The organism is Sorangium sp. So ce124, from assembly GCF_051525235.1.
GTDB classification, from domain to species: Bacteria; Myxococcota_A; Polyangia; order Polyangiales; family Polyangiaceae; genus Sorangium; species Sorangium atrum.
The window spans coordinates 5,612,081-5,726,285 of record NZ_CP150312.1 but is presented as its reverse complement, the minus strand read 5'-3'; the positions used below and the strand labels follow the sequence as shown (position 1 = coordinate 5,726,285).

At 72.7% G+C, this 114,205-nt stretch carries 98 protein-coding genes (2 of these 98 cut by a window edge); 36 read left to right on the top strand and 62 right to left on the bottom strand.

Annotated elements, in window-relative coordinates; genetic code table 11:
- Together WMF19_RS21400 and WMF19_RS21395 are read right to left on the bottom strand one after the other, a co-directional pair.
- On the bottom strand, positions 1-620 hold the start of the coding sequence (locus tag WMF19_RS21400; protein ID WP_437900789.1) for a phytoene desaturase family protein. 946 nt of this gene lie to the left of the window's left edge; 620 of the gene's 1,566 nt are visible here — the first part of the coding sequence; it begins with the start codon at positions 618-620; its stop codon lies beyond the left edge, outside the window.
- Positions 621-861: 241 nt separating this feature from the next.
- Positions 862-2,097 (bottom strand): DUF72 domain-containing protein, encoded by a 1,236-nt coding sequence (locus tag WMF19_RS21395; protein ID WP_437900788.1) that lies wholly within the window; start codon positions 2,095-2,097, stop codon positions 862-864.
- A 49-nt stretch (positions 2,098-2,146) separates the two neighbouring features.
- Here WMF19_RS21395 and WMF19_RS21390 point away from each other — a divergent pair, with 49 nt between their 5' ends.
- Both WMF19_RS21390 and WMF19_RS21385 read left to right on the top strand, forming a co-directional pair.
- Positions 2,147-3,427, top strand: a complete 1,281-nt coding sequence (locus tag WMF19_RS21390) for a hypothetical protein (protein ID WP_437900787.1) — start codon at positions 2,147-2,149, stop codon at positions 3,425-3,427.
- Complete coding sequence (locus WMF19_RS21385; protein WP_437900786.1) at positions 3,424-4,062, top strand: ATP-binding cassette domain-containing protein; 639 nt, start codon at positions 3,424-3,426, stop codon at positions 4,060-4,062. The genes WMF19_RS21390 and WMF19_RS21385 overlap by 4 nt, the downstream gene beginning before the upstream one ends.
- A 46-nt stretch (positions 4,063-4,108) precedes the next feature.
- Here WMF19_RS21385 and WMF19_RS21380 read toward each other — a convergent pair whose 3' ends face one another.
- Together WMF19_RS21380 and folD are read right to left on the bottom strand one after the other, a co-directional pair.
- Positions 4,109-4,861, bottom strand: coding sequence for a class I SAM-dependent methyltransferase (locus WMF19_RS21380; RefSeq protein ID WP_437900785.1), 753 nt, complete (start codon positions 4,859-4,861; stop codon positions 4,109-4,111).
- A 2-nt stretch (positions 4,862-4,863) separates the two neighbouring features.
- Entirely contained in the window at positions 4,864-5,727 is an 864-nt protein-coding gene (gene folD, locus WMF19_RS21375) for a bifunctional methylenetetrahydrofolate dehydrogenase/methenyltetrahydrofolate cyclohydrolase FolD (RefSeq protein WP_437900784.1), read from the bottom strand.
- A 146-nt stretch (positions 5,728-5,873) separates the two neighbouring features.
- Here folD and WMF19_RS21370 point away from each other — a divergent pair, with 146 nt between their 5' ends.
- Both WMF19_RS21370 and WMF19_RS21365 read left to right on the top strand, forming a co-directional pair.
- Positions 5,874-7,256 carry a nicotinate phosphoribosyltransferase gene (locus WMF19_RS21370; protein WP_437900783.1) on the top strand — a complete coding sequence of 461 codons (1,383 nt, stop codon included), beginning with the start codon at positions 5,874-5,876 and terminating at the stop codon, positions 7,254-7,256.
- Positions 7,257-7,322: 66 nt separating this feature from the next.
- Positions 7,323-8,006, top strand: coding sequence for a cysteine hydrolase family protein (locus tag WMF19_RS21365; RefSeq protein WP_437900782.1), 684 nt, complete (start codon positions 7,323-7,325; stop codon positions 8,004-8,006).
- A 66-nt stretch (positions 8,007-8,072) separates the two neighbouring features.
- Here WMF19_RS21365 and WMF19_RS21360 read toward each other — a convergent pair whose 3' ends face one another.
- Positions 8,073-10,079, bottom strand: a complete 2,007-nt coding sequence (locus WMF19_RS21360) for a putative bifunctional diguanylate cyclase/phosphodiesterase (RefSeq protein ID WP_437900781.1) — start codon at positions 10,077-10,079, stop codon at positions 8,073-8,075.
- A 296-nt stretch (positions 10,080-10,375) separates the two neighbouring features.
- Between WMF19_RS21360 and coaE the strand changes: the two genes are divergently transcribed.
- From coaE to WMF19_RS21335, 5 genes are all read left to right on the top strand, one after another.
- Positions 10,376-11,026: a dephospho-CoA kinase gene (gene coaE, locus WMF19_RS21355; protein WP_437900780.1), complete on the top strand. Its 651-nt coding sequence runs from the start codon at positions 10,376-10,378 to the stop codon at positions 11,024-11,026.
- 64 nt (positions 11,027-11,090) lie between these two features.
- Entirely contained in the window at positions 11,091-12,611 is a 1,521-nt protein-coding gene (locus tag WMF19_RS21350) for a ribonuclease H-like domain-containing protein (RefSeq protein WP_437900779.1), read from the top strand.
- A 133-nt stretch (positions 12,612-12,744) separates the two neighbouring features.
- Positions 12,745-13,395, top strand: a complete 651-nt coding sequence (locus tag WMF19_RS21345) for a DUF72 domain-containing protein (RefSeq protein ID WP_012236337.1) — start codon at positions 12,745-12,747, stop codon at positions 13,393-13,395.
- Between the two features lie 138 nt (positions 13,396-13,533).
- Positions 13,534-13,761, top strand: a complete 228-nt coding sequence (locus tag WMF19_RS21340) for an addiction module protein (protein WP_437900778.1) — start codon at positions 13,534-13,536, stop codon at positions 13,759-13,761.
- A 1-nt stretch (position 13,762) separates the two neighbouring features.
- Positions 13,763-14,155, top strand: coding sequence for a type II toxin-antitoxin system RelE/ParE family toxin (locus WMF19_RS21335; RefSeq protein WP_437900777.1), 393 nt, complete (start codon positions 13,763-13,765; stop codon positions 14,153-14,155).
- On the opposite strand, the gene lnt is transcribed toward WMF19_RS21335, so the two are convergent.
- The gene (gene lnt / locus WMF19_RS21330) at positions 14,112-15,821 is read right to left on the bottom strand and encodes an apolipoprotein N-acyltransferase (RefSeq protein WP_437900776.1); all 1,710 of its coding nucleotides are present in this window, start codon (positions 15,819-15,821) and stop codon (positions 14,112-14,114) included. The genes WMF19_RS21335 and lnt overlap by 44 nt on opposite strands.
- Positions 15,822-16,207: 386 nt before the next feature.
- Between lnt and WMF19_RS21325 the strand changes: the two genes are divergently transcribed.
- Positions 16,208-17,482, top strand: coding sequence for a hybrid sensor histidine kinase/response regulator (locus tag WMF19_RS21325; protein WP_437330407.1), 1,275 nt, complete (start codon positions 16,208-16,210; stop codon positions 17,480-17,482).
- A complete protein-coding gene (locus WMF19_RS21320) occupies positions 17,482-18,654 on the top strand; it encodes a cysteine desulfurase family protein (RefSeq protein ID WP_437900775.1) in 1,173 nt (390 codons plus the stop codon). Before WMF19_RS21325 ends, WMF19_RS21320 begins: the two co-directional genes overlap by 1 nt.
- A 480-nt stretch (positions 18,655-19,134) precedes the next feature.
- Here WMF19_RS21320 and WMF19_RS21315 read toward each other — a convergent pair whose 3' ends face one another.
- From WMF19_RS21315 to WMF19_RS21305, 3 genes are read right to left on the bottom strand one after another with little or no spacing between them, the layout of a single operon-like run.
- Positions 19,135-19,881 carry a TrmH family RNA methyltransferase gene (locus tag WMF19_RS21315; protein WP_437900774.1) on the bottom strand — a complete coding sequence of 249 codons (747 nt, stop codon included), beginning with the start codon at positions 19,879-19,881 and terminating at the stop codon, positions 19,135-19,137.
- Between the two features lies 1 nt (position 19,882).
- On the bottom strand, positions 19,883-20,662 hold the full coding sequence (gene pyrF, locus WMF19_RS21310) for an orotidine-5'-phosphate decarboxylase (protein ID WP_437900773.1): 780 nt from the start codon (positions 20,660-20,662) through the stop codon (positions 19,883-19,885).
- 19 nt (positions 20,663-20,681) lie between these two features.
- Positions 20,682-21,446: a hypothetical protein gene (locus WMF19_RS21305; protein ID WP_437900772.1), complete on the bottom strand. Its 765-nt coding sequence runs from the start codon at positions 21,444-21,446 to the stop codon at positions 20,682-20,684.
- Between the two features lie 514 nt (positions 21,447-21,960).
- Here WMF19_RS21305 and WMF19_RS21300 point away from each other — a divergent pair.
- Positions 21,961-22,176: a biotin/lipoyl-binding carrier protein gene (locus WMF19_RS21300; protein ID WP_272099390.1), complete on the top strand. Its 216-nt coding sequence runs from the start codon at positions 21,961-21,963 to the stop codon at positions 22,174-22,176.
- 129 nt (positions 22,177-22,305) lie between these two features.
- Here the strand turns inward: WMF19_RS21300 and WMF19_RS21295 are convergent, their stop codons facing one another.
- On the bottom strand, positions 22,306-23,328 hold the full coding sequence (locus tag WMF19_RS21295) for an MlaD family protein (RefSeq protein WP_272099388.1): 1,023 nt from the start codon (positions 23,326-23,328) through the stop codon (positions 22,306-22,308).
- 190 nt (positions 23,329-23,518) lie between these two features.
- On the opposite strand from WMF19_RS21295, the gene WMF19_RS21290 reads away from it, so the two are divergent.
- Positions 23,519-24,259, top strand: coding sequence for an ABC transporter ATP-binding protein (locus WMF19_RS21290; RefSeq protein ID WP_272099386.1), 741 nt, complete (start codon positions 23,519-23,521; stop codon positions 24,257-24,259).
- Between the two features lie 31 nt (positions 24,260-24,290).
- Here the strand turns inward: WMF19_RS21290 and WMF19_RS21285 are convergent, their stop codons facing one another.
- Both WMF19_RS21285 and WMF19_RS21280 read right to left on the bottom strand, forming a co-directional pair.
- Positions 24,291-25,148 (bottom strand): MlaE family ABC transporter permease, encoded by an 858-nt coding sequence (locus WMF19_RS21285; RefSeq protein WP_437900771.1) that lies wholly within the window; start codon positions 25,146-25,148, stop codon positions 24,291-24,293.
- A gap of 15 nt (positions 25,149-25,163) precedes the next feature.
- Positions 25,164-26,054 (bottom strand): MlaE family ABC transporter permease, encoded by an 891-nt coding sequence (locus WMF19_RS21280; protein ID WP_437900770.1) that lies wholly within the window; start codon positions 26,052-26,054, stop codon positions 25,164-25,166.
- 287 nt (positions 26,055-26,341) lie between these two features.
- Here WMF19_RS21280 and WMF19_RS21275 point away from each other — a divergent pair, with 287 nt between their 5' ends.
- A complete protein-coding gene (locus WMF19_RS21275) occupies positions 26,342-27,280 on the top strand; it encodes a DMT family transporter (protein ID WP_437900769.1) in 939 nt (312 codons plus the stop codon).
- A gap of 59 nt (positions 27,281-27,339) precedes the next feature.
- Here WMF19_RS21275 and WMF19_RS21270 read toward each other — a convergent pair whose 3' ends face one another.
- The 4 genes from WMF19_RS21270 to WMF19_RS21255 all read right to left on the bottom strand — a co-directional run bounded on the left by WMF19_RS21270 (position 27,340) and on the right by WMF19_RS21255 (position 31,533).
- On the bottom strand, positions 27,340-29,076 hold the full coding sequence (locus tag WMF19_RS21270; protein WP_437900768.1) for a cation:proton antiporter: 1,737 nt from the start codon (positions 29,074-29,076) through the stop codon (positions 27,340-27,342).
- Between the two features lie 106 nt (positions 29,077-29,182).
- The gene (locus WMF19_RS21265; protein WP_437900767.1) at positions 29,183-29,857 is read right to left on the bottom strand and encodes a glutathione S-transferase family protein; all 675 of its coding nucleotides are present in this window, start codon (positions 29,855-29,857) and stop codon (positions 29,183-29,185) included.
- 57 nt (positions 29,858-29,914) lie between these two features.
- Positions 29,915-30,886, bottom strand: coding sequence for an NAD-dependent epimerase/dehydratase family protein (locus WMF19_RS21260; RefSeq protein ID WP_437900766.1), 972 nt, complete (start codon positions 30,884-30,886; stop codon positions 29,915-29,917).
- Positions 30,883-31,533: a class I SAM-dependent methyltransferase gene (locus tag WMF19_RS21255; RefSeq protein WP_437900765.1), complete on the bottom strand. Its 651-nt coding sequence runs from the start codon at positions 31,531-31,533 to the stop codon at positions 30,883-30,885. The genes WMF19_RS21260 and WMF19_RS21255 overlap by 4 nt, the downstream gene beginning before the upstream one ends.
- A 613-nt stretch (positions 31,534-32,146) precedes the next feature.
- Here WMF19_RS21255 and WMF19_RS21250 point away from each other — a divergent pair.
- Entirely contained in the window at positions 32,147-34,588 is a 2,442-nt protein-coding gene (locus WMF19_RS21250; protein WP_437900764.1) for a S8 family serine peptidase, read from the top strand.
- Between the two features lie 24 nt (positions 34,589-34,612).
- Here the strand turns inward: WMF19_RS21250 and WMF19_RS21245 are convergent, their stop codons facing one another.
- The 12 genes from WMF19_RS21245 to WMF19_RS21190 all read right to left on the bottom strand — a co-directional run bounded on the left by WMF19_RS21245 (position 34,613) and on the right by WMF19_RS21190 (position 45,820).
- Positions 34,613-35,740, bottom strand: coding sequence for an RtcB family protein (locus WMF19_RS21245; protein WP_437900763.1), 1,128 nt, complete (start codon positions 35,738-35,740; stop codon positions 34,613-34,615).
- Positions 35,737-36,060: a ribosome-binding factor A gene (locus WMF19_RS21240; RefSeq protein WP_437900762.1), complete on the bottom strand. Its 324-nt coding sequence runs from the start codon at positions 36,058-36,060 to the stop codon at positions 35,737-35,739. Before WMF19_RS21240 ends, WMF19_RS21245 begins: the two co-directional genes overlap by 4 nt.
- Positions 36,061-36,360: 300 nt before the next feature.
- A complete protein-coding gene (locus tag WMF19_RS21235; protein WP_437900761.1) occupies positions 36,361-37,071 on the bottom strand; it encodes a hypothetical protein in 711 nt (236 codons plus the stop codon).
- A gap of 73 nt (positions 37,072-37,144) precedes the next feature.
- Positions 37,145-38,518: a 3-deoxy-7-phosphoheptulonate synthase class II gene (locus WMF19_RS21230; protein ID WP_437900760.1), complete on the bottom strand. Its 1,374-nt coding sequence runs from the start codon at positions 38,516-38,518 to the stop codon at positions 37,145-37,147.
- A 192-nt stretch (positions 38,519-38,710) separates the two neighbouring features.
- Positions 38,711-39,613, bottom strand: coding sequence for a hypothetical protein (locus WMF19_RS21225; RefSeq protein WP_437900759.1), 903 nt, complete (start codon positions 39,611-39,613; stop codon positions 38,711-38,713).
- Between the two features lie 148 nt (positions 39,614-39,761).
- Positions 39,762-41,468, bottom strand: a complete 1,707-nt coding sequence (locus WMF19_RS21220; RefSeq protein ID WP_437330389.1) for a serine/threonine-protein kinase — start codon at positions 41,466-41,468, stop codon at positions 39,762-39,764.
- 324 nt (positions 41,469-41,792) lie between these two features.
- Positions 41,793-41,963 carry a hypothetical protein gene (locus tag WMF19_RS21215; RefSeq protein ID WP_437593914.1) on the bottom strand — a complete coding sequence of 57 codons (171 nt, stop codon included), beginning with the start codon at positions 41,961-41,963 and terminating at the stop codon, positions 41,793-41,795.
- Between the two features lie 195 nt (positions 41,964-42,158).
- Entirely contained in the window at positions 42,159-42,977 is an 819-nt protein-coding gene (locus WMF19_RS21210) for an RNA polymerase sigma factor (RefSeq protein ID WP_437900757.1), read from the bottom strand.
- On the bottom strand, positions 42,974-43,351 hold the full coding sequence (locus WMF19_RS21205) for a hypothetical protein (RefSeq protein WP_437330387.1): 378 nt from the start codon (positions 43,349-43,351) through the stop codon (positions 42,974-42,976). Before WMF19_RS21205 ends, WMF19_RS21210 begins: the two co-directional genes overlap by 4 nt.
- A gap of 217 nt (positions 43,352-43,568) precedes the next feature.
- A complete protein-coding gene (locus WMF19_RS21200; RefSeq protein WP_272100034.1) occupies positions 43,569-43,886 on the bottom strand; it encodes a PEGA domain-containing protein in 318 nt (105 codons plus the stop codon).
- 2 nt (positions 43,887-43,888) lie between these two features.
- Positions 43,889-45,463: a glutamine-hydrolyzing GMP synthase gene (gene guaA, locus WMF19_RS21195; RefSeq protein WP_272099353.1), complete on the bottom strand. Its 1,575-nt coding sequence runs from the start codon at positions 45,461-45,463 to the stop codon at positions 43,889-43,891.
- A gap of 69 nt (positions 45,464-45,532) precedes the next feature.
- Positions 45,533-45,820, bottom strand: a complete 288-nt coding sequence (locus tag WMF19_RS21190) for a hypothetical protein (RefSeq protein WP_437330385.1) — start codon at positions 45,818-45,820, stop codon at positions 45,533-45,535.
- A gap of 447 nt (positions 45,821-46,267) precedes the next feature.
- Here WMF19_RS21190 and WMF19_RS21185 point away from each other — a divergent pair, with 447 nt between their 5' ends.
- From WMF19_RS21185 to WMF19_RS21175, 3 genes are read left to right on the top strand one after another with little or no spacing between them, the layout of a single operon-like run.
- Positions 46,268-47,548: a glutamate-5-semialdehyde dehydrogenase gene (locus WMF19_RS21185; RefSeq protein ID WP_437900755.1), complete on the top strand. Its 1,281-nt coding sequence runs from the start codon at positions 46,268-46,270 to the stop codon at positions 47,546-47,548.
- Between the two features lie 56 nt (positions 47,549-47,604).
- Complete coding sequence (gene rsfS / locus WMF19_RS21180) at positions 47,605-48,501, top strand: ribosome silencing factor (protein WP_437900754.1); 897 nt, start codon at positions 47,605-47,607, stop codon at positions 48,499-48,501.
- A gap of 7 nt (positions 48,502-48,508) precedes the next feature.
- Positions 48,509-48,946, top strand: coding sequence for a 23S rRNA (pseudouridine(1915)-N(3))-methyltransferase RlmH (locus WMF19_RS21175; protein ID WP_012236304.1), 438 nt, complete (start codon positions 48,509-48,511; stop codon positions 48,944-48,946).
- A 111-nt stretch (positions 48,947-49,057) separates the two neighbouring features.
- Here the strand turns inward: WMF19_RS21175 and WMF19_RS21170 are convergent, their stop codons facing one another.
- Positions 49,058-50,011, bottom strand: coding sequence for an SDR family oxidoreductase (locus WMF19_RS21170; protein WP_437900753.1), 954 nt, complete (start codon positions 50,009-50,011; stop codon positions 49,058-49,060).
- Between the two features lie 188 nt (positions 50,012-50,199).
- Here WMF19_RS21170 and WMF19_RS21165 point away from each other — a divergent pair, with 188 nt between their 5' ends.
- The gene (locus tag WMF19_RS21165; RefSeq protein ID WP_437900752.1) at positions 50,200-51,210 is read left to right on the top strand and encodes a helix-turn-helix transcriptional regulator; all 1,011 of its coding nucleotides are present in this window, start codon (positions 50,200-50,202) and stop codon (positions 51,208-51,210) included.
- Positions 51,211-51,379: 169 nt separating this feature from the next.
- The gene (locus WMF19_RS21160; protein ID WP_437900750.1) at positions 51,380-51,544 is read left to right on the top strand and encodes an SUMF1/EgtB/PvdO family nonheme iron enzyme; all 165 of its coding nucleotides are present in this window, start codon (positions 51,380-51,382) and stop codon (positions 51,542-51,544) included.
- Between the two features lie 130 nt (positions 51,545-51,674).
- Here WMF19_RS21160 and WMF19_RS21155 read toward each other — a convergent pair whose 3' ends face one another.
- From WMF19_RS21155 to WMF19_RS21145, 3 genes are all read right to left on the bottom strand, one after another.
- Positions 51,675-52,352 carry a putative quinol monooxygenase gene (locus WMF19_RS21155; protein WP_437900749.1) on the bottom strand — a complete coding sequence of 226 codons (678 nt, stop codon included), beginning with the start codon at positions 52,350-52,352 and terminating at the stop codon, positions 51,675-51,677.
- Between the two features lie 310 nt (positions 52,353-52,662).
- Positions 52,663-53,607, bottom strand: a complete 945-nt coding sequence (locus tag WMF19_RS21150) for a protocatechuate 3,4-dioxygenase (RefSeq protein WP_437900748.1) — start codon at positions 53,605-53,607, stop codon at positions 52,663-52,665.
- Between the two features lie 102 nt (positions 53,608-53,709).
- Positions 53,710-55,218, bottom strand: coding sequence for a hypothetical protein (locus WMF19_RS21145; protein WP_437900747.1), 1,509 nt, complete (start codon positions 55,216-55,218; stop codon positions 53,710-53,712).
- Positions 55,219-55,514: 296 nt separating this feature from the next.
- Between WMF19_RS21145 and WMF19_RS21140 the strand changes: the two genes are divergently transcribed.
- The 4 genes from WMF19_RS21140 to WMF19_RS21125 all read left to right on the top strand — a co-directional run bounded on the left by WMF19_RS21140 (position 55,515) and on the right by WMF19_RS21125 (position 59,840).
- A complete protein-coding gene (locus WMF19_RS21140) occupies positions 55,515-56,228 on the top strand; it encodes a response regulator transcription factor (RefSeq protein ID WP_437900746.1) in 714 nt (237 codons plus the stop codon).
- Complete coding sequence (locus WMF19_RS21135) at positions 56,225-57,595, top strand: sensor histidine kinase (RefSeq protein ID WP_437900745.1); 1,371 nt, start codon at positions 56,225-56,227, stop codon at positions 57,593-57,595. The genes WMF19_RS21140 and WMF19_RS21135 overlap by 4 nt, the downstream gene beginning before the upstream one ends.
- Before the next feature lie 142 nt (positions 57,596-57,737).
- Positions 57,738-58,445 (top strand): response regulator transcription factor, encoded by a 708-nt coding sequence (locus WMF19_RS21130; RefSeq protein ID WP_437593895.1) that lies wholly within the window; start codon positions 57,738-57,740, stop codon positions 58,443-58,445.
- 3 nt (positions 58,446-58,448) lie between these two features.
- Positions 58,449-59,840: a HAMP domain-containing sensor histidine kinase gene (locus WMF19_RS21125; RefSeq protein WP_437900744.1), complete on the top strand. Its 1,392-nt coding sequence runs from the start codon at positions 58,449-58,451 to the stop codon at positions 59,838-59,840.
- 85 nt (positions 59,841-59,925) lie between these two features.
- Here WMF19_RS21125 and WMF19_RS21120 read toward each other — a convergent pair whose 3' ends face one another.
- The 3 genes from WMF19_RS21120 to WMF19_RS21110 form a co-directional block, all read right to left on the bottom strand.
- Positions 59,926-60,348, bottom strand: a complete 423-nt coding sequence (locus WMF19_RS21120) for a hypothetical protein (RefSeq protein WP_437593893.1) — start codon at positions 60,346-60,348, stop codon at positions 59,926-59,928.
- A gap of 120 nt (positions 60,349-60,468) precedes the next feature.
- On the bottom strand, positions 60,469-61,476 hold the full coding sequence (locus tag WMF19_RS21115; protein ID WP_437900743.1) for an anion permease: 1,008 nt from the start codon (positions 61,474-61,476) through the stop codon (positions 60,469-60,471).
- Complete coding sequence (locus tag WMF19_RS21110) at positions 61,473-62,111, bottom strand: DUF47 domain-containing protein (protein ID WP_437900742.1); 639 nt, start codon at positions 62,109-62,111, stop codon at positions 61,473-61,475. Before WMF19_RS21110 ends, WMF19_RS21115 begins: the two co-directional genes overlap by 4 nt.
- Positions 62,112-62,225: 114 nt before the next feature.
- Between WMF19_RS21110 and WMF19_RS21105 the strand changes: the two genes are divergently transcribed.
- Positions 62,226-63,026 carry a polyphosphate polymerase domain-containing protein gene (locus tag WMF19_RS21105; RefSeq protein WP_437900741.1) on the top strand — a complete coding sequence of 267 codons (801 nt, stop codon included), beginning with the start codon at positions 62,226-62,228 and terminating at the stop codon, positions 63,024-63,026.
- A gap of 25 nt (positions 63,027-63,051) precedes the next feature.
- On the opposite strand, the gene WMF19_RS21100 is transcribed toward WMF19_RS21105, so the two are convergent.
- The 18 genes from WMF19_RS21100 to WMF19_RS21015 all read right to left on the bottom strand — a co-directional run bounded on the left by WMF19_RS21100 (position 63,052) and on the right by WMF19_RS21015 (position 87,988).
- Positions 63,052-64,458: a TolC family protein gene (locus WMF19_RS21100; RefSeq protein ID WP_437900740.1), complete on the bottom strand. Its 1,407-nt coding sequence runs from the start codon at positions 64,456-64,458 to the stop codon at positions 63,052-63,054.
- Positions 64,446-66,530, bottom strand: a complete 2,085-nt coding sequence (locus tag WMF19_RS21095; RefSeq protein ID WP_437900739.1) for an HlyD family efflux transporter periplasmic adaptor subunit — start codon at positions 66,528-66,530, stop codon at positions 64,446-64,448. The genes WMF19_RS21100 and WMF19_RS21095 overlap by 13 nt, the downstream gene beginning before the upstream one ends.
- Positions 66,531-66,679: 149 nt before the next feature.
- Entirely contained in the window at positions 66,680-67,363 is a 684-nt protein-coding gene (locus WMF19_RS21090) for a DUF4956 domain-containing protein (RefSeq protein WP_437900738.1), read from the bottom strand.
- Between the two features lie 46 nt (positions 67,364-67,409).
- Positions 67,410-69,089, bottom strand: coding sequence for a CotH kinase family protein (locus WMF19_RS21085; RefSeq protein ID WP_437900737.1), 1,680 nt, complete (start codon positions 69,087-69,089; stop codon positions 67,410-67,412).
- 285 nt (positions 69,090-69,374) lie between these two features.
- Positions 69,375-70,778, bottom strand: a complete 1,404-nt coding sequence (locus WMF19_RS21080; protein ID WP_437900736.1) for a hypothetical protein — start codon at positions 70,776-70,778, stop codon at positions 69,375-69,377.
- A gap of 73 nt (positions 70,779-70,851) precedes the next feature.
- Positions 70,852-72,858 (bottom strand): potassium transporter Kup, encoded by a 2,007-nt coding sequence (locus WMF19_RS21075; protein WP_437900735.1) that lies wholly within the window; start codon positions 72,856-72,858, stop codon positions 70,852-70,854.
- On the bottom strand, positions 72,855-73,844 hold the full coding sequence (locus WMF19_RS21070; protein WP_437900734.1) for a S41 family peptidase: 990 nt from the start codon (positions 73,842-73,844) through the stop codon (positions 72,855-72,857). Before WMF19_RS21070 ends, WMF19_RS21075 begins: the two co-directional genes overlap by 4 nt.
- A 39-nt stretch (positions 73,845-73,883) precedes the next feature.
- On the bottom strand, positions 73,884-74,435 hold the full coding sequence (locus tag WMF19_RS21065) for a DUF3540 domain-containing protein (RefSeq protein ID WP_437900733.1): 552 nt from the start codon (positions 74,433-74,435) through the stop codon (positions 73,884-73,886).
- 10 nt (positions 74,436-74,445) lie between these two features.
- Positions 74,446-76,188, bottom strand: coding sequence for a pentapeptide repeat-containing protein (locus tag WMF19_RS21060; protein ID WP_437900732.1), 1,743 nt, complete (start codon positions 76,186-76,188; stop codon positions 74,446-74,448).
- Positions 76,185-78,773 carry a DUF2169 family type VI secretion system accessory protein gene (locus WMF19_RS21055; RefSeq protein ID WP_437900731.1) on the bottom strand — a complete coding sequence of 863 codons (2,589 nt, stop codon included), beginning with the start codon at positions 78,771-78,773 and terminating at the stop codon, positions 76,185-76,187. Before WMF19_RS21055 ends, WMF19_RS21060 begins: the two co-directional genes overlap by 4 nt.
- 33 nt (positions 78,774-78,806) lie before the next feature.
- Positions 78,807-80,369, bottom strand: a complete 1,563-nt coding sequence (locus WMF19_RS21050) for a hypothetical protein (RefSeq protein WP_437900730.1) — start codon at positions 80,367-80,369, stop codon at positions 78,807-78,809.
- A gap of 43 nt (positions 80,370-80,412) precedes the next feature.
- Positions 80,413-81,030, bottom strand: coding sequence for a COMM domain-containing protein (locus WMF19_RS21045; protein ID WP_437900729.1), 618 nt, complete (start codon positions 81,028-81,030; stop codon positions 80,413-80,415).
- A 16-nt stretch (positions 81,031-81,046) separates the two neighbouring features.
- A complete protein-coding gene (locus WMF19_RS21040) occupies positions 81,047-82,474 on the bottom strand; it encodes a type VI secretion system Vgr family protein (protein WP_437900728.1) in 1,428 nt (475 codons plus the stop codon).
- A 48-nt stretch (positions 82,475-82,522) separates the two neighbouring features.
- Entirely contained in the window at positions 82,523-84,040 is a 1,518-nt protein-coding gene (locus WMF19_RS21035) for a DUF2169 family type VI secretion system accessory protein (RefSeq protein WP_437900727.1), read from the bottom strand.
- A gap of 342 nt (positions 84,041-84,382) precedes the next feature.
- Complete coding sequence (locus tag WMF19_RS21030) at positions 84,383-84,949, bottom strand: hypothetical protein (RefSeq protein ID WP_437900726.1); 567 nt, start codon at positions 84,947-84,949, stop codon at positions 84,383-84,385.
- A gap of 19 nt (positions 84,950-84,968) precedes the next feature.
- Positions 84,969-86,102 (bottom strand): hypothetical protein, encoded by a 1,134-nt coding sequence (locus WMF19_RS21025; protein ID WP_437900725.1) that lies wholly within the window; start codon positions 86,100-86,102, stop codon positions 84,969-84,971.
- Positions 86,103-87,374, bottom strand: a complete 1,272-nt coding sequence (locus tag WMF19_RS21020; RefSeq protein ID WP_437900724.1) for a tetratricopeptide repeat protein — start codon at positions 87,372-87,374, stop codon at positions 86,103-86,105. It abuts the gene before it with no gap.
- Complete coding sequence (locus WMF19_RS21015; protein ID WP_437900723.1) at positions 87,371-87,988, bottom strand: RNA polymerase sigma factor; 618 nt, start codon at positions 87,986-87,988, stop codon at positions 87,371-87,373. The genes WMF19_RS21020 and WMF19_RS21015 overlap by 4 nt, the downstream gene beginning before the upstream one ends.
- Before the next feature lie 325 nt (positions 87,989-88,313).
- Here WMF19_RS21015 and WMF19_RS21010 point away from each other — a divergent pair, with 325 nt between their 5' ends.
- The gene (locus WMF19_RS21010; RefSeq protein ID WP_437900722.1) at positions 88,314-89,141 is read left to right on the top strand and encodes an SPOR domain-containing protein; all 828 of its coding nucleotides are present in this window, start codon (positions 88,314-88,316) and stop codon (positions 89,139-89,141) included.
- 138 nt (positions 89,142-89,279) lie between these two features.
- Here the strand turns inward: WMF19_RS21010 and nikR are convergent, their stop codons facing one another.
- Both nikR and WMF19_RS21000 read right to left on the bottom strand, forming a co-directional pair.
- Entirely contained in the window at positions 89,280-89,702 is a 423-nt protein-coding gene (gene nikR, locus WMF19_RS21005) for a nickel-responsive transcriptional regulator NikR (protein ID WP_437330351.1), read from the bottom strand.
- Between the two features lie 14 nt (positions 89,703-89,716).
- A complete protein-coding gene (locus tag WMF19_RS21000) occupies positions 89,717-90,835 on the bottom strand; it encodes a hypothetical protein (RefSeq protein WP_437900721.1) in 1,119 nt (372 codons plus the stop codon).
- 298 nt (positions 90,836-91,133) lie between these two features.
- Between WMF19_RS21000 and WMF19_RS20995 the strand changes: the two genes are divergently transcribed.
- The 3 genes from WMF19_RS20995 to WMF19_RS20985 all read left to right on the top strand — a co-directional run bounded on the left by WMF19_RS20995 (position 91,134) and on the right by WMF19_RS20985 (position 97,723).
- A complete protein-coding gene (locus WMF19_RS20995) occupies positions 91,134-92,369 on the top strand; it encodes an SPFH domain-containing protein (RefSeq protein WP_437330349.1) in 1,236 nt (411 codons plus the stop codon).
- Positions 92,370-92,508: 139 nt separating this feature from the next.
- Positions 92,509-94,437 (top strand): protein kinase domain-containing protein, encoded by a 1,929-nt coding sequence (locus WMF19_RS20990; protein WP_437900720.1) that lies wholly within the window; start codon positions 92,509-92,511, stop codon positions 94,435-94,437.
- A gap of 181 nt (positions 94,438-94,618) precedes the next feature.
- Positions 94,619-97,723, top strand: a complete 3,105-nt coding sequence (locus tag WMF19_RS20985; protein ID WP_437900719.1) for a response regulator — start codon at positions 94,619-94,621, stop codon at positions 97,721-97,723.
- A gap of 15 nt (positions 97,724-97,738) precedes the next feature.
- Here WMF19_RS20985 and WMF19_RS20980 read toward each other — a convergent pair whose 3' ends face one another.
- From WMF19_RS20980 to WMF19_RS20970, 3 genes are read right to left on the bottom strand one after another with little or no spacing between them, the layout of a single operon-like run.
- Positions 97,739-98,851, bottom strand: coding sequence for an ABC transporter permease (locus WMF19_RS20980; RefSeq protein WP_437900718.1), 1,113 nt, complete (start codon positions 98,849-98,851; stop codon positions 97,739-97,741).
- Positions 98,848-101,538, bottom strand: a complete 2,691-nt coding sequence (locus WMF19_RS20975; protein WP_437900717.1) for an ABC transporter substrate-binding protein — start codon at positions 101,536-101,538, stop codon at positions 98,848-98,850. The genes WMF19_RS20980 and WMF19_RS20975 overlap by 4 nt, the downstream gene beginning before the upstream one ends.
- Entirely contained in the window at positions 101,535-102,326 is a 792-nt protein-coding gene (locus tag WMF19_RS20970) for an alpha/beta fold hydrolase (RefSeq protein WP_437330344.1), read from the bottom strand. Before WMF19_RS20970 ends, WMF19_RS20975 begins: the two co-directional genes overlap by 4 nt.
- A gap of 476 nt (positions 102,327-102,802) precedes the next feature.
- Here WMF19_RS20970 and WMF19_RS20965 point away from each other — a divergent pair, with 476 nt between their 5' ends.
- Positions 102,803-103,300, top strand: coding sequence for a MerR family transcriptional regulator (locus tag WMF19_RS20965; RefSeq protein WP_437282555.1), 498 nt, complete (start codon positions 102,803-102,805; stop codon positions 103,298-103,300).
- Positions 103,301-103,542: 242 nt separating this feature from the next.
- Entirely contained in the window at positions 103,543-104,322 is a 780-nt protein-coding gene (locus WMF19_RS20960) for a sigma factor-like helix-turn-helix DNA-binding protein (protein ID WP_437330342.1), read from the top strand.
- Here WMF19_RS20960 and WMF19_RS20955 read toward each other — a convergent pair whose 3' ends face one another.
- From WMF19_RS20955 to WMF19_RS20945, 3 genes are read right to left on the bottom strand one after another with little or no spacing between them, the layout of a single operon-like run.
- Positions 104,323-106,827 (bottom strand): hypothetical protein, encoded by a 2,505-nt coding sequence (locus tag WMF19_RS20955; RefSeq protein WP_437900716.1) that lies wholly within the window; start codon positions 106,825-106,827, stop codon positions 104,323-104,325.
- The gene (locus tag WMF19_RS20950) at positions 106,815-107,687 is read right to left on the bottom strand and encodes a hypothetical protein (RefSeq protein ID WP_437900715.1); all 873 of its coding nucleotides are present in this window, start codon (positions 107,685-107,687) and stop codon (positions 106,815-106,817) included. Before WMF19_RS20950 ends, WMF19_RS20955 begins: the two co-directional genes overlap by 13 nt.
- Positions 107,688-107,747: 60 nt before the next feature.
- Entirely contained in the window at positions 107,748-108,389 is a 642-nt protein-coding gene (locus WMF19_RS20945; RefSeq protein ID WP_437900714.1) for an RNA polymerase sigma factor, read from the bottom strand.
- 315 nt (positions 108,390-108,704) lie between these two features.
- On the opposite strand from WMF19_RS20945, the gene WMF19_RS20940 reads away from it, so the two are divergent.
- Both WMF19_RS20940 and WMF19_RS20935 read left to right on the top strand, forming a co-directional pair.
- Positions 108,705-109,256 (top strand): hypothetical protein, encoded by a 552-nt coding sequence (locus tag WMF19_RS20940; protein ID WP_437900713.1) that lies wholly within the window; start codon positions 108,705-108,707, stop codon positions 109,254-109,256.
- Positions 109,256-109,816, top strand: a complete 561-nt coding sequence (locus WMF19_RS20935; RefSeq protein WP_437900712.1) for a septal ring lytic transglycosylase RlpA family protein — start codon at positions 109,256-109,258, stop codon at positions 109,814-109,816. The genes WMF19_RS20940 and WMF19_RS20935 overlap by 1 nt, the downstream gene beginning before the upstream one ends.
- A 36-nt stretch (positions 109,817-109,852) precedes the next feature.
- Here WMF19_RS20935 and WMF19_RS20930 read toward each other — a convergent pair whose 3' ends face one another.
- Complete coding sequence (locus WMF19_RS20930) at positions 109,853-112,288, bottom strand: PQQ-binding-like beta-propeller repeat protein (protein ID WP_437900711.1); 2,436 nt, start codon at positions 112,286-112,288, stop codon at positions 109,853-109,855.
- Between the two features lie 250 nt (positions 112,289-112,538).
- Between WMF19_RS20930 and WMF19_RS20925 the strand changes: the two genes are divergently transcribed.
- From WMF19_RS20925 to WMF19_RS20915, 3 genes are all read left to right on the top strand, one after another.
- Positions 112,539-113,165, top strand: coding sequence for a CDP-alcohol phosphatidyltransferase family protein (locus tag WMF19_RS20925; RefSeq protein ID WP_437900710.1), 627 nt, complete (start codon positions 112,539-112,541; stop codon positions 113,163-113,165).
- Between the two features lie 157 nt (positions 113,166-113,322).
- Entirely contained in the window at positions 113,323-113,913 is a 591-nt protein-coding gene (locus tag WMF19_RS20920; RefSeq protein WP_437330334.1) for a Uma2 family endonuclease, read from the top strand.
- Positions 113,914-114,168: 255 nt separating this feature from the next.
- Positions 114,169-114,205 carry the 5' end (the start) of an outer membrane protein assembly factor BamB family protein gene (locus WMF19_RS20915; protein WP_437901654.1) on the top strand. The gene runs 908 nt beyond the window's last position, so only the first 37 of its 945 coding nucleotides appear in the window; its start codon is at positions 114,169-114,171; the stop codon falls past the right edge of the window.

The following is a 114,205-nucleotide window of genomic DNA, read 5'->3' as shown; positions in this document are numbered from 1 at the left end:
CCGCCCGCGAGCCCCGAGAAGGCGTCGGTCACGGCGTACATCGCCTGGAGGAGGTCGCTCTTCCAGCCGAACCGCGCGAGGTAGTCGGAGATCGTGCCCCGGCAGAGCGCCGCGAACGTCTGCCGGAGGGCGGGCCGCACGTAGCGCTCCGCCGTCTCCTCGATGGAGAGCGGCTCCTCGAGCCACGTCGGGGCGATGTCGTCCCGGAGCGCGGCGAGCTCGGCCTGGAGCGCGCTGTTCGCGTCCCAGTCCGCCTGGGAGAAGAACTCCAGGAACTGCCGCTTCATCGCGGCCTGATCCGAGCCGAAGAGCAGGTAGCGCCGGTCCGTGGTCGGGAGGAAATAGTGCGGATCGCGCCGCCGCAGGGGGAGGGTGACGCCGACCTCGCGGAGCAGCTCGGGGGGGGCGAGCCCGAGCAGGTAGGCGCCGCTCGAGACGCCGAGGCCCGGCGCGTTCCGGAAGGGGTGCTCGGTCTTCACCGCGCCGCCGACCGCGTCCTTCTCCTCGAGCACCACCACGTCGAGCCCGCGGCGGGCGAGGAGGACCGCGGCGACGAGACCGTTGTGGCCGGCGCCGACGATGACCACATCGGCGCGGGCCGGAGCTTCACTGCGTTTCACTGGGCACCTCCAAGCGCTGTGCGCGTCCTCTGCCGCGGCCGGCGCGCCGGCGCTCGGGCCGTGGCGCACGAGGTGTTGCACGGATGGTGCGGCGAGGAGAGTCCTTTTCGCGCGCGGTAGCCGGGGGGGATGCGCAGCGCCGGCCCCGAGGCCGCCCGCACGGCGACCCTTTCCAGCCTGTCCTCTCCACGGCGCAGGCGCGCGCGTCGCTCCGGCCCGCTCCGTCCTGCCCTGGTCGGGCTCACCCGCCGGCGGTCGTCGTGGGCGCCGTCGGCGCGCGCCACGCGGCGGCGACCTCCTCGGCGATGGCGCGCACGGTCAGGGGCGCCGAGCCCTCGGCCTTGTTGTTCACGAGCGTGAAGCTCTCGATGCGCAGCGCCGCGGCCTCGCACAGGATCCGCGCGACCTCCGCGCGCATCTCGGGATCCGGCTCGACCACCCGGTTGAACGGGTGGAACCGGCGCTTCTCCGCCTCGTAGCGGCGGCCGGGCTTGAGCGAGAGCCGGACGATCGCGAACGGGGCGTTCGAGACGGGCACGACCTCCGCCTGGGCCCCGGGAGACGGCATGTTGCGCCAGTAGCTGTAGGCGTGGGCGACGCCGCGGGCGCCGAGGATCTCCCGGTACTCGCCGGTGAAATAGGCGCGCTCCCTGAGCTCGACCGCGCAGGAGAGCTCGCGCGGCAGCGCGCCGAGGAACGCGTCGAGCCGCTCGAAGAACGCGCGAGGCGGGAGCCGGTGGGGCGGGCCGACCGGCGGCAGCTCGAGCAGCACCGGCCCCGCGTGCGCCCGGAAGACCGTGAGCAGCGGCGCGGCGACGCGCGAGAGGAAGAGCGGCACCGAGAGGAAATCCGGGTTCGGCTCGAGGCGAGCGGGGCCCGCGCTGCGCCCCTCGTCCTCGCCCGGCGGGGTCTGCGATCGCTCCAGCGTCTGGGACACGACCGCGTGCAGCGCCTTCGATACGCAGCGGAAGCCGTCCGGCAGCTGCGCTCCGTAGCGGCGGAAATCGCTGTCGGGGACGGGGGCGTAAAAGCTGCGGTCGATTCCGACCGTCGTGAGCAGCGGGTGCCGGGCGTACTCGGCGAGGCCATCGCGCGCGAGCTCCTCCGTGCTGTGCCGCGCGGCATAGACGAGGCCCTGCCAGCCGGGGAAGCTCCACGAGCTCGTGCCGAGGTGGAGCCCCGGCGGTAGCCGCGCCGCCAGGCGGGCGGCGTCGTCGTAGACCGCCGCCATCGCGTCGCGCTCGCGCGCCGCCTCGACAGCGGCGGGCTCCGGCGCTGGACCGAACAGCGAGAGCTGCGATGGGTCGGCGCCGCGGCGCCCAGGGGAGCGGCTCACCCGGTCGAGTCTACTGCTTCCGGCGCGCTCCGCGACATCGGCCACGCGGGCGGGGAGGGCCGCTGCGCTGGCCAGCGCGGCAGGGGGACGGGCGGCGCGCCGGGCGCCGAGCGGCAGCGCCGGCCTGCGCCGGTGGCGCATGCGCTTCCGAGGGGAGCATCCGGGCGGCCGTGGGGTACAAGGACGTGGCGTGCTGCGCCGCTTCGCCCTCGTCCTGCGCGTCCTGGTCTCGACGGCCGGGAAGGATGCCTTTGCGCGCGCCATGCCGCTGTACATGGGCATGGGCCTCGTCGCGGCGGTCGTGTTCGGCGGCAACGGGATGCACCCGTCGCAGCTCACGGGCCTCGCGGGCGAGTCGCCCCTGTTCCGGGTCGCGCTGTGGGGAGCGTGGTTGCTCGTCGGGACGCCGGCGGCGCGCGCGCTGCTCCGGGCTCCGGCGACGTTCTTTCTCCGCGCGATGCCGGTCCCGCGCCGCGAGCTGCTCTCGGCTCATGCGCTGCTCCTCGCCGTCGCGGAGCTCCCGTGGGCGGCGCTCTGGGCGGTCGGCGCCGGCGCGCTCGCCGGCTGCGCCGCTTGCGCCGCGGCGCTGGCGGCGCGCTGCATGCTCCTGGCCCGGCCGCGCGGGGCGCGCGAGCTCTCGGCTCTCGCGCTGCTCGCGGGCGCCATCGCGCTCGGGGCCCCGGCGTCGGTCCTGCTTGCCTGCGCCGCGCCGGCGCTCGCCGTCGGGCTGCGCGCGGCCGTCGTCCGCGCGCCGGAGGTCGCTGCCGGCCGCGAGCGCTCGATGATCCCATCGGCGGCGCCCGCGCTCGTCGCGCTCTCGTTCACCTACCTGGCGGCGCTCCTCCGCGGCCACCGCGCGGTGCTCGTGCGGGGCCTCGCGCTCGCCGCGATCGGCGCGCTCGCCGCGGCGGCCTGGGCCCGGAACAGCGGGCGGCTCGAGGGTGAGCCGCTCGCGGCGGCGTCGCTCGTCGCGCTCGCGCCGGTCGCGCTCTGCGCGGGCGCTGGCCTCTCCGGTCCGGTCCTGCGCGAGGAGCGGCGGCTCGCGTGGCTCCTCGACGCGTGCGGCACGGCGGCCGGGCTCCGCGCGGGCGCCGTCGCCGCGGCGGTGGCCGCGCCGCTCGCGGCGCTCGCGCTTGGGCACGGCGCGGTGGTCGGCGCGCTCACCGGCGCGGCGCCGTCGCTGGCGCTGCGCCTGGTCGGCGGCGCGGGGCTCGCGGGGCTGCTCCTCGCCGCGATCGCGCTCGGCTGCGTCCGGTGGTCCGTTCGGCAAGACGGCCGCGACAGCAGCCGGGTGCTGCTCTCGGTGCTCGCCGCGATCGCGGCGTCGATCGCGGCCGCGTGGACGCTGGGCGAGCTCGCGCTCGCGGCCTTCGCCCCGGCGGCCGCGCTGCTCGCGGGGCCCGTCGGGGCGCGCTGGATCTCGCCGCGCCGCGGGCGCGGTGCGGCGGCAGGAGAGGGGAGGGCGCTGTGACGCTGGAGGCGACGGGGATCCACAAGCGGCTCTCGGGCAGGGACGTGCTTTCGGGCGTCGACCTCCGCTGCGGACCTTCGGAGGTGGCGGTCGTGATGGGCGAGAACGGCGCCGGCAAATCGACCTTGCTGCGGGTCGTCGTCGGGTTGCTGGAGCCCGATCGCGGCGCCGTGACGCTCTCGGGGGAGGCCGTCCACGGCGCCGCGGCCTCGGCGCGGCGCCGGCTCGGCTACGCGCCCGACGCGACCGAGGCGCTGCCCGATCTCCAGGTCGCGGAGCTCTGCGCCCTCGTGCGCGCGCTCAAGCAGGCGCCGCCGCTCGACGGTGTGTGGCGCGCGTGGATCGAGCGGCTCGGCGCGGCCGCCTTCTACCGGCAGCGGCTCTCCGGGCTGTCGTTCGGTCAGCGCAAGCGCGCGCTCCTGCTCGCGGCGCTGGTGGGCGATCCTTGGCTGCTCGTGATCGACGAGCCGACCAACGGGCTGGACGTCGAGGGGGCGCGCACGGTGCTGGAGCTCATCGAGCAGCGCCGTGCGGAGGGGAAGGCGACGCTCCTCACGACGAACGACGCGGCCTTCGCGGCGGCGATCGGGGGGCACGTGCGCCGGCTGAACGGAGGGCGGCTCAGCGAGGAGTAGGGGGCGGGCGCCTCGGCCCGCGGGGCGACGCGCCCCCGGACGCCGCCTACGGGCTGGGCTGCCCCTCGCCGCGGTCCGAAGGGCGCGGCAGCAGCCGCAGCACCCGCGTCTCGCGCTGCTCGCGCCCTTCGAGGTCGAGCGGCGTGGGGACGAGGTACCGCGCGAGCTCCTCGATCGCCTCGGAGGGGCAATAGGCGCGGCCGGGATCGCCGACGAGCACGGCGGTGGCGCCCGCGGCCTTTTGGCGCAGCCACGGGAGCACGCGGTCGACCATCGCGCGCTCGTAGCAGACGTCGCCCGCCACGATCACGTCCCATGCGGCCGTCGCGGCGCTCGCCGTGAGATCCTCGGTGATCACGTCGACGGTGACGCCGTTCAGGGCCGCGTTCAGCCGGAGCGCCGCCGCGGCGAACGGATCGATGTCGGCGGCGCTCACGCGCCCCGCACCGGCGAGCGCCGCGGCGATCGCGACGACGCCGCCGCCGGAGGCGAGGTCGAGGACGCGCTTGCCGGCGACCGTGGCGGGATGATCGAGGAGGTACCGCGCGAGCGCCTGCCCGCCTGCCCACGAGAACGCCCAGTACGGCGGCGGCACGCCCGCGCGCGCGAGCGCCGCCTCGGTCGCGTGCCAGAGCGGCGTGACCTCGGTCGCCAGGTGGAGCCTGACCTCGGGGACGAACGGCGGACAGGCGACGGCCGTCTCGCACGCGACGAACGCAGCGGCGCGCTCAGCGGCGGAGGCGGCCTCCGCGTCGGCGTCGCGCTGCGGCGCGGGCGCGAGCTCCCCCGTCACGGTCATCGCTACCGCTTCGCGACGCGCGCTTCCGCGGCGCGCAGCGTCGTCGCGAGCAGCGAGGCGATCGTCATGGGGCCGACGCCGCCGGGCACCGGCGTGATCCAGGCGGCCCGCTCCCTGGCGGCGTCGAAATCGACGTCGCCCACCAGCTTGCCCGCGTCGTCGCGGTTCATGCCGACGTCGATCACCGTGGCCCCTTCCTTGATCCAGTCGCCGCCGATGAGCTTCGCCTTGCCCGCCGCGGCCACGAGGACGTCGGCCTCGCGGCAGAGCGCCTTCAGATCGCGCGTGCGCGTGTGGGCGATCGCGACCGTCGCGTGTCGCGCGAGCAGCAGCTGCGCCATCGGCCTGCCGACGAGGTTGCTCCGACCGACCACCACCGCGCGGGCGCCGGCGAGCTCGACGCCCGCCTCCGCGAGCAGGCGCATGCAGCCGACCGGCGTGCACGGCGCGATGGCGCCCGGGCGGCCCATCGCGAGCAGCCCTGCGTTCATCGGGTGGAGGCCGTCGACGTCCTTCGCGGGGTCGATGGCGTCGAGCACGGCGTGCGCGCGGATGTGCGCCGGCAGCGGCAGCTGGACGAGGATCCCGTCGACGGTGTCGTCCGCGTCGAGCTCCGCGACGCACGCGAGCAGCTCGGCCTCGGTCGTCGCGGCAGGGAGCGTGCGGAGCCGGCCTCGAATGCCGACCTCGTTCGACATCCTCTCCTTGCTCCGCGTGTGGGTCACGCTGGCCGGGTCCTCACCGACGAGCACCACCTCGAGGCCGGGGGGCCGACCGTGGGCGGCCGCGAAGCGCGCCACCCCCTCCCGCACCTCGTCGCGGACCTTCTGCGCGATCGCCTTGCCGTCCAGGATCTTCGCCGCCATCGCCGCGGAGCTTAGTCCACCCGCGGCCGTCGCGGGGGCGCTGCCGGCGGCGGCCTGCGGCGCGATCGTGCGGATGGCCGGCTCACCGCCTCACGTCACGCCATCTTCCGGTTGACCCGTACCTCCAGCGTCTCTAGCCATGATCTGTGGACGCGCTGCACACCGATCTGTACCAGCTGACCATGGCGGCGGGCTATTTCCACCGCGGCATGGCCTCGCGCGTCGCGACGTGCGAGCTCTTCGTGCGGCGGCTTCCGCCGCACCGGCGCTTCCTCGTCGCGATGGGCCTCGCGCGGGTCGTGCGCTACCTCGAGGAGCTCCGCTTCACCGAAGAGCAGATCGCCTACCTGAGCGCGCTGCCCGCCCTCGCGGACGCGATGACGCCGGCGTTCTGCAGCTACCTGCGGGACTTCCGCTTCCACGGCGACGTCTGGGCCATCCCCGAGGGGACGGTGTTCTTCGCGAACGAGCCGGTCCTGCGCGTCACGGCGCCGCTCATCGAGGCGCAGCTCATCGAGACGTTCGCCCTGTCCGCCATCAACCACGCCACCGCGATCGCGTCGAAGGCCGCGCGGATCGTCCTGGCCGCCGGCGACGCGGGGGTCATCGAGTTCGGCACCCGGAGGGCACACCCGGAGGCGGCGATCGACGCGGCGCGCGCCGCGTACGCGGTCGGCTGCGTCGGCACCTCCAACGTCGAGGCCGGGATGCGCTTCGGCATCCCGGTGCTCGGGACGGCCGCGCACATGTGGACCATGGCCCACCCGACGGAGCAGGCCGCGTTCGAGGCCTACGTCGCCGTCTTCCCGAGCGCGGCGATCCTGCTCATCGACACCTACGACACGCTCGTCGGCGCGGCGCGCGCCGCGGCGATCGCGCGCGACAAGCTGAAAGGCGTCCGGCTCGACTCCGGCGACCTCGGCACGCTCAGCGTGGCCGTGCGCAGGATCCTGGATGACGCAGGCTGCACGTCGGCGAAGATCGTCGCCTCGGGTGATCTGAACGAGCACCGCATCGCCGAGCTCCGTCGCGCCGGGGCGCCCATCGACCTCTACGGCGTCGGGACGGATCTCGTGACGTCGATCGACGCTCCGGCGCTGGGCGGCGTCTACAAGCTCGTGGAGATCGGCGACGTCGAGCGGGCCGCCGGCGGAGAGCGCACGCCCATCGCGAAGTTCTCGGAAGGGAAGGCGACGCTGCCCGGCGCGCACCAGGTGCACCGCTTCCGCGATCGATCGGGGAAGCTGGCTCGCGACGTGATCGCGCTCGAGGGCGAGCCGATGAGCCCCGACGCAGAGCCGCTGCTCGCGCCCGTGATGGCGCGCGGCGCACGGGTCGCGCCGCGCGAGGGGCTCGACGCCGTCCGGCTGCGCGCACGCGCGCAGCTCGCCGGGCTCCCGGAGGCGCTCCTCTCCATCGACGACGAGCCCGAGCCGGGCGCGCCCTTCGCTGCCGAGGTGTCGCCGCGGCTCGGCGCGCTCGTGGAGGCGGTGCGCGCCCGCGTCGTCTCCGGCGCAGGACACCCGTAGCGAGCGAGACCCCTGGCGTGCGCGGCCGCGAGGCCGCGCGCTCCCCCCACGACAGGAGACGAGCACATGGCGAGCGGTAAATGGACGCGGCAATCATCGCCCCCGAGGGTGTTCGTGGACGTCGACGTCCAGCGGGACTTCTGCGAGGAGACCGGCGCGCTGTACGTGAAGGGCTCGCCGAACGCGCTGTTCCGGAGGCTCACCGAGCACGCCGTCGCGCACGGGATCCCCATCGTCGGCTCGGTCGACTCGCACGCGTGGGACGCGTGGGAGTTCGCGTCGAACGACACGCCGGCCCCCGAGGGCGGCAAGCCGGGCTTCCCCGACCACTGCGTGAAGGGGACGCCGGGCTGGCTGAAGGTCGAGGGGACGCTGCCGCCGCGCTTCCGCTTCCTTCCGAACGTGGAGCGCGCGCCCATCGACGCGGCGGTGCGCGAGCTCGCGGCGGGCAAGAGCCACGCGGTCTACTTCGAGAAGGAGGTCTACAGCCTCTTCGCGAACCCGCTCGCCGAGGCGTTCCTGCGCGACCTCGCCGCGGCGCTCGGCGACGCGCCGGAGCTCGTCGTCTACGGCGTGGCGACCGACTACTGCGTCCGCGCCGCCGCCCTCGGCCTCGCCCAGCGCGGCTACCGCACGGCGCTCCTGACCGACGCCGTCGCCGGCATCACCGAGGCTGGGGTCGCCGCGGCGCTCGCCGAGATGCAGGCCGCAGGCGTCACGCTCACGACGTCGTCGGCGCTTCTCTTTTAGGTAGGACCCAGCGGATCGCGCGGCGAGACCGGCGCGTGGCGCGGCCGGGCGCCCGCCGCGATCGCGTCAGCGGCCTTCCGGCGAGCCGCTCGTGTCCGGGATGCTCGGCTCGCCCTGGGCGCGCAGGGACCCGCAGAGGTCCACGAGCGGCTGCGGCTTGTCGAAGTGCCACCCCTGCGCGTAGTGGATGCCCATCGACGTGAGCAGCTCGGCGATCTCCTGGTTCTCCACCTGCTCGGCGACCGTCTTGATGCCGAGCGTGTCGCCGATGCGGTGCACCGACTCCACGATCGCGCGGTGGAGCGAGTTGTCCTTCAGATCGCGCACGAACATGCCGTCGATCTTGACGTAGTCGACAGGCAGGCTCTCCAGGTAGCCGTACGACGCGTGCCCGCTGCCGAAGTCGTCGATCGCGAACCGGCACCCCATGGCGCCGAGCTCCTGCATGAACCACAGCACCTCGCCGAGGTTGGCGAGCGCCGCCGTCTCGGTGATCTCGAAGCAGATCTTGCTCGGCGGCACCTGCGCCCGGTGCAGCTGCTCCACGAGGAAGTCGAGCAGGCCCTCGCGCAGCAGCGACACGCCCGACAGGTTGATCGAGCACGTGTCGAGGCGCCTCAGCGCGTGCTGCGGCAGCGCGCCGATGAGCCGGAACGCCTGGCGCGCGACGTAGCGATCGATCACGTGGATCAGGCCGCTCTGCTCCGCCGCCTGGATGATGCCGACCGGCGAGTAGAACCGGCCGTCCTCGCCGAGCTGCCGCACGAGCACCTCGAAGTGCGCGCCGCGGGGGGTGTGCGCCGCGCCCGGCTTGATGAGCGGGTGGATGCCCTGCGAGTAGAGCCGGAGCCGCCCCTCGGCGAGGTGGCGCTGCAGGCTCGCGACCCACTGCATCGAGCGCCGGCTCGTCGTCATCTGCTGGTCGTCGAGGTAGACCTGCAGCCTCCCGCGCCCGTTCTCCTTCGCGATCCGGCACGCGTGATCGGCGGCGCCGAGCACGTCGACCGCGCGCTCGAAGTGCGGGGTCAGCACCACGAGCCCGATGCTCGCGCCGATCGAGAACGTCTTCTCCGCCCACCCGAACCGGAACTCGAGCAGGCAGATCTGCAGGTCGCGCGCGATCCGCTCCGCTTCCCGCTCGTTCTTGTCCGCGAGCAAGAGGACGAACTCGTCGCCGCCGATCCGCCCGGCCGCGTCCTTCGGGCCGACGATCTCGTGCACGCGCGTCGCGACCCACTGGAGCAGATCGTCGCCCGCCTCGTGCCCGCAGGTGGCGTTCACGAGTCGGAAGCGATCCAGGTCGATGTAGCAGAGCGCGTACGGCGTGTTGTTCGCCCTGCAGTCGTTCAGCGCCTCCTCGATGCGGTCGATGATCGCGTACCGATCGAGGAGCCGCGTCAGCGCGTCGTAGCGGGGCTTGGCCGGGTGGATCGGCAACGGCCCCGGCGCGCCGAGCTCGCGGAAGAGGATGATCTGTCCGGGCGGGGGCGGCGGCGGCCTCGAGTCGCGCTGGCTCTCGCGCGTGGGGCGCCCCGCGAGCGCGCCGATCGTGTGGAGCACGGGGATGACGGAGCCGTCGCGGCGCTCGAGCAGCGCGGTGTACCGCGCGGACGTCGGTCTCCCTGCCGCGGCGGCCTCCGGCGCGGCGAGCGGCGCGCCCGGCGTGCGCAGCGCGCCCTCGTCGATGATCACCGGCGAGAGCGGCGCCACCGGCTCGCGCCTCGGCGTGAGCGCGGGCGGCGGAGCGGCCTTCGCCGGCGCGCCCTCGTCGAACAGCTCGGTCATCTCTCCGACGTCGATGTCCGGATCTCCGCTCGTCGTCCCCGCCGCCGGGATCAGCCGGAGCACGCGATCGAGCAGCGCGCCGCGCGCCTCGACGATCGACCAGCCGGTCAGCCGCTCCGCTGCGCCGTTGACGCGCACCACGCGCTGCTCGGCGTCGACTTCGATCACGCCGACGTCGAGCTCGGACAACCACGCCACGAGCTGCTTGTCCGGCGAGCCGCGGTGCACGTCCGAGCGATCGAACGCGGCGTGCAGGCTCGACTCCGGCCGGTCATCGATCTTTGCCACCACCCAGTTATGGTAGTTGCATTCCCGGAGAAGCGGACTTCTTAAGCGCCGACGGCGAGGAAACTCGACGGTCGCAGACCCCCCTTCGAGGTAGGCTGGGGTCGTGGTGGTAACGAGGCGAGCAGGCGCTCCGGGCAGACGTGGGTGCCGACGCAGGTTGCACGTTCCTCCGGCGCCCGCCGCGCTCGACCTCCCGGACGATGAGGTCAGATTTGACGCTATGCGTTATGACGCTGGGTCGAGCTCAGGCAGCGGCGAGGCGTGCCGGTCGCTCCATGGAGGGGGGTGAGGCGGCCATGGGGATCGTCCTGTTCGGGCTCACCGGCGGCCTGGGCTCCGGCAAGAGCACGGTGGCGGCTCACTTTCGCGCGCGGGGGCTTCCGGTCATCGACGCCGACGCGCTCGCCCGCGAGGTGGTGGCGAAGGGAACCGAGGGGCTCGACGAGGTGGTGCGCACCCTGGGCCCGGAGGTGGTCTCGCCGGATGGCTCGCTCGATCGCGCGCGCGTCGCCGCTGTGGTGTTCGCCGACCCGGACAAGCGCCGCCAGCTGAACGCGATCGTGCACCCGCGCATCACCGCGCTCACGCTGGAGCGCGCCGCCGAGCTCCAGGCGCAGGGCGAGCCGCTGGCCTGCTACGAGGCGGCGCTCCTCGTCGAGAACGGGGTCGCCGACGCGTTTCGCCCGCTCGTCGTGGTCGCTGTGCCCGAGGCGGTCCAGATCGCCCGCGCGATGGCGCGGGACGGCGCGACCGAACACCAGGTACGGGCCCGGCTCGCCGCGCAGCTCCCGCTCGCCCGCAAGGTCGCGGTGGCCGACTACGTCATCGAGAACTCCGGCGATCGCGCCGCGACCGAGCGGCAAGCCGACGAGGTGCTCGCCTCGATCCGGGCGAAGCTCGGTGTCGGTCCCAGCGCCGCGCGCCAGGGATCGGGCCAGGATCCCTGATCGGCATCCGCTGGACCACTGACTTGATGCGCAGTGCCCGGCGTGGAAACCTCGCGACCGGCCGATGACGTCGTTCAAGTCGAAGCTCGCGCGGCTCGGGCCGCTCCCGGCGGAGCGGCGCGGCGCTGCGCCGCTCGCCCCTGCGCCGGCGTCGCGCGACCGCGAGCCCGCCGTGGACGGCGCCGGCCCCTCCGATGCTCCTCCCGCACCGCCGCCCGCGGCGCCGGCTCCGAGCGACGCGGCGCCGGCCGCGGTGGTTGCGTCTCCCTCCACGGGCGTCGCTCGACCGTCGCTCGACGATCTGCGCGAGCGCATCTCCCGCATCGTCGCCCGGGGCGCGCCGCCGACCCCCAGGGCCGATCCCGCGCGCGGCGAGCTCCCCTTCCATGTCGAGCAGACGCCCGGGGGGCCTCTCTATGCGAGCCGCACCCGCTCGCTCGCGGCGGCCCGCGTCGGCCGCGCGCCGCTCGTCGCCGCGCGCGACGCCGACCCGGCCATGCTCGCGCTCCTGTCGCTCGACCCGGCGCTCGCCGGCTGCGACGTGCGGCGGGCGCTGTTCCTCGACACGGAGACCACGGGCCTCGCAGGCGGCACGGGCACCGTGCCGTTCCTGATCGGCCTCGCCTGGTTCGACCCCGGGGCGGACAGCGCGGGGCCGCTCGGCGAGCCCTCGTCCGACGGCTTCGTCATGGAGCAGCTCCTCCTGCGCCGCCTCGGCGAGGAGGAGCCCATCCTGCGCCGCCTCGCCGAGCGCCTCGCCGGCGCCTCGATGATCGTCACGTACAACGGCAAGGCGTTCGACATGCCGCTCCTGCGCGCGCGCTACGTGATGAACCGCCTGCCGCCGCCGCCGGAGCTGCCGCACCTCGATCTCGTCCACGTCGCGCGCCGCATCCACAAGGCCCGCCTGAAGAGCCGCACCCTCATCGCCCTCGAGCACGACGTGCTCGGCCGGGTGCGCGTCGGGGACGTGCCCGGCGGCGAGATCGTCGCGTGCTACGCCCACTTCCTGCGCACCGGCGACGAGGAGGCGCTGCTCGGCGTCGTCGAGCACAACGCCGCCGACGTCCTCGCGATGGTCGCGCTGGTCGGCCTCTACGGCGAGCCGCTCGGCAGCCTCGCCGCCGGCGATCTCGCCGGGGCGGCCGCGACGCTGCGGCGGGCGGGCGCGCTCGAGCGCGCGGCCGAGCTCGCTGACGCGGCCGTCGAGCGCGGCGGCGGCGCGGTCGCGCGGCGCGCGCGCGGCGACATCGCGAAGGCGCGCGGGGACAAGGCGCGGGCGCTCGCGGACTACGAGGCGCTCGCCGCCGAGATCGACGACCCCTCGGTGCGCCTCGAGCTCGCGAAGCTCTACGAGCACCACGTGCGCGCCTTCTCCCGCGCCCTCGAGCTGGCCGACCAGGGCACCGCGGAGCCCGAGCCCGCGCAGGCCCGCCGCCGAGCCCGCCTGCAGCGCAAGGTCGATCGCAGCGCCGCCGTGCTCGCGCTGCCGTTCGGGCAACCCGCAGGCGCGGGCGCGGTCGACGGCGCTGCGGCGCGCCCAGGCTCCGAGCCAGCGGCGCCGCGGCGCGAGGGCGAGGAGTGAGCGGGCATCCACTGCGCCCTCGCGCCCGCAACCTCGCCGCGCGCCGCGTCTCGTTCGGGCGCCCAGGCGAGCCGAGCGAGAAATCCATCGGTCTGGCTTCTCGCCAGCGCGCGCGTGGGCTAGGGTGGGGGCGATGATTACCGTCGGCTGCGCCGGTTTTCCCGTCCCAGCGACGCGCTATTTCCGCGAGTTCATGTTCGTGGAGGTGCAGGAGACCCATGTGTCCCTCCCGGGACCTGGAACGATCCGGCGCTGGCGGCGCGAAGCTCCGGGCGGCTTTCGTTTCGCCCTGCTCGGTCCGCGCGAGATCGGGCAGGAGGGGTTTCGGGACGGCAAGGTGATCGAGACGGCGCTCAAGAGCATCGAGGCGGTCGCGGACGAGCTCGAGGCGAAGCTCGCCGTTTTCGTCGGCCCCCCGGAGTTCACGCCGACGCGCGCGAACAAGGCCATCCTGCGCGACTTCCTCGTCAACGTGAAGAAGCGCTTCGAGCGCGTCGTCTTCGAGCCTCCGCCGGGGTGGGATCCGGACGAGTGCGACGAGCTCACCCAGGAGGTCGGCGCGCTCGCCGCGCGCGATCCGCTGAACGCGGGCCTCTCGCGGCTGAAGGTGGCCTACTACCGCCTGCACGGTCCCGCGGGGCACAAGTCGCGCTACGAGGATCCGGCGATCGAGCGGCTCGCGGAGATCGCGCGCGGCGCGAAGCACGACGACGCGACGTACGTGTTCACGAACGTCGACATGTTCGCCGACGCGAAGCGCTTCAAGAAGGCGATGAAGCTGTAGGGTTGCGCGTCCACGAGCAAGGGACGCTCGCCTCCGGTCGCCGTGCCGGCAAATTCCCCGACGATCCTGCTCAGGGGCGTCCGCTCGCTCGGGTGTCTGTCCCGATCTGCGTCCGGCGGATCTGCTACGCTGCGGATCATGAGTCTGCCGGCCGAAGAGCTCCTCGACGAGGCGATGAAGCTCCCCGAGAGCGAGCGGCGCGTCCTCGCGCTGCGGCTGCTGGAGAGCGTGGGCGACGAGTCAGCGGAAGAGGTCGAGCGCGCATGGGTCGAGGAAGCCCGGGAGCGCCTCGACGACATCCGGGCGGGGCGCTCCAAGCCCGTGCCCTGGGAAGAGGCCGGCGGTCGCATCTTCACGCGAGGCTGAGGTGCCCCGCCATCCGGTCGTGCTCGCGAGCGAAGCAGAGCGCGAGGCCCATGAGGCGTTCCTGTGGTACGCGGCGCGCGACCCGAGGGTCGCAGATCGCTTCGAGGCGCAGGTGCTCACAGTCTTCAGCCGCATCGCCGAAGCGCCTGAGCAAGGTCTCGAGATCGAGCCCGGCATCCGGCGCATGTTGCTCCACCGATTTCCTTACGGGCTGATTTACGCCGTCGAGCCCGATCGCATCCTCGTGCTCGCGGTCATGCGACCTCCGTCGCCGCCCGAAGAGTTGGCGAGGACGCGGCGCGTGAGCTCGGGCGAGGGCCGCGACGCAGCACGTCCCGGCGCCGCGCCGATCAGCCCTCGCTCCGCCGGAGCCGTCGGCGCTTCGGCCGCGTGAACAGCGCCATCGCGGCGCTCGCGGCCGCGGCGACGTACCACGGGATGTCCTTCACGGTTCCGTAGACGGTCTGCCCGTGCATGAACCGGGCTTCGCCGAGGAGCGACTGCTCCTTGAACGTGTCGCTGTGCGTGACGACCCGCCCGACCGGGTCGACGATCGCGGAGACGCCGCTGTTCGTGGCGCGCACGAGGTAGCGGCGGTGCTCGATCGAGCGCATCTTCGCGAGCGCGAGGTGGATCCACGGCTCCGTCGAGTCGCCGAACCAGGCGTCGTTCGTGAGGTTGACGAGGAGGTCGGGGTCGCCCTGGGCGACCAGCTTGTTCACGAAGTGGGGCAGGATGTCCTCGTAGCAGATCATCGTCGCGAGCCTGTGGCCTTCCCACTCGAGCGGAGCGAACGACGTGCCGGAGCTGAAGCGGCCCGAGTTCGGCGACAGCTTGTAGAGGTACGGGACCATCTCGCCGAACGGGAGGTACTCGCCGAACGCGAGCAGGTACTGCTTGTCGTATCGACCGAGGATCTCGCCGTCCTTGCCGGCCATGAGCGCCGTGTTGAAGCTCACGCCGCGCTCGTTCCGGTCGGCCGCCTGCCGGTGGATGACCGTGCCGACCACCGTCGGGACGCCGAGGCGGCGCGTGAGCGACCGCTGGACCTCTCGCTGGTAGGCCGACTCGCGGAAGGCTTGCGGCACGCCTGCCTCGCTCCACACGACGAGCTCCGCGCCCTGCTGCGCGAGCTCCCGGGTCCGGCTCACGTGGATCTTGAGCGCGTTCCCACGGTCGAAGAGCGCGAGGTTCGGCTGGACAATCCCGATCTTGATCGGCTCGGCCGCGGCGGCGGCCGCGTCCACGGCGCGGATCCGGAGGACGCCATACACGGCGGCGAGGGCGGGTGCGGCGATCCCCACAGCGAGGACCGCGCGGTTCAGCGGGCGGCCGCGTCGCGCCGGACCGGCGTCGCCCGGCGCGGGGCTCGGGGGCGCGCGATCCAGCCGGTGCATCACGAGCTCGGCGATCGCGAGGTTCGCGGCGACCAGCACCAGGCCGACGAGGTAGGGGCCGCCGAGATCCGCGACCTGGCCCATCACCGGCGCGTTGTGGACCGAGGCGCCGTAGTACCAGGGGAAGAGCAGCGGGTAGACGAGCTCGCTCGTCACGAACGCGAGCGCGAAGGCCACCGAGCCAGGCCATCCGCGCGCCTCGGCCCGCCCGTAGAGCCAGCCGCACAGGGCGATCCTCCCGGCCTGGTAGCCGCAGAGGATGGCCATGAAGAGCGCGCAGAGGACCGTGGGGAATCCGCTGAACACCCGCAGCATCTCGAGCAGCCAGTAGAAGCCGGTCATCGTCATGACGAAGCCGGCGATCCAGCCGAGCAGCGCCGCGCGCCCGGGCGTCTGTCCGCGCAGCGCGACGATCAGCGGGACGAGGCCGAAGAACGAGATCGGCCAGAGATCCACCCCAGGAAACCCGAGGAAGTAGAAGAGCCCGCTGAGCGCCGCGAGCGCATAGGCGAGGCGGGCGGGCAGCGCGCGGGCGGCGCTCCCCGCGCTCGCCGGGGGGTCGCCCCCGCTGCGCGGCGCGTCCGGCAGCGGGAGGCTGGCGGTCTCTCCACCCCCGGCGTCTGCGACGGCAGCCTCGCTCTCTTGCTGGTGCGCGGTCGTCATCGGGAGCGCCCGAGGAAGGGAAGGCAGCGCGCCGTCGTGACGGCGGCGCGGTGGAACCTGGAAGGGCCGAGCATGGCGGCCCCCGTATTGAAGGGACGCTGCCCCTCCGTCAACCCGCTCGGCGCGAGCCTGGCGACCCGCTCGGCGCGAGCCTGGCGACCCGCTCGGCGCGAGCCTGGCGACCCGCTCGGCGCGAGCCTGGCGACCCGCTCGGCGCGAGCCTGGCACCCGCTCGGCGCGAGCCTGGCAACCCGCACCGCAAAGGAGCGCTCCGAGCGGACGATCCCGGCGCTGGGCGCGCCCGCGCAGCCTGGCGAGGCGGTGGAAGTTCGCGCAGAACGTGCCTGAACCCCCGCGATCGCGACTACTATGCGCACGCAGAGCCCATGTCGAAAATCCTTCACATCGAGGACGACCCCGCGAACCGCCTGCTCGTCCGCAAGCTGCTCCAGAACGCGGGCTACGAGGTCCTAGAGGCCGCCGACGGGCTCGAAGGGGTACGTCTCGCCTGTACGCAGCACCCCGACCTCGTCCTCGTCGACCTGAACATCCCGGGCCTCGATGGATTCGAGGTCACCCTGCGCCTGCGCGGCGAGGCGTCGCTCGCCGGCGTCCCCATCGTGGCGATCACCGCCGAGGGCGACAGGGACACGAGCCTCGCCGTCGGCTGTGACGGCTTCCTCCAGAAGCCGATCGACGCGCGCTCCTTCCCGTCGATCATCGCGCGGTACCTCAGCGGCGCGCGCGAGGAGCTCCCCGCGTCCCAGGGGCCGCTCCGGCTGCGCGAGCAGAGCCAGCGCATCGTCGCCCACCTGGAGCAGAAGGTGGCCGAGCTCTCGCGCGCCAACGCCCGGCTCCGCGAGCTCGACGCCGCGCGCACCGAGTTCTACCGCAACATCTCCCACGAGCTCGCGACCCCGATGACCCCGATCGTCGGCTACGTGAAGCTGCTCGCCGACGAGGAGCTGGGTCCGCTCAACAAGGCGCAGAAGAAGGCGCTCCTCGCGATGGAGGACTGCGTCCGCAGGCTCCGCTCGCTCATCGACAACCTCCTCGACGTCACCGGCATCGAGACGGGCCGGATGCGCTTCATGCACTCCGAGTACGACTTCCTCGACACCACGCGGCGCGCCCTCGCCCAGGTCGCCGACCGCTTCGCCGAGGGGAAGGTCCAGCTGGTCGAGGATCTGCCGCGCGGCCCGCTCCCCGCGTGGGGCGACGCGGGCCGCCTGCAGCGGGCGATGATCCAGCTGTTCGAGAACGCGGCGAAGTTCACGCCGGCCGGCGGCACCGCGGGCGTGCGGGTCACCGTGCTCCAGTCGGGGCACTACGAGCTCTGCGTCGCCGACACCGGGCCCGGGGTCAAGGCGGACCGCCAGTCGCGCATCTTCGAGCCGTTCTACCAGGTCGACGGCTCGGCCACGCGCGCCTACGGCGGCGTCGGCGTCGGGCTCGCGATCGCGCGGCGCACCGCCCGGGGGCTCGGCGGCGACGTGCGCGTCGCGTCTCCCAGCAACGAGATCATCGAGGGGGAGACGCTGACCGGGGCCGCGTTCTACCTGACGGTCGCCCGGCGAGCGCCCTTCCAGGACGATGGCAGCTCCCCCGGCCGGCTCGGCCCGCCCTCGTCGCCGCCCACCGATCCCTCGTCGTCCATCTGATGCACCCGGCCGCTCGCGCCATCTACCTCGACTGGAACGCCACGACGCCGCCGCACCCCGAGGTCCTGGCGGCGATGCAGGCCGCGGCCGAGGTGGCCTGGGCCAACCCCGCGAGCGTCCACGGACCCGGGCGTCGGGCGCGCGCGTACATCGAGCAGGCGCGGGAGGCGGTCGCCCGGCTGACGGGCTTCGACGCGCGCGACGTGGTCCTCACCTCGGGCGGCACAGAGGCCAACAACCTCGCGCTCTGCCACGCGTTCGACGAGCGATCCGGCGCGCTCGTCGTCTCGCGGATCGAGCACCCGTCGGTGACCCGCGCCGCCGAGGCGCTCGCCGGCCGCGGCGTGCACGTCGCGTGGATCGATCCCGAGCCGTCCGGCCGGATCGCGCCGGAGGCGATCGCTGCCGCCGTGGATCGAGCGGCGGCCGTCGCGCCCGTGCGGCTCGTGAGCCTCCAGGCGGTGAACCACGAGACGGGGGTCATCCAGCCGATCGCCGAGGCAGCGGAGATCGTCCACGCCCGCGGGGCGCGCCTTCACGTGGACGCCGTCCAGGCCGTGGGACGCCTCCCGTCGGAGGCGTGGGTCGGGGCGGATCTCGCGTCGGTCGCGGCCCACAAGCTCCGCGGGCCGAAGGGCATCGGCGCCCTCGCGGTCCGGCCGGGCATCCGGCTCCGCCCCGTCCTGCTCGGAGGCGCCCAGGAGCGCGGGCTGCGGCCCGGGACGCAGGACCCGCTCGCGGCGGCCGGCTTCGCCGTGGCCGCGCGGCGCGCGATCGGCGGTCCTGCCCGCTACGCAGCGCTCGCCCCGCTCCGCGATCGCCTCGAGGCCGAGCTCGTCGAGATCGGGCGCGCCGCGGGCGCCGCGCCGATCCGCAACGGGGACGGCGACCGCGCCCCCCACGTCACGAACCTCTCCTGGCCCGGCTGGCGCGGCGACGAGCTCTGCGCCGCGCTCGACCTCGAGGGCGTCGCCGTGTCCAGCGGCGCGGCCTGCAGCGCCGGGACCGCCGAGCCCTCCCCGGTCCTCACGGCGATGCTCGGGCCAGAGCGCGCGGCGTCCGCCGTGCGCTTCTCGATCGGCGAGGACACGACCGAGGCCGACCTCGTCGAAGCCACGCGCCGCGTGGCCCGCGTGCTCTCCCGCCTGCGATCGCTTCGAGCCGGAAGCTGAGCCGATCCCGTCGCTTACCGGGAACCCGTCGATTCTTGAACCATCCCTCGAGCCATTCCGGATTAGCGCGCAGAAAAGGGTGAGTCCACAGGGGTATCTCTTCGTAGCGATTGAGCTTTTTGAGGGGGCTGTGGATTCTTTAGGTCGATCCATTGAATGGATCGAATCGGTCGTTTTGCTGCGAGCCTGTTCAGCATTCGACGCGGTGCTCGATTCTGCTTCAGGTTTCGTTTGTATCTGTTCGAATTTGTTGTCAATTTTGTTTATGTAAGGGGTCGCCCTGCGGCGCTGCCCGACGAGCTCGCGGCGCGCGATCACGCTGGCTCCGGATGCATTGATCGAGGGGCGTCCAGGTCAGCGCTCGGGTGACCTCGCGCTCGACGTGCGGCGCTGCCAGGCGACGTCACGGCGCGCGAGCGCCCGGGTCACCTTCACCTGGAGGCGCCTCGCGAGAGGCCGAGCTTGCTGTCCGATTGCGCGTTACGCGCTCGATGCGCGGCGCTGCCGGACGACTTCGTAGAGCGCGATCGCCCCTGCGACCGAGGCGTTCAGCGAGGCGATGGGGCCGGTCATGGGGAGCCGGGCGACGTGCTGGCAGACGCGGCGGACCGAGCGGCGCGTGCCCTTGTCCTCGGCGCCGATGACGATCGCGACAGGGCCGGTCAGGGGCAGATCGCCGAGCTCCACCGGACCCTGGGCGTCGAGCGCTATCGCGGCGACGCCTCGGGCGGCGAGCGCCTCCAGGGCGTCGGGCAAGGAGGGGACGCGGCACAGCCTCGCGTGCTCGATCGCGCCCGCGGACGCCCGGAAGGTCGCCGGGGTGAGCGGCGCCGAGCTGTGCTCGGGCCACAGGATGGCCCGGGCGCCTAGGGCGACGGCGCTGCGGATCACAGCGCCGAAGTTCTGCGGGTCCATGACGCCGTCGAGCGCCACCGTGATCGTGCCGGCGCCGGGCTGGCCCTCCTCGACGACCGGGATCTCGTCGACACCGACGATCCGCAGCTCGGGCGCCGAGGCCACGGCCCCCTGGTGGCGGCCGCCGGCGCTGCGGCGATCGAGCTCGTTGCGGGGTGCGCGCTCGGTCGGGATGCCCTGACCCTCCGCGAGGCGCGCGAGCGCGTCGAGCTTCGGGCCGCCGTCGCGCTGGACGAGGACCCATCCGACCCGCGCGCCGTGCGCGCGGATCGCCTCACGAACCGGCTGGAGACCGTAAACGAGGCGGCTCACGTCAGCGCGGGGGGTGGAGCGTGTGCGCGATCTCCTGGACGATCGAGCGCGCCGTGGCGAGCGGATCGGCCGCGTCGCGGATCGGGCGGCCGACCACGAGGAGATCTGCGCCGGCCGAGATCGCGGCCGAGGGGGTTGCGATGCGCTTCTGATCATCGCCTTGCGCGCCGCCTGCGCCAGGGCCGAGGCGGATGCCCGGCGTCACGATGAGCTCGCCCCGCCCGAGCGCCTCCCGCAGCGCGGGCACCTCGTGCGGCGAGGCGACGAACCCGTGGATGCCGGCGCCGCGCGCGAGCTGCGCCAGCCGGACCACGTGCTCGGACGCGCTGCCCTGCACGCCCTGCGCGGCGAGATCGCCGTCGTCGAGCGACGTGAGCACGGTGACGGCGAGCAGGATCATGTCCTGAGAGCGCGCCGCCTCGAGGGCCGCGCGCCTCAGCATCTCGGCGCCGCCGGCCGCATGCACCGTCAGGTACCGGACCCCGAGCGCGGCGGCGCCCGACACCGCCCGCGCCACCGTCTCGGGGATGTCGTGCAGCTTCAGATCGAGGAAGACGTCGAGCCCGAGCGACTTGCCGAACTCGACCGCCCTCGGCCCCTCGCGGACGAACAGCTCCAGACCGACCTTGAGCACGCCGATGGAGGGGGCGATGCGGGTCGCCGCCGCCCTGGCGTCGTCGAGGTTCGCGTAGTCGAGCGGGAAGACGAGCCTGCGGCGCGCCTCGTCGAGCGAACCGCTGCCGAGGCTCGTTCTCTGCCTGACGGAGCTGAAGTTGACCATGCGGGGACCCCGTTCCGCGTCAGAGGCAGCTGCAGAGCGGATCGCCAGGGGCACAGTTGCAGGGCGCCTTGGTGCCGCCGCCGCTCGCCGGCGCGCCGCCCGCGGCCGGGCGTCCACCGCCGCCGCGGCGCAGCTGCTCCTGCTTCTGCTGCTCGGCCTCGAGCTGCTTCTGCAGGGCGAGGCGCGTCGCCTCGTCCTTGGCGGTCGCGAGCTGATCGCGCAGCCCGGCCATCTTGCCTTCGGACTCCTTGAACTGCGCCTCGAGGCGCTTGTTCGCCTCCTCGAGCTCGCGGGCCCTCGCGGCCTCGGCCTGGATGCGCGCCTCGTTCTTCTGCGCCGAGTCGACGGCGACGACCGTGACGATGCCGATCACCAGCACGCTCGCGATGGCGCCGCCGATGAGGAGCTTGCGCAGCTTCTTCTTCCCTTCGTCCTGCTGCAGCGCAGCGAGCGAGCGCTCGTGGTGCTGCTGCGCTGCCATCGCCTCGAGCCGCGCCTTCTGCTCGGCCTCGACGCGCGCCTTCTCGATCTCGGCCTGCCGGATCGCCTCGAGCCGCGCCGCCTCCTCGCGGGACCGGCGCTCCTCGTTGCGGCGGCGCTCCTCCTCGGTGCGGATGCGCTGCTCCTCGGCGTCGCGCGCGGCGCGCTCCGCCTCGACCCGCGCCTTCTCGGCGGCGGCGGCGGCGGCGGCCTTCTGGGCCTCTTCGCTCTTGATGCGATCCTCCTCGAGGTTCATCAGCTCCTTGAGCGAGAACAGGACCGAGCTTTCCTTCTGTTCCGACATGACCTCGTGGCTCCTTCGATCGAGCGCGTGCGGTTTGGCTACCAAGGGGCGGTGCGGGGACCTGCAGGTCGCCCTCGGAGGGCCACCGAGCAGGACGATTCTGACCCGCAGAGCGGCTTTGACGCAATTATTCGCGAACGCCACGACCCTCGTGATGTCGAGGCGCCGCGGAGCCGCCAGCCAGAGTATCGCCGTGGTGCACCGCAGGTACCAGCGGAAATCGCTGCGCTCCGTCCCTTCCACCTCACCTCCACGTCGGTCACGTCGGCTACGTCGGCCACGTCGGCCACGTCGGCCACGTCGGTCACCTCGGGCGCCCTCGGTTCTCCTTGGTCCTCCTTGGCACACCTCCGTTCCCCCCGGTCGTCACCGCGCGCCTGCGCCGCCAGACGAACTGGTCCGTCGTGGAGGGCGCCCAGGGCATCACGGCAGAAGGGGCCGCCCGACGGAGGGCACCGTCGCTGACGACGGCCCCGTTGGATTCTCGGTGGCTCTCCGGTAGCGTCGCGCGCCCATGGCGAAGCTCATCAAGGCGCACATCACCGGTACGGTCTGGAAGATCGAGGTCAAGCCGGGCGACGAGGTCGAAGAAGGGACCGTCGTCGTCATCCTCGAGTCCATGAAGATGGAGATGCCCGTCGAGGCCGAGGAAGAGGGGACGGTCGAGGAGATCCTCGTCACCGAGGGGGCTGCCGTCACGGAAGGTGCCCCGCTGGTCAGGCTGGCCTGATCGGCTGTCAGGGCCGGCGGGGGCCCGACCGCCCACGGACGTACATCGCGCTCACGCCCGGGTCATCCGCCCGGCGCGTGGGGCGCGGTCGCGCGGCGCCGCTCACTCGCAGGACGCGCGCGGCGCCGCTCACTCGCGCCAGAAGAACTTCCAGGGGTTGTGCTTGAGGTCTCGCGCGAGCTCCTGCAGGTCGTCGAACAGCTGCTCATCCATCACGAGCGCGCCGACCGTCCCCTTGCCGCGCTTGACGTGGGCGAGGACCTCCTGGGCGTCGGCGGTCGCGGCCCTCGCCCTGCCCGCGATCTCGGCGATGTCGTCGAGCGTCTTCCTGATCTTGACCTGCTCCGTCTCCCCGCCGACCGTGGTCGAGAGCCGGCGCGCGTTCGCCAGCGTCTCGCGCGCGTCCGCCATGAGCGGCGGCAGATCGCGCGCGGCCGTCCCCGTCAGCTGATCGGTGTTCGCGAGGATGCGGTCGATCTGCGGGTTGTTCACGTACCGCTGCCGGGCGTCCTTCACGAGATCGGTGCCGTCGACGCTCATCTGCTCGACGTTCTCGGCGATGCGATCGAGCCGATCCTGGTTTCTGTGCATGAAGTCGCCGGTGCCCTTCAGCGTCTTCCGGAGCCCGTCGAACGCCTCCCCGACCTCTTCGCGGTGCTCGCGCATCGCGGAGACCGTCGCGTGCAGGAGCTCGTAGCCCTCGGCGAGGAGCATGTCGAGGCGCGGCGGATCGAGCCCCCGGACGACAGCGTTCGGCGGGATCACCGGCCGATCGGTCGAGCCGGGCTCGATCGCCAGGAACTGCTCGCCGAGCACGCCCTGCGTGGTGACGTAGAACGTGGCGTTGTCGTGGATGCTCTGCTGGTAGCGTTCCTCGAGGCGCAGCTGGATCCGCACGAGCGGCTCGCGCTTGCCGTCCTTGCCGAGCTTGCCGCCGCTGAAGTGGATCTCGCTCAGCTTGCCGACCTCCACGCCGGCGATCTTCACCGGCGCCCCGGTCTGCAGGCCGCCCGGGTTGTCGAACTCGACGTAGATCGAGTACTTCGGCTGGAAGTTGACCCCGCCCATCACGAGGATGAACGTGGCGAGGAGCCCGAGCGCCGTCAGGATGAGGATCCCGACCTTGACCTCGATCGATCGCGGGCTTGCCATGAGTTCGTTATCTTCTCCGATCTGGCGGCGGCCGGGTGAGGGAAATAGGCCAAGATCCGCCTGCCGCGGCGCGATATTCGAGCGGGCGGCGTGACGCTTCGCGCAGCCATTGCTTTGACGCAACTGCGCTTCTCGCTTCCTCTCGCTTCTTTCCGCTCCTTCCAGCTACTCCTCAGATTGCCAGGCCCCGATGATTTCGTTCCGGAATGTCAGGAAATCCTTTGGCCCCAAAGATGTCCTCAAGGACGTCTCGTTCGACGTCGAGGACGGCGAGGTGTTCTTCATCATCGGGCAGTCGGGGGTCGGGAAGAGCGTGCTCATCAAGCACCTCGTGGGGTTGCTCTATCCGGACGGCGGGGAGATCTGGCTGGACGGAGAGGAGGTGAGCCGCTTCGACGAAGCCCGGATGTACCCGGTGAGGATGAAGTGCGCGATGGTGTTCCAGCACTCGACGCTGTTCGACTCGATGACGTGCGCCGAGAACGTTGCGCTCCCGCTCCGCAAGCACAAGGGGCTCAGGCCGAAGGAGGCGCTCGCGGAGGCGCGGCGGCGGCTCGAGCAGGTGCATATGCGCGAGTTCGGGGACCGCTTCCCGCCGGAGCTCGGCGACGGGATGCGCAAGCGCGTCGCCATCGCCCGCGCGCTCACGCTCGACCCGCGCTACGTGCTCTTCGACGAGCCGACCACCAGCCTCGACCCGGTGAGCGCGCGGCGCGTCGACAAGCTGATCCGCGAGCTCAGCGACACCCTCGGCGTGACGAGCATCGTCGTGAGCCACGACCTCGTCAGCATCTTCACGATCGCCGACCGCATCGTCATGCTCTATCAGGGCCTCGTCCGCCTGCTCGGGGATCGCGCGGCATTCCAGGGCTCGCCGGACCCGGTCGTGCAGCAGTTCATCACCGGCAGCGCCGAGGGGCCGATCGAGTGAGGCGCCGGCGCGGCGCGGCGGCGCCGCCCGCCTAGCGGAAGATCAGGAAAGCGGCCGCCGAGATCAGCATGTTGAGCACGATGACCGCGAGCGAGGAGTTCACGACCGCGCGCGTCGTCGCCCAGCCCACGCCCTCGCTGCCGCCGAAGGTCGACAGGCCGGAGTGGCCGGAGACCACCGGGATCGCGGCGCCGTAGGCCACGCACTTCGCGAGGCCGGTCGCGAGATCACCCGCGTCGACGAGGCTGACGTTCATGAACGTCTCGGGGCTGACGTCGAACATGCTGTACGCGGTGATCATCCCGGTGGCGAAGGAGACCGCGGCGCTCCAGACGATGAGGCACGTGGTCATGAGGACGCTCGCGATGAACCGCGGCTTGATGAGGTAGTCGATCGGATCGGCCGCGCACATGCGGAGCGCGTCGACCTGCTCGGTCACCACCATCGAGCCGATCTCGGCGGCGATGCCCGCGCCGACCCGCGTGGCGAGCATCAGCGCGGCGATCGAGGCGGCGAGATCGCGGACGAGCAGCTCGAGGTACGTCGCGCCGAGCATGGTCAGATCCGGGATGACCCGCTTCGCCTGCTGGCCGGCCTGGAAGACCATGATCATCCCGATGAAGCCCATCACGACCGTCAGGAAGAACAGCGACTTGTTGCCGATCTCGTACATCTGTTGGAGCACCGCGCCCGGCTCGCGGCGCCCCTTCGCGCAGTAGTAAAGCGTGCTCACGAATACCGAGTAGAGCTCGCGCGCCGACCGGAAGAGGGACAGCGCGGCGGCGCCGAGCGCGGCGACGCCGGACGCCTCCGGCGCGAGATCCCTGAGCTCGCTCGAGGGCGGGCCGGCGCTCGGGCGATCGGGGGAGCTCTTGTCCGGGGAGGGCATGCGCGGCGCCGCCGATCAGTCGAGCGTGAACGAGACGAAGTAGTCGAGGATGAAGATGCCGGCGGCCGAGGCGACGACGGTCGCGTTGACCGCGCGGCCGACGCCGGGCGCGCCGCCGGTCACGCCGAGGCCGTACTGGCAGCTCGAGAGCGCGAGCACGACGCCGAAGACGACGCTCTTGACGAGGCCGCTCGTGACGTCGCCGATGTCGAGCAGCCCGCTCGTGAGGCCGTTGTAGAAGACGGCCGGCGCGACGCCGAGGAGGAGATCGCCGGTCAGCGCGGCGCCCAGCAGGGCGAGCGCGTCGGCGAAGATCACCGAGAGGAGCAGCGTCAGCACCATCGCGAGGAAGCGCGGGGCGATGAGGAAGCTCACCGGGTCGATGGCGAGGACGCGGAGCGCGTCGATCTGCTCGGTGACGACCATGGTGCCGAGCTCGGCGGTGTTGTTGGCGCCGACGCGGCCGTTGATCATGAGCGCCGTGAGCAGCGGGGCGATCTCGCGGAGCGTGCCGAAGCCGGCGCCCCAGCCGAGCAGGCCGTGCGCGCCGAAGCGCTCGACCAGCGGCGCCGCCTGGATGACCATGATCGCGCCGGTGAAGAGGGCGGTCACGATGACGATGGGCATCGACTTGACGCCCATCCTGTAGAGGTTGCGCATGAACTCGGCGCCATCGACGCGGAGCGTGGCCACGCGCGCCGCGATCTTGCCCGCGAGCACGGCCATGCCGCCCACGGTGGCGGCGATCTGGAGGAACGAGCCGCCGAGCTGGTGGACGCCGGAGGGCTCCTGCGCGAGCGGCGCGCGCGGCCGCTTCATGGGTGGCGCGGGCGGCGCGCCGGACGAGGCGAGCGCGCCGCCGCCGTGAGCGCGCGCGGCGGTGCCTGGGCCAGCAGGAGACGTCATGGGAGACCGGAGCTTAGCCCAAGGCCCCCGGGGAGCGCGGCGCGATCTGGCGCCCCGAGAGGCCGACGCCCGAGAGGTCGAGACCGCTACCCAAACAGGAGATCGTCCTCTACCTGAAATGTGCCCGCCTCACCCCGAGGCCGTCCCGTGCGATGGCGAACGCGCGCTCCTGCGCGCAATGCCGGCGCGCCTCGCCGGAGGAGCGCGCCGGCCCGGAGGCGGGCTGTCGGCGACGATGTCCGGTCCCTGGTGGAGCGAGCCTGGTGAAGAGCAGAGAAGCAGATGCGATGTCCCCTCATGAGGGCGCGGGCGCGTCGACGGGCGAGATCCGGGCTGGCCTCCTCGACGACGGCCGGACGTTCGCCGTCCTCTCGGCGGCGACGTTCGCGCTGAAGGCGATCTTCGTGAAGCTCGCCTACGCGGCGCACCCCGTCGACGCGGTGACGCTGCTCGCGCTGCGGATGGGCATCGCGCTGCCGTTCTTCCTGTGGCTCGCCCGGAGGGAGCGCGGCGCCGCCGAAGGGCCCCTGACGCCCCGCCTCTGGGGAGGTGTGCTGATCGTCGGGTTCGTCGGATATTACCTCTCCAGCCTGTTCGACTTCATCGGGCTCACGTACATCAGCACCGGCCTCGAGCGGCTGATCCTGTTCGTGTATCCGACGCTCGTCCTCCTGATCGGCGCGGCGTGGCTGAAGCAGCCGGTGCGCGGGAAGGCCTGGGGAGCGCTCGCCGTGTGTTATCTCGGGCTCGCGGCGGCGGTCTGGCACGATCTCGAGCAAACCGGAGACGTGCGGGTCGTCGCCGTCGGCGGAGCGTGGGTGTTCGCGAGCTCGGTGACGTACGCGCTCTACTACATCGGCGTCGGCAAGCTCGCCTCCAGGGTCGGCTCGACGCGCCTCGCCGCCTACTGCGGGGCGGCCTCGTGCCTGATGGTGCTCGCGCACTACGCGGTGACGGGGAGCCCGGCCAGGCTGGGCGAGCTCCCGGCGTCGGTGTGGGGGTACGCGGCGGCGATGGCGACGATCAGCACGGTGCTCCCCATCGTGCTGCTCGCCGCCGCCATCCGGCGGCTCGGCGCGGGCCGCGCGGCGACGTTCTCGACGCTCGGCCCGGTGCTCACGATCGCGTTCTCCTGGGTCATCCTGGGCGAGCCGGCCACGTGGCAGCAGGTCGCCGGGCTCGTGCTGGTGGTGGGCGGCGTGACCTGGCTCGGCAAGTCGAAGTGAACCTGCACCCCGCTCGGGAGCGCCGGGGCCGGGGGGCGCGGCGCATGCCTGCCGCGAGGTCAGGCGTCGTGCACCGCGGGGCGAGGCCCTGGTGAGCCGCCGCCGAAGAGCTCGCTCCGGACGCGATCGCGCTCGCGTTCGAGCTGCTCGGACGTCGCGCCCAGCCGCACGAGGAGGCGCTCGGTCATCGAGAACGCGACCTCCGCCTCGCCTGTCACCACGACGTCCGCTCCCGCCTTCTTCAGCGCGGTCACCTCGCGCAGGTAGAAGGCGCGGGCGAGGACGAACAGCCGCGGGTTCACGCCCTTCGCCTGCTCGATGACGCCGTCCCCGGGCGCGCCGGCCGCCGTGAACAGCAGGCTGTCCGCCGTCCCGACCCCGGCCCGCTCGAGGATCTCCCGCTGCGTGGCGTCGCCGTAGATCGCGCGGATGCCCTGGTCCTGCAGCTGCTTCACCGTGTCGAGGTTCAGCTCGACGACGGTCGGCGCGATGCCGTTCTCACGGAGCAGCCGCGTCAGCGTCTTCCCGACAGGGCCGTAGCCCACCACGACCGTGCGGTGGGCGTGCTCGTCCACCGGAGCGACCTCGGCTGCCGCCTCGCGCCGCAGGAAGAGCGCCGACGTCCATCGCGCGAGGCGATCCCGGAGGCCGAAGAGCACCGGGTTCAGCGTGATCGACACGATGGCGGCGGCGACGAGCGCCTGCTCGGCCTCGACCGGGAGGACGCCGAGCTTCTTGCCGAGCGCCGCGAGGATGAACGAGAACTCCCCGATCTGCGCGAGCGAGAGGGCCACGGCGAAGCCGGTCTGGAGGGGGCGGCGGAGCAGCGTCGTCACCGCGAGCGCGGCGAGCGGCTTGCCGATCAGCACCACCGCGAGCGTCCCCGCGGCCAGCTGCCAGCCCACGGCGAGCTGCGCCGGGTCGAGGTGCATCCCCACCGAGACGAAGAACAGCACGGCGAACGCGTCGCGCATCGGGAGCGCCTCCGACGCGGCGCGCGAGCTGAAGTCGGACTGGCCGACGACCAGGCCGCCGAGGAAGGCGCCGAGCGCCATCGACGATCCGAAGAGAATGGCCGAGCCCACGGCGACGCCGAGCGCGACGACGAGCACCGTCAGCGTGAAGAGCTCCCGCGAGCCGGTCTTCGCCACGTACCCGAGCAGCGCGGGGATGACGCGCTGTCCGACGATGAAGATGAACGCCACGAGCCCGGCGAGCTTCAGGACCGCGATCCCCACGGACACGGCGACGCCCGCCGCGCCCGCGCCCGCGGCTTCGCCCATCACGGCGGGGAGCAGCACGAGCACCAGCACGGTGAAGACGTCCTCGAGCACGAGCCAGCCGATGGCGAGGTGGCCAGCGGGGGTGTGCAGGACGTCGTTGTCGCTGAGGACCCGCGTGAGCACGACGGTGCTCGCCACCGAGATGGCGACGCCGAAGACGACCGCCGCGCCCCACGTCCAGCCCGCGGCGCGGCCGACCATGGCGCCGAGCGCCGTGGCGACCGCGATCTGGATGAGGGCGCCGGGCACGGCCACCTTGCGCACGGCGAGGAGCTCGCGGACGTGGAACTGCAGGCCGACCCCGAACATCAGCAGGATGACCCCGATCTCCGCGAGCTGGTCCGCGAGCCGCTTGTCCGCCACGAACCCCGGGGTGAAGGGGCCGACGAGGAGGCCGGCCAGCAGGTAGCCCACGATGGGAGAGAGCCTCAGGCGCTGGGTGACGAAGCCGAGCGCCAGGGCTGCGGTGAGCCCGCCCGTGATCGTGAGGATGAGGTCGAGTTCGTGCGGCATGTCCGGGTCTAGCGCTTTCCGTCGCCGGCCGCCGCATCGCGGTGCGGCGCCGCCGGCGATCGCGAGCGCGGCCTGGACCGCTCGCTTCTGCTTACATATTCACTTATTACACGCCCACGACGCCGATGGCCTCGTACGCCTCGATGATGTGCGGCTCCTCCCTGGCCTTGGCGACCCACGCCTGCATCGCGGGCAGCCCGAGGATCGACGCCACGTAGCGCCGGGAGACGGCGTCGAGCTCGACGCCGTACGTGTCGAACCGCGTCGCGACCGGCGCGTACATGGCGTCCGCCACGCTGAAGCGCCCGAACAGGAACTCGCCTCCCTGGCCGAAGCGCGATCGGCAGTCGTTCCATATCACCTGGACGCGCGCGATGTCCTCCGACGCCGCGTCGGTGATCGCCACGCCCTGGATCTTCCGCCGCACGTTCATCGGCAGCGCGGTGCGGAGCGCGGTGAAGCTGCTCGCCATCTCGGCGCTCACCGATCGCGCGACGGCGCGCGCGTCGCGCGCCTCCGGCCAGAGCTTCGCCGCGGGGAAGATCTCCGCCGCATACTCGGCGATCGCGAGCGACTCCCAGATCGTGAGCGCCCCGTGCTGCAAGGCCGGCACCTTGCCCGACGGAGAGTAACGCTGGATCTCGAGCGTGCGCGTGCCCGGCGCCCGGAGGGGGATCACCACCTCTTCGAAATCGGCGCCAGCCTGCTTCAGGGCGAGCCAGGCCCGGAGCGACCACGAGGAATAGGTCCTGTTCCCGATATAGAGGGTGAGCTCAGCCATCTGCGGAGTCTACCACCGCGGTCGACACGCGCGGCGGCGGCCGCGTCGACGGCGCGCTCACCGCGCTCGTCGCGCCAGCTCGCCCCCGAACACCTCGCTCGCCAGCGCCTCCACCGCCATGCGGACCGCCTCGTCGCTCGTGTGGCGCACCCGGAAGCCCAGCGCCGCCAGCTTGCCAGGATCCATCCGTGATCGCGGCACGTCCCCAGGCCACCCGCGCTCGCCTCCCTGATACCGGATCACCGCGTCCGGATAGGGCGACGCCGCCACGCACAGCTCCGCGATGCGCGAGACGCTCGTCGTGTCCTCGGGCGCGAGGTTGTAGATGTTGAGCCGCTCCCTGGCCTGATCGAAGCCGAACAGGATCCCCTCCGCGCAGTCCCGGACATCGAGGTACGGCTTCGACTGGCGCCCATCGCCGAGCACCTCGAGCTCCGTCCGCCGATCGCGCAGCTTCTTCAGGAAATCGAGCGCCGCGCCGTGCGTCCCGCGCGGCCCGACGACGTTGCCGAAGCGGTAGATCCACGCCGTGAGGCCGAAGCACTCGACATAGGCGCTGATGAGCGCCTCGCCCGCGAGCTTGCTCGCGCCGTAGAGCGAGATGGGCAAGGCGCCGAGATCGCCCTCCGCGCACCGACGCGCGGTGTCGCCGTAGACCGTCCCGGAGGACGAGAAGATCAGCCGGCCGACGGCCGTCCGCCGCATCGCCTCGAGCACGTTGTACGTCGCGATGGTGCCCTGATCGAGGTCGAGCCGCGTCCGCGCGAGCCCCCAGCGCGCCTCGGGGTTCGCCGCGAGGTGCACGACGAGGTCGTGGCCCGCCATGGCCTCGGTGAGCCGCTCCAGATCGAGGGCGTCGGCCTCGACGAGCGCCGCGCGCCCGGAGGCGAGGTGCGGCGCCACGAACGCGCGGCGCCCGACAGAGAGGTTGTCGTAGATCGTCACGGGGCCGCGCTCGACCAGGCGATCGGTAAGGTGGCTCCCGATGAACCCGGCGCCGCCGACGACGAACGACCTGAGCTCCGTCATCGCGCGTCTCCCGCGGCTCCCGCGATCCCCGAGGCCAGGCGCTCGATCCGCGCCGCGAACTGGAGGCGATCCTGGGTCACGAGGCGGAACGGCAGATCGTGGATCCGGAGCGGCCACTCGAGGCCGGTGATGCGACCGCCCGCGCCGCGCACGAGATCGACGAGCCCGCCCGGCGTGAAATAGGTGCCCCGCACCTCGACGCCGGGCGCGGCGTTCCCGGCGAGATCCATCCAGAGCAGCACGCGCTCCGAGACCGGGCCGAACCGGAAGTGATCCTTGAGCGCGACGACGCGGGACGCGACCCGCAGCGCCTCGGCGAGCAGCGCGCCGGGGCGCGCGGCGTGGTGCAGCACGTCGGAGAGGAGCACCGCCTCGAACTCCGCGTCGGGGAAGGGGAGGCGCTCGCCGTCATAGCCGATGACCGGCAGCGCCGCCCCGGGACGCGCCTTCACGTCCACGCCGACGACGCGGGGCGCCCCGACCAGGCGCGCGACCTCCAGCGCGACCGTGCCGTCGCCCGCGCCCACGTCGAGCAGCGACGCCGCAGGGCCCACCTGCGCGGCCAGCGCCCGCGCGACGCGGCCCACGCGCGGAACGTGGACCAGGCGATGGTGCAAGGAGAACAAGGCGCGCTCTAGGACCGTCATCGTGCATCCGAGCCCCGGCGCCGCCCGCGCCGGAGAGCCGCGCCACGCTAGTCGAGCGCCCGAGGACCGGCAACGCCCGGGGCCGGACACGCGCCGCCGGAGCCCCAGGCGGCCTCGTGAGCGCGATGAGCTAGGACGCCGCGGCATGGCAGGACAGCGACGACATCGCGAGATAACGACATCTCTCGAGGGCGCTTCTCAGGGCGCCCCGGGCTGCGTGGACACCGCGCCGCCGCGCTCCGCCGCGCGTGGCAGGGCCGCACAGCGCGGTCCTCGTTACGCCCCACCCGAATGGGCGCCTGCTCCGAAACAACCACTCTTCCATGGTCTGCGACAATGACGGTCCGCGGCGCGCGCCTCTCTCCGTTCTCGCGCCGCTCACGCTTGACCGATTCGCGTCATCGAACATAGCTGATCGATGATCGGAGCGCGCGGAAAGGGGCTTGTGAGGTGCGGTGGTTGCCGGCTCGTTCTGGCATCTCTCTGGTTCGCCATTTCAGGGTGCAGCGGAGAGACTGGAGACAAGGAGGCGGGCCACGACACTGCCCCTCCAGACGACTCGGAGCCAGGCGAAGCGACGTTCGCGCCAGCGGAGGCCACGGAGCTCTGGTTCGTGGAGTTCGAGCGAGCGCCGGCCGCGAGGGACAGCGGGGGCGACCGCGTCAAGCGCCTTATCGAGGAGGAGCGGGAGCTCTTCCGGCGAGCCGCCGCGGCCCGCGGGCTCCGGTACAAACAACGATTCTCGTTCGAGGAGCTCTGGAACGGCCTCTCCGTCCGGGTCGCGCAGGAGAGCTCCGCCGCGCTCGCGGACATGCCCGGGGTCAAGGCCGTCTACCCCGTGGTGCCGGTGGAGCTCGACACCACGCGCGCGGCGCCGACGGTCGACCCGGACCTCGCCGTCGCAGGCGAGATGTCGGGCGCGGACGTCGTGCGCCGAGAGCTCGGCGTGACCGGCGAGGGAATCCGCGTCGGCGTGATCGACAGCGGCATCGACTACAATCACCCCGATCTCGGAGGCTGCTTCGGCCCGGGCTGCCGCGTGGCGTTTGGCTACGATTTCGTCGGCGACGATTTCGTCGCCGGCGACCCGAGCAAGCCGCCCGTGCCCGACGGACAGCCCGACGATTGCCTGGGCCATGGCACGCACGTCGCCGGCATCATCGGGGCGAACGGGGTCGTGCAGGGCGTGGCCCCGGACGTGACCTTCGGCGCTTACCGCGTGTTCGGCTGCCGCGGCGGCTCTCGCGCGGACATCATCCTCAAGGCGATGGAGCGGGCAGCCAGCGACGGCATGCACGTCATCAACATCAGCATCGGAACGCCGTTCCAGTGGCCTGACTACCCGACGGCGGCGGCGGCGAGCGCGCTCGTCGGGCGCGGCGTCGTGGTCGTCGCGTCGATCGGCAACAGCGGCGAGAAGGGGCTCTGGGCCGCCGGCGCGCCCGGCGTGGGAGAGGCGGTCATCGGCACCGCGTCCGTCGACAGCTCCCGCGTCACCACCCTGTCGTTCACCGTCTCGCCGGGCGACGCCGTGATCGGCTACGCTCGCGCCGCCGGGAGCCCGCCCGCGCCGCTCTCGGGCAGCGCCGCTCTCGCGCGCACGGGGACGATCACCAGCGCGCGCGACGCGTGCGCCGCTCTCCCCGCCGGCAGCCTCGCGGGCCAGATCGCGCTCGTCCGGCGCGGCGGCTGCTCGTTCCACCTGAAGGCCGCGCGCGCGCAGGCCGCGGGCGCCGTCGGCGTCGTGCTCTACAACGACCGGGCCGGGGCGATGAGCCCGTCCGTGGAGGGCGACGACCCGATCACCATCCCTGTCGTGGGGATCGCGCAGGCGGACGGCGAGCTCCTCAACGCGCGCCTCGACGCCGGGCCCGTGACCCAGAGCTGGACCCATCGGGCCGTGGCCGCGCGGAACGGCACCGCGGGCCTCGTCTCCCGCTTCAGCTCGTACGGCCTGAGCGCGGCGCTGTCCTTCAAGCCCGATCTCGCGGCGCCCGGCGGCACGATCTACTCGACGGTGCCGATCGAGCAAGGCTCGTACGACACGCTCAGCGGGACGTCGATGGCGGCGCCGCACGTGGCCGGGGCCGTCGCGCTCCTGCTCGCCGCGCGCCCGGAGCTGTCCGCGGCGCGCGTGCGCGACGTCCTGCAGAACACCGCGGTCCCCGCGCCGTGGAGCGGAGATCTGGGCGCCGGCGTGCCGGAGAGCGCGCATCGGCAGGGCGCAGGGGTGATCCGCGTCGACCGGGCGATCCGCGCGACCACCATGATCATCCCTGGAAAGCTCTCGCTGGGAGAGAGCGAGGCCGGCCCCGCCGCGCGCACGCTGACGCTCGAGAACTCGAGCGGGCACGACGTCACCTACGACCTGGCGCACGTGCCCGCGGCGTGCGCGACCGCGGGCGACCACTGGGCGCCGGCGAGCGCCACGACCGGCGCCGCGCGCGTCGATTTCAGCGCCGCGAGCGTCACGGTGCCCGCCGCCGGGAGCGCGACCGTCTCCGTCACGGTCACGGCGAGCGACGCGCTCGCGGAAGGCGGCCTGTTCGGCGGCTACCTCGTGTTCACGCCGCGGGGCGGCGCGGCCGACGGCCTGCTGCGGGTGCCGTATGCGGGCTTCAAGGGCGATTATCAGAGCCTGCCCGTCCTCAAGCCGTCGGGTCTCGGGGCTCCGTGGCTCGGCAAGCTGAGCGGGACGCGCCTGACCCAGCAGCCGCGCGGCGCGGCCTACACGCTGCAGTCGGACGACGTGCCGTATGTGGTCGTCCACCTCGATCACGGCGCGGAGCGCCTGACGCTGGACATCGTCGACGCCGCCACGGCGAAGCCGTGGGGGCGCGCGCTGATGCTGTCCCACGTCGGTCAGAGCGCTTCCGCGACGTCGGTCACGCGGTACGGATGGAAGGGCACGACGACGCTCGACGGGAGGCTGACCGTCGTCCCGGACGGGGATTACCTGATCAAGCTCCGCGCGCTCCGTGCGCTCGGCGATCCGGACAACGAGGCGCACTGGGAGACGTGGACGTCGCCTGTCGTCACCCTCGATCGGCCGTGACGGGTCCGCTCATGGCGCCTTCGCTCATGGCGCCTTGTAGACGAGCACCGGCCAGAGCCGGCGCGCGACGCGCACGAGGTCGCGTTGCGCCCGCATGACCGCGCCGATGTCCTTGTAGGCCGAGGGCGCCTCCTCGCGCAGCCGGTCCGCGAGGCGGTGGTCGAACCACACGCCCTCGGCCTCTCGCAGCAGCTGCCGCGCGCCGATGCGGCGGCGCGCCTCGCCCCGCGGCAGCGCGCGCCCGGCGCCGTGCGCCGACGAGCCGAGCGCCTCGGGGTGGCCGCGCCCCTCGACGTGGAAGCTCGGGCTCCCCATCGACCCGGGCACGACGCCGAGCTCCCCCTCGCGGAGCCCCATGGCTCCCTTGCGGTGCACCCACAGCGCGCGTCCGCCGTGCTCCTCGCGCCGGACGTGGTTGTGATCGACCTCGACGCGCGACGACGCGTCGGCGTCGACGCCGAACAGCTCGGCGAAGAGCGAGAGGGCCTCGGTGACCATCCGTGCGCGGCTCGCCCGCGCGTACCTTCCGGCCCAGGCGGCGTCATCGAGGTACGCGCGCCCGGCTTCGCTGTCGGCGTCGAGGAAGCGGACGCCCGACGCGTCGCGCGCCGCGAGCGCCTCGTGGTGCTGCCGGATCGCGGGGCCCATGGCGCGCGAGCCGCTATGGAGGAGCAGCCACAGCGCGCCCTCCTCGTCGCGTTGCACCTCCAGGAAATGGTTGCCCCGGCCGAGCGTGCCCAGCTCCATCCGGCCCTCGCGGTGCTTCATCGCCTCGAGGCGAGGCGCGGCGAGCCGCGCCTCGGCGAGATCGCCGGGCAGCGGCGGGGCGCCGGCGGCGGGGCGCAACAGGTGCGGGACGCGGCGGCACAGCGCGGAGAGGAGCTGCGCCGCGCGATCGCGATCCGCGAGCAGATCGGCGTCCGCGCGGAGCCGCAGCGCGACCATGCCGCAGCCGATGTCGCCGCCGACCGCCGCCGGCAGGAGGCGGCGGGTCGTGGCGGTCACCGTGCCGACGCACACGTCGTCGGCCACGTGCGCGTCCGGCATGACCGCGATGTGCGCGACGTCTTCGGTGCGCGCGAGCCGCGAGAGCGACGCGCTGAGCGCCGCGCTCGCGCCCTCCGGGAGCCACGCGGAGATGCGCGCGCTCACGGCTCTCCCTCCGGCGGCAGCACCTGAAACGCGAGCGTCGGCGCGCGCTTGCGGGTGATCGCCCCTGCGACCTCCGAGCGCACGTAGCCCGCCACCTTCTCCAGCCGCGCCGCCGCCACTTCCGGCGGCGTGCCAGGCCTGACCTGCACGACCACCGCGAGCCGGCTGGCGTCCGGCGCCGGCTCCACACCCATCACCCAGACGCCCTGGAGGACGTCGTCGCGGAGCGCGGCGAGCGCGTCGCTCACCGCCTCCTGCACCTGACGGCAGAGCTGGCGCTCCTTGCGCTGCGCGTTCCGCGCCGCCGTCCCACCGAACAACGAACCTGCATCCACGACGGAGCGCGCGCTTTCGCGGCTCCGCGATCGATCTTTGCCCATGCCATGCTCCCGAGGGCGTGGTGACGCACCTACGCGTCGGCCGCGCGGTTCCAGCGACACGCGAGATGAGCTCGGGGATGTGAGCCTCGCCGGCGCGCTCAGCGGCGCGTCAGGCCGAGGCTCGTCGATGCAATGGGGTGCATGGCGGGCCTCCTTCGCCGCGTAGGGTGCACGAGCGAGGGCCGAGGCGCAAGGCGCGCCCCGGCTGCGCTCCCGGCGGGGTGATCGCCGGTGATCGCGCTAGATGGCCTGCTGGCGATGATGCGCCGGCGCCGCGCACTGGTACTTGGCGACCCTGGCGACGACGCGGAGCATCCGGCGCATGACGAGCCTCCCGAGCGGCGCCGTCAGCGCGTCCAGGAGGAACAGCCGCCGCCTCGTCCGCGTGTCGGTCGCGCGGATGCGCGCCTCGTACGCGAGCAGCGTCCGGCGCTGTCCGTAGGGCATCACGACGAAGCTCGCCGCCGCCTTGAAGTGACCGGCGCAGTCGAACGACTTGAACTCGGCGCCGGTCCGCCTCGTGAACAGGCCCTCCACGCTGAACAGGCGCGCGATCGAGCCGATGACGATCTCGGATCCCTCCTTTTCGGCGAGCTTGGACTGGCCGTAATCCTCGATGTTCTGGAGCGACATCCGCGCGCGCGCCGGGAGCGGCGCGAGGCGGAGCCTGCGCCGGGCGCGCCGCACGGCGGCCAGGCGGAGCGCGAAGACCGCGCGCAGCAGGAGAGAGCGGCTCCTCGCGAAATCCACCCTCTTCAGCGTGGCGTACGTCACCTCCGGTGGCGCCATCACCACGATCGCGTGGTTCATGACGATATCGGCTTCCGGCAGGATATGCTCGAGCAGCGTGGGGCTGGCGCCGGAGCGCTGCGGACACCCGTGCGAGGCATCCGTCGTGGCTTGCTCTCCGCCCTGTCGGCTCTCACCCTGTTCCGTCGAGATGGTCTGCATGGCGAACTACCCCCTGCGGGTGTTCATTGGGCAGTCTCGACGGAACGCCAGCAGGGGACTCCTGCCCTTCGACTCAGCCTTTCGCGCGCCGGGAGGCCTCCGTCATGCGGTGGGCGATGCGGAACGCCATCTCGAGGGACTGGCGGTAATTCAGCCTCGGGTCGCACAGGCTCGCGTAGCGCTGGTCGAGATCGGACTCCGTGAGCCCGGCCCCGACGCACTCGGTGACATCGTCGCCCGTGAGCTCGAAGTGGACGCCGCCGAGGTGGGATCCCATGGACTCGTGCACCTCGAAGCTCCCCTCGATCTCGGTGAGGATATCCTCGAAATTCCGTGTCTTGATCCCGCCGGACGTCGTCAGTGTATTGCCGTGCATCGGGTCGGACATCCAGAGCACCTTGCGCCCGGCGGATCGCACCGCCTCGATGAGCGGCGGGAGCCCGTCGCGCACGCGGCCCGCGCCCATGCGCACGATGAGCACGATCTTGCCCGGCTCGTCCGCCGGGTTGAGCCGGTCGAGGAGGCGAATCACGTCGTCCCGGAGCGTCTTCGGGCCGAGCTTGATGCCCAGCGGGTTCTCCACGCCGCTGAAGAACTCGACGTGCGCGCCGTCCGGCTGCCGCGTGCGCTCGCCGATCCAGGGCAGGTGGGTCGTCAGGTCGTAGAAGCCGGGCCGGCGCGCGACCTTCCGCGTCTGCGCGGACTCGTAGTGCAGGTTGAGCCCTTCATGGCTCGTGAAGAACTCGACCCGCGAGAGCTCCCCGACCGGCACCTCCGCGAGCGCCTCCATGAACCGAAGGGCCTCCCCGACCTGCTCCGTCATCCGCTGGTATCGCTCGCGCAGCTCGCCGGGCAGATCCGCCCGCTCGAGGAAGCTCAGGTCCCAGTACTCCGGGTGGTGCAGATCGGCGAAGCCGCCCTCCGACAGGGAACGGATGAAATTCAGCGTGATCGCCGCGTGCTGATATCCCGTGATCATCAGGTTCGGATCGGGGCGCCGGGCGGAGGCGTCGAAGGGAGCACGATTGATGAGATCCCCGAAATAGCTGGGCAAGCTCACGCCATCGCGCGTCTCGACCGGGCTGGAGCGCGGCTTGGCGTACTGCCCGGCAAAGCGCCCGAGGCGCACCACCGGCCGGCGGGCGCCGTGCACCAGCACGAGCGACATCTGGAGCAGGATCTTCAGCTTGTTCGTGACGATGTTCGGGCGGCAGTCGTCGAGCGTCTCCGCGCAGTCTCCCCCCTGGAGCACGAACCGGCGGCCGAGCTGCGCTTCGGCCAGATAGCCTTTGAGTCGCTCGACCTCCCACGAGGTCACGAGCGGCGGTAACGCCCGGAGCTTCTCGACGGCCGCCTGGACGGCCTCGGGCTCGTCATACGGGAGGGGCGCAGCGTTGAAACGTTCACGCCATGAATCCGGCGACCAGGGTTGAGCAGGAACGTACATGAGTTGAGCCCTACTATGTCAAGGCTCCCACCTGCGCAACCCTCGGTCAACGTCATCGATTCGAGCGTGAGGCGATGGGCTCACCGACGCTGTCGTCGGCTCGCAGGCGCGGTCATCGGCTCGCAGGCGCGGTCATCGGCTCGCGGGCGCGGTCATCGGCTCGCGGGCGCGGTCATCGGCTCGCAGGCGCGGTCATCGGCTCGCAGGCGCGTCCGCCGCCCGGGGCGATGGCCCGGTGCGCGCCTCGATCGCCTGGATCGCCGCCTTGATCTCTCCCGCGATCGAGGCGCACGCCGCCGTGCAGCGGCTCATGCCCAGAAAGCCGCACCCCTTGCCCTTGCTGGTGATGAGCGGCGCGAGGACATCGATGGCGCGTCGATCGCCGTCGGTCGTCGCGCGCGCCAGCAAGGCCTGCCTCGCCTTGCAGGAGGGCGCGACCCGGAGCTCGTGGGCGATGCGCAGCGCGGGCGTCGCCCGCCCCTGGACCGCGGCCTCCGCGAGCCGCTTCGCGGCGCGCTCCTTCAGCGCGGAGCTCCCCACCGCGAGCTCGTAGAGCAGATCCGCCCCGTTGCTGCCCATGCCGCTCGCCATCAGGTCGAGCGCGGCCGAGGCCACCTCGGGCGGTCCTCCGGCGGCGCTCGAGACGATGCGCTCCACGTCGTCGTCGGCCGCCGCCCCCGGATCGAGCTCCAGCAGCCGCTTCGCCGCGGCGAGCGCGGCGGCGTGGTAAGGCGGCGGGAGCGCGTGACGCAGCATCAGCGCGCGGAAGATCGCCGGATCCTTCGGGTAGCGCGAGGCGAGCGCCTCGAGCGCGAGCACGCCGCCCGCGGTCGCCGTCGCGAGCTCGTCGGCGGGGACGGCATCGGAGGGTTTCGGCGCGACCGGACGCCGGAGGCCGGAGCTCGACGGCGTCGCGCGCTCGGCGAGCGAGGCCGCCTCGAGCCGGGAGAGGGAGACGCCGTCGCGCAGCAGCGCCGCGGCGATCACGACGGCCACGAGGGCAGCCGCGCCCGTGACAAGCCACAGCGCAGCGGGCGGCGTCCGCGCCAGCAGGGAGGGGCGCGAGCCCGAGGCGTTGCCGCCTGCGCCGAGCACGGTGGTTGTTCCCGCCTGTGCGCCCGGTCTGTCAGGGGTGCTGGCCTGGCTGGCGCCCGTCCCAGATGCCTGCGCTGGCATGGCCCGCTCCCCTAACACACGCCCGGACGGCGGCCCATGGCTCACGTCCGGTGGCCCGGCCGCGGGCTCATCGCCGCTGGCCTCGCCACTGGAACAGGGCGGCGGCGCCCGCGGCGAGCACGCTGATGAGGAAGAGCAGCGCGTCCCAGACCGGCCACGCGATGCCGATGGCGCGCTGCAGGAACACGGCCTCGACGAGCCGCACGAGCAGCGACGCGGACCCGTAGGCCACGAGGGCGAGCACGACGGGCGTCGTGAGCCGCGGCGCGAGCGCGCTCATCCGGGCGTCGTCCCGCCAGACGCGGCGAAAGATATAGAAGCCGCCGAGCAGCCCGACGCCGAACAGGGCGCACAGGATCCCGAGCGTGAGCAAGGTGGCTCCCTGGCCCGACATCGCGGCGGCGTCGCCGCGCGCCGCGCGCGCGAAGCCGGCGAGGCAGCTGACGAGGCCCGCGCCGAGCCACCCGAGGCCGAGGCTCACCACGAGGAAGACCATCTGCCGCGTCAGGTACGCCTCGGACGACGCGGAGCCGGGCAGGCCGAACGCGTGCGAGAGCGCGTAAGGCCGCCCGAGCACGACGGACGCGCGCGCGAGCGACGCCCGAGCGCTGGGCGGCCCGGGCGCGGCCGCTTCCTCGTAGGGCGCGAGCTCGCCGGCGAGCTCGCCCATCGAGGCGTGGCGGCCCTCTCGCTGCTTCGCCATGGCGCGCTGGACGATGACCTCCAGGCCCGGCGGGATCTCCGGGTTCAGCGATCGCGGCGGCGGCGGCTCCTCCGTCATGACGGCGAGGAGCACCGCCGTCGGGTCGCTGCGCTCGAAGGGGCGCTGCCCCGTGAGCGCGTGGTAGAGGACCGCCCCCACGGAGTAGATGTCGGCTCGAGGGTCGATATCTTCCCCCTTCGCCTGCTCCGGGGCCATGTACGCCGGCGTTCCGAGCACCATGCCCGTCCTCGTGAGCGTGGACGGCGCGGAGGTCTTCGAGATGCCGAAATCGAGGACCTTCACGGTCGGGCACGCAGGGTCGCCCGTGAGGAAGATGTTCTCCGGCTTGATGTCCCGGTGCACGATGCCCGCGGCGTGCGCGGCCGCGATGCCTTCGCATACCTCGCGCGCGATCCGCACCGCGGCGCCGGCCGGCAGCCGCCCTCCCGACCCTGCGAGGAGCTCGTCGAGGCCCTTGCCCTCCAGGTACTCGGCGATGATGCACGGCCGGCCGTCGCTCAGCCGGTTCACGTCGAAGATCTCGACGACGTGCGGGCTCCGGATCGACGCCGCGGCCTCGGCCTCGCGCTGGAACCGCGCGAGGACGGTGGGCTGCTGGGCGAGCTCGGGGTGGAGCGTCTTCAGCGCGAACCGCTTGCCGGGGATGCGGGTGTGGTGCGTCTCGTAGACGCGGCCCATGCCGCCTTCGCCGAGCATGCGGATGACGTGGTACGCGCCCGCCACCGTGGTGCCGACGAGCGGGTCCGCCTCCGCCGGCTGCCCGCCGGCCGCGCTGTCCGGGGGGCCCGCCGCGCTCCCCGCAGGAGGAGCGGGTGGACGGACCGTGTCGGCGGTCGCGTCGTGCGCCGCCGCCGCTGCCAGCCCCTTGGGGAGGGCAGCGGGGCGGACCGTCTCGGCGGCCAGCTCGTGCGCCGCCGCGCCCGCCGCGGGCGGAGGGGGAGGCGGAGGGCGAACCGTCTCCGCTGTCGTGGAGGTGGCGGCAGCGGCGGCGGCCGCGGCCTGCGCTCCGCGCACGGCGGCAAGCGCGGCCTGCCGCTCCGTGTCGCTCATGACGCGGGTGGGTCCGTCGCCCTCCTCGGCTCCCGTGGAGGGCGCGCGGGACGATGGCACGGCAGGAGTGCCCGAGCGACCGGGCGAAAAGCTCGAATCCGACACGCTCAGGGCCTCGCTCCCATGGATCCGGGTCGACCCTCACCAGAGGTGGGGATCGACGATTCGTCGCCAACGCGCGGGCGAACACCGCGAGGCGACGCTACCACGGATCGCGGCGCGCGAGGGCGCCGACCTGCGGAACCGTGAGCGGCTCGTGATTTCGAGGTGTTCGCGCGGCCGGACTGGCAAGTGTCGCGCGGTGCGTAACGGCTGGTCGCCCCGTCAGCTCGCGGGCTGCTCGGCCTGGACGGGCTTCTGCTTGGCAGCCTTGCGCTGCTCCGCATCGAGCAGGCCGATCCGCGCCTTCTGGCAGCGCTTCAGGCGCTTCTTCTTGAGCGGGGTGGCGAGCCATTCGTGACGCAGACGGACATTCCACTTCGGAGTATTGGCCATGATCGTAGGACTTTCTCTGCGAGGGCGGCGGAGACTACACAAACGTGCCGGGGCGTCAAGCTGCCAGTGGGGTCGCCCGCTTCGTATTTTTCGCTCTCGTCTTGCTGTCGCGTGGTCGCGTGGTCGTGTGCGGCGCCGTGTGCGCTGCGTTCTGTCCCTATCGTCCCTGCGTTTGTGGCGCTGGCCCGCTGGCACTTACCACAGTGCTGGCGGGGTGGTCCTGGCAATCGCGGAGCGCTCGGCGATCCGCTGCTGGAGGCGGCGCCAGAGCGCGCGTGCAGCGGGCGCGGGGACGGCAGGGAACGCGCGCACGGCGTGGAGCATGGTTGTGGCGCTCGTGTGGAGGGGGCGCTCCGACGCGGTGAGGGCGCACAGGGCGCTGCGGCGCTCGGCCGACTGACGCGCGACCGCGGCGCGGAAGTCCTCGCGGGCGAGGCGCAGGCGGGAGCGGACCGTGTTCTCGTTGAGCGAAAGCTCGCCGGCGATGTCGGCCACCGCGACGCCGAGGAGATCGTACATGACGAGGATCACGCGCCGCTCGGGCGCGACCTTCAGCAGCAGCGCCGTCACGATCTCGGCGCGGTCCGCGCTCGCGAGCGACTGCTCCGGCGTAGGCGCCGGGGCGCGCTCGTCGAACGGCCAGGACACGCCGGCCCCGGAGGGGATCTCGCGGCGTCGGTGAGCGCGCGCGTGGTAGTGGCTCGTCTTTCTCCATGCGATGCCGAACAGCCACCGATGCAGCGCCGCCTCGGGCGTGATGCGAAGGGGCGGCGGCCCTGACGCGGAGAGCTCGCCCGCAGGGGCCGCGTGGAAACGCCATGGCTCGTACTTGGCCAGGCCCCGATAGGCCGCGAGGAAGACCTCCTGGAGCATGTCGTCCAGATCGTTCACCGAGACGCCCAGCCAGCGGAGCGCGTGATGAAGGAACGGCAAGCCCACGGCATAGACCGTCTCGAACGACGGGCGCGCCGGCGCGGACGGCGGCGCGGACGGCGAGGAACGCGGCGGCGTCATCCGGAGCCTCGCGGCGCCGGGAGCTCCGCGCCGGCGCAGGTGGGGTAGGGGCGCGGCGCAGGCCGGCCGGCCGGCAGATCGGACGCCGGCGGCGGCCGGAGCCAGCGCTCGACCGGCTCGAGCTCGACCAGCATGTCCAGGGAGGTCCGGAGAGAGAGGCGGAAGTCGTCGTCCTCGGCGGCTCGAGCGCTGTGGAACGCGACATAGAACAGCACGGTGCCCAGCTGCATCGCCCGCGGATCTCCCCGGCGTTGCAGGAAGCGATCGGCGAGATCGCACAGGGCGTGAAACAGGCGGCCTCCCGGGCGACAGCTCTCGGGACCGCACACATCGAGGGTGGCGCACCGGCGGGCGCGCCGGGCTGCTTTGTGCATGGAAGGCGCGCGCGTCTTCGTCACGCGCGCCTTCGGACTGCTCCGATCCGGCATGATTCGGTCCCCCGTAAGGTTGAGATCGCGAGGGATGCCACGTGCATCCACCGCATGAATTACGGAGACCGCCTGGGGATGATTTCGTCCTGTGCCCTCTCGCCTGCGCGCCGGTGGATGTGCGGCGGCGCCGGGGCCGGCGGGTGTCGGCCCCGTGAGATCGTCAATCCGGCACGGGCGTGAGCTGCACCTGGAGGTGGATCGGCGGGGCGCCGCTCCTGGCCTCGACCAGGCGGTCCCAGGCGAAGTAGCCGGCCTTCTCCACGGTGATCCGGTGCGCGCCGGGCGGCAGCGCGACGCCGTGGGCGGCGACGTAGGCGAGCGCGCCGATGTACTGGTCGTCGATGGTGACCGACGCGTCGGGCACGTTCCCCTTCACCCGCAGCGAGACCGTCGCCGGAGTCCGAGCGACGCACGCCGACAGCCCGAGCATCAGGAGCGCCGCCGTGGCGCGCGTCCGCTTCGCGCTCGCGCTGGCCATCGTCACTCCCACTCGATCGTCGAGGGCGGCTTCGAGGACACGTCGAGCACCACGCGGTTCACGCCGCGCACCTCGTTGATGATGCGCGAGCTCACCCGGGCGATGAGGTCGTAGGGCAGCCGCGCCCAGTCGGCCGTCATGCCGTCGGTCGAGTGCACGGCGCGGAGCGCGATCGCCTCGTCGTAGGTGCGCTCGTCGCCCATCACGCCCACGGAGCGCACCGGGAGGAGCACGCAGAAGCTCTGCCAGAGCGACTCGTAGAGCCCGGCGGCGCGGATCTCCTGGTCGAAGATGGCGTCGGCCGCTTTGAGCACGCGCAGCTTCTCCGGCGTCACCTCGCCGAGGCAGCGCACGGCGAGCCCCGGGCCGGGGAACGGCTGGCGGTACAGGATGTCCCGCGGCATGCCCATCGCCTCGCCGGCGGCCCGCACCTCGTCCTTGAAGAGCTCCCGCAGGGGCTCGATCAGGCCGAGGTTCATCCGCTCGGGCAGGCCGCCGACGTTGTGGTGGCTCTTGATGACGGCGCTCGGACCCTTGAACGAGACGCTCTCGATCACGTCGGGGTAGAGCGTTCCCTGCACGAGCCACTTCGCGCCCTGGACCCGCTTCGCCTCCTCCTCGAACACCTCGATGAACAGGCGGCCGATCACCTTGCGCTTCTGCTCCGGATCCACGACGCCGCGCAGCCCCTCGAGGAACCGCGCCGACGCGTCGACGGCGTCGAGGTTCATGTGGAAGTGGCCGCGGAAGGTCCGCTCGACGCTCTCCGCCTCGCCCTCGCGCAGCAGGCCGTTGTCGACGAAGATGCACGTCAGCCGGTCGCCCAGGGCGCGCTGACAGAGCACGGCGGCGACCGAGGAGTCGACCCCGCCCGAGAGGCCCAGGATGACGCGGTCGCTCGGCCCGGCCTTCTCGCGGACCGCGGCGATCGCCTCCTCCACGAACGACGCGGGCGTCCAGGTCGGCGACAGGCCGGCGACGTCGAACAGGAAGGACTGGAGGATCTCCTTGCCGCGCGGCGTGTGGACGACCTCGGGGTGGAACTGGAGGCCGTAGAGCTTGTCGCGCTCGCGGGCGACGGCGCAGAGCGGGCTGCCGGTCGTGGTGCCGAGCGACACGAACCCCTCCGGCATCGCGGTGAGCCGATCGCCGTGGCTCATCCAGACGTCGAGGGAGTCGCCCTCGGCGAAGCGCGAGAAGATGCCCGTCGGGCGCTCGACGCGCACCGCCGCGGGGCCGTACTCGCCCCCCGTGTGCGCGCGCTCGACCTTGCCGCCGAGGTGATACGCCATGAGCTGGAGCCCGTAGCAGATGCCCAGCGTCGGGACGCCGAGCTCCAGCACCTCCCGGGAACAGCGGGGAGCGTTGTCTCCGTACACGCTGGCGGGGCCGCCCGAGAGGATGAGCGCCCGCGGGGCGAGCCGGCGCAGCTCGGCGATGGGCACGTCGAAGCGGTGGATCTCGCAGTAGACGCCAGACTCGCGCACGCGCCGGGCGATGAGCTGCGTGTACTGAGAGCCGAAATCGAGGATGACGACGAAGTCCCGCCGGGGTGAGAGCATGGCTGCCGCTAGCATGGCGGGGCTGGATCCGCCAGAGTCGCGCGGCCGAGGCGCTCGCCGCACGCCCGCTCGCGGCGCCCTGCGCTACGGCTGCGTGGGCGGCGGCGGCGTGGTGGGCGGCGGCTGCGTGGACGCGGGCGGCGCGCCCGGCGACGGGGCGAGCAGCGGCGCGCCCGGCGTCGCATCCGGCTCGTCGGGCGGCGCGGCGGGCGCGTCGCCGACGCCGCCGTCATACGCGCGCGGGCGCTCGTACTCGGGCGGCGGACCGGGAGGGAGCGGCTTCGGCGCGGCGGAGGAGCACGCCGCGGCGAGGTGCGCGGCGAGGATCGCGGCGAGCGCGGCGATCGGCGATGCGTGGCGGGCGCGTGTCATAGCTCCACTCCGCTCCCCCCGCTGTTCGCGGGAGGAGCACGATACGGTGGTATTTCGGGAGGGCCGGCCGGATCGGGAGGCACCTGGAGCCCCTCCGGATCGGCGAAAGGCGAGGAGGGGACGGAGGGGGCCGCCGGCGGCGCGTCGAGCGGCGCCCCCAGCGCGCCCGGCGCCGCGAGGGGGATGCCCGTGCTCGCCGTGGCGGGCGCGTCTGCGCCTGCGTCCGAGCCGCGGCACGCCGGCGCGATCACGGCGACGAGCGCCCCCGCGAGGAGCGCCGCGCCGCGCCGCGCGCTGCCTGCCCGCGGCGCGCGGCCGGCGTCTCGGGATCCGGGTGCGAAGGACGCCTGGCTCGAGCTTCGGAGATCGCCGGACACGGCGGGTACGCTAGCATGGACGCGCAGGAGAACGGTTGGCCCGCGCAGGGAGGCGAGCTAGGTTCCCGCTGTGGAACAGAGCAACATCGATCTAGAGGGCACGCTTCGCGCGCTCTGCCAGCGCGCCCGGACGGCTGCCCGGGCCCTCGCCCCGCTGGACCGGGCCCAGAAGGACCGCGCGCTGCGCGCGATCGCCGAGCGGCTGCGCGCCGAGGCCGGCGAGGGCAAGCGCTCCCCGGTGCTGGCCGCGAACGCCGAGGACGTGGCCGCGGCGCGCGCCGCCGGCGTCTCCGAGGCGCTCGTCGACCGGCTCGTGCTCGACGAGGCGCGGCTCGCGGCGATCGCCGGCGCGGTGCTCGAGGTCGCCTCCGCCAGCGATCCGGTCGGGCAGGTCGTCGGGATGGAGCGGCGGCCGAACGGGCTGCTCGTCGGGCAGGTGCGCGTCCCGCTCGGCGTGATCGCGATGATCTACGAGTCGCGCCCCAACGTGACGGTCGACGCCGCCGTGCTCTGCCTGAAGAGCGGCAACGCCGCGGTCCTCCGCGGCGGCAAGGAGGCGGCTCGCTCGAACGCGGCCCTCGGCGAGCTGATCTCGGACGCGCTGCGCTCGGTCGGCCTGCCGGCCGACGCCGTGCAGATGGTCCCCTCGCTCGACCGCGAGGCCACGCGGATCCTGCTCGGCCTGACCGGCATGATCGATCTGGCCATCCCGCGCGGCGGCGAGGGGCTCATCCGGTTCGTGGCCGAGAACGCGCGCGTCCCCGTGATCCAGCACTACAAGGGCGTGAACCACCTCTTCGCCGACGCCGGCTGCGACGTCGAGATGGCCTACCGCCTCGTCGAGAACGGCAAGCTCCAGCGCCCCGGCGTCTGCAACGCGCTGGAGTGCCTGCTCGTCCACGAGGGCGTCGCGGCGCCGCTGCTCGGGCGCGTGGCCGCACTCTCGGAGCGCGGGCTCGAGCTGCGCGGCGACGCCGCCACCTGCGCGCTCGTGCCGTCGGCGCGCAAGGCCGCGGAGGACGACTACGGGCGGGAGTTCCTCGCGCCCATCCTCGCGGTGCGGGTGGTGAGGTCGCTCGACGAGGCGATCGAGCACATCGGCCGCTACGGCTCGATGCACACCGAGGTCATCTGCACGCCCCGCTACGATCACGCGCAGCGGTTCCTGCGCGAGGTCGACGCGAGCTGCGTGCTCGTGAACGCGTCGTCCCGGTTCAACGATGGCGGCGAGCTCGGCCTCGGGGCGGAGATCGGCATCTCCACGACGAAGCTCCACGCCTACGGCCCGATGGGGCTCGCGAGCCTGACGACGCTCAAGTGGATCGCGTACGGCGAGGGCCAGACCCGCTGACGCGGGCGAGACGAGGGGCGCCGGTCATCGACCGGGCGCAAGAAAGCGAGAGAACGTTGGCGAGCAAGAAGGACGCAGGCGAGGGGAGCAGCAAGCCGCGGGCGAAGTCGGGGTCGAAGGCGGGCGAGGGCGCGGAGCCCCGCGCGCCGGCGCGGAAGAAGGCGACCACCGCCAAGGCGGGCGCGGCCGGCCGGGCGTCGTCCGCGGCCAAGCCGAAGCGGCCGGCGTCTCCCCGGATCCGCGCCTCCCACGCGGGCGTCGGCGAGGCCGGCGCGAAGAAGAAGGTGGTCCGCGCGCGCCGCGCGGGCGGCGAGGCGGAGCCGCTGGAGCGCGCGGAGCGGCCGATCCCCGCGGATCGGCCGGCTTCGAGGGCGCGGCGTCCGGCGCGCGACGACGGCGACGCGCCGGCCCCGCGGGTCGCGCGCGGCGGCGGCGAGGGCGGCGCGAAGGCGGTGCTGCCGCTCGCGGGGCGGTCGCCCGCGCGCGCCAAGTCGCCGCTCACCGGCCCGAAGCGCGCCGGCTCGCGCAGGAGCACGCCGCCGCCCGTCCCCGAGCCGTCGGCACCCGCGCGCGAGCTCGCGCTGACGCTGGCCGCGGCGGGGCTCGACAAGAAGGCGATCGGCGTCGAGATCCTGGAGGTCGTGGGGCGCGTCGACTACGCGGACTACCTCGTGATCATGACCGGCCGCTCCGACCGGCACGTCCACGCGATCGCGACGGGGCTGGAGGAGGCGGTGCGCAAGCAGAAGCTCGCGCCGCTCTCGATGGAGGGCCTCGCCGCGGCGACCTGGGTGCTCATCGATTTCGGCGACGTGGTGGTGCACGTGTTCCAGGAGGAGACGCGCCGCCTCTACGACATCGAGGGGCTCTGGATCGACGCGGGGCGCGTCCCGGTCCCGGAGGAGACCCTGCCGCCGGGGGCGCAGCCCGCCCCGCGGTTCGATCCGAGCTGAGCGCGCCGTGCGACTCGTCGTCGCCGCCGTCGGGCGCGTGAAGGACAAGCCGCTGCGCGCGGCGATGGACGAGTACCTCGGCCGCATCCGCCGCTACGTGGCGTGCGACGAGATCGAGATCCAGGACGGCCCGCCGGCGAAGGTCGGGCCGTTGCTCGCGCGCGCGTCGGCGGGGGCGAGCGTCATCGCCATGGAGGTGGGCGGCAAGGCGCTCGGCAGCGAGGCGTTCGCGGCCGGCGTCGAGCGCTGGGGCTCGCGCGGCAAGGGCGTTGTCGCGTTCCTGATCGGGGGCGCGGACGGGCTGCCGCCCGACGTGTCCGCAGCGGCGGACGACCGGTGGAGCCTTTCGCCGCTCACGTTCCCGCACCGCCTCGCGCGGCTCGTGCTGATCGAGCAGCTCTACCGCGCGATGACCCTGCTGCGCGGCGAGCCCTACGCTCACTGAGGCGGCCGCGCCGGCCCCTGCGGCCGCCGCTCGACGCGGCGGCCGATGCCCGACGCTGCGGTCGATGCCCAGAGCGGCGGCCACCGCTCGCGGCGGCGGCCGCCGCGCCGGTCACTCCTTGGGCCAGTCGGGGCACGCGAGCTCCATCGGTCCATTGAACCAGCTCGCATAGGCCGCCTCGCCGGCCCTGTTGTACCTGCCGAGGTTCCGCTCGAAGTACTCGCCCCAGTGGGGCTTCCGGCCATCGGCGTCGGTGAACCCGTACTCCCTCGCGAGATCCCACGAGCTGAACACGCGGCCGGACTTCGCCGCGACGCGCGGATCGGCGGCGAGCGCCGCGACGGCGCGGCCCACGTAGAACGGCGTCTCCGATTCGATGAAGTGCGGCTCCTTCTCGGCGGCGTCTCGCCAGTTCGCCTCCGTGACGCCGAAGTGGTCGAGCATGGCCTCCGAGCGCAGGAAGCCGGGCGTCACCGCGAGCGCCGTCACGGCGGGGTGGCGGCGCAGCTCCCAGGCCATGGCGAAGGCCAGGCGGATGACCGACATCTTCGCCAGATCGTAGAAGAGGTTGCCGCGGTAACCGAAGTGGTCGCCGTCGGTGATCTCGACGATGAGGCCGCGATCGCGCTCGAGCATGAGCGGCACCGCGTGGCGGCTCGTGATGATGTGCGAGGTGACGGCCCGCTCGAGCAGGATCCTCCCGCTGGGCAGGGAGAGCTTCCAGAACGGCTGGCCGAACTCGGTGAGCTCATCGCCGCCCCACACGTCGTTGACCAGGACGTCGAGCCTCCCTTGCTCCTGCCGGATCCGGGCGCAGAGCGCCTCGACCTGCTCCTCGACGGTGTGGTCGACCTGCGCGGCGACGCCGCGCCCTCCCGCCGCGGCCACGAGCTCGGCGGTCTCTTCGATGGTCTCGGGGCGCTGGCCGGTGGCGGGCCGGCCGCGGACGCTGCGCCCTGTGCAATAGACCGTGGCGCCGGCCTCGCCGAGCGAGCGTGCGATGGCGCGCCCCGCGCCGCGCGTGGCTCCGGCGACGAGCGCGACCTGTCCTTCGAGCGGTCTCATACGATGTCTCCTCCTTGGCGACCGGCGTCGTCGCGGACGCGCGCGGGCTCCTGCGGCGCGCGCGCCCTTGCATTCCGGCCTGTTCCGGTCGTCCTGCGACGCTACGGGACAATTCCTGACGTCTCCTGTCATGAATTGCGCGTAGCCTCTCGGGCGGGTCATTTCGGGGTCGGGAGCCACGGACGGTCATGCGCGCGGATCGGCTGCTCAGCTTGATGTTGCTCTTGCAGCGGGCGAAGAGCCGGCAGCTGACGGCCGAGGACCTGGCGCGCCGCCTGGAGGTCTCGGCGCGGACGATCTACAGGGACCTCGACGCGCTGTCGTCCGCGGGCGTGCCCGTCTATGCGCAGCGCGGCCCGAGCGGCGGGATCGCGCTGGCGGAGGGGTGGCAGACGACGCTGACCGGGCTGACGCAGCCCGAGGTGCAGGCGCTCGCCGCGGTCGCCGCGCCCGGAGCGCTGGCCGACATCGGGCTCTCGGCGGCGCTGGAGCGCGGGCTGATCAAGCTGTCGGCGGCGCTGCCGGCCGTGCACAGGTCGCTGGCCGAGCACGCGCGGCAGCGGCTCCACGTGGACGCGTCGGGGTGGTTCCAGGGCAGGGAGGTGGTGCCGCACCTCGACGTCCTGCGGGAGGGGGTCTGGCAGGATCGCAAGGTGTGGCTCGCGTACCGGGATTTCGACGGCGAGGCGAGCGAGCGGGTGGTGGAGCCGTACGGGCTCGTGATCAAGGCCGACCGCTGGTACCTCGTCGCCGGCACCGAGCGGGGGCCGAGCATCTTCCGGGGAGCGCGGGTGGCGGGGGCGCGGCTCCTCGAAGCCGCGTTTGCGCGGCCGGAGGGGTTCGACCTGGCGGCGTGCTGGAAGGCCTTGAGCGGGCGGTTCGCGGAGCGCAGGGCGAGCTACGTGGTGACGTTGCGCGTGACCGGGGAGGGGGAAGAGGCGCTCCGGCGGGTCCGGCCCGGCGGCGAGCACGAGCGGTGGGGGCGCGGGAAGCGCGGGCGCGACGGGACGAGCGCCGTGACGGTCGACTTCGAGCGGGAGTCGATCGCGATCTCGCAGATCGTCGGGCTGGGCAGGGGCGTCGAGGTGGTCGAGCCGGCGGCGCTGCGGGCGCGGCTCGGGGAGATCGCGAAGGATCTACGAGCGGTCTACGGGGCGCGCGACGCGGCGGCGCCTCGACGCGCGGGCAGGAAGAGGTGAGCCGACGCCGGAGAGATAGCGAACGTGCCCAGGCTCATTCCGCGCGGGGACACGAATACCCGATCTCCCAGTCGCATGCATGTCAAGTCGTGAAGAAGACGATTCGGTGGTGCGGACACAGGATGCCGACACCTGGCAGCTCGTTCATCGTTGAATTGTTTTCAATTGTTTGCATGAGCACGATGGGAAGGGCGTAATCTGGCGCCGCGAGGCGAACGGCTATCGGCTCCCCACGGACGCAGAGTGGGAGTACGCCGCGTGGGGTGTCGATGGACGCCTCTATCCCTGGGGTGATGAGCCGCCGCTCGACCAGCTCGCGCCGCCGGGGCGGTGACGGGCGGCGAGGCGCCGGCGGGGGCGCATCGGGCCGGTTGCCGTCCGCGCCGATGGGCCGCACCGGTGAGGAGCTGTGCGAGGGCGATCGAGCGAGCGGGAGAGAGACTGCAGAGTCCCGGGGGTAGTACTTAAGACCCCTCGACCAGATCTCGCAGCTGAGCCAGCTCCTGATCCACCCATTCTCTCTGCTCGTCGAAAGCCGCGTCGGAGCACCCCAGCGGCTTCTGTAGGGTGAAGAGGAGCAGGCTCCCGGGGCCGTGCCGCACGATGCGCATGGGCATCCGCAGCTCTCCGCTGCCTGGATCCACGCAGTGCCAGACCACGCCCGCGGACGGGTCTGCCTCGTAGCGGAAGCGCACGTCTCCCTGGGGGGAGCTCACGATCCAGCGCGCCCCCTCTTGTCGCAATCCCTGGCAGAAGCGCGTGCTCCAGCGGGGCAGGAGGCGGATGTCCGCGGCCAGACGGAACGCCGTGTCCAGGGGAGCGCGGGTCAGGGAGAGGGCTGTATACCGCGTGTCCCCGGGCTCGTGGCCCGGAAAGTAGCTCACCTCCAGGCGCTCCAGCAGCGCACGCATGCGCGGAAACAAGGCGGCTCCGTGAGGCGAGCTGCAGTGGGCGGCCAGCGCCTCCCCGTCTTGATAGCGGTCCAGGACCACATAGCGCCCCGGCGCGCCGTCCCTGAACAGGTCGTAGCTGAGCGTGCCTGGCTCGTGGGCCCGGACCGCAGCCGCGTGGGTCCTGAAGATCGCCTCGAACTCCGCCTCGGAACCCGCCCTGGCCTGCGCGCGCTTGATGCCACCGATCATGAGTCCTCCTTCCGACCTCGCGGAAGCTACGCGCCGGCGGGGGCGGCCGACTTGGAGGATCTTGCGATCGGTCGGTGGCTGTCCTCGGAGGCGCCGGACGGCCGACGACGATGACGCTTCGCGTCAGCCAATCCGCGCCGGCTTCGGCGCCTAGCGCGAGGATGCGCCCGCCGGGCAGCGCGAACGCGGCGGCATCCGTGATCGCCGCACCGCGATCAGCGTAGACCTGCCGATCCGGCGAGCGCCGTCTTCGCGAGCTCCTCCCTGGGGCCCTGCATCCCGTTTGCTCGACTCGACGGGTCGCTGCGGCTCAGCTGCCGGGCGGGCCGCCGCCGAAGCCGGGCGGGCCACCGCCGAAGCCGGGCGGGCCACCTCCGGCGCCGGGCGGGGCCGGGCCGTCGGCGTCGCCACAGAGCGTCTCCTCCAGCGACGAGCGGATCACGAGCACCTTCCACGCGAGCAGCGCGCCGTCGGGCTGGAGTGCGGTCGAGAGCAGGGCCCCGTCACCCGCGTAGATGGAATCTGCCGAGTTGCTCGTGTCCGGCTGCCCGAACTCCTTGTAGTCCGCGTGCTCGGCGAAGAGCTGCGCGGTCAGATCCTCGGGGAAGAAGAGCTGGGACGTGACGTACTCCTGACCTCCGACGCGCAGGGTGAAGTGGATGTGGACGGCGCGCCCCTGGTACCACCCCGGATAGCAGGTGTCGAAGTCGACCCGGCCGTCGGCGCCGGTCGTCTGCACGCCGCGGAAGTAACGGTGCGACTCGGCGTCGGCGTCATCGGACGTGCACATGTCCACGGCGTCATTGCCAGAGTACAGGCCTGCATTGCGGGTGTGCCAGATATCGACGGAAGCGCCCTCGACAGGCTCGCAGGACTCGTCGACGACGAGGAGCGCCAGCCGGACGGGCAGGCCCGGGTACCCCTCGCTGATGTCCCTTCGCTCGATCGTCTCCGCATAACACGGTCCGAGCATGAGCGCGCAGGTCATGGCGCATGTGGCGCGGACATCGTCCTTGAAGGGATCGGGGTAATCGCCGGACATCGACGCCGTGCCGCCGCTGGCCCAGCCGCCGGCGCTCGCGGCGCCCCCCGTACCCCCAGCGCCGCCGGCGCCTCCTGCGCCGTCGCTGCCGGCGCTCGCGCTCGTATCGTCGCAGCTGGCGAGGCCAGCGAGGGGCACCGCCGACAAGGCGAGGCCGAGGCCATGAAGAACATCGCGCCGCGTGACGGCACGTGGCGCTTTTCTCTGCTTCATCTCGTCACTCATCTCTTCCTCCTGGAACATCCAACGTCCCGTGGCAGTCAGCGCCGCCGCTGGGAGAACAACGCCTGGTGGCCCCTGGCCGCCCGGCGCGCGTCACTCCGCGGTGGCGCCCGCCTCGATCCAGGCGCGGATCGTCTGGATCTCCTCGTCCGTGGGCTTCACGCCGGCGGGGGGCATCGCCGTGCCGCACTCGGTGCATTCGATGTCGCTAAAGTCTCCAGTCAGCTTGCGGAACAACCAGCTCGTACTGGGGGAGCCCGGATCGACCAGCGGCAGTTCGACCTCGGTGGCCGTCACTCCGACCAGGGCTTCGCGCACCTTGGAGGGGGCGACATCGCTGAGCACCAGCCCCTGGGAAGCAGCCACAGCGCCGTGGCAGCCGGTGCAGTATGCATTCAGGATGGGCGCCACCCTCTCCGCGAACACGCCCGTTTCCGTGGTCGTCGGGCCGCTGGACGGCGGCGCCGCGTGGCCGAGCGCATGCATCTCGTCGCACTGGGCGATCATCTCGGCCTTGTAACTCGCGTCGTCCTCTCCGATGCCCTTCGCGACCCGATAGCGCTCCCACATGTCGTCGATCCAGCCATGCAGCCGCCAGAAGGACACCAGGACGACATTGACGTCGTTGTTGACCAGGTTGTACGGCGAGCCTGGCACGGCCCACTGCGAGTGCAGCCCGCCGTGGATGCTGCCCGGAGGACGGCCGGAATCGTCCGTTCCGCCACCGCTCCCACCCGTTCCGCCACCACCTCCACTCGTTCCGTCGCTGCCGCCCGCTCCGCCACTCCCACCCGTTCCATCGTCGCTCCCGCCCGGTCCGCCGCCAAAGCCGGGAGGACCCCCCGGCGGAAACCCGCCCGGACCCCCCGGCGGGAACCCGCCGTCTCCCAGCTGGATCCATTTTCCGAAGTCGTCCTCGCTCTCGAACAGATCGAGGTTGTTCTCGATGTCCTGCAGGAGCGCGATCGCTGCCAGCTGGTCCTCGCTCCAGCGGATGTCGACCCACGGCAGCGGGTTCTCGGGATCGTCCTGGGTCAGCGGCACCTCCTTGAAGCCGCTGATGAGGGCGGCGTGCTTGGGGAACGCTTCCTTGAATCCACGGATCATGTGGCGATGCATCACGAGGAACGCATAGCCGTCGCCGGGCTCGCCTTCCTGGATCTCGGCGCGCCACAAGCCACGCGCTTCCATGACCTCGGCGCCCTCGCAAACGCCTCCTCCTGAGGGGCTCTGCAGACAGCCCAGATCCCAGCGCCGGATGTTGTGCCAGTCGCCGTGCTCCTGAACCCAGTTCTGCTCCTCGAGCCAGTCGACCATCTCCTGAGGCAACTGCAGGTCGTACTGGTCGTCCGAGGGATCGTCCGGGTCGCCCTCGTTCGTGGTGATCCGGATGGGCTCCCCGGTCATCGTCGCGTCGCGCGGATCTGGATCGTAGGGTGTGCCGCATAGGGCATGCTCTCCGGCGTGCGTGCCCGTGTCGGCCTGCGCGTCATCGGTCGTCTTCGTGCACGACGTCGGGACGAGGACGAGCAAGAGCGCGATGGGCGAGAGCCCTCTGGCGCCCCTGCTGCCCCGGCCCGAAGAGGCGGAGTCCGTTCCCATGTTGCTCACCATGAGTCGCTCCGAGCGGCCGAGAGGCGCGGCCTGGGCTAGAAGCCCTGCCGCCCATCGCAGAAATCGAGCGTGAACCATGTCAGTTCTCCTTGGCGCCTTCTTTGCGCGGCCGGCGACGCCGGTGATCGAGAGGAGGAAGGCCGCTCTCCTCACGAAGGCGTTCCACGTCCGCCCGGCCCGCCCGCGATGATGGCCGCCCGCCATGTGGGCGTCGTTGCTGGACTGTGTCGGAGTGTTTCAGGCGGGCCCGCCCCGCCCCGCCCGGGGCTATCTTCGGATCTCGAATGGATACCCTGGAGCCTCCGATCCGCGCCCTCCTCGTCGAGGACGACGAGCGCCTCGCCCGATTCACCCGCGAGTACCTGGAGGAGCACGGCGTCGCCATCACCCACGCCGCCGACGGCGAGGCCGGCCTGCGCGAGGGCCGGCGCGGCGGCCACGACGTGATCATCCTCGACCTCCTGCTCCCGCGCCGGAGCGGCCTCGAGGTCTGCCAGGCCCTGCGCGAGGGCTCCGACGTGCCGGTCCTCATGGTGACAGCCCGGGCCGAAGAGGCCGATCGCGTCCTCGGCCTGGAGATGGGCGCGGACGATTACCTCATCAAGCCTTTCTCCTCGCGCGAGCTGCTCGCGCGTATCCGCGCCATGGTCCGCCGCGCCCGCGGCCAGGTCACCTCGGGGCCGCGGGTGCTGCGCGTGGGCCCTCTGGTGCTCCACTCCGGCAGCTTGCGTGCCACCCTGGGCGGCCGGGAGCTCGCGCTCACCGCCTACGAATTCACGCTGCTCCGCGTGCTGGCCGAGCGCCGGGGGCGGGTGCTCACCCGCGAGCAGCTGCTCGATCTGGCCAAGGGCGCCGCGGAGGAGGCCTTCGATCGCTCCATCGATGTCCGCATCTCGCGCCTCCGGCAGAAGCTCGAGACTGACCCGAAGCGACCGCGGCTGCTCAAGACCGTGCGGGGCGCCGGCTACGTGCTCGCCGACGACGAGGTGGACCCGTGAGCCGCATCGGCCGCGCGCTGCGCCGCTTTCTGGTCCGGGTCTATCTCCACGGTCTGCTCCTCATCCTCCTCGCCGGCGCCTCGGTCTTCCTGGTGCTGGAGCTGATGGCGCGCCCCGCGATGGACCAGCGGCTTTACGGGATGGTCACCTGGGTGGTGGACCAGGCGGCCCTCTCCGCCGGCGATCCGGCGCGCCTCGAGCGCGAGATCGCCGCCGTCCGGGACCGCCTGGACATCCAGCTGTCCCTCTACGACACGCGCGGCGCGCTGATCGCGACCAACGTCCACCCCCCGTTGCCACCGCTCCCCGCCGAGGAGGCGGCGCGCCTCGAGCCCGGCGTCACCTTGCCTATCGAGCCCCTGCACAGGCACGCTGTCGCCTTCGTCGTCGGCGGCCGCCACGTCGGCCACGCGATCACCGGAGACGTCATGCCCGCCCCGAGCCCCACGCCCGCGGTGGTCGCCTTCCTCGCCGTCCTGCTGGTGTTCGCGGTCGGATCCATCCCGCTCGCGCGATCCGTGGCGCGTCCTATCGAGCGCCTGCGCGCGGTGACCCAGGCCTTCGGCGCGGGCCGGCTCGAGGAGCGCTCGGCCATCGCGCGGCAGGACGAGATCGGCGATCTCGCCCGCTCCTTCGACGAGATGGCCGATCGCCTGGTCGTCCTGCGCCGCGCCGAGAAGGAGCTGCTCGCCAACGTCTCTCACGAGCTCCGCACGCCCCTCTCGCGGATCCGGGTGGCGCTGGATCTCGCGAGCGAGGGCGATCCCGAGCGCGTCCGCGGCTACCTCGGCGAGATCGCGGAGGATCTGGGCGAGCTCGAGCGGCTGGTCGGAGACGTGCTCACCGCCGCGCGGCTGGATCTCGCGATCGCTCCGGGCGGCCTCCCGCGCCTCGAGCGCGCGCCGATGGATCTCGGCGCGCTCGTCGAGGGCGCGGCGACCCGCTTTCGCACGCGCTCCCCCGAGCGACAGCTCGCCCTCGTGGTGGATCTCGACAGGCCCGCGTCGCTCACGGCCGATCGATCCCTGCTGCGGCGGGCGATCGACAACCTCCTCGACAACGCGCAGAAGTACTCGGATCCCGACGCGCCCGTGCGCCTTTGCGCCCGTGTTGAGAGCGGCGCCGCGGTGATCGAGGTGGAGGATCGCGGCGCCGGCATTCCCGAGGAGGATCTGCCCAACCTCTTCCGCCCCTTTTTCCGGGGCGACCGGAGCCGCACCCGCGCGACCGGCGGCGTCGGCCTCGGCCTGGTGCTGGCGCGCCGGATCGTGGAGGCGCACGGCGGCCGGCTGGAGATCGAGAGCCGGGTGGGCGAGGGGACGACGGCGCGGATCGCGCTGCCGGCGGAGGCGGGGGAGGGGGCGTGAGTCCCGCGAGCGCGGCGGGGAGCCTCGGTGCTCGTGCAACGCTCGCGGCCGCACGCCCGCTACCGCATGCCCGCTGCATCCATGTTAAGCAACGGTTAACGGGCGTCTCCGCCCGGCGCGCGAATGTTACGCTGCGGTGACGATGGCAGTTGAGAGGTGCGCAGCGTCGATCGTGTACATCGAGGACGACGAGAAGCTCGCGCGGCTCACGGCGCGGTACCTCGAATCGCACAACATGCGCGTCACGGTCGCGGTCGAGGCCCGCGAGGGCATCGCCTGCGTCCTGCGCGAGCGCCCCGACGTCATCCTCCTCGATCTCATGCTCCCCGAGATCGACGGCTTCGAGGTCTGCCAGAAGCTCCGCGCCCGCGTCGATACGCCGATCATCATGGTCACGGCGCGCGGCGAGGAGACGGATCGCGTGCTGGGCCTCGAAGGAGGCGCGGACGACTACATCGGCAAGCCGTTCTCGGCGCGGGAACTGCTGGCGCGCATCCGGGCGCAGGCGCGGCGCGCCCGCGGCCTCGCGGGCCCCACCTCGGAGCGCCGCCTCGTCACCGGCTCGCTCACCATCGATCCGGCCGCGCGGCGGGCGATCTTCGACGGCGCCGAGCTGTCGCTCACGACATACGAGTTCGATCTGCTCTACACGCTGGCCGGGCGCGCAGGGCGCGTGCTCACGCGCGAGCAGCTCGTCGATCTCGTGCGGGGCAGCGCCGACGAGGCGTTCGATCGGTCGATCGACGTGCACATCTCCCACTTGCGCAGGAAGCTCGGCGACGATCCGAGGAGCCCCCGGATCCTCAAGACCGTCCGCGGCATCGGCTACGTCTTCGCCGACGACGCGTGAAGCATGGCGATCCGGGACCTCCTGCGCGGGCGGCTGGCGCTCCGCATCTATCTCGTGGGGCTCGCGCAGATCGCGGTCGTCGTGGCCGGCTTCATCGCCGTCATGGAGCTGAACCGGCGGACCGGCCAGAGCCCCGGTAGGCAACAGCTCCGATTCATCGCCAGCGTCATCGCCCGCTCGATCGACGACCCGCGCGCGCTCGAGGGCGTCCTCGCGAGCGCGCGCGAAGAGCTGAGCGCCACGATCACCGTGATCGATCCGGACGGCGCGGTCCGCGCGAGTGGCGCCCCCGCGGGGGCTCTGCGCTGCGCCCCGACGGGCTCAGCCTGGCCGCCGGATTCCGAGACACCGCGCTGCTATACATCTCCGCTCCGCTTTCCGGACGGTCGGGACGGGCTGGTCGAGCTGATGGCCCCGCCGCCGCCGCCGCCGTTCAGCGGGCTGCGCGTGATCGCTTTCGTCCTCGTCGTGGTCGGCGTCTCGTCGTGGCTCCTGGCGCGCACGCTCACGCGCCCGCTGCGCCAGCTGTCGGCTGCCGCGCGCGCCTTCGGCGGCGGCAACCTGAAAGCCCGCGCCGTCCTTCCGAGCCCGGACGAGCTTGGCGAGGTGTCCCGCGCCTTCGACGAGATGGCCGACCGTGTGACCGAGCTGTTGCGGGCCGAGAGGGAGTTGCTCGCCAACGTCTCGCACGAGCTGCGCACGCCCCTGTCGCGCATCCGGATGGCGCTCGCGCTCATCTCCGAGGCGGAGGGAGACGTCGCCGTCGCGCGGGAGCTGTTCGCCGACGTCGGCGGCGACCTCGACGAGCTCGAGCGGCTCATCACCGACGTCCTCACCGCCGCGCGGCTCGACCTCGAGGACGCCGCCTCGCCAGGCGGCATCCCCCCGCTCCGGCGCGAGCACGTGGACGTCGCCGGTCTGCTCGCGCACGCGGCGTCGCGCTTCTGCGCGGCGCATCCGAAGCGGACGCTGCGGATCGACGTGCCCGAGGATCTGCCCTCGATCGACGCCGACGCCGTGCTCCTTCGGCGCGTCATCGACAATCTGCTGGAGAACGCGCACAAGTACACGGAGCGGACCTCTGCCGCGATCGAGCTCGTCGCGCGCGGCGGGAACGATGTCGTGATCGAGGTGATCGACGAGGGCATCGGCATCGCTGCCGCGGACCTTTCTCGCGTATTTCGGCCGTTCTTTCGCGCCGACAGGAGCCGCACCCGCGCGACTGGGGGCTTGGGGCTCGGCCTTGCGTTGGCGAAGCGCATCATCGACGCCCATGGGGGCCAGATCGAGCTCGTGAGCGCCCCGAACAAGGGGACGCGCGCGCGCGTGCGGCTCCCGATCGCGCGCGCGCCGGAGGCTCGTTCGATGCCCGCGCACGATCGCGGCGAAGGCTAAGCGCTTCGAGGAAGCGACCGCCCCCGGCGGTCGGGGGATGGGAATAACGACGTTCCAGGCCCGCGCGGGCGGGCCTCGCGTAGCGTCACTGGGCCGCCCCGGGCACGCAGAGGCCCATCATGCAGCTGTTGCCGGCCGCGCAGTCCTGCGCTCCGGCGCACGGGAACGAGCATCGTTGCGCGGTCAGATTGCACCTGTGCGTCCCGCAGCTCGCGTCGGACTGACACGGCAACGCCAAGGGGTTTGCCGTGGTCCCTGCGGCGGTCGCCGTCGTCGTGGGCGCCGCGGTGGTCCCTTGCTGCGGGTATCCTTGCTGCGGATACCCCTGCTGCGGGTATCCTTGCTGCGGATACCCCTGCTGCGGGTATGCCTGCGTGGTTCCCTGCTGGGGATATCCTCCCTGCGCCGTGGACGGGTCCTGCGCCGGAGGCTCGCTGGAGCAGGCGGTGAGCGAGATCGATGCGGTGAGGAGGGCGAGAGTGAACAGCGACGAGAGTTTCTTTTCCATAGAGCTGTATCCCCGAGCCTGCGGGATCGATGTTCTGGAGGTGTAAACGGAGTGTGAGCGATTGTGTAGCTCGCCTCGAGGCGAGCACGGCGCCCCGGCCCCCGCGTTTGCAGGCCTCGGTCAGGGCGCTCCGGTCACCGCGCGGGCCGCGGCGTAGGTGAGGGCAGCGAGCAGCGCCGAGGCCGGGATGGTGAAGATCCAGGCCCAGACGATGCGGCCTGCCACGCCCCAGCGCACCGCCGACAGCCGGCCGCTCACGGCGCCGACGCCGACGATCGCGCCGGTGATCGTGTGCGTGGTGCTCACCGGGACCCCCAGCGCGGTCGCGCTGAAGAGCGTGGCCGCGCCGGCGGTCTCCGCGGCGAAGCCGCCCACCGGCTTGAGCTTGGTGATCTTCATCCCCATGGTCCGCACGATCCGCCACCCGCCCGACAGCGTGCCCAGGCCCATGGCGGCGTGGCAGAGCAGCACTACCCAGAGCATGGGCTGCATCTTCGCGCCGCCCTCCTGGACGCCGGTCGAGACGAGCAGCGCGGTGATGATGCCCATGGTCTTCTGCGCGTCGTTGCCGCCGTGCCCGAGCGAATAGGCCGCTGCCGAGAGCAGCTGCAGACGCCGGAACCGCATGTCCACCGTGCCGGGCGCCGAGCGCCGCCCGAGCCGCCGGATGGCGTGCATCAGCACGAACCCGAGCGCGGAGCCCACGAGCGGCGAGACGACGATGAACGCCGCGGTCGTCCCGAAAATCTTCGCGTCGAGCACAGAGACGCGGCCGGCGTTGAGCACGGCCGCGCCCGCGAAGCCGCCCATGAGCGCGTGCGAGGACGACGAGGGCAGGCCCCACCACCAGGTGAGCAGGTTCCAGAGTATCGCGCCGGCGAGCGCCGCGAGGATCACGTTGGGGGTGATGAAGGCCGGCTCGACGCCCTTGGCGATGTTGCGGGCGACCGTCGGCTCGAACAGGGCGAACGCGATGAAGTTGAAGAGCGCGGCCCAGACCACCGCGCTCCGCGGGGAGAGCACCCGTGTGGAGACCACGGTGGCGATGGAGTTGGCGGCGTCGTGGAAGCCGTTGATAAAGTCGAAGGCCAACGCGACGACGATGATGGCGATGATGTAGGTCGTCATGCGTGCTCGAGCACCACGCCCTCGATGACGTTGGCGACGTCCTCGCACCGGTCCGTGGCGTTCTCGAGCTGATCGTAGATGTCACGCCACTTCATCACGAGCAGCGGGTCGCTGCCCTGCTTGAAGAGCGCCGCCAGGGCCACGCGGTAGTGCGCGTCGGCGGCGTTCTCGTGGCGGTTGATCTCGACGCAGAACTCGAGCAGCCGGGCGCGGTTCTTCACGTCGCGGAGCGAGCTGGTCGCCGCGCTCATGGTGACGCACGCGGCCACCACCGACTCCGCGAGGAGGCGCGCCTCCGCTATCGCGCTCTTGATCTCGAAGAGGACGATACGCTCGCTGGCGGCCTCGATGCAATCGAGCACGTCGTCGAGCCGGGTGATCAGCGCGTGGATCTCCTCCCGATCGAGGGGGGTGATCCAGGTCGTGTGCAGCGCAGCCAGGCAGCTGTGCGTGATCCGGTCGCCCTCGTGCTCGATCTCCTTGATTCTCTTGGCGATGGCCGGGGCGTCCTCCAGCCGGTCGAGCATTTCCAGGAGGAGCTTGCTCGCCGTGGCGCTCTTCTGCGCGTGCTCGGCGAGGGCGTCGAAGAAGAAAGCGTCCTGGGTCAGTCCCATGCCGAATTGATAATCCGGCATCGCGGGGCGCGTCAACGCGCGCAAACGAACCAAAACAACTCGTTAATAAATGAAAACAATGGGAGTCGCCTTCTCCTCTTGCGAGTCCCACCGTCGGTTTTACGATCAAGCCCGTTGAGCGGGTACCGCTCTCCTTCCGCCATGGACAGCATCATCGAGCGCTACGAGTACAAATACCTGATCCCGGATCGGCTCATCCCGGCGATCCGCGCCGCGGTGCGGACGACCTCGCGCATCGACAAATACGCCGGGCCCGACGGGACGTACCGCATCCGGTCGCTCTATTTCGACACCGACCGCTTCGACCTCTACTGGGCGAACGAGCGGGAGCAGGGGGATCGCTTCAAGCTGCGCGCCCGCGTCTACCCGGGAAGCAAGGCGAGCCCCGTGTTCCTGGAGGTCAAGCGGCGGGTGCTGGACGTCATCGTGAAGACGCGCGCGGCCGTGCCGGCGGAGCTGTGGCGCGAGGTGCTCGCAGGGCACGACACGGCGCTCTCGGCGCTCCCACCCGCGGCGCGGGCAGGGGCCCTGCGCTTCCTCGCCCCGTATCACCGCCACCACCTGCGCCCCGCGGTGCTCGTCGAGTACGAGCGGGAGGCGTTCATCAGCGAGCTCGAGGCGTACGCGCGGCTGACGTTCGATCGCAAGATCGCGGTGCAGAGCTGGGACTCGCTCGATCTGGAGGCAGATCCCCGGAGGTGGCGGCCCATCGATCATACGGCGCAGACGCGGACGGCGGAGCCCGTCACCGTGCTCGAGCTCAAGTTCGAGCGGCGGCCGCCGGCGTGGATGGTCGCCCTGGTCAAGCGCCTCGATCTCATCCGCTATTCGTTCTCGAAGTACTGCTATGGCGTGAACGCGGAGCTGACGCTGCCGGGGGAGCGATCGCCGAGGAGGGGCGGGCGCGGCGGGTGAGCCGCCGATCACCCACCCTTCATCTTCATCGTCGCGCGGCGCCGCCCGGCGCCGCGGGGAGGTGGCCGCCGACGGCGCGGCGCAGCTCGGTGAGCGCCGTGCGGTGGCGGCGCAGGAGCTCGAGGAGCTTGATCTCCATCTCCAGGCGCTGTTCGTCGGTAGAGAGGGCGTCCACGGCGGGGAGGGCCCGGTCCTCGAGGGCGCGCCGGGCCGCCGTGGCCGCGCGCTCGGCGACGGGGAGCGCCCGGGCGCGGAGCTCGGTGACCAGCGTCGCGGCGGCCTCGACCTCCCGGAGGTGCGCGCGCACCTCGCGCGCCACCAGCCTCACCTGGGCGGCGAGGCCGCTCCGCGCCGCGCGGGTCGCCGCCTCGGCGGCGAGGGTAGCCGAGCGGTTGGAGTTGAAGATGGGCAGCTCGATGCCGGCCTCGAGCGTCCAGCCCAGCCCGCGCTCGGTGCCCGGCGAGAACTCGTAACCGAGCTCCAGGAACGAGAACCAGGGCCAGCGCTTGCGGCGCTCGATGAACGCCTGCGCGTCGGCGGCGTCGATCTGCGCGGCCGCGGCGGCGACCTCGAGGCGGTTTCTGAGCGCCGTCTCGATCAGCGCGTCCTCCGAGGGGAGCGCGGGGGGCGGCCACGCGGCCAGCGGATCGCCGACGAGGCGCACGGGCGCGGCGGGGTCGAGCCCGACGCGCTCCAGGAGCTCGCCGCGCACGGCGCGCAGGCGCGCGCGGTGGTCCACGCTATCCTGCTCCGCCTCGATCGCGGACAGCTCCGCCTTGGCCTCGTCGAGCGCCGTAGCCGCGGCAGCCTGGACCCGGGTCCTGGCGTTCGCGGCGATGGCCCGGCGCGCCGCGACGAGGGCGTCCGCGGCCGCGATCTCCGCCTCGAGCAGGACCGCGTCGTCGAAGAGCCAGCGGATGTCCGCCTCGACGGCGAGCGCCTCGGCGTGGGCCTCCGCGCGCGCGGCGGCCTCCTCGGCGCGCGCCGCGGCGACCTCGGCGTCGATCTCGCCCGGGCGGGCGGGGCGGAAGCGGACCCCGGCAGCCAGCCGTGGCTCGCCGGCGAGGACTTCGTCGAGGCGCAGCTGCGAGACGCGGAGCTCCGGGTTCTCGTGGTGGCTCTCTGGCGCGGCCGCGGCTGAGGCCGCGGCCGCGCGGGCGGTGAGCTCGGCGAGGCGCGGGCTGTTGTCCCTGGCCATGGCCACCGCCTGGTCCACGGTCAGCGCGCCGGGAGCCGCGCCCACGGCCGCGCGCGCGGCGGGGCGGAGCGTGGGGCCTCCTCGCGGCGCGGGGTGAGCGCCGCCGCGCGCGCGGTCCTGGCGGTAGAGGGCGACGGCGCGCTCGACGCCGGGCGCGCTGCTCGGCGCGTAGCAGCCCGCGAGCGCGAGGCCCAGCGCGGCGAGGAGGACGCGCTCGACCCTCAGCGGTCCCACGAGAGCTCCTGGAATGACGGCGCGCTGCTGCCGGCGTCGAAGACGACCATCAGCTTGCCCGCGGACAGCGAGGGGGCGATCCCCTCGGGCTTCAGCCCCGGGAAGCGCTGCACGAGGCGCGGGGCGAGGGCGCCGGGCTGCGGGCCGTCGACCCGAAAGAGCGCGCCCGCGTCGCCGTCCGCCGTGGAGGGCGTCGACGCGATGGCGAGCGAGCCGTCGGGCAAGAACAGGAGATCGGAGATGCCGCCCGGCGTGGGCCGGCCCGCGAGATCCACGTCGACGCGCGCGCGCGCCCAGAGCGAGAGGCCGGCGTCCTCGAGGAGCTTCGGGTCGACCGGGGGCTCGCTCCCTTTGCCCTTGCCAGCGTTGCCCGTCGCGGGCCGCCGTTCCGGGAAGAGCGCGCCCGGCGACGCGATCCGCCAGATCATCGCGTTGCCCTGCGCGTCGAGCGGGGCCTTCAGCCCGAGGTAGAGCGAGCCCTGGTGGAAGGCGATGCCCTCGATGTCGAGCTCGCGTGTGCCGCGCGGGAGCCCGAGCGCCGCGGCGCGCTCGGCGCTCGCGTCGAGCATCTCGGCGAGGTGGACCTCGCCGTGCACGCGGAAGCCCTGCCCGTCGCTGCGCAGGCGGAGGAGCGCCGTGCGGCCCGGCTTGCGCCGCCCCTTCTTGTTGTAGCTCTGCGAGGAGAGGAGGTAGATCTCGCCCGCGTCGCCGGCGGCGATCCCCTCGACGTCGACGAGCTCGTCGACGCCCTGCACCACGACGGGCTCCGGGTCGACGGCGCCGGTCGCGGACATCGCGAAGAGCCACGGTGCGCCCTCGTCGTCCTTGCCGTCATGGCCCGTGTCGTCGCTGATGATCAGGTAGCGCCCCTCGGCGGGGCGAACGAGGAGCCCCGAGGGCTCGAACCGCGATCGCTGCGAGAGCGCCGGCGGCACCCGCATGGCGAGCGCGCGCATCGCTGCGGCGGGCGGCGGTGGGGCGGCGGGGGACGGGGCGGCGCTGAGCGCGGCGTGGCCGGGCTTGAACACCACGTCGAACGCCTGGCCGGCGGGGACGTCCACGGGGTACTCGAGCGCGATGGTGACCTCGCGGCCCCACATGGGCTGCCGCGGCGACGTCCAGCAGCGCATGGGCAGCTCGGCGACGAGCGGGCCCAGCGCGGCGATCTTGCCGGGGAGCGGCTCGCCGCGCTGGCCGCGGACCCAGAGCCGGGCGGCGTCCCCCTCGGCGAGGCCGAGGGCGGAGCGCTCCGGGACGCAGGCGACCACGGTGCCGCGCGGGCTCACCACGCGCACCACCGGCTCGCCGGGCGCGGCCACGTCGCCGACCTGCTTGTCGATGCCGGCGACGCGCCCGCCGCTCGTGGCGCGGAGCGCGTAGCCCGCCCGGCGCTGCTCGAGCACCTCGACGTTGCGCCGAGCGACGAGCAGGTCGGCCTCCAGCTTGGCCGCGGCCGCGGGCGGCTGCCGCTCCGCCTCCTGCCGGCGCTGCTTGGCGACCTGGAGCTGCCGGGAGAGGAGGCCGAGCGTGCGGGGCTTCTCCGCGGCGAGGGCCGCGGCGCCGGCTTGCTGCACGGTGAGCTTGGAGAGGTCGTCGACGACCGCCAGCCGGTCCTCGACGAGCTGCTTGACCCTGGCGACCTCGTCGCCGAGCACCTTGGTCTCGGCGCTCGCCTGGAGCTGCTCCTCGCGCTGCTGCGCCAGATCGCGCTGAAGCTCCTCGACGGTCAAGTCGAGCTTGCCGGCGAGGAGGGACTGCTCGGCCCGCGCTTCGGCCTCGATCTGCGCCGCCTCCGCCCGGGCGACGGCGATCTCGGCGTCGATCGCGGAGGTGTCCAGCGTGGCCACGATCTGCCCCGGGGCCACCTCGTCGTTGAGGCCGACGTGGATTGACGCCACCCGCGCGATCTCGGTGGGGGCGAGCGCCTGGAGCACCGGCTGCTCGAAGCCGACGATGGGCCCGCGATCGTCGCCGCCGAAATGGAGGTACGAGGTGACGCCGAGGGTGGCGGCCAGGCAGATCCAGGGGGCGGCGTCCTGGAGCGCCGCGCGGAGTCGGTGGGTGATCATCATGGAAGGATCCTCGCGCGCTGAACAGCGCAATGAATCAACGGCACTGGTCTACTGCCCTCAAAGCTCGTCCTGGGCCTCTGGCGCCACGCGGTGTGCAGAGAAGCAGCCGGTAGGGACCGGCGGGAGCGTGGGTATCCGAGGCCCCTGGTTCAGAGATCCAGCGTCGGCTCCTGCAGCAGCAGGGAGACGTCGCGCATCCCCGGGAGGGCTTGGAGGCTGGTGACGAGCGGGGTGCGGAGCTCGGGGGTGAGGACGCTGATCTGGTAGGCGTGCTCCATGTGCGTCCCCTGCGCGGCCTCGCGGAGCGTTACCAGCGAGAACGTGCGGCAGTGCGCGCGGAGGATCCTGGCGATCTCCTCCTCGACCCCCTGTCCCGGCGGCGCGACGAAGCGGAGGAGCCCATCCGGCTGCCGGCGCGCGCCGTAGCCCGTGACGTGGAGGAGCACGGCCCCGCCCCCGAAGATCAGCGTCCCCGAGATGGCGGTGCCGTAGGCCTGGAGGCCGCTCGCCATCCCCACGCCGAGCGCCGCGAAGACGAAGATGATGTCGCGCGGATCGCGCATGGTGGTGCGGAAGCGGACCACGCTCAGGCCGCCCGCGACGCCGATGCCGGCGGCGAGGTTAGCGCCGACGGCGAGCATCAGCATGCACGTGATGATGCTGCCCATGGCCATCCCATGCACGGTGGTCCGCGCGTACGACAGGCCGCGAAAGGTGGCCATGTACACGGCGGCGATCACCTGGCCGAGCCCGAAGGCGAGCAGGAGGGCGACCACGGCCCTGCGCCACTCGAAGGCGCTCCCGGTGATGACAGGTTCGAACAGCTCGTTCATAGTTGGCCCTTCCGCGCGGCGCTCGCCGGTGAGCGATCCCTGTGCGTCACTGCCCGAGGAACGTGGTCACGTCCTCTTGGCGCGTGCTGGCGTGGGCGATCAGCTCGTCCAGGGCATCGTTGAACGAGGCCTCCGATTCCACGAAGGTGTGTTTCTCGATCTCGCCCTCCGGGCCGACGACGTACGGTGCGATCAGCGCGTGCGCCTCGCGGAAGCGCTGCTCGGCGGCGGCCGGCTCGTAATCGACCTGCACGGTCTGGGCGAGGTTGTCCCGGTACATCTCGGCGTAGACCGGATCGTCGAGGAGGAAGCGGATCAGCGGCCATTCGTCGGTCACCTCGTCCAGCGAGAGGGACAGCCCCTGGCCGAATCCCCCGCTCGTCGCGAACGAGAAGCTGTGATCCCAGGGAATCCACCGGAACTGGCCGTCTCTGTCCTCGTCCGCGTACAGGAAGTAGTTGTGCGGCATGCGGCCGTACTGGTCCCAGTCCTCGATCACGGTGTTGACGGCGAGCCAGCGCAGGAAGCCCTCGACGTCGAGGTGAGCCTCCAGCCCGGCGCGCCACGCCGCGGCGTCGGTCCGGTCCGCGTGCAGCGCGTCGAAGAGCGCCTGCGCGTCCGAGAAGTCGGCCTCGTCCTCGTTGTTCTCCTTGCCGAGGGTGTCCGGATCCCACGTGGCCCAGGTCGCGCCGGCGCCGTCGGGCTTGTAGACGTTGCCCTCGTCGTTGTCGAACTGGGTCTTCAGGAACACCTTGTCCGAGGGGAGCTCGATCCCGGTGTACAGCCCGAAGTAGGTGGGCCCCTCTCCGTGGTCGATGAAGACCCGGTAGAAGGCGGTCGCCGGCGACGGGACGCCCGCTCTGGCGAAGATCTCGGTCGCGATCTTCTCGCGCACGAGCGATGGATCCCCCGTACCGTTGGCCAGGCTCAGGTTCTTGAAGCCGTAGAACCGCTGGTCCTTGATCTCCGGGTGATCGTCCTCGAACTTATCGAACGACAGGCGGAGCGGGAGCTTGAAGCTGCCCTGCGACCAGGACGTGGCCAGGCTGGAGTTGCCCTTGAAGCGGATGCCGACGTGATGCCACTCCCGGTCCTCGGTCGCGACGTCGCACTCGACGTAGATGGGCGTGTCGTCGATCAGATCGATGCTGCCGCCATCCGGCCCTCCCGGCCCTCCCAGCCCACCACTCGGCTGGCAGAACAGGCTGCCGTCGCTGTACTCGGCGCATGTCCCCGCGAGCTCGTTCCCTGCGAATTGCGCGGCGCAGGCGTCGCCGAGCGCGAGCCCGGCGCAAGCGTCGAAGAGCTCCTGCGGCGGCGCGCCGCCGGGGCCGCCCGGGGCGCTGCCGCCCTCGCCGCCCGGCCCGCCTGGGGCGTTGCCGCCCTCGCCGCCCGGCCCGCCCGGGACGCCGAGGCCGCCCTCGCCGAAGGCGCCCACCTGGGCGGTCATGTCGTCGAGCATCGCCTGCCAGTTCTCCCGCGTGATGGTGATATCGAGGCGCGGCACGCGGTCCTGCGGAAACGCAGCATCGTAGTCGGGGTCCTCCTTGGCGTCGTCCTCCTCGCCGCCCGAGCCCGCTCCCCCTGCGCCTCCACCTCCCATCCCCGTGCTGGCGGTTGTCCCCGTGGTTCCGTTGGCGTCAGGGGTCGAGTCGCCGCAGCCCTGAAGCGCCGCGGTGGCCAGCACAACGGCCGTCGCCGTGGTCGTAAGGAATCTAATCTCCATCGGTTCACTCCCGTGCTCGCGTGGTCGATGGAGATCCTGTGGCGAAAATGTGTCACACGAACGAAGGAATTGTTTGGATATGTGAAGACACCGTGAAAGACCCGACCCGCGCGTATCCCGGGAGCTCCGAGCCGTGCGCACGATGGATGGGTATGCGGGCATGGCGCCGGACTTCGGCCGGAACGCGATCGAGGTTCCGTTCGGCGATATCTATGTGACGATGACGAGCCTCGCATCAGGTGCCGTTGCGCCTGCGCCGGCCCGGCGAACCCGCTTGTCGCCCGCTCACTCCGGGAAGAACGTCTCGATCGTCAGCGCCGGCGTCCCGTCCGCGTGGACCCCGCCGAGCACCGCGAGCGTCCCGTTCGGCGCCGGTACCACGGCCGCGCCGCGCCGCGGCTCTCGCAGCGGCAGCTCCTCGACCTGGGCCGCCGCGACGTCGACAAGGAAGCTCCGCATCAGCCCGTCCTCGCCGGCCTCGGAGCCCACCGCGAGGATGCGCCCGCCCGGCAGCGCGAACGCGGCGACGCCCCCGAGGGCCGCGGTCAGCGCGGCCCCCTCGACCTCCACGGGCGCGCAGGTCGCGGCGCACCCCGGCGCGAGCCGTCGTGTGGGCGCCGCGGCGCCGCCCTGGACCCCGCCGACGAGCGCGATCTCCCCGGGGCCGGTCACCGCGGCGCCCGCCCCCTCGGAGGGGTCCGGCGGAAACGGCCTGGGTGAGAACGCTGTCGCGCCGTCGCCGAGCACCTCCAGCCCCGCGCCGTCCGCGCTCCCGCCGGCGACGACCAGGCCCAGCTCCTCCACCCACACGGCCGCGGCGCCGGCCCGCGCATGACGGAGCTTCGCCACCGAGAGCGCCCCGTCCGCGCCGACGACGAGCACCTTGTCCGAGGGCTCGCCCGGCGCCCCCGCGGCAGCGCCCGCGCGCGTCGCACCGACGACGAACGAGCGCCCGTCCGAGGCCTCGATCGTCCGGCCGCCCGCCACCTCCGCGAACGAGCCGAGCCCCTCGGGCAGCGACGCCTCGGCGCTCTGCCCCCCCGCGAGGTCGGTCCAGGTCGCGCCCTCGTCGTCCAGCGTGAGCAGCAGGTCTCCCCGGACGACGAGCGACCGCGCCGCCCGCGGGAGCGCGCCGCTGGAGGCGCTCCCGCCCCACACAGCGAGATCGTACCCGTCGAGCCGGGCCGGGTCCACGTCGCCCGCCGCGGCGCCCCCGGCCGCGGCCCCGCCGGTGAGGACCAGGTACCGCTCCGCGAGCGCCGCCCCGGGCGCGCCGACGCGCGACGCCGCGAGCTCGCCCGGCGGCCGCGCCCACCGGCCGGTCCGCTGGGCGAAGAGCGGCAGCACGGCGCCCGTCAGCGCGGCGAGGTAGATGCCCGCCGCGGAGCGGCCTCGCACCACCGTCGTGCCGCCCGCGTCGAGGCCGCGCACCTCGAACGTGTACGCCCGCTGCGCCGGGATCTCGCCGAAATCGAGCTCGCCGCCCGGCGCCGCCGCCGCCGACACGGTGACGTCCCCCTCCGCCGCCGTCGCGGTCACCTCGATCCGGGCGACGGGCGGATCTTCCTGGAAGGCGGTCGCCTCGTGCCCCGGCACGACGTCGATCGTGAGCGTCCACGGCTCGGACGCGCAGCCCAGGAGCGACAGGCCGAGCGCAGGCAGGACACGGCCCAGGGGCGGGGTCTTCATGAGGGCCGAGTCATAGCGCCTCGGGCGCGCGAAAGCCCAGCGGAGGTGGATGCGCGTCGATCTTCACCGCCCGCTACAGGTCGACCTGCACGCCGATCTCCACAACCCGCTCCGGCGGAAGCCTGAAGTAGTCGGGCACGGCGCCGGCGTTCCGCGCCATCACCGCGAAGATCGTCTCCGTGATCCTGCCCATCCGGCCCCTGTCGGTGGCGAGGATCGTCTCGCGGCCGAGGTAATACGCCACATCCGCGAAATCGATGGGCAGTCCGTGCGTGGCCGCGGCGCGCCGCAAGAGCGCCGGCACGTCGGTCGACTGCATGAAGCCCGAGCGGATGACGACCTGGTGAACCCCCTTGTCGAGGCTCGTCACGTCGAGACGCTCCCTGTCGGCGACCCGCGGCACGTGCTCCGTCACCACCGTCAAGATCACCACCGTCTCGTGGAGCACCTTGTTGTGCTTGAGGTGGTGCGTCAGCGCATAAGGCGTCTTGCCTGCGCGCGAGCTCAGGAACACCGCCGTGCCGGGGACCCGCGCGCGGCACTTCGCGTCGAGCTCGCGCACGAAGGCAGAGGCCGAGGGGGCCGCCCGCGTGAAGCGCTCGGCGAGGATCGCGCGGCCTCGCTTCCAGATCACCATCATGATGAACAGGACCGCGGCGATGACCGCCGGCACGTAACCGCCGTCGAGGAACTTGATCAGGTTGGCCCCGAAGAACGGCAGATCGAACGAGAGGAACAGGATCAGCAGCGGCAGCGCCCTCGCGAGCGGGGCTCCCCACGTGTGGCGCATGACGACGAAGAAGACGATCGACGTGATCCCCATCGTGCCGGTCACCGCGAGGCCGTACGCCGCGGCCAGCCGGCTCGACTGCTGGAAGATCAGCACGAGCGCGAGGCACCCGGCCGCGAGGGCCCAGTTCGTCAGGGGGATGTAGATCTGCCCCGCGGCCTCGCTCGAGGTGTGGCGCACCTGGGTCCTCGGCAGGTACCCGAGCTGGATCGCCTGGTGCGTGAGCGAGTAGGCGCCCGAGATCAGCGCCTGCGACGCGATCACTGTGGCCATGGCGGCGAGCGCGACCAGCGCGTAGGTGAGGGGGCCCTTCGGCACCATCGCGAAGAACGGGTTCGCGGCGGCCTCGGGCGCTCGCAGCAGGAGCGCGCCCTGGCCGAAGTAGTTGAGAACGAGCGCCGGCAGCGCGAGCGCGTACCAGGCGAGCCGGATCGGGCCGCGCCCGAAGTGCCCCATGTCCGCGTAGAGCGCCTCGCCCCCCGTGATGACGAGGACGACCGACCCGAGGATCGCGAAGCCGTGCAGTCCGTGGGCGGCGAAGAAGCGCGCGGCGTACGCGGGGCTCAGCGCGGCGAGCACCGCCGGGTTCCTGGCGATGAACACGAGCCCGAGCGCGGCGAGCGCTGTGAACCAGAGGACCATGATGGGGCCGAAGACCTTGCCGACGCGCGCCGTCCCCCAGCGCTGGACGCTGAAGAGCCCGACGAGGATCGCGCAGGTGAGCGGCACGACGAACGGCTTGAGCGCGGTCGTCGCCACCTCGAGGCCCTCCATGGCGCTCAGCACCGAGATGGCGGGCGTGATCACGCCGTCGCCGTAGAGGAGCGCGGCGCCGAGCACCACGAGCCCGGCGAGCCAGCCGACGCCCTGCGTCCCGCTGGCGCGCAGCCGCTCCGGCACCAGCGCGAGCAGGGCGAGGATGCCGCCCTCGCCGTCGTTGTCGGCCCGCGTGATGAACGTGACGTACTTGACCGTGACGACCATCATCAGCGACCAGAAGAGGAGCGAGAGCAGCCCGAGGACGTTCTCGGGCGTCGGCGGGACGCCGTGCGTGCCGCTCACGCACTCCTTGAGCGCGTAGAGCGGGCTCGTGCCGATGTCGCCGAAGACGACCCCCAGCGCGGCCAGGGCGAGCGCTGCCTTGCCGCCGTGGTGGCCGTGCGACGCGGCGGTGTCATGTCGAGCCGCGCCGCCGCGGGATGCGTCGTCGCGGGGCGCTCTGGGATCTGTCGATCCGCCAGGAGCAGACCGAGCGCCGGGAGCGGGCACCGTGGTGCCGGAGTCGTTCATGGGGCGGAGTCATAGCGCGTCGGCGGCGTTCCGATGGCGACCTCCACCTCCACGTCGGGATCGACCCCGCGGCCGTCGAGGGGCTCGCCGTCAGGCAACCTCACGGTCGCCACGGTGGCGTAGAACGCGCCCGGCTCGGCGACCCCGGGGAGGAGCCGCTGCACCGAGCCCTTGCCCCACGTCCGCTCGCCCACGACGAGCGCGCGGCCGTGCGTCTTCATGCAGCCGGCGAACACCTCGGCGGCGGACGCGGTGCGCCGATCGACGAGGAGCGCGAGCGGGAACCCGTAGGGACGATCCTGCTGCGAGCGGTACACCGTCTCGTCGCCGTCGATGTCGACGACCGACGCGATGGTCGCGCCCTCGGCGAGGAAATCGCCCGCCAGCGCGATGGCGGCCATGAGATCTCCGCCCGCACACCCGCGCAGATCGAGGATCAGCGCGGCCATGCCCTGCGCCGAGTGTCGGCGGACCGCATCGTAGATCCGTGACGACAGGCCCGCCGAGAAGACCGGAATCCGCGCATAAGCGACGGCGCCGGGGAGCAGGGCGTCCATCGCCTCGTCCGGCGAGGGCACGAGCGCCGCGGAGAGCGCCGAGAGCGCAGCGGCGTCGATCCGACCTGGGACGACGGTGGCAGCGTGGGTGAAGAACACATTGGTAACGCTCGGGACTGCCACCATGCAAAGCCCGGCGACCATGTTGTTGCCCGTCGCCGGACACGTCAGGTTGATGCCCGGCAGGCCCTCGAGGATGATCTTCGGATTCCCCATCGTGAACCGGCCCGGCCCCATGAACGGGCTCATCGTACCGGCCTGATCCCCGAGCGTGGTGGGCATCATCGAGCCCATGTTGAGCGCGTTCACGAACGAGAAGAACACCTTCACCGGGAACGGGACGGCGGTCGCGTTCATCGCCATGTTCGGATACGGGATCGGCGCGCCCACGGGCGGTGTCGCGCAGACGTCGGGGAAGCCAGCGTTCATCCCCGCGCCTCTGTTCGATGCAGGCAACATCGGGGCCTCCTAACCGAGGTGGATTTCGCGGCCGTTGATGGCCATCGTCTCCTGCGTGACGATGGACGCGTTCTTCGCGGTCAGGTAGGACTGCTCATCCACCACCGTGCGGGCCGTCCCGGCGCGCAGGTCCATCGCGTCGCGAACGCGCTGGTAGAGCGAGGTGAACTTCTGCACCACGCTGCCCGCGAACATCTGCAGCTTGCCCGCCTCGATCGCGACCGCGGGGCTGCGGATCGCGACGCCCTGGTCGCTCGTCAGCGTGAGCGGCCCGCCCTGGGCGCGGAGGTCGACCGCGCCCTGGAACGAGAGCGATGCCTTGCCGGTGCCGCGGAGGACGCCGATGACGTAGTGCTCGTCGTCCCTCCCGATCACGAGGAGCACGTCGTCCACCTCTGGCGCGTACGGGAACGCGAGCGCCATCTGCGCCGCTACGCGCTCGCCGCCCCGGATCTCGACCTCGATCTCGCGCGGCCCGACGCGGACCACGCGCCCGGGTCCGAGGTAATCGTCCGGCCGGGGCGCGGGGAGCTCACGGATCTTTCGTGCTGCCTGGGTCATGGGATCTCCTTCAGTCGTGCGGGGGAATCCAGGTCTCGGCCTCGAGGCGCTTGGCGTCGGTCCGTCTCACGCCGACGAGGCTCGCCTCGGCCCACAGCGTGTCCTTCTCGATGAGCGCGTGCAGGTTGGCGGTGAACAGGTCCGCATGCCGGAAGTCGGCCCCGGAGACATCGGCGTGGGAGAGATCGGCGTGATGGAGCCTGGCCCCAACGAACGAGGCAAAAGCGGCGCGGGCACGAACGAAGTTTGCCTCGCGGAGGTCGGCACCGCTGAAGCCAGCGTGCGTGAGATCGGCCTCGATGAAGGTGGCGTTGCGGAGCTTCGCCTTCGCCAGCAGCGCGTTCTTGAGGCTCACCTCGCCGAAGAAGGCGGCCTTCGCCTGGACCTCGGCCAGGTTCGCGAGATCGAGCTTGGCCTCCTTGAAGTTCGCGCGCTGGAGGATGCTCGCCTCCAGGTGGGCCCGGCGAAGGTCGGCCTCCGTGAAGTTCGCCTCCGTGAAATCGCAGCCCCGCAGGTCCATCCCCTGCATGTCGGCCTGCCTGAAGAAGCACCGCTGCATCGCGAGGCCCTTGAGGCGCAGGCGGCGCAGATCCACGCCGGAGAAGCCCACCGCGACGAAGACAGCGCCGTCGATGATGAGGCCGTCGACGGTCGCCTGGTCCAGGACGGAGCTCCTGATCGTCGCCCGCGTGAGGTTCGCGTTCGTCAGGTCCGCCTTCCCGAGCATGCAGCGCTCGATCCGGGCGCCGGAGAGGTTCGCCCCGCGGAGGTTGGCCCCGTTGAGGACCACCATCGTGAGCTCGTGGCCCGACAGGTCGACGCCGGAGAGGTTGGCCTCCTCGAGCAAGCACATCGGAAAGCGCGCGCCGGTGAGATCCGCGCCGGTGAGATCGCACTTGCTGAGGTTGCACCGCTCGAGGTTGGCGCCGCGCAGGTTCGCGCCGCAGAGCTTCGTACCCTGGAGCGAGGATCCGGTGAGGTCCACGTCGGAGAGATCGATCCTCGAGAGATCCATGCGCTCGATGTCGGAACCCTGGACCTTGGCGCCGCGCAGATCGGGAGCTCCGAGGAGCGCGCCATCGAACAGCGTCCTATCGATCTTCTTGGGGAGCACCGCGCCGCGGAGATCCGCTTCGGAGAGCAGGACGCCATCGAGCGTCGCTCCCGTGAAATCGGCGCGGACGAGCTTTGCCCGGGCGAGCACCGCCTCCTGGATGCGCGCGCCGCAGAGCCTTGCGCCCGTCAGATCCGCGTCGGAGAGCGTGGCCTGCACGATCGACGCTCCGGAGAGATCTGCGCCGTCGAGCTTCGCGCCCTCGAGGCAAGCCCCCTCGAGGTCCTGGCCTCGGAGGCTCACCCCGGAGAGCGACGCATTGTTCAGGAGCGCGCGGCGAAGCTTGATGCCCTCGAGGTCGGCGCCCAGGAGGTTGACCTGGTTGAGCATGGCCCCTTCGGCGTCAGCGCCGCGCAGCCGGGCGCCGCCGAGATCGGCCGCCGCGAGCACAGCGCCCCTCAGGGAACACCCCTCGAGGTTCGCCCCGGTGGCCTGGAGGTCGACGAGATGCGCCTCGTCGAGCTTCGCGCCCGCCAAGCTCGCGCCGTCAAGGCGCGTCCTGACGAACCGCGCTTTCGTGAAATCGGCCCCGGTGAGGTCGCGCCCGCGCAGATCGAGGCCGGAGAGCGTCTCTCCGGCGAACGAGCGCCCCGCGCGCACCGCAGCCTCGATCAGATCCGGTGTGAGCCCGGGGATCATGCCTCGTCCTTCATCGCGCGCGTGAGGTTCGCGCCCGAAAAATCGCAGCCCTTGCCGGAGGCGTGAAGGAGCTTGGCGTCATACAGGTTGGCGCCCTTGAATCGGACGCCGCCGATCGCGGCCTTCGACAAGTTGGCGCCGAAGAGGTCCGACTCGGTGAAGTCCGCGTGCTCGAGCGACGCCCGGTAACAGCCCGCCTCCCTCATGATCGCGCGACGGAAGCAGGCCCTGGACGCCGAGGCCTCCATCAGCTCGGCGTGCGGGAGGATCGCGCGCGTGAAATCGGCATCGTCGAGCGTCGCCTTCATCCACACGGAGCGCTCGCCGCGCGCTTCGATCAGCTTGGCCTCGCGGAGATCGGCCCCCATGAAGCTGGACCGGGTGAGCGTCGCGCCCGTGAGGTCGGCGCTCTTCGCGCCGACCTCCAGGAAATGGCAGCGCACGAGCGACGCGCCCGTGAGATCGGCGCCGGCGAGGTCCGCTTTCCGTAAGAGGGCATCCTGGAGCGAGAGGTCTTTCCCATCGATCCCCGCGAGGTTGGCCTGGGAAAACATCGTGTATTCGCCCTTGGCCCCCGCGAGCGACGCGCCCGACAGGTTCGCCTGCTCAAAGAACGTTCGGTTCAGGGTCGCCTTGTGGAAGATCGCGCCTTCCGCGCGGGCGCTGGTGAGGTTGGCGAGCGTCAGGTCCGTGCCGGTGAGATCGGCGCCGGTGAGATCGGCCTCCACGAGCACGGCGCCGTCCAGGCGCGCGCCGGCGAGCCTGGCTCCGCGCAGGTTCGCGCGGGCGAGGTTGGCGTCGCGGAGGTTCGCGCCGCGAAGGTCGGCGCCGCGGAGATCCCGACCCTCGTAATCTTGCCCGGCGAGGTCCTTGCCTGGACCGGGCTCCTGGGGCGCGGGGCGATTCAGGATGTTGGCGAAGAACGGGTCTTTCTCGAATGCTGCGAGGTCTTCGCTGAGCTTCTTGGTCTGCTCGCGGAGCATCTTCGCCTGCTCGTCCGGGAGCTTCACGGCGCCCGTCTGCTCGCCGAGCGCCCTGTTGAGCTCCTCGTCGAGCATCGCCTTTGTCTGCTTCATTCCGTCGAGCGCGCCGGCCAGTGATCTCGCCGCCCAGGCGGGTGGGGCCCCGGGCCGGAGCGAGACGGCAGGGGCGGCGTTCGCGGCGGCGACGCTCTTGTCCATCTCGGCAGCCGCCTCGGCGATCTTCGCCTTCACGTCGATGTGGGCGCCGGAGCCGGCCATCCCGGCCGTGAACGCCGCGGCGCCCTGCGCCGACAGATCGGGTGGCATCGGATCGTAGGCCAGGAGCTGGGCCACGGCTTCGGCGGTCTGCTTCTCTATGTCCGCCGCGCCGGGGACCGCCACGGGCATCGCGTCGAGCGCCCTGCGCACGCTCGCTGTGAGCGGATCCGGCGCTTCCGTTGGGTGCACCGGCGTCTTGCCTTCTGCGCGATCTTTGGCCCGCTGCTGCATCTCATCGAATCGCGCGAGGAGCTCGGGGGGCATTCGCTCCTTGATGCCCAGCGGATCGGCATCGAACGCTGCCGTGAGACCTCGGTAATGCTGCTCAGGGAGCGGCGGATCGCTGAGCTTCTCCGAGCCGATGAGCACCGTCTCCACGTCCTTCATGTCGTCGGTCTCGATCGCGTCGAGGCCGCGCCATGTGAGGTACAGCTTGCACGCGTCGAGATCGACGAACAGCGTGTCGAGGCTCATGGGCACCTCGCGGAATCGCTGATTCTTGTCGCTGGCGAACGCGCGAACCCGGAGGCCGGGCAAGCTGGTCTCGAGGACCTGCGCGGTCGGGTGCATGTTCTGAAACACGAGGGCCTCGTCGCCGCGGAGGTAACCCTCGAGCTGCTGGTCGGCCGGAGCGGCGTTGAAGAACGACCAGTCGAAGTCGGCCGAGAAATAGGGCCAGCGCTCCTTCCGGTAGCTCGGGCCGTACTCCTTGCCGACCTTGGCGGCGCGCTGGGGCCATGCGGGGTTGATGGGCCCGAAGCCCGCGGGGCCGGGATCATCGCGGCGCGAGCGGATCACCGCGCCAGCGTGTTCCACGTTGGGAAGCTCGCGCCCGCCGAACCCTTTGCCCACCGGGTTTCTGGCGTAGCCGGCGCCCCCGAAGGCGTGCGTGCTGCCGAGCGGCATCTTGGTGAAGGGAGCCCGCTCGCTCATCACCGCGTTCGCGAGGTCGTCGGACCAGAACCGCCGCCCCACGACGCGGAGGATTTTCGACCAGCGTCCCACCGTGAACCGCACCGGGCATTCGGGGAGGGGCTTGCCGAACGGCGTGTAACAGGTTCCGCGAAGCATGACTTCGGCGCGGGGCTTCCAGTCCGCGAAGTCATTCGGATACAGGCACTCGCCCGCGCGCTCCTCGTCGTCGTCACGGTACGTGTCCGCGGACATGGGACCTTGCGCGAGCAAGCTGGGCCCGAGACCGGGCGTCTCGGGCAGGGCGAGCGGTTTGCCTGGCGCGAGCACGTAGGTGGCGCGCACGATCAAGGCCATCTCGGGGCGCCGCGAGGAGTGCCGGGAGGTGACCTTGGCCCCGAAGGGGAAGGGGGTGAGGTTCTTGGTCTTCACGAGTCACCAAGGAAGGGGATCGTGAGGGATATCTCAGGCATAGTTGTGCATGGCCGCGAGGTTATCGACCTTCACAGACAGGTACGTCGCGGTCAGGCACAGATCGCTCACATCGTTTCTGATCACGTTCTGCTTTTGCAGGAGTTCGGTCTTGACAGCGGCGATCTGGTCCCTGACGCCCTGGATATCGCTTTGCTTCACGGTCACCTGCTGCACCCCGCCCTTGAAGGTCGTCGAGCTCCCGGTGACGTGGGTCTCGGTGGTGTTGTACGAGAAGACTGTGCCCACCTTGATTTCCCGAACGAAGGGCGCGAGATCGGCCTTGAGCAGATAGATGGCGGCCTTCACGTCGTAGTAGGCCCCCAGGCACGCCTTCACGTCGACGAACAGCAGAGGCGCCGTTTGGAGCTGCACGAAAGGCCCGGCGGCGAACCTGCCCACCGCGAACCCCCCCGTGACGGTCACCTCCTCCCGGGATCCCGTGAAGGACATCGAGAAGACGTGCGGCACGGGCTTCGTTATCGAGCCGACGTAGGTCTCGATGGACTGCGCCCACGTCTTCGAGCGGACCACCGGATCTGTGCTCGTGTCGACGAGCCCCGCGCCGTCCTTGCCGGTGATGCTCTCCTTCAGCGAGCCCTCGAAGTACGTGATCTCCTTGCCGCTCGACCTCTTGGTCGCGTTCTTTGGGCTGCTCTCCTCGTAGGTTGCCCAGACCTTTTCGCTCTCGAGGTACTCGTGCGTCTTCGTGTACTCGAGCCCGCCCGAGATGTCGACGACCCTCAGGTCGCCGGTGTCGTTGGCCTTCCGCCGCCCGAGGACGACCATCTTGTAATTCCCCTGAATGACCTCGATCTTGTCCCCCGCCGTGGTGGAGATGCGGTTTCCATCCGAGTGATCCCACCAGCCGCCCTTGGTGAGGAGGCGGCGCGTCTCGGCCTCGCGGTTGTCCGTCGTATTGGTCTCGACCGAGCTCGAGCTGGACGACCCTTTGATGTAGAGGACGTCCGTATTCTTGTCGTCCCGGATGCGCGTGTCGTCGACGAAGCCGCGCATCTTGTTTCCCTTGAAGGGATCGCTCGTGAAGAGCTTGTCGTCGTTCGTGGACGTCGAATCGTCGGACGCCTGGGCGGTCGCGACCTCTTTCGGATCGCCCACGAGCTTGGCGAGCGTGAGGCTGTCGGAGAACCCCGTCGGCGCGCCGGCGCTCGTGGCCGAGTCCACGCTCACGGTGTAGCTCGACGACGAGCTGCCCGAAGCGGTCACGGGGAACGAGCCCAGCCGGAGGAACGAGTGGCCGCTGGGTCGCGTGACGGCCGTCGTCGTGGTGCCGGTCGGCCCGGTCACCGTCGTGGTCGTCGTCGCTCCCGACGTCGTGGTCGTCGTCGTGGTCGTGGGCGAGGTCGGCGTCGAGGACGTCGTGACCTGGGGCGCCGAGAGCCACGCGACATCCCCCGCGCCGGCGAGGGCGTCTTCGACCACGAAGTTCGGCACCACCATCTGGGCGTATTTGTACTCGACCTTGTCGACGTCGAAGGTCTCGCCGCTCGTGCCGCTGCTGTTGTCTCCTGCCGTGAACCCATCGTCGGTAGCCATCCGTGCTCTCCTCTCCCTCTCGTAGACAGCTCGTTTCTCGGTGTCAGGCCGGCGGGAGGGCCTGCTCGCAGATCTCCCGGAGCTTCCCCATCATGTCGGGCAGGACCTGGAGCGTGACCCGACGCATCTCGGTCCCCTCCTTGTAATGCAGCGTCAACATGGCCACGCTGACGCGGAGCTCTGCCCCCTGGGCCGCGCCCTCGATCGTGTCGAGGCGCCAGGCGGCGTGGACGAGCAGGTTGCCATGCTCGACCAGCGCCGCCGTCGCGAGCGCTCGCCGGATCTGCGCCTTTGCCGGCGCGTAGCCCGCGAGGAGGACTTCCCGGATCCGCGGCGCGTCCGGGCAGACCACCTCGAGATCGGCCCCGAGCTCCTCGGCGGACACGTCCAGCTTCGCGGCGGACTGGATGAGGAAGCGGCTCGCCTTGATGACCCGGGCGAGGTCGTCGCCCGAGATCCGGTAGGCGGCGGTGAAGACGTCGAGCAGCTTCTCGGTGTCCTGCGTGAGCTCGTCGGCGAGGCAAGGGCCGAGCGCTTGCCAGAGCTTCGACTGCGCCTCGATGGGCATGCGGAGCAGCCGGCGGAGGTCTTCCCCGAGCTCGGGAGGGGGCGCTGCGCCGCCGAGGGCGCGGAGCCCAAAAGGAGCTTTCGTCGCGGTCAAGGTCTCTCCGATTTCCTCAGGACTTGGAGCCGATCTGGAACAGGACGCCCGCGCTCGACTTGATCTGGTGCTGTGTCGCGTTGGCCGTCACGACCGGGCTCGGCGATTTTGTGTTGTAGAGCGCGCCCACGATGACGGGCCGGTCTGGATCTCCATTGGTGAAGGCGATCAGCACCTCCGTCCCGCGGCGGAGGGGCATGTGGATTCCGTAGTTGGGGCCGGCGAACGGCTGCGCCATGCGCATGCGGTGCGAGGCCCTTTGTTCGCCTGGCCGCGCGGTGTCGAAATGGATCTGGACGAGGTACCGCCCGTCGGAGTCGATTGAGGCGACGCCGCCTGCCTGCCCTTCGGCGCCCAGCTGGATGATCCCCGTCATCACGCCGGCGATGCGCGGCTTCGGCGTCCTCCGCGCAGGCCGGAAGGGGACGCTCGCGGGGACCGCGCGGAACGTGTTCAGGTACGAGTGCTCCCCGGCGCGCTCTTCCCCCGAGAAGAGGGGCAGCGTCGCCTCGTGCTCGACCTCGACGAGGAGCAGCGGCAGCGGCCCGGGCAGCTTGGGGTGATCGACGACCTCTGGCCTGGTCCCCGCGCAGAGGGTCGGAACGCCGCTCTTCCCCTCGTAGACCTTCAGGCGGCACGCGCGCTCCTCGCTGCGGACCCGCGCGAGGCGCTTCGCCTCGTCGGGGGTCTTGGCGTGGGTGCCGTACTCGACGATGCCGCCGCCGCCTCCGTCTTCGATAGCGACCCACGCCAAGATCTCGTCGACCGGCCCGCGATAGTTGTAATCCTGTACGATATAGTTCGAGGGCGCGACGCCGGTCGTGCGCTCCAGGGCGAAGAAGTGCCTCTTCCCGCCTCTCGGCAGGAAGGGGAGCTCGTCGGCGATCGGGAAGCCGGCCATGTGATCGGTGAAGACGATCTTGTCGTGCCCGTCTCCGTGCTCGAAGAAGAAGCTGATGCCAACGTGCTCAGCGAGCCGGCTCATGAACGCGAGGTCGGTCTCCTGGTACTGCGCGACGAACTCGCGCGCCGGGTACGTGCCCATGAGCCGGAGCTCGAACGGCAACGCCTCGTAACGCTCGAGCTTGGCCCGGATGATGTCGGGTATGGACTTGTCGAGGTAGATCTCCTGCGTCTCGACGAGGGCCATCCGGGAGGCGTGGGGGACGATGCAGAGCCCGTACGTCGCGACCTCGTCGAGGACGTCGAGGTGGTCCTTCAGCGGGCCCAGGACGCCGTGAATGCGGCGGATCTCGACACCGCCAACCTCCAGGATGAGGGTGATGTCGGCGCCGGGCACGGCCTCGGCTGGGAGATCATGGCCTGGGTCGCACGCGACCTCGATCTGGAAGGAGAAGAGCTCCGAAATGGCCTCGCGGCCGGAGAGCTTGTGGACCCGGACGTGGTGCCACGTCTCGCCCTCCGACTCGAGAACGATGGTCATGGTTTGAATCTCTTCCACGGGCTCGTCCTTTCGACGTGGTGACTGCCGCTATGACCGCTTGCCCTTGGAGGGGTAGAGGAGCCGCTGAACATCGACCCCCGGTTGCCTGGGCGCCCTGGGCGGCGGACCGGGCGCGCGCGTCGGCTCGTCCGGGGCCGCCGGGGGGGCCCAGCGCCACGGAGGCGGAGAGGGAGGCGAGGGAGGCGCAGGATCCAGCGGCGGAGCGCTGGAGATCGACGCCTCCTCGACGATCTGGACCGGGGGCGCCGCGGCGGGCGGAGCTGCGTCCGGGGGGGCCGCCGGGGGAGGATCGGGCAGGGCCACCGGGGGAAATGGTGCCTCGGCCGGCGCTGCTTCCGCGTGGTGCTCCCCGGCGTCGAGGAAGGGCAGGTCGCTCCCTGGGGCCTGGGCGCGCTCGGCGTCCAGGGTCAGCGGGAGCGTCCCTGCGAGCGCGTGCTCCGGGGGCGTGCGCGCGGCGCCTCGCGGCGATGGCGCGAACAAGAGGGAAGACCCCGGCCGGAAGGGGAGAGCGGACATCAAGAGCGGCGGGTCGGTCATCCCCATCGTCATGTCACCCCCCGGGAGGGCGCTCGCCTCTGGCCGGCTCGCGGGCTGCGGTTCCGTGGCAGCGGGCATCGACGACGGGCGGCCGGTGAGCGGGGCGGGCCACGCGATCGGCGCGTCCCCGACCTGGACGCCGGCCACGACGTGCGCGGCCGCGAGCGCGGCCTCGTTCGGGACCGGGAAGCTGCCGCGCCACACCACGGTGCAGCGCTGCTCGTCGCCGTCGATGCGCAGCGTGTCGGCCCGGAGGCTCAGCGGCGCGCCCTCGGCCGGAGAGGAGCCGCCGAGGCCGTGGATCCGCGCAAGGCCCGCGATCCAGGGCAGGCGCATGCGCAGGCAAGGCACTCTGGCGTGCAGCCCTGCGAGCACGATCCACTCGTCGCCGTGCAGGGCGTCGACCTGCTGATCCGGGGGCGCCGACTGGAAGTACGACCAGTCGAAATCATCCGGGATGTCGGCGATCTCGCGCTGGAGGGCGCGCGGCGGCGTGGACCCGAGCAGCCGCTTGCGGGCGGGCATCCAGCACCCGACCGGGCCGAAGCCGGCGACGCGCCGCGGGTCCACGGGGTCGAGGACGTTCGGCTCCGCGGTGCCCGGATTCAGCCCGACGCCGAGCGGGTTGTCCCTCGATCCGATCCCGCCGAAGGCGCGGTCATAGACGATCGGCAACGACTGGAACCCCTCCTTCGCCTGAATCAAGAGCGACTTGTCGAGGACCGGCTGCGCGCCGCGAAAGATCCCGATGCGCGCTGTCATGCGCTGGGTGACGGCGCGCTCGGGCGGGGCGTACGCGTGTCCGGTGAAGAGCACGTCGGCGCGGGGCAGGTAGGGGGCGATATCGCTCGTGAACCGGATGCTCCGCCCGGGATTGTTGCCATGATGGATATCGGCGCGGAGGATCTCCTGCGGCGCCGCGCGAACCATTGCCGCGTCGTGCGCGAACGCGAATGTCGCCTTGACGATCGCGGTGACATGGAGCTGGCCCCTGAAGCGCCACGCCATTGTGGTGGCGGACGCGCCCGGTGCCGGCGTTGCTGCGACAGGGGAGGCGGCTGTCATTGGGGCGGATAGCGAGAACGGTAACACCCGGACAGAGGCGCCTGTCAACGCTGGTCCCGGCCGGATCCCGAGGTCCCCGCGTATTCCGCGCCGCCGCGGAGCCGCTGTCGCAATAACGAAGCGAGCCGTTCACACTGCGGTCATGCAATCGGTCGGGCCATTCCGTTCGATATGGGCGCCCGGCGCGCGGGTCAGGACGGATCCGTATGCATTGGAAGATTTCGTTCGGTCCGCTCGCCCAGGGAAAGCCAGAGGCCACCCTGGAGAAGTCGTCGACCTCGACCTTCAATCACATTCGTACTTCCACATGCAGACGCCCTGTTCGTCCGTGAGGCCAGGCCCGTGGTATTGGTGCGAGCACTCCATCCCACGCGGACACGTGGTGTTCTCGTCGCACGGCAACCAGCAGACCGTGTTGCACATGGGCGTGGCGGTCCCGCTCGGCGGCCGTGGGCAGTCCTCCGCGACTTCGCACGTGTAGTTGCAGAGCGCCGCCACGTCGCACCACATCGATCCATCCTCCTGCCGCTCGGCCACGTACGACACCATGCAGGTGCGCTCTTCCCCGTTCGCCTCGGGATCCGGACAGACGTGGGGGAGGGAAAAGTCGCCCTCATCCCCGGGCGGGGCCACGCAGGCGGCCCACGGCCCTTCGGTGGCCCCCTCGACGGAGGTCGCCAGGTGGACTTCCACGATCGGATCGACATGGCGGTCGCCGCACGCCGCCTGCGCGGACGCGAAGGCCGCGGACAAGCCAAGGGCCCAGAGCGTCGTAGTAGCCGTGATCTTCATTCGGTCCTCCACGCCGAGCGCCGAAGCGCCCGGCGTCCAGATGTTCTGCGCTGAGGTCACGGCAGCTGCCCATTTCGGCTCATGGCAGCGCGAGCTCCACCCCGAGAGATGCGCCGAGGAACGGGCGACCCCACGCGTCGGTCGCGCGGCCTGCGGCGTCGATCACGATGCGCGGCGCCGCGATCCCGGCGAGCAGGTGCTCGCTGATCCGCAGGCGTGGAGTCGGCGCGAACGAGAGCCCCGCGCGCAGGTACGGCGCGACCGCGTACGCGTCGTTTGACCTGCCGACGTACCCCAGCGAGCGGCCTTCGCCCTCGACGTGCAGCCAGGCGGCGGCGAGCCCTGCGCCGACCGAAGGCAGCCACGCGGCGTCGGTGGGGCCGAGCGGGACGCGCACCCCCAGGGAGGCGAGAGCCACCCGCACGTGCCGCGTGCCCTCTTTGCCCTCGCGGCTCGCGCTGGCGAGCGGGATCTGGACGAAGGTGGAGAGCCCGAGTCGAGCCCAGATCATCGCGTACCCCGACACGTCGAGCATCGGGGTGGCGGGCACGCCGCCTGGGCTCCACAGCACCGCGGGTGCCGCCCCGAAGCCGAATGTCATCGGTGCTCGTGGGGGTGCGACTGGCCTGGATGGCGGAGGATGGGGCGTGTGGTGGGCGCTGCCGGTTTGCGGGTGCAGGGCGTCGACGGGCGCAGGCCTGGCCGGCGGCGGCTCTCGCGCGTCGACGACGGCGGGGGCCGCCGGATCGGCTTCAACCTCGCCCCGCGATGGCGGGGGAGAGCGCACCTCCAGGAGGCTCGCGCGCAGGAGCTCCACCGCGCGGATCGCGACCGTGGCGGGATCGTCGGCCATCACGGTGCGCTGGACCGACTTGCCCGTCGCACCCTGGTCGATCGAGACCTCGACGCCGCCTGGCACCTCCGCCACGCGGAGCGCCACCGCCGCTCCGGCCTCGCGCGCGCTCGTCTCGATGGGTCCGTGGGAGGGCGCATCGGCGCCTCGCACCCTCACGACCTCCACCGTGAATCCGAGCGTGGCGAGCTCGGCGTAGACGCGCGCCATGATGGGGTCCGAGCGGCGATCGGCGATCAGGACGACCTTCGGGCGCGGCGGCTCGGGCGGCGCCGCGCGCGCTTCGGGTGCGACGAGGAGGCATAGCCCGAGCGCCCAGGCTCCGCCGTGCGCCGCGTGAGCCGGCCTTCGAGACCGCACTCACTCCCCCTCGAGGAGATCCCTGGCGTGCGCGGCGTGCGGCCCCGCCGGATACAGCGCCAGGTAGCGGCGCGCGGCCTCGCGGGCCTCGCCGGCCGAGCCCATCGACTCCCGGCATTCGATGATCCTCCCGAGCGCCTCCTGCGCAAAGGAGCCGCCCGGCAGCTCCTCGAGGTACACGAGGAACCAGCGCTCGGCCTCGGCGTACGATCGTCGCTGGTCGAACGCCATCCGGCCGAGGTGGAAGGCGGCCTTCGCCGCCTCGCCGGAGCCCGCGAACCGGCTCCGCGCCGCGGTCAGCGCCGCCGCGGCGCGATCCGGCTTCCCCGAGAAGCGCGCGACGTCCGCGAGCATCAGCAGATCCGCCGCGCTCGCGCGGGCGACGAGCCCGTCGAAGCCCTCGGCCTCGGCCGCGGTCATGGCCTCTCGGTACCTGTCGCCGGCCACGAGATCGCGCCAGCTCGGCGGGCGCGGGGAGGCGTCCGCGGCCTTCGCGATCCTCGCTCGTTCGCTGGTGCCGGTCGCCGCGGGGGCCGGTTCGGAGGCCGCCTGATCGATGCGCGTGGAAGACGGCGGAGGCGGGGCAGCGGCGGGCAGCTCCCGGCGCGTGAGCTCGAAGCGCTGCTCCTTGCAGAAGACTTCGAGCGTCTCTCCCGCAGCGACGGTGCGCCGCCCCCCCACGAGCGGCCCCGACACGGCGACCGATCCTTCCCGCAGCACCAGCTTGAGCTCCTCGCTCACCGGGGACCAGCTCAGCTCGAAGCGCGTGCCGGTGACCAGCACGTCGAACGGGCCGACGTCGAAGGTCCATGCGCTCGTCGCTGTGTGGGTCACCGTCGCCGTGAGCCGGCCGCCTTCCAGCAGCACGCGCGCGCCTCGCGCGTCGGCGGCCACCACGCGCGCCCGGGCGTTCGCGTCCAGGGCGAGGGACGTGCCGTCCGAGAAGGCGACCGCCAGAGGAGCGTCCGCGCCGGCGGCGATCCACGCCCCGACCCGACCTTGCGCCGAGCCGACAGCGAACGAGAGCGACCGCGACGAGGGGAGCAGGACGAGGAGCAGCGCGGCGCAAGCTCCTGCCAGCGCCACGAGGGCCGCGGGCGCGATCCAGCGAGCACGCGCGAGGCCGAGGCGGGCAGCCCCGGGACGGGAGGAGCCGCCGGCCGCGACCCCCAGGAACCGCCGGCGCGCACCATCGAGATCCTGCGCCGCGAGCTCCTCATCCTGGGCCCGGCGGAGCTCACGAAGACGATCGAGCGACGGAGGATCGCTCATGGCGCGCCTCCCTTCAGCCACTCCTCGAGGGCGGGTTGGTCCCGCGCCGCCTCGAGGAAGTGGACCTCGGCGCGGGCCAGCCTCCGCTTGATGGTCGCGAGCGAGACGCCGCACGCGTCCGCGACCTCCTGGAGATTCATCCCCTCGATGCGCCGCAGCGCGAACGCGATGCGCTCGTCGGCCGGGAGCCGGTCCAGCGCGCGATAGGTCGCGCGCAGCGCCTCGTGGGCTTCGCCTTGGTACGGGGGCTCCACGAGGGGTGGGAGCTCGTCGGGGGCGAAGAAGAGGAGCCATTTCCGGCGCGCGCGCCGCTGGATGCAGGTCCGCGCCGTGAACACGGCGACCGAGGTGATCCACGCCTTCAGCGCCGCCGGATCGCGCAGGGTGTCGAGGGAGGACAGCGCGCGGACGAAGGCGTCGTGATGAGCGTCGGAGAGGTCGCGGCTGCCGCCGAGCAACCGGCCGAGGACGCGGAGCACGTGCCCGGAGAAGCGCTCGTGGAAGGCGGAGAGCGCGGCAGGGTGCCTCGCGCGGAGGCCCTCCACGAGCGCCTCGTCGCTCGCGTAGGCGACAACGCCGAGCCGTCGCGGGGGGGCGAGAGCGCCGGCGCGCATCACCATGATCGTGGGGCTCCGCTGGGAATGACCGAACGCCTCCTGCCGCCTCGTGATCCGATCGGCCCCCTTGAGTCACGGCAGCGTCGCGGGACGGCTCACCGCGGACGAAGCCCGCGGGAACAGGGCGGGCAGCGCGCGCCCGGCGCCGGCCGAGAACTTTCCCCGCGCGCGCCGCGCATGCGAGGCTGCCCGGCCCCGCCGAAGCGCGCGCTCGCCCGAGAGCGCTCGCAGCGACCGGACCCGTCCAGAAGATGTAGGATAAAGTAGCACACGAAAGTTGTTGGCCGCCGGCGGGGCAGGGTAGACGGGGTGAGGAGGACGCATGAGGCGCAGCAAGGGCGAGAGCATGGACACCGGGGCGGTGCGGAACCTCGAGGAGATCCAGGAAGAGGATCCCGGGGCTCGCCCGTCGCGCGCGGGCGCGCTGGTGCTGGCCTCGCTCGGCGGGGCGTGCATCGTCTTCGCGGCGGTGGCGCTCCTGCGCGCCCCGCACCGCGAGCGGCCGGTCAACGCCGATCCGCTCGGCGATCTGGTCGCGCGCGCCCACCCGGCCGGCGTGAAGCCGGCCCCGCGCCCTGCCACGATCGGGGAGGACGTGACGTTCCCCGCGGTCCTCTCGGACGCGGAGCACCCGACGACAGCGCTCGAGGCCGTGCGCGATCCGCGGGCGGCCAGGGCGGCCACCTCCGCCGAGGCGCCCGCTGCCGCGCCCGCCCCGCCGTTTGCCGCGGACCGGCTGCCCGTGGTCCCGCTGCCGGCGCAGCACGTGCTCGGGCCCTCCGGGGGCGAGGTCGCCCCGAACGACACGCTCACGGCGATGGCCCGCCACGTGTCGCGCGAGGAGGGGCCCGAGACCGAGCGGGGAGGGCCTGGCAGCTACCAGCTCCAGGTGAGCTCGTTCAAGGACCCCACCGACGCCGAGAACTTCGCGGCGGCCCTGCGCCGGCGCGGGCACAAGGCGTACGTCGAGCCGGCGTACGTGAAAGGCCGCGGCCTCTGGCACCGGGTGCGCGTCGGCCCCTTCAAGTACAAGCGCTCGGCCGTGATCTACCGGCAGGAGTTCGAGGCCAAGGAGCGCCTCGTGACGTTCATCGTCGACCCGCCCAAGACCACGGTGAAGGTGGCTGAAAGCCCCGGCGACGACGCGTGAATCAGCGGCTCCAGGGCCATCGCGGTCGACGACAGCGACGTCTGCTGGGCGAACCAGGGGGCCGGCACGGTGGTGGAGCTGCGCAAGTGACCGCCTTCGCCGTGCCGCGTCGGCCCTGCGGCCGGCCGCCGGCTCCTGCTACCGGCGCGCCGCCCCCGGCAGCGCCGCGGCCGGCGTGAGCGCGCAGGACAGCACCCCCTTGGCCCCGGCGAGCTGCCCGGCGAGCTCGGACAGCTCCTGTCCGCGGCCCTTCAGCACCATCACCTGGAGCAGCCGGGCCGCGTCGAGGCGGACCAGCAGGCTGGAGACCACCAAACCCGCGCGCCGCTCCTCCAGCTCGGAGATCCGCAGCACGAGCTCGCGCACCTCGGGCTCGTAGACGAGCGTCAGCGTGGCCGCCACCTCGGCCCCCTCGTCCAGGGCGGCGCGCGTCAGGTCGGCGCGGACCAGATCCCGCAGCGCCTCCGAGCGGTTCTCGTAGCCCTGCGCGGTGATGCGCCGATCGAAGTCGGCCAGCAGCGCGCGATCCATCGCCACGCCGAAGCGGACCAGGTCGCTCATCGCTCGTCCCCCGTTCAGCTCTTGCGCCGCTCGAGGTGCCGCCTCGCGGCGTCCTTCACCGGCGACGTCACGTTCTTGCTCTTCGCGATGCCGCGGAGATCGGACTCGCGCAGGTGCTGGACCAGCCGCGTCGCGACGAGCACCGGCGTCCTCGGGTTCTCCACGAGGTTCCGCTTCACCGTGTAGCTCTTCAGCCACTCGGGCGTCGTCGAGATGATCCGCAGCACCTCGTCCGAGATGTTCCGGTTGCGGCTGATGAGGACGACCTCCTCCTCCTGCATCTGCGGGCTGCGCACGGCGGCGCTGGCCACGAGGCGGTTCGAGTCGCGCACGAGCAGCATGCGCTCCTCGCGCGAGCCGAGCATCGCCCGCCGGATCCGCTGCGACATGGTCATGTCGGCGAGCCGCTTGTAGAGCGGGACGTACTGCTCCTTGATCTCCTCCTTGCCCTCCTCGTCCTCGACGTGGGTGTCGACCGGCTCGTCCGCCGCGAGGGCCTCCGCGAGCGCCTGCGTCTCGCTGAACAGCACGTCGTCCGGCGTGGGCTCGGGCGACGGCTCCGCGATGAGCTCGTCCTTGATCGCGACGCTGACCTCGCGCCACGCCGGGATGCCCGTGAGCTCGACCCCGTTGCGGGAGGCGAGATCGACGAGGCGGTCGGCGGTCGACATCCGCGTGTTCTTGTTGAGGTAGAGCTTCTCGATGACGCGCGGGTTCTTGAGCAGCCGCTCCTCGTTGACGGCGATGAGCTCCGTCACCGCCTCGCCCCCGGTCCGCGCGAGCTCCTCGAGCGTCTCCGCCGCGATGCCCGGCATCGCGCAGAGCCTCTCGACGACCGGGAGGCGGTCCGCGTACGCGCGGGCCAGCCGATCGATGACCGGCGGCTGCAGATCCGCGCCGAGCGCGCCCTGGAGCAGCGGCTCGGGGAGCGCCGCCAGCGTCTTCTCCGCGGTCTCGCGGGCCGGCTCGTCCTCGCGCGAGGCGAGCAGCACGAGCACCGTCACGACATCGCCCGGCTTGAGCCCGGGGGCGATGCCGCGCGCCGCCATCTCCCTGAGCTTCTGCGGCGCGCTCGGCTGCGCCAGCTTCTGCGCGGGCGCCGAGAGGGCGCCGACGTCGATCGGCGCGGTCATCGAGGCGCCCTCGCCAGCGCGGCCCCATGTGGCGCCAGCGGCTCGAGCAGAGCAAGCAGAGCTGGCAGAGCGAGCGGAGCAACGGGCATACGGTCCTCCCGGCGGGCATTGCTGCCCTGCGATCTGCGGATTATCCTGAGGCCGCTGTGTGCCTGAAAGGCGCGGCGATCGTCAACGGAGAACGAACGGCGCGGGCCCTGCGCGCCGCCTGCCGGAATGAAGCCCGAGGTCCCGGGGGGCAGGGGACCGGCAGGTCCGTTACACCCAGCACACCGAGCACACCGAAGAGGAGCGCGACATGGGGATTTTCGATTTCGTGAAGAGCGGCGTCCGCGAGATGATGATCGCGCGCCCGGACGCGGCGAAGCATCTCATCGTCTACAAGCACCCGGATCAGAACGTCCCCTTCTGGTCGCAGCTGACGGTCGACAGCGATGAGTGTGCCCTCTTCTTCAAGGACGGCAGGTACATGGGTTACCTGCCCACAGGGCGCCACACCCTCCAGACCCAGAACATCCCGTTCCTGAACAACCTCGTCAACAAGTTCACGGGCGGGGACGTCTTCATCGCCGAGATCTTCTTCGTCAAGACGCAGCCGGTCCGCGGCGTGCCGTTCGGCGGGCCGCTGGAGTCGATGGAAGACCCCGTCCTCTTCGAGTTCGTGACGCCGCGCATCTTCGGTGAGTTCTCGCTGGTCGTGGTCGATCCGGTGCGGTTCGTCGTCGGGTACCACGGGCAGTGCGGCGGCAGCGGCGACAACGACGTCGTCCTGAGCTGGATCAAGGGCAAGTTCTTCATGAGCGTGAAGACCGTCATCGGCCAGGTCTGCGCGCAGCAGCAGAAGAGCCTGCTCAACCTCGGCGGCATGAGCATCGAGCTCGGCGCCCGCATCGTGCAGTCCGCGCCGAACCTCGAGGAGATCGGCTGCAAGATCCTCGAGATCGGCAACTTCAACATCAACTTCTCGGCCGAGGAGCAGAAGCTCCTCCGCGAGGCGAACAAGGCGCGCGGCGATGCGCGCCGCGGCGTCGGCATCGCGCAGGACACCGCCCGGGCGAAGCAGTTCGAGCTCGACCAGCGGTTCCAGCAGGACGCTCGGTACGTGCAGCAGCTGGCGGGCAACTGGCAGAACTACGCCGCCGGCCAGGCCATGATGGGCGCCGGCCAGGGCATGGCGCAGGGCGGCGACGGCAGCGGCGTCGCGGGGCTGGGCGCTCAGGTGGCGATCGGCGCCGGCCTGGCGCAGGCGATGAACCCCGCGCTCGCGGCGCAGGGCCAGCCTCAGTTCGTGCCGCCGCACATGCAGCAGCCGGGTGCGCCGCAGGGCTACCCGGGTGCGCCGCAGGGCTACCCGGGCGCGCCGCAGGGCTATCCGGGCGCGCCGCAGGGCTATCCGGGCGCGCCCCAGGCTGCCCCCGCCGCAGCGCCGTCGATCGAGCAGCGCCTGGAGCGCCTCGGGGAGCTCAAGAGCAAGGGCCTCATCACCGACGAGGAGTTCCAGGCCCGCAAGGCGAAGATTCTGGAAGAGATCTGAGTCCTTCCAGGCGCGCTGTCCGCCGCGCGCGGCGACCCTCGGGGGGGCGCTCCACGGCGGTCGCCAAACTGGCGCCATCTGATCCGAACCACTGAGCGCGCTTTCGGCTAGACTCGATGGGGTGCCAGTGACGCTCCGCATGGCCGGGGATGCTCAGCCCGAGATGACCGCCGGCGAGTCCGAGACTGCCGAGCTGTTCCATCGGGAAGACATCCCGCGGCTGCACGGAGACGAGCCATTTGCCCAGCCTCCGGCGCGCAGCGATGTGCCGCCAGCCCGAAGCGATCTGCCTCCGGCGCGCAGCGATGTGCCGCCAGCCCGAAGCGATGTGCCGCTGCGCAGCGATGTGCCGCCCCGCAGCGACGTGCCGTTCCGCAGCGACGCGCCGCCGCGCAGCGATGCGCCGTTCCGCAGCGACGTGCCGCCGCGCAGCGATGTGCCGTTCCGCAGCGACGTGCCGCCGCGCGCGGATACGCTGCCAGCGCCCGTCGACGCGCGCCCGGCGATCCCGCCGCTGCCGGCGCGCTTCGATGGGCCCGCGCGCCGGGGGAGGGCGAAGCAGACCCCGCGCGCGCGGCGCTGCCCGACCTGCAAGCAGACCTTCTCCGGCGACTCCCGCTTCTGCCCGTTCGACGGCGACCCGCTCGCCGACGCGCCCGACTGGAACCCGTCGGCCGATCCGATGCTCGGGCGCACCATCGACGGCCGCTACGAGGTGCAGGCGGTCGTGGGTGAAGGGGGGATGGGGACGGTGTACGAGGTGCGCCACAAGTCGCTCGGCCGCCTCTTCGCCCTCAAGGTGCTCCGGCACGACATCGCGCAGGACGCCGAGCTCGTCGCCCGCTTCATCCAGGAGGCCAAGGCGGCCGCGGCGATCGGCCACCCCAACATCGTCGCGGTGAGCGACTTCGGCGCGATCGAGGTCGAGACGGGGCAGGCAGAGCTGCCGTTCTTCGTCATGGAGTTCCTCTCCGGGACCTCCCTCGCGTCGCTGCTGCGCACCGAGAAGACGCTGCCGGCCGACAGGGTCGGGCAGATCATGCTCCAGTGCGCCGCGGCGCTCGGGGCTGCGCACGCCGCGGGCGTCATCCACCGCGACCTGAAGCCCGACAACGTGTACCTCGTCCGCAACGGCGATCAGGAGTTCGTCAAGCTGCTCGATTTCGGCGTGGCGAAGGTGACCGGCGGCAAGCGGCTCACGCGCATCGGCATGGTGTTCGGGACGCCGCACTACATGAGCCCCGAGCAGGCGGAGGGAAAGCGCATCGACGCCCGCGCCGACATCTATGCGCTCGGCGTCCTCATGTACGAGTGCTTCGCGGGGCGCGTCCCCTTCGAGGCGGACACGTACATGGGCGTGCTGACCAAGCACATGTACATGTCGCCCGAGCCGCTCGAGCAGGTGATGCCCGACGCCACCACGCTGGGCGCGTTCGGCCCGATCGTCATGCGCTGCCTCGCGAAGAACCCCGAGGAGCGCTTCTCCTCGATGGCCGACCTCGTCGAGGCCATCGAGCTCGCCCTCGATCCGCCGGGCCGCGGGGTCTCCGTCGCGCCCCCGGGCGAGCTGCCTCGCCACGAGTCGATACGACCGCGCGCACACGAGTCGATCCGGCCGCGCGCGCACGAGGAGATGCTCGCCCCGGTGCAGGCGCCCACGGAGCCGTCCGAGCCGCTCTCGATGGCCGCGCGCGTGGCGATCGCGCTCGCGGCGGTCCTCGTGCCCATCGTCATCGCCCTCGGCGTCCGCGCCTTGCGCGCCTCGGCGCCCGAGGCGGCGGCCGAGGAGCCGCCCGAGGCCGCCTCCGCCGCCGGCGCTCCCGGCGCCCTCCCGGCGGAGACGGCGCCTGCCAGGGCGATCGACGAGCCGCCCGCGGTCGCGACCGCGGCAGCGACGGCGGCGCCCGCGCCGCTCGCGCAGGAGCCGCCCCGCACCCAGGGCACAGCCGTCCCGATCCCGGCGAAGCCGACCGCGGCGACGGGCCGTCCGGCGGCGACCGCGGCGCCCACGGCCTCCATGGTAAGGCCGCAAGCAACCGGCGATATCGTCGATCCCTGGAAGCGCTGATCGCCCGATCGGCGCGCGACGAAACCTGGCCTTCCCCGCCGTCCTGTGTGCACGATGGACGACGTCGAGCACCGGGCCCGCGGCCGCGGGACAAGCGATCGACGGCAGCGGCGACGCTCAGGGCGGAGCGCTTGACAGCGTCCGTTCTGGCTCGCCATCCTTCGCGAGGCGGAAACCTCTAGTGGCCAAGCAACAGCTCCTCCTGGTCGACGCGGATCCGCGCAGCGTTCGGGTCCTCGAGGTCAGCCTGAAAAAGGCCGGTTACAGCGTGACCACCGCGAAGGACGGAGCGGACGCTCTCGCGAAGCTCGAGGTCTCCACGCCGGACCTCGTCCTCAGCGACACGCGCCTCCCCAACGTGGACGGATATGCCCTCGTCCGCAAGATGAAGGAGCACGCCGACTGGGCCTCGATCCCGGTCGTCTTCCTCACGAGCCAGCGGTCCATCGAGGACAAGATCCGCGGGCTGGAGCTCGGCGTCGAGGACTACCTGACCAAGCCGATCTTCGTGCGCGAGCTCATCGCGCGCGTGACGCTGCTCCTCGCGCGGCGGACGCGCGAGGGGATCACGACGCGCCACTTCTCGACGACGGGGCGGACCAGGTTCTCCGGGTCGATCCTCGACATGAACGTCGTGGATCTGCTGCAGACGTTCGAGGTGAGCCGGAAGAGCGGGATCGTCCACCTGTCGCACGCGGACAACGAGGCGCAGGTCTACTTCCGCGAGGGCAAGGTCGTCGACGCGACGCTCGGCCGGCTCTGCGGCGAGGAGGCCGTCTACCGCGCGCTGCTGTGGAACGAGGGGACGTTCGAGGTCGAGTTCTGCAAGGTCGACAACCCCGACGGGATCGAGACGTCGACGCAGGGCCTCCTCATGGAGGGGATGCGCCGCGTCGACGAGTGGGGCCGGCTCCTCGAGGCGCTGCCGTCGCTCGCGACCGTCTTCGAGGTCGACAGCGAAGAGCTCCTGGAGCGGCTGAACGAGATCCCCGACGAGCTGAACGGGATCCTGCGCCTGTTCGACGGCAAGCGCACGCTGATGCAGGTGGTCGACGCGTCCCCGTTCGAGGATCTCTCGACGCTCTCGACCATCTCGAAGCTCTATTTCGAGGGGCTGCTGGTGCCCGCGGCGGCGCTCCCGCCCGACGACGTGGTGCCGAGCGAGCCGGAGACCGCGTTCCACGACGAGTTCTCGCCGCTCTCGTCGCCGTCGAGCGCGCGGCGCTCCAACTACCCCGACGGGAGCCCGGGGAACGCCGGCTCGGACGACCTCGAGGACGCCGCCGTGGTCCCGGCGCCGCTCTCGAATCGGGTCTCCCCGGCGGTGCTCCCGCGCTCCCGGCCCGGTCACGAGCTGCACTCGCCGGCGGGGGACCCCGACGCGGAGGCCCCCGGGCGCCCCGTGACGACCCGCAGCGCGGTGCACGGGCCAGGGGCGGTCGGCCGAGCGGCGAGCGCGAGCGCCGCCGTGGCGCGGTCCGCGCCGGAGGGCGCGCGAGCACCGTCGGAGCCGCCGCGGAGCGCCGTGTCGGCCGCGACGGCGCGCTCCGGCGCGGCGGGGGGCCGCGCGCCGTCGGAGCCGCCGCGAAGCACCGTGTCGGCGGCGGCGGCGCGCGCCGGTGCGACAGCGGGCCGTGCGCCGTCGGAGCCGCCGCGGAACGCCGTGGTGCGCCCCGGCGCGGCAGGTGGCCGCGCGCCGTCGGAGCCGCCGCAGAACGCCGTGGTGCGCCCCGGTGCGGCGGGTGGCCGAGCGCCGTCGGAGCCGCCGCGGAACGCCGTGGCGCACCCCGGTGCGGCGGGTGGCCGAGCGCCGTCGGAGCCGCCGCGGAACGCCGCATCGGGTGCCGAGGCCGCGCGGGTTACGCGGTCGCGCGCGGAGATCGATCTCGACAAGGACACCACGCTCGCGAGCAGCGATGAGGCCCCGCTCACGCGGCCGCTCGTGACGCCGCGCAGCTTCGCGCAGAAGCAGCGCTCCACGAGGAGCGACAGGCCCATCGCCGCGGCCGCTCCCGCCGAGCAGCGCGTTCGCTCTACGCCCCCCGCGGCGCCCGAGGCACCTGCAGCGGCGCAGCCCGAGCCCGCGGCGCCGACCGCGCTTGCGTCGGCGCCGTCTCCGCCAGCGGCGGCGACAGGCGTTGCGCCGCCCGCCGGCGAGGAGCGCGCCGCGGCGGCCTCGACGAGCCCCACGCTGCGCCCCCGCCCGCCGAGCGATGCGCCGCCGCCCGTCGCCGTCCCGCGCGGGGCGGAGCGGGCGCAGGCGCCGCAGCCCATCGAAGCGAAGGCCGCGGAGGCGCGCCCGATCGCGGTGCCTCCGCCGCTGCCGAACGCCGCGCCGGCCGGCGCCGCGCCGGCGGCGAGCCTCGCGGCGGCGCAGGACGACGCGCCCCCGGGCGATCTCGGGCCGATCAGCGAGAGCGAGCGCTTCTTCCTCGGCGGCGGGGCCGTCGCGCCGGAGGGGATGGCGGCGCAGGACCATCGCTCGGCCGAGGACGCCGATACGACGGCCGGCGCCGTCGAGGCCACGCTCTTCGGGCCCCGCTACGAAGAGCGCCGGGGCCGCATCGCGCGGATCGTCGCCGGCCTGGCCACGGCGCTCGCGCTCGGGGCCGCCGGCGTGTGGCTGGTCGGCCAGACGGGGCGCCCCGTGCCAGCGGCGCCGGTCCATGCGCCCTCGCCCGAGGAGGTGCTGGTCGGGCAGCGCTCCGCGGCCGCGACCGCGGCGGCTCCGGCCGCGCCGGAGCCGGAGGGAGAGCCGGCCACCGCTTCCGCGGCGGGGCTCTCCACGACGACCCCTGCCGACATTCCGACGGGCCAGCCGGCCGCGCCAGCCTCGGCGAGCGCGCGGGCGAAACCCATCGCGCCGGTCGGAGCGCCTTCCGAGCACGCGCCGGCCGCCCACGCGGCGCCGCCGAGCGCGGCGGCGACCGCGAGCCAGGCCGCCGCACCGACGCGGGAGCCGGAGCGCACGGCTGCTCCGCCCGCGTCCGCGCCGGCCGCGTCCGCGCCGGCCGCGCCCGCGCCTGCCGCGCCCGACGAGGAAGGCGGGCCGCTCTCGGCGCGCGTGATGCGCGCCCTGGAGTCGGGGCAGACCGGCAAGGCGGTGCAGCTCGCGCAGCAGCTCACGGCCGCCTCCCCGGGGAGCGCCGCGGCGTGGCACCTGCGCGGCGCTGCAGAGCAGGCGGCCGGGCGCGGCGGGCGGGCCTCGTTCCGCAAGTGCGCCGAGCTCTCCTCGCCCGAGTCCTCGCTCGGCGCCGAGTGCCGCGCGCTCGCCGGCATGCAGTGAGCGCGCGGCCCGCGCTCAGCGCGACCGCGACCTGAGCCGGGGATCGAGGGCCAGGGCCGCGAGATCGAGCGCCACGGTGGCGAGCACGATCGCGGCCGCGGAGAAGAGCACCGTCCCGACGATCAGCGGGCCGTCCCGGTTCTGGAGCGCCTCGACCGCCATGCTCCCGACGCCGGGCCAGCGGAAGAGCTTCTCCGTGACGATCGCGCCGCCCGCCAGCGCCCCGAGATCGAGCGCGGCGAGCGTGGCGAGCGGCAAGAGCGCGTTGCGCAGCGCATGGACGACGAGCGCGCGCAGGCGAGAGGCGCCCTTGGCCCGCGCGGTGCGGATGAAGTCCTGGCGGAGCAGCGTCCGGAGCTCCTCGCGGACGATGCGCGCGTAGAGGGCGCTGCCGAACACGCCGAGGGTCAGCGCCGGCAGGACGAGGGAGCGCAGGTGATCGGCCGCCGTGGCGCCGTACCCGTCGTAGGGCAAGAGCCGGAGCTTGTAGGCGAGCACGTACTGGAGGGCGGGGCCCAGCACGAAGGTCGGCGCGCTGGCGCCGAGCAGGGTGGCGCCGAGCGCCGCGTCCTCCCAGGCCGTCCCGCGGCGGGCCGCCGCGACGATCCCGAGCGAGAGGCCGAGCAGGAGCTGCACCAGCAGGGCGGCCAGCGCGAGCTCGACGGATCGCGGCACCTTCGCCTCGAGCAGATCCACGACCGGCTTGCGGTAATGGAAGCTGTACCCGAGGTCGACGTGCAGGCCGAGCGGACCCGCCGCGCAGCTGCGGTGCTCCGGATCGGCGCGCGCGCCCGCGTCGGGGCCAGCGGCGCTGCCGTCGCCGCCCCGCGCGGGGCCGAGGTGGACGAGCCGCCGTACGAACCGCGCGAACTGCACGGGGACCGGGCGATCCAGCCCGTGGATGGCCCGCGCGCGCTCGAGGTCCGCCGCCGAGGCCTGCGGCCCGACGAGCATCCGCGCGGCGTCTCCCGGCAGGAGGTACGCTATCCCGAACGAGACGGCGGTGACCCCGGCGATGACGATCGCGGCCCAGCCGAGGCGCCGGAGCAGGCGCGCGAGCGCGGAGCCCACCGCGGAGGCGCGGCCCGGGCGGGGCGTGGAGGCACGGCGCGCGCGCGTGGTGCTCATCGGGGGAGGGCCGCGCGCGCGAGCAGCGCGCGGAGCGGCGTCGCGGTTCGTGGCGCGGCGGCGCGCGGCCCTCCGCCGGCCGCGGGCCGCGCGGACGGGTCGAGCCAGACCTCGTGGAGGCGGGACGTGAGCGCGGCGGCGCCCTCGTGGCCGCGCACGTAGGGGTGCCAGAGCTCCAGCTGCCGCGCCGTGTACGTGGGCACCCACGGCGCGCGATCGCGGACGATGCGCTCGGCGCGGTCGTAGAGCGCGAGGCGCCGCGCGCGATCCTGCTCGGCGTGGGCGGCGTCGAGCGTGCGATCGAGCTCCTCGTCGCTGAAGAAGGCGTAGTTCTGCGAGCCCTCGTCGCGGATGGCGCGCGTGGAGAGCGTCGGCTCGAAGACGCTCGCCGGGTCGGGGAAATCGGCCTGCCACCCGACCCAGCCCATGGGGACGGCGCGGCGCCGCGAGGCCTCGGCGAGGTAGGTCGCCCAGCTGACGAGCCGCAGGCGGACGCGGAGGCCGATCCTGGCGAGCTGCTGCTGGACGATCTCGCCGATCGCCTGCTCCAGCGTGTCCGGGACCGCGATGTAGTCGATGACGCCCGGGTAGCCGCCCTTCCCGGTCGCCGGATCGAACGGGTAGCCGGCCGCGGCCATCTGCTCGAGCGCGCGCGAGAGGTCGTGCCGCCGCATCGGCGCGTCGCGCGGGGGGCCCGGGATCGACGGCGGCAGCACCCGGTCGAGCGCGAGCAGATCGGGGCGCACCTTCTCCAGCACGGTGGGGTCGAGGGCGAACGCGACCGCGCGCCGGACGGCGAGCCGGTCGAACGGCGCGAGCTCGGTGTTGAGGAAGACGGCGTTGGTCCTGTTGCGGGTCACCCAGCGCCTGTGCCCCTCCCACCCGGGCGCGGCGCGGTAGGCCGCCGCGTCGATCGCGGTCAGATCGCGCAGGGTGTCGAGCTCGCCCTCCTCGAACTTGTAGCGCTGGGTCGTCGCGCGCACGCCCGTCTGCCACTCGATGGCGTCGAGGTACGGCAGGCCCGGGCGGAAGTACCCCTCGTGGCGGGCGAGCCCGATGCTGCCGTCCTGGTCCCACCGCGCGACGCGGAACGGGCCGGCGCCGCACGGCGGCGGCGGGCTCGCCGCGTCGACCACGGCCCCGGACGAGGGGCACACCGGCGCCATGAACGCGAGCGTCATGAGGGGCAGGAACGTCGCGTCCGGCGCGCGCAGATCGATCGCGACCGCGTGGTCGCCGAGCACCCGCACACCGGCGAGGTGCGGCGCCGCGCCCGCGCGGTACTCGGCGAAGCCCTCGATCATGTCGTACTGGCTCGCGCCCGGGCTCGGCGTCCTCGGGTGGAGGGTCCGCTCGATCGAGCGCTTCACGTCGGCGGCGCGGAGCTCCGCGCCGTCGTGGAACCGCACGCCCTCGCGCAGCGTGAAGACGTACGTCCGCCCCCCGCGCTCCACCTCGATCGCGCGCGCGAGATCGGGCGTGATGCGGCCGCCCTGGTCCCACGCGACGAGGCGGGCGAAGACGAGCTCCGCGACGGTGCTCGAGAGCTCGTCGTACGCGATCGCCGGATCGAGCGCGCGCGCGTTGACCGTGGTCGCGAGGCGCAGCGTCCCGCCGCGCACGGGCGCGCTGGACGCCAGCTCGCTGCCGAGGGGCGCGCGGACGCCGCCCGCCGAGCCGCCCGAGAGCAGGAGCAGCGCCGCGCCCGCGACGAGCAGATCGACCGGCAGGCGACGGCCGCGCGGGAGCGCCGCGCCGGCCGGATCGAGCGCGTCGCGGAGCCCCTCGCTCGCGCGGTGGAAGCCGAGCACGGCGAGCACGATGGCGAAGCCCGGCGCGGCCACAAGGAGCGGCCTTACCCCGAGGTACGGCTCGGCCTCGTGCAGCATGCGGCCCCAGGTCGCGGTCGGCGGCTGCGCGCCGACGCCCAGGTAGCCGAGGGCGGCTTCCGCGAGGATCATCTGCCCGGCGCTGATCGTCGCGAGCGCGAGCAGCGTCCCGCCGACGTTCGGCAGGACGTGCCGCCGGACGACGTGCAGCGGCCCCGCGCCGAGCGCGCGCGCGGAGGCCACGAAATCGCGCTGCGCGAGCTCCGCCGTCTTGGCCCGGACGACCCGCGCCGCGCCGGTCCACCCCGTGAGGCCGAGCACGAGCAGGATCGTCCCCACGTCCGCGCGCCCCACGGCGACGCCGATCGCGGTCACGAACAGGAGGTACGGCAGGGCGAGGATCACGTCGACGAGCCGCATGAGCGCGCCGTCGAGCGCGTCCGCCCGCGTGCCGGCGGCCATGCCGGCCGTGACGCCGACGAGCGCGCCGAGCCCCGTGGCGAGGGCGGTCGACGAGAGCGCGATGGCGAGGGAGAGCCGCGCGCCGTGCGCGAGGCGCGCGAGCAGGTCGCGGAAGAGCGGGTCCGTCCCGAGCCAGTGGGCGGCCGACGGCCCGGGCGGCGCTCCGGAGGCGTCGCGGGCCAGGGTGAAGTCGCTCGCGTTCGGGTCGTGGGCGATGACGGCCGGCCCCACCGCGGCGAACAGCGAGAGCAGCGCGACGATCCCGAGGCCGAGCAGCGCCGAGCGGTCCCCGAGGAACCGCCGCGCCGCGTCCTCGCCGAGGACGGCGCGCCCGGCGCGCTCGGCCGCTCGCGCCGCGCCGCGCGAAAGCCGAGCCCAGCGCGCCGCCGCCGTCACCGCTTCCCTTCGAGGAACTGCGTCACGAGCGCGACGAACTCCCCCGGGCGTTCCTCGTGGGGCGAGTGTCCGGCGTCCATGATCTCGAGCATCGCGCCGGAGATCTCGCGGGCGAGCCGCTGCGCGCTCGCCGCCGGGAAGATGCGGTCGTCGCGCCCCCACACGACGAGGGTCGGGGCCGTGATCCGGGTGAGGCGCGCGACGACGGGGCGCGCGTCGAGCACCGCGCGCATCACCGCGTGGGCGCTCTCGCGCGCCGAGGGGGCGTTGAAGAGGTCGTAGTGCCTGTCGACGCGCGACAGGGGCACGGCCGCGTCCGCCCGGAACACATCGTCGCGGAAGTACGACCGGAACGTGCCGCGGCCGTGGAGCTGCTTGAAGACGATGCCGCCGACGATCGGCAGGAGCGGGAGCTTCATCTTGAAGCTCATCGGGAACGGGTAACAGAGCGCGTCCTCCAGGACGAGCCGCTGCACGAGCTCCGGGTGGTTGGCGGCCAGCGTGATCGCGACGGCGGCGCCCATCGCGTGGCCGACGAGGTGCGCGCGGCCGACGCCGAAGGCGGCGATGAGGTCGGCCACGGCCTCGGCGAACGTCTCGATGCCGTAAGCGTACCGCGCCGGGCTCGGCTTCTCGCTCTCTCCGAAGCCCGGGAGGTCCGGGGCGATGACGTGGAACCGCTGGGCCAGCGTGTCGATCACGTCATCGAACTCCAGGTGGCTGACGAGGAAGCTGTGGATCAGGAGCAGCGCCGGGCCGTTGCCCGCGCCGGCGACCAGGACCCGCATCCTGACACCCCGGGCGGTGACATCCCTGATGACGCGTTCGACGGGTCGGGGGGCGGCGGGCGAGGCCGAGCTCCGACCCTCGCTGGCGAGGGTCTTGGCCATGGTGGCGGCGAGACTATCAGCCCTTTTGTCTGAAAGGACCGATGTGTGTCAGGGTGCGGGGCATGCCGCTGCACGAGCCCCGCTGGGTGTCGGGCGCCCCCTTGCTCGCACCTATTGCACCGAGCGTCGCTTTTTTCCCACCCCGACCGCTGACCTGCGCCGTGCCGGGCGGGCCGACGCGTCGTTCCGAGGGACGAAAAATGTCCGAGGCATGTCAAGAACCCCGGCAAAGCACCGCGTCTCGCGACAGCCACACAATAATCGTAGTCGCGTCAATTGACTGTATTCCATTCAGTGGAATAGAGTCGCCCGCGTCGGTTGGGTAGGGCCTCCGGCAATCGATGGGAGGACCGGTGCAGAGGATCCCCGAGGAGGTGCTTGATCGCATCGAGCGGGAGCACGCCCAGGGGATCACTTCGAGCGATATCCTCGAGCTGTTCGCGGCTCATGGCATCAAGTTCAGCGAGGCGACGCTCCGGAAGTATGTGCAGCTCGGCTTGCTCCCGCGCAGCGTGCGCGTGGGGCGCAAGGGCAAGCACCAGGGCTCGCAGGGGATGTATCCGGCCACGGTAGTCCGCCAGGTTCAGCGCATCAAAGAGATGATGGCCCAGGACTACACCATCGAAGAGATCCAGCGTGAATTCCTGTTCGTGAGAGGTGATATCGAGGAGCTCGAGCGCACGATGGCCAAGGTCTTCAATGCGCTCAGGGATGCCGCCAAAGAGAGGCGGAGCGAGACGAGCGGCAGGGCGATAGCCCAGGACCTCGCGAGCGCGGAGTCGCTCGCGCGGGAGCTCGTCGCCAAGCTGGCGTTGATAGAAGAGCGCTTGATGGCGCAGGCGCGGCTCACGAAACAGGCGGCTTCCTCTTGAGGGGCCGAGTCGCGGGGCTTTCGTCGTCGTGAAGTAGATGGGGCCGCGGGCGCGGCCCCGCCTGGGTTTGATGCGATCGACGGGACGGGCATCGGCTCGTTTCGTCGCAATTTTTTAGGGACGGCATCCGGCTTTACGTCGGGCTTAAGGAGCGGATCCCTCTGCGCTCGAGCTGGGACTCGGACGTACGGGGAGAGACGCGCGCGCTTGAGAGCGGAGACGCTACCAAACGGAGGCAGCGCATGGCGACGGTGTCTGACAGCGAGCTCGAGATCTTCAGCCTGGACGGTGCGGATGCGGCGGAGGGCGATCGCGACCCCGGGGGCTCGACGGAGCCCGTCGTGGAGGGCGCGCTCGCGCTCCAGGCGGACCCCGCGGAGTCGGGGAACGCCATTACACGCGAGCAGCGCAGGTCGCGGCGAAAGCGCGAGATCCGGGCGCGGACGATCAGCGTCAAGCGCATGACCAAGCGCGAGCTCGAGATCGGCCGGATGCTCTACCCCGAGACCGATTACTACAAGCCGCGGGCCCGCGCCGAGTGCGTCGACGGCCCGAGGCCGTGCCCGTACGTCTCGTGCCAGCACCACCTCTATCTCGACGTCTCCGCCAGGACGGGCGCCATCAAGCTGAACTTCCCCGATCTCGAGGTCTGGGACATGAACGAGACGTGCGCGCTCGACGTCGCGGATCGCGGCGGCACGACGCTCGAGGACGTGGGGGCGATCATGAACCTGACCCGCGAGCGGATCCGCCAGGTCGAGGTCAAGGCGCTCGCGAAGCTAGAGGCGCTGAAGGACATGATGGCGCTGCGCGATTACGTCGATGAGGGTCCGGTCGGCAAGCGCCGGCTCCCCGTGCTGACCCAGCCGGACGACGACGACGAGGACGAGGTCGACGAGGACGGGGACGAGGAAGAGGCCACGAGCGCGGACGGTGACGCCGAGGACGAGGGCCTCGAGGCGACCCGCGCCGGGCGGACGGCCGAGCTCGAGGACGCCGGCGACTTCGACGGCGGGGAGTGATCAGTCGGGCCGGGCTTCGACGGTCACGATCGCGTCCGCGCCGAGCGCGCCCGCCAGGAAGGCGCGCCACGCGGCCAGCGTGATTTTCGCGGCGGCCGCGCGGGAGGGGCGGCCGTTGAACAGCTGGATGAGCCTGCGCCTGGGCTCCGCGAGCGCGTCGCGCTCCCGCCGGGCGAGGTGTGCGTCGGCGCGGCCGAGATCGGCGTCGGTCACCCGCTGCGCGAGGCCGGCCAGGAGCTCCTTCACGCGGGCCGAGGCCTCGCTCAGCTCGCCGGCCTCTGCCCTGATCTCGACGGCGAGCGCCGCGGCGCGTGTCCCGCCGAGGACGCGCGCGCTCGCGCGGGCCGCGAGCGGCCGCTTCGCCGGCGCCGCGCTGGCCGGAGCCGGGGACGCCGTGCTCGCCGCAGGAGAGAGCGCGGCCGCGAGCAGGCCGCCTTCGCCGTTGAGGGCGGAGACCGTGAGCTCGGCGAGCTCGCGCGCCGTGGGAGCGGCCTCGCGCGCCGCAGGGAGCCGCGCGCCGACGACGGCCTGCGAGAGGGCCGCCCCCGCCGGCAGGCGGGCGTCGTGGTGACCGAGCCGGGGCACCACCGCGCCGTCCGGTGAGCCGCACCCGCGCGCGGCGAGCCGCGGCGCGAGCCAGCGCTCGGCGGCCTCCGCCGCGGCGGCCGCCTGGGAAGCGTCGGCGTTCGCGAGGACCGCGAGCCGGAGCGGGCCGGTCGCGAGCGCCTGCCAGCGGAGCTGCACGGTCTCGAGCGCGCCGCTCGCCACCCGGTCCCAGACGCCGAACGGCTCGATCCAGGACGGGTGGTCGGGCGCGATCGCGGAGGCGAAGGCCTCGAGCGCCGCGGCGCGCCCTCCGGAGAGGTGCTCCAGGTGCTGGAGCGCCGCGGCGCGCGCCAGCGTCAGCGCCTCGGGGCCCGGCGTGGTCGCCGCGACCGTGCGCGCGGCGGCGTTCGCCACGCGGCGCCCGAGCTCGGCCGGGGTCTCGCGCTCGTCGCGGAACGGCGCGTGCGCGATCACGCCGACGGCATCCGCCGTGACCCACGGCTCGATCGTGACGTCGAGCTCGCGCCGCCGGGTCTGCACGGCGGCGAGCGCGGCGAGCGCCGTCGCGCCGGCGTCGTACAGCCCTTCCTCGGCGACGCCGCACGGGCTCCCGAGCAGGACCCAGACCTCGCCTTGCCCGCGCTCGACCAGCGCCCGCCGCTCCAGGGCGGGCTGGGCTCCCGGCGCGAGCGCGCGCGAGAGCTCGGCCTCGAAGCGCCGCGCGCCGGCCTCGCCCGGCGTAGCGGGCTTCGGCGGGTCGGCGCTCGGAGGGAGGCCGAGCGCCGTCGCCCACCGCTCCGGCGGCGCGCCCGGGGCGCTCCCGGAGAGCGCCCACCACGAGGCGCGCGCGCCGGCGTCGCGGGGATCCTGCGCGGTGAGGACCTGCCGCGTGGCGACGGCGGGGCTCGGCGGCGCCGAGAGGCCGCGGCGGATCTCCTGCCGCGCCACCGCCGTCGCGAGCGCCGCCGAGGCCTCGACGGCCGGGGCCGTGGGCAGATCGGCGGCCTCGATGGTCACGCTCACGCAGCCGCCGCGCGGGCGGGCGACCCCGAGCACCTCGACGGCGCGGAACGGGGAGGGGAGCGCCGAGAGGCGCGCGCGGAGCGGGGACCCCGGCGCGCCGAGCCGCTCCGCCGCGGCGACGGCCGCCTGGGGGCTCGCGACACGCGCGGCCACGGTGACGCGGGCGGCCCGCCGCCCGAGCTGGTTCGTCGTGTACACGCCGACCGTGTCCGCCGCCGGCCAGGGGTCCGCGGGCGGGCTGCCCGCCGGCCAGGCGTCGATGCCCTCCGCCGCGCGCGCCGCCTCCTCGCAGAACGCGGCGGGGCCGACGGCGGCGATCGAGGTGCGCCCGGCGTGCAGCGCCGCGGCGCGCCACCCTTCGAGCTCCCGCGCGCCTGCGGGCGTCGCCAGGTCGACCACGGGCTCCGCGCCCGCGAGGCCCAGCTGGCCGGTGCACGCCGCGATCGGCGAGAGCTCCGGCGCGTCGAGCGGGCTCGATCGGAGCGCCTGCGTCCGCTCCGCGGCCCGGGCGACCTCCGGGCTGCCGGCCGCGATGGGCTGCGCGAACGCCGCCGACAGCGCGCGCAGGAACGGCGCCACGCGCGCCGCGTCCCTGACGAGCAGGCGCACGCGGAAGGCGCTGCGATCGATGCGCGCGTCCACGTCGAAGCCGGCCGCGAGCAGGCGCGCCTCGACCACGCTGGCGAGCGCCGTGGTCGCGACCGAGCCGAGATCGGTCGCGACCGAGACGACGAGCGCGGGCGCGGGATCACCGTCGCGCGAGACGAGGGTGAGCCGCGGCCGGGCGTCGAGGTTGCGCACCTCGATGCGCCCGACGCTCCCCTCGGGCGTCGAGGCGAACGCGTGCCCCGGCGCCGGCGGGCCGCCGGGCGGCGCGCCGCCGCAGGCCGCGAGCAGGACGAGCGGCGAGAGGAGCGCGGGCCTCAGGGAGCGCATGCGTCGTCGGAAGGCAGCGGCGCGCCCTCCAGCTGGAAATCGGCCGGGCAACGCGGGGCGATCTTGAAGCCGTAGAAGTAGGTGAGCACGCCGGTGACGGACCGGAAGGAGGCGCCGTCCGCGAGGGGCGGCCCCTCGCGCTCGAGGTCGTAGAGCTCGTTCGAGAGGCGCGGGACCTCGGCGGGGGGCACGCCGGCCCCGACGTCGATCGACGCCGCGTAGCGGCCGTCGCGGCTCGATGGGTCGCCGGCGATGCTGACGCCCTCGACCCGCACGAGCATGCCGATGTACGGGCGCGCCGACGCGTAGCCTCTCAGGTGGGCGAGCGGCACGTGGATCGGGACGGCGGGGTGGTCCTCGAAGCGGAAGCTCAAGGTCCCGCCGATCTGGGGCAGGGTGCGGCAGCCGCCGAAGCGGCCGGCGGAGGGGCCGAGGAACTCGGTGATCTCGCCGAGCACGTCGATGACGTCGCCGGGGATGAGCCGCAGGTCCGGGGGGCTGAACGCGGGCTGGAAGACCGTCATCCCCGAGTAGGGGACCGGCTCGTCGGCGCTGTCTTGCACGTAGTAGTTGCCGCGCGCGCCCTCGCCGGTCTCGTCGAAGCGGTCGATGGCGACGATCGTGGCGCCGGTGACGTGCGCGCGGCGAGCGGGCGGCACGGCGCAGCGCCGGCTCTCTTCGTCCTCCGGGGCGAGCCACCCGGCGTCACCGACGATCTCGGCGATGCGAGCGCCGCCGCCGCGCTCGTCGGCGAGGGGGATCGCGGTGGCGTCTCCGTCGCCGCCGCCGCACGCGCCGAGCAGCGGGGCGGCGGCCGCGATGAGCGGGAGCGCGGAGCAGGTGCGGGGCGGTCGAGCCATCCACTCCGGCTCATACCACAGGGCCGACGGCCGCCGAGCCCCCTTCGGGGGAGGGAAACGTCACGCCGCGAGGCTGACGCTGGACAGCATCGCCTCCAGGCGGCTCTGGATCTTGTGGCGCTTCGAGTACACCGTCTTCACGCTGATCCCCATCCGCTCCGCGATCTGCTCCGGGGGCAGGCCCTCGGCGAAGTAGAGCGCGACGAACTCGCGGTCCTTGTTGGAGAAGGCGTGGAGCACCTGCCCCACGAGCGCGGCGCGCTCGCGGCGCTCGGCCTGCTCCTGCGGCGAGGGGCGCTCGCAGGGGAGCTCGACCGCCGCGTCGTCGAGCGGGGCACAGCGCGGCGCGCGCCTCCTCGAGCGCAGATGGTCGTACGCGCAGTGGACGGCGAGCGTGCCGATCCAGGAGCTCAGCCGCGTTCCGCGGCCCGCGTCGAAGCTCCTCAGCTTGCGCATGTCGTTCGAGAGCAGCTGCACGAGCAGCGTAGCGTGGATGTCGCGGATGTCGTCCTGCGCGACCACAGCAGAGAAGCGGGCGATCACGCCGCTGATACAGCGGTGGACGAGCCGATCGTAGCGGGCGTGGAAGGCGCGCCAGGCGCGCTCGTCCCCCGCGATCATCGCCTCCACCAGCGCACCTTCGGCGAGCTCGCCGAGGTTTTCCGAGCGTCCGTTGTCGCAGAGAAGCAAGTCCTTGGGCATGCCTGGCGCCTGTGCACCCGACGTGCCAGCGAGGACCGACGCGCGGAGGGGTCGCGTCGCTGCGCGGCGTCCTCGCTCGGCGGCGGCCGCGGTCGCGCGATCTGCCGCGACTCCCCGGCGCGGCCCGCGATCTCGGGCGCCGCGGAGATCGGGCGACGAGCGCGCGCCGCGGGCGTCATCGCAGCGGCGGCGGGTCGTCGCGGACCTGCGCGTGCCCGAGGCGCTGTTAACGCGGGTTCACGTGCCCGGCGCCGTTCTGGAGACCCCGCGCGCATCGGCTCGGCGCGCGGGCCTGTTTCGGGTTATGGACGGATCGTGCTCTCCGGTCGTGCCCTGGCCCTCGCGGTCCTTGCGTGGTCGCTCCTCAAGGTCGCGGTGCGCCGTCTCTTCAACGACGGTCCGAGCGGGCTTGCGCTCTTCCGCGAGAACTACGACGCCGACGGCCTGCCGCCGCTCTCGCCCGCCGAGCGCGCGGCCCTGCCCCGCTTCTCCCGCTGCATCGCGTGCGGGCGCTGCGATCTCGGGGAGGCCGAGCGCATCGCGGCCTCCAAGGGGGCCTACCGCGGCCTCATGACCGTGGTGCTCGCGTCGTCGCGGAGCATGCCGGACTTCGACGCCGCGGCGCTCGCGCTCGCGCACGTGCCGGAGGAGGTGCTCGCCGAGAAGGAGAGGATCTGCCCGACCGGCGTGCCGTTCCGCGAGCTGGCCGGGTTCGTGCGGGCCAAGGCCAGGGCCCAGGCGGCGCCGTCCGCGGACGGGGCAGGGAGCGGCGAGCCCTCGGCCCTGGCCCTGGTCGCCGCGGTGACCTCGCCCGCGGCCGACCTCGACCCCTCGTCGGCCGATCGCGCCGCGCCCGAGGCGACGTGATGATGCCCGGTGGACGCCGCGGCGTGGCGAGGACGCTCGCCTTCCTCCTCCTCTTTTTCACCCCCGCCTGCTCCGCTCACCAGCCTGCAGCGCCCCGCACGGGAGCCGACGCGCCGATGGCGCTCGGCGTCGCGCCGAGCACCCCGCCGGCGCCCCGGCGCCACCAGGCCGAGGGCGACGAGGCGGACGACGGCGACGGCATCTCCACGCCGATGGCGCCCCACAGCGCGCGGAGCGCGGCGAAAGGGACGCCGATCCAGCGCGGGCGCGCCACCTACTACGCCGACAAGTTCAACGGCCGCCGCACCGCGAGCGGCGAGCGCTACAACCCGCGCGCGCTCACGGCCGCGCACCGGACGCTGCCCTTCGGCGCCCTGGTCGACGTGATCCGCCGGGACGGCCGCCGCGTGCGCGTGCGGATCAACGACCGCGGCCCGTTCAAGCGCGGCAGGATCATCGACCTGTCGCGCAAGGCCGCCGAGCGGATCGGGCTCATCGAGGACGGCGTCACCCAGGTGACGCTCGAGCTCATCTGGAAGCCGGCCCGGGGGCCGCGCTGACGCGCGCCGCGGCCCCTGCTGCGCGCGCCGCGGCCCCTACTGGACGAGGCTGAGCCGCGGGGCCGCGGCGAAGGCCGCGAGGTGGCCGCTCTCCTCGGCCACGTAGACGTCGCACCGCTCGTCCACCCGCAGGAGATCCGGGATGAGGTCCGTCGGCACCTTGCCGAGCAGCGCGCCGTCGCGCGGCCGGACGACGTGCACCTCGCTCTGCGGCACGAACAGCGCGCCCGAGCGGAGCACCGGCTCGAGGCGCCGCGGCCTGTCGCCCTCGACGCCGCCCGCGATGACGTGCCGGTACCGGACCGCGCCGTCTTGCGCGCCGACCCCGACGATCTCGCCTGCCTCGCTGTTCACGACGACCACATCGTCCACCATGAGGCACGAGGCCGTCGCCGCGCACGCGGTCAGGTCGAAGCGCGTCGCCCCGGTGCGACGATCGATCCCCACGAGACCCGTGCCGCGCCGCCCGTGGGTCACCACGCACACCGTCTCGGGCCCGAGCAGCGGCGCGCCGACCGGCGCCACGTGCTTCGGCAGATCGACAGTCCACCGCGCCTCGCCGGACCACGGGTCGAGGTGGTGCAGCCGCGCCCCGCCGCGGCCGACGAAGGCGCCGTCGCCGGCCAGCGCGAAGAGCGCGTCGTGATCGACCGCCACCGGCGACGCGAACGGGAGCCGGTCGCAGAAGCGCCACACGACCTCGCCGCTCAGCACGTCGAGCGCCGCGAGGGCCGGCTCGCCGCTGCCCACGAGGACGAGCTTGCCCGCGCGGCGGAGCCGGAAGTTCTCGCCGCGCCGCGCCGCGTAGCGCCAGCGCACCTCGCCGGAGTAGAGGTCCACGGCCGCGAGGTGGCGCGTCCCCTCGCTCACGATGAGCATCCGCGGCAGCCCGGGGGCGCTCACCACCGCGCCCGAGGCGTTCGCGCCGACGCGCGGCGAGAGCCGCGTCGACCAGGCGACCTCGCCGCTCGCCAGATCGTGCAGCTGGAGCGTGCCGTCGGGCAGGAGCCGCCCGAGGCCGACCGGCGTCATCACCGAGACCGCGCGGGGCGCAGGCTTGCGCCACAGGCACTCGCCGGTGCGCCGATCGATGCACGTCAGCTCGCGCGTCGAGCCCACCACGAGCACATCGCCGCACAGGAAGGTGGCGCGGAGGTCGAGCGACGGGATCGCCGCGATCCACCGGGCCGTGAAGCGCAGGCGCGTCCGCCCGAACGTGTCCTCGGCCGCGGCCTGCGGGCGCGCCGCCGCCGCGAAGGCGCGGTACGTCTCCGGGGCCACGTTGATCTTCGCGTCGTTGCGCGTGAGCTCGCGGAGCCGCTCGGCGAGCTCGCGGACGCGCGCCCGGAACTCGAACAGGCGCAGGTTCGACGTCTGCCCGCGATCGCGGCGCACCAGGCTGCGCGCGAGCGCCCGCCCGAACGCGACCACGCCTTGGGCGAGCGCCGCCACGTCGACGGCCGGGAAGGTCCAGGTCTGCGCCCGCTCCTCGGCGGCCGCGAATGAGGGTGCGCGGCCAGGGCCGGGCGCGCGGGGATCGGCGGAGGGGACGCGGCCCACGCGGGGCACGCCGAGCGTGAGCGACAGCGCCCCCTCGCTGTGCAGCCGGACGCCGAGGATCGCGCCGCCGACGGTCAGCCGCCGGTGGTAGGGCTGGCGCCGCGCCCACGCGTCGAGCGACTCGAGCGACAGCGACGCGAGCTGCTCGGCGAACGGGAAGACGAAGACGTCGGGCAGCTCCCGCGCCTCCTCGCCCACGAGCACGCGGATCTTGCCCCGGAAGAGGAGCGAGAACAGGTCGGCCCGGAGCACGGCCGGCTGCGTGAGCGCAGCGCCCTGCGACGTGCGCAGGAGCGCCTCGGCCGCGATGGCGATCGGGATCTCGCCGGTCGGCTCGACGCCCACGATCGCCGGCTCTCCTCCCGCCTCGTCGGGCGAGAACGGCAGGGCGGCGGCGAGGCACCGCCGGGCGGCCGAGAGCCGTTGCTCGCCGAGTCCGCCGAGCCCGCCGAGATCCGCGTCGTTGTCGGCGAAGGCGGCGTCGCGGCGCGCGCCCGGGCCCCGGCGCGAGGCGAACCGGTCGATGGCCGCGAGGAGGCGCGCGCAGAGCGCTTCGCCGTCGAAGCGCCGCTCGTGCAGGGCCACCTCGGGCACGTCTCCGCCCTGGAAGACGGTGACGAGGAGGTCGCGGCCCACGCGCTCCAGCCCGAGCTCCCAGGGGTCGGGCTCGAGGCACAGGCGCACGACGGCGCGCGCGCGGCGTCCGGAGGCGAGCTCCCCCGCGGCCTCGGCGAGCTCGCAGAGCAGCGGCAGCGCCTCGGCCTCGGCGCGTAGCGGCAGCGCCGCTCCATCGAGCGGAGGAGACGCGTTGCGCGCCCCCTCCAGGACGAAGTCGAGCACATCGTGCAGCGACGTGCGCTCGGGCTCCGGTGAGCATCGGGTGTTGTCGGCGACAAGTGACAGTCCGGGCATCCGCCGACGGATGCTAGGCAGCGCGCGGCCTGATCCTAAGTTTTGTGCGCGGATCGCCGCGGAGTGGACAAGTACGTGCCACCTGGCTAGACGGCGCCAGCGCAGGGCGCGCCGCGGCCCGAGGCGCCCTGCGGCGAGGCGACGATGAGGAGGCGTCGATGGGTCGATGACGGCCTGATGACGGCGGCGCGCGCCGCGCAGGTTGTTTGGCAATCGAACCGGACGTGCGACACTGCGCGCTCCGAGCGCCATGCCTCCTGATAGACCGCCCCATTTCTCGATGCTCCGATCGTTCGCGCTCGCCGACTTCGTCACGCTGGCGAACGCGGCGAGCGGCACGCTGAGCATCCTGCTTTGCCTGAACTACGTGGCCGAGCGCGAGCGCATCTACATCTGGGTGGCCTTCGGGCTCCTGCCGTTCGCGCTGGCGTGCGACATCCTCGACGGCACGATCGCGCGCTGGCGTCGCAAGCACTCGCCGCTCGGGGCCGATCTCGACTCGCTCGCCGACGTGGTCTCGTTCGGCGTCGCGCCCGCGGTGCTCGGCTTCGCGCTCGGCCTGCGCGGGCTGTGGGACGCCGCCGCCCTCGTGTACTTCGTCGCTTGCGGGATCAGCCGCCTCGCGCGGTACAACGTGACGGCCGCCGAGCTGTCGGACGAGCGGGGAAAGGTGCGTTACTACGAGGGGACGCCGATCCCCACGAGCTTGCTCATCGTGCTGCTCTTCGGGGTGCTCTTCGCCAAGGAGCGCGTGCACGAGCAGCTCTGGCTCGGGTCCATCGCGATCGGCCCCTGGGTGTTCCACCCGCTCAGCCTGGTCTATGCCGTGAGCGGCAGCGCCATGGTCAGCGGCACGTTGAGGATACCGAAGCCGTAGCGGGGAGGGGCGGGCGCGCGCCGACGCGCGCCGGGGAGGGGCGGGTACGCGCCGACGCCCGCCGGGAGGGGCGGGTACGCGCCGACGCGCCGGCCTCGCTCGGGTTCGTCGCGCCACACGACTTGCCTCTCCCTGGGCGCCCAGGCAGGCTCCGGTCATGGGCCAGCCCGCCGAGAAGCAGCCCCGCGCCACGTACGCCGACCTCGAAGCCGTCCCGTCGAACAAGGTGGCGGAGCTCGTCCGCGGCACCCTGCACGTGTTCCCCCGGCCGGCGCCGCGACATGCGCGAGCCGCGTCCAGGCTTGGAGGGAAGCTGTCCGGCCCCTTCGACCTGGGCGAAGGCGGGCCCGGCGGTTGGACCATCCTGGTCGAGCCTGAGCTGCACTTCCCCGACCCGCACACGGCTGGTGAGTTCGACGCGCTCGTGCCCGACCTCGCCGGATGGCGGATCGAGCGCATGCCCGAGCTGCCCGAGACGGCCTTCTTCCCGCTCGCTCCCGACTGGATCTGCGAGGTCCTGAGCCCGTCGACCGAAGACGTCGATCGCACGGAGAAGATGCCCCTCTATGCGCGCGAAGGCGTGCTCCACGCGTGGCTCGTCGATCCAATCCGGCGCACCCTCGAGGTCTTTTCGCTCGCGGCGGGCGGGGGCTGGGAGCCCGGCCCCGTCCACCGCGACGCGGCGCGGGTCCGGGCCGTGCCCTTCGAGGCCATCGAGATCGATCTCTCGGTGCTCTGGGCGAAGTAGCAGAGGCAAGTCCCCGGTCCGGCGGGCCGCGCACGGTCGCTCTCGATCACGGGCACCCGGCGGCGATAGACTGCCTGGATGCGGCCCTGCAGGAGCTGTGGTGCCTCGCTGGAGGCAAGTCATGATGGGATCGCATGCCCGCGCTGCGGCGCTGATGCCCCCGGCGTCGCAGGCGCGGCTGCACCGCAGGGCGCGCCCGCGCCCGCGCCCGCGCCGGGGCCGTCCCGGGCGACGAAGGTGCTCCTCGCCGTGGCGATGGCTGCGGTCGGGATCGGCTTCGCGGTGATGTTCT

Bases quoted from the DNA above. Each gene is read 5' to 3' on its own strand.
- WMF19_RS21395 (WP_437900788.1), bottom strand. From the start codon at position 2,097: ATGCGCCACCGGCGCAGGCCGGCGCTGCCGCTCGGCGCCCGGCGCGCC.
- WMF19_RS21380 (WP_437900785.1), bottom strand. From the start codon at position 4,861: ATGACCGTGACGGGGGAGCTCGCGCCCGCGCCGCAGCGCGACGCCGAC.
- folD (WP_437900784.1), bottom strand. From the start codon at position 5,727: ATGGCGGCGAAGATCCTGGACGGCAAGGCGATCGCGCAGAAGGTCCGC.
- WMF19_RS21365 (WP_437900782.1), top strand. From the start codon at position 7,323: ATGGCGAGCGGTAAATGGACGCGGCAATCATCGCCCCCGAGGGTGTTC.
- coaE (WP_437900780.1), top strand. From the start codon at position 10,376: ATGGGGATCGTCCTGTTCGGGCTCACCGGCGGCCTGGGCTCCGGCAAG.
- WMF19_RS21350 (WP_437900779.1), top strand. From the start codon at position 11,091: ATGACGTCGTTCAAGTCGAAGCTCGCGCGGCTCGGGCCGCTCCCGGCG.
- WMF19_RS21345 (WP_012236337.1), top strand. From the start codon at position 12,745: ATGATTACCGTCGGCTGCGCCGGTTTTCCCGTCCCAGCGACGCGCTAT.
- WMF19_RS21340 (WP_437900778.1), top strand. From the start codon at position 13,534: ATGAGTCTGCCGGCCGAAGAGCTCCTCGACGAGGCGATGAAGCTCCCC.
- lnt (WP_437900776.1), bottom strand. From the start codon at position 15,821: ATGACGACCGCGCACCAGCAAGAGAGCGAGGCTGCCGTCGCAGACGCC.
- WMF19_RS21325 (WP_437330407.1), top strand. From the start codon at position 16,208: ATGTCGAAAATCCTTCACATCGAGGACGACCCCGCGAACCGCCTGCTC.
- WMF19_RS21320 (WP_437900775.1), top strand. From the start codon at position 17,482: ATGCACCCGGCCGCTCGCGCCATCTACCTCGACTGGAACGCCACGACG.
- pyrF (WP_437900773.1), bottom strand. From the start codon at position 20,662: ATGGTCAACTTCAGCTCCGTCAGGCAGAGAACGAGCCTCGGCAGCGGT.
- WMF19_RS21305 (WP_437900772.1), bottom strand. From the start codon at position 21,446: ATGTCGGAACAGAAGGAAAGCTCGGTCCTGTTCTCGCTCAAGGAGCTG.
- WMF19_RS21300 (WP_272099390.1), top strand. From the start codon at position 21,961: ATGGCGAAGCTCATCAAGGCGCACATCACCGGTACGGTCTGGAAGATC.
- WMF19_RS21295 (WP_272099388.1), bottom strand. From the start codon at position 23,328: ATGGCAAGCCCGCGATCGATCGAGGTCAAGGTCGGGATCCTCATCCTG.
- WMF19_RS21290 (WP_272099386.1), top strand. From the start codon at position 23,519: ATGATTTCGTTCCGGAATGTCAGGAAATCCTTTGGCCCCAAAGATGTC.
- WMF19_RS21285 (WP_437900771.1), bottom strand. From the start codon at position 25,148: ATGCCCTCCCCGGACAAGAGCTCCCCCGATCGCCCGAGCGCCGGCCCG.
- WMF19_RS21280 (WP_437900770.1), bottom strand. From the start codon at position 26,054: ATGACGTCTCCTGCTGGCCCAGGCACCGCCGCGCGCGCTCACGGCGGC.
- WMF19_RS21275 (WP_437900769.1), top strand. From the start codon at position 26,342: ATGTCCCCTCATGAGGGCGCGGGCGCGTCGACGGGCGAGATCCGGGCT.
- WMF19_RS21270 (WP_437900768.1), bottom strand. From the start codon at position 29,076: ATGCCGCACGAACTCGACCTCATCCTCACGATCACGGGCGGGCTCACC.
- WMF19_RS21265 (WP_437900767.1), bottom strand. From the start codon at position 29,857: ATGGCTGAGCTCACCCTCTATATCGGGAACAGGACCTATTCCTCGTGG.
- WMF19_RS21260 (WP_437900766.1), bottom strand. From the start codon at position 30,886: ATGACGGAGCTCAGGTCGTTCGTCGTCGGCGGCGCCGGGTTCATCGGG.
- WMF19_RS21255 (WP_437900765.1), bottom strand. From the start codon at position 31,533: ATGACGGTCCTAGAGCGCGCCTTGTTCTCCTTGCACCATCGCCTGGTC.
- WMF19_RS21235 (WP_437900761.1), bottom strand. From the start codon at position 37,071: ATGCAGACCATCTCGACGGAACAGGGTGAGAGCCGACAGGGCGGAGAG.
- WMF19_RS21230 (WP_437900760.1), bottom strand. From the start codon at position 38,518: ATGTACGTTCCTGCTCAACCCTGGTCGCCGGATTCATGGCGTGAACGT.
- WMF19_RS21220 (WP_437330389.1), bottom strand. From the start codon at position 41,468: ATGAGCGACACGGAGCGGCAGGCCGCGCTTGCCGCCGTGCGCGGAGCG.
- WMF19_RS21215 (WP_437593914.1), bottom strand. From the start codon at position 41,963: ATGGCCAATACTCCGAAGTGGAATGTCCGTCTGCGTCACGAATGGCTC.
- WMF19_RS21210 (WP_437900757.1), bottom strand. From the start codon at position 42,977: ATGACGCCGCCGCGTTCCTCGCCGTCCGCGCCGCCGTCCGCGCCGGCG.
- WMF19_RS21205 (WP_437330387.1), bottom strand. From the start codon at position 43,351: ATGCACAAAGCAGCCCGGCGCGCCCGCCGGTGCGCCACCCTCGATGTG.
- WMF19_RS21200 (WP_272100034.1), bottom strand. From the start codon at position 43,886: ATGGCCAGCGCGAGCGCGAAGCGGACGCGCGCCACGGCGGCGCTCCTG.
- guaA (WP_272099353.1), bottom strand. From the start codon at position 45,463: ATGCTAGCGGCAGCCATGCTCTCACCCCGGCGGGACTTCGTCGTCATC.
- WMF19_RS21190 (WP_437330385.1), bottom strand. From the start codon at position 45,820: ATGACACGCGCCCGCCACGCATCGCCGATCGCCGCGCTCGCCGCGATC.
- WMF19_RS21170 (WP_437900753.1), bottom strand. From the start codon at position 50,011: ATGAGACCGCTCGAAGGACAGGTCGCGCTCGTCGCCGGAGCCACGCGC.
- WMF19_RS21165 (WP_437900752.1), top strand. From the start codon at position 50,200: ATGCGCGCGGATCGGCTGCTCAGCTTGATGTTGCTCTTGCAGCGGGCG.
- WMF19_RS21155 (WP_437900749.1), bottom strand. From the start codon at position 52,352: ATGATCGGTGGCATCAAGCGCGCGCAGGCCAGGGCGGGTTCCGAGGCG.
- WMF19_RS21150 (WP_437900748.1), bottom strand. From the start codon at position 53,607: ATGAAGCAGAGAAAAGCGCCACGTGCCGTCACGCGGCGCGATGTTCTT.
- WMF19_RS21145 (WP_437900747.1), bottom strand. From the start codon at position 55,218: ATGGGAACGGACTCCGCCTCTTCGGGCCGGGGCAGCAGGGGCGCCAGA.
- WMF19_RS21140 (WP_437900746.1), top strand. From the start codon at position 55,515: ATGGATACCCTGGAGCCTCCGATCCGCGCCCTCCTCGTCGAGGACGAC.
- WMF19_RS21130 (WP_437593895.1), top strand. From the start codon at position 57,738: ATGGCAGTTGAGAGGTGCGCAGCGTCGATCGTGTACATCGAGGACGAC.
- WMF19_RS21125 (WP_437900744.1), top strand. From the start codon at position 58,449: ATGGCGATCCGGGACCTCCTGCGCGGGCGGCTGGCGCTCCGCATCTAT.
- WMF19_RS21120 (WP_437593893.1), bottom strand. From the start codon at position 60,348: ATGGAAAAGAAACTCTCGTCGCTGTTCACTCTCGCCCTCCTCACCGCA.
- WMF19_RS21115 (WP_437900743.1), bottom strand. From the start codon at position 61,476: ATGACGACCTACATCATCGCCATCATCGTCGTCGCGTTGGCCTTCGAC.
- WMF19_RS21110 (WP_437900742.1), bottom strand. From the start codon at position 62,111: ATGCCGGATTATCAATTCGGCATGGGACTGACCCAGGACGCTTTCTTC.
- WMF19_RS21095 (WP_437900739.1), bottom strand. From the start codon at position 66,530: ATGATGATCACCCACCGACTCCGCGCGGCGCTCCAGGACGCCGCCCCC.
- WMF19_RS21090 (WP_437900738.1), bottom strand. From the start codon at position 67,363: ATGAACGAGCTGTTCGAACCTGTCATCACCGGGAGCGCCTTCGAGTGG.
- WMF19_RS21085 (WP_437900737.1), bottom strand. From the start codon at position 69,089: ATGGAGATTAGATTCCTTACGACCACGGCGACGGCCGTTGTGCTGGCC.
- WMF19_RS21080 (WP_437900736.1), bottom strand. From the start codon at position 70,778: ATGAAGACCCCGCCCCTGGGCCGTGTCCTGCCTGCGCTCGGCCTGTCG.
- WMF19_RS21075 (WP_437900735.1), bottom strand. From the start codon at position 72,858: ATGAACGACTCCGGCACCACGGTGCCCGCTCCCGGCGCTCGGTCTGCT.
- WMF19_RS21070 (WP_437900734.1), bottom strand. From the start codon at position 73,844: ATGAACGCTGGCTTCCCCGACGTCTGCGCGACACCGCCCGTGGGCGCG.
- WMF19_RS21065 (WP_437900733.1), bottom strand. From the start codon at position 74,435: ATGACCCAGGCAGCACGAAAGATCCGTGAGCTCCCCGCGCCCCGGCCG.
- WMF19_RS21060 (WP_437900732.1), bottom strand. From the start codon at position 76,188: ATGATCCCCGGGCTCACACCGGATCTGATCGAGGCTGCGGTGCGCGCG.
- WMF19_RS21050 (WP_437900730.1), bottom strand. From the start codon at position 80,369: ATGGCTACCGACGATGGGTTCACGGCAGGAGACAACAGCAGCGGCACG.
- WMF19_RS21040 (WP_437900728.1), bottom strand. From the start codon at position 82,474: ATGACCATCGTTCTCGAGTCGGAGGGCGAGACGTGGCACCACGTCCGG.
- WMF19_RS21035 (WP_437900727.1), bottom strand. From the start codon at position 84,040: ATGGCGTGGCGCTTCAGGGGCCAGCTCCATGTCACCGCGATCGTCAAG.
- WMF19_RS21020 (WP_437900724.1), bottom strand. From the start codon at position 87,374: ATGAGCGATCCTCCGTCGCTCGATCGTCTTCGTGAGCTCCGCCGGGCC.
- WMF19_RS21015 (WP_437900723.1), bottom strand. From the start codon at position 87,988: ATGCGCGCCGGCGCTCTCGCCCCCCCGCGACGGCTCGGCGTTGTCGCC.
- WMF19_RS21010 (WP_437900722.1), top strand. From the start codon at position 88,314: ATGAGGCGCAGCAAGGGCGAGAGCATGGACACCGGGGCGGTGCGGAAC.
- nikR (WP_437330351.1), bottom strand. From the start codon at position 89,702: ATGAGCGACCTGGTCCGCTTCGGCGTGGCGATGGATCGCGCGCTGCTG.
- WMF19_RS21000 (WP_437900721.1), bottom strand. From the start codon at position 90,835: ATGACCGCGCCGATCGACGTCGGCGCCCTCTCGGCGCCCGCGCAGAAG.
- WMF19_RS20995 (WP_437330349.1), top strand. From the start codon at position 91,134: ATGGGGATTTTCGATTTCGTGAAGAGCGGCGTCCGCGAGATGATGATC.
- WMF19_RS20990 (WP_437900720.1), top strand. From the start codon at position 92,509: ATGGCCGGGGATGCTCAGCCCGAGATGACCGCCGGCGAGTCCGAGACT.
- WMF19_RS20980 (WP_437900718.1), bottom strand. From the start codon at position 98,851: ATGAGCACCACGCGCGCGCGCCGTGCCTCCACGCCCCGCCCGGGCCGC.
- WMF19_RS20970 (WP_437330344.1), bottom strand. From the start codon at position 102,326: ATGCGGGTCCTGGTCGCCGGCGCGGGCAACGGCCCGGCGCTGCTCCTG.
- WMF19_RS20960 (WP_437330342.1), top strand. From the start codon at position 103,543: ATGGCGACGGTGTCTGACAGCGAGCTCGAGATCTTCAGCCTGGACGGT.
- WMF19_RS20955 (WP_437900716.1), bottom strand. From the start codon at position 106,827: ATGCGCTCCCTGAGGCCCGCGCTCCTCTCGCCGCTCGTCCTGCTCGCG.
- WMF19_RS20950 (WP_437900715.1), bottom strand. From the start codon at position 107,687: ATGGCTCGACCGCCCCGCACCTGCTCCGCGCTCCCGCTCATCGCGGCC.
- WMF19_RS20945 (WP_437900714.1), bottom strand. From the start codon at position 108,389: ATGCCCAAGGACTTGCTTCTCTGCGACAACGGACGCTCGGAAAACCTC.
- WMF19_RS20935 (WP_437900712.1), top strand. From the start codon at position 109,256: ATGATGCCCGGTGGACGCCGCGGCGTGGCGAGGACGCTCGCCTTCCTC.
- WMF19_RS20930 (WP_437900711.1), bottom strand. From the start codon at position 112,288: ATGCCCGGACTGTCACTTGTCGCCGACAACACCCGATGCTCACCGGAG.
- WMF19_RS20925 (WP_437900710.1), top strand. From the start codon at position 112,539: ATGCCTCCTGATAGACCGCCCCATTTCTCGATGCTCCGATCGTTCGCG.
- WMF19_RS20920 (WP_437330334.1), top strand. From the start codon at position 113,323: ATGGGCCAGCCCGCCGAGAAGCAGCCCCGCGCCACGTACGCCGACCTC.